The sequence below is a fragment of the uncultured Fibrobacter sp. genome (genome assembly GCF_947305105.1).
Lineage (GTDB): Bacteria > Fibrobacterota > Fibrobacteria > Fibrobacterales > Fibrobacteraceae > Fibrobacter.
In genome coordinates this window covers 1-109,672 of the sequence record NZ_CAMZCS010000008.1, presented here as the reverse complement: position 1 = coordinate 109,672, position 109,672 = coordinate 1, and the positions used below count along the sequence as shown (strand labels likewise).

The window sequence follows — 109,672 nt, the reverse complement described above, 5'->3', positions numbered from 1 at the left end:
GTACCAGCGACGGCATCTACTTCGATAGCCTCAAGTTCCCGCGCTATGCCGACTTCGCCCGCCTCGACGTGGAAAACCTCCGCAAGGGTAGTCGCATCGACATGGGCGAAAAGAAGAACGCTACGGACTTTGCCCTGTGGAAGTTCAGCCCGAAGGACAAGAAGCGCGCCATGGAATGGGACAGCCCGTGGGGCGTCGGTTTCCCCGGCTGGCACATTGAATGCTCCGCCATGGCCATGAAGTACAATGGTCCCACACTCGACATTCACTGCGGCGGTACCGACCACATCCGCGTACACCACACGAACGAAATCGCCCAGAGCGAATGCGCCAACGGCGTGCAGTTCGCACGCTTCTGGATGCACGGCGAATTCCTGCGCACCGCAAGCGAAGAAAAACTGGAAGACGGCACGACTGAGCAGAAGTTCGGCAAGATGAGCAAGTCCAGCGGCGAATTCCTGACGGTTTCGCTCCTCATGGACCGCGGCTTCAACCCGCTCGATTACCGTTTCTTCGCGATTGGCAGCCACTACCGCAACTACCTGAACTTCACGTGGGAAGCTCTGGAAGGCGCGAAGGAAGGCCTGAAGAGCTTGCACAAGAAGACGGACCCGCTGATTGGCAAGGCTACCGCTATTACGAGCGATGCCGCCAAGGCTTTCCAGAACGAGTTCAAGGACGCCATCGGCGACGACCTGAACATGCCGCGTGCACTGGGCATCATGAACACGATGCTCAAGAGCGAAATCGATGACGGCGAAAAGGCAGCACTCGTTGCCGACTTCGACCAGATTTTCGGTTTGAAGCTCGACGAACCTCGTGAAGAATATGCCAAGAAGGGCGCGAACGACGGCGTTGACATTGCCAAGATCGAAGCGCTGATTGCCGCCCGCAAGGAAGCCCGTGCCAACAAGAACTGGGCCGAAAGTGACCGCATCCGCGACGAACTCGCTGCGATGAACGTGGTCATCAAGGACTCCAAGGAAGGCACGACTTGGGAGATAAAGGGCTAGAGGCTAGGATCTAGAGATTAGGATCTAGAGTCAGTCTTTCTTAATTTGAACCTATAAAAAAAGATGGGGCCTTGAATCGGGCCTCATCTTTTTTTGCTTTTAGAAAGATTTGAAAGACTTAATGAAGGGAAAGGGACGGATTATTCGTCCTCTTCTTCCTCTTCTTCTTCCTCTTCCTCCTCTTCTTCTTCCTCTTCTTCTTCCTCTTCTTCCTGCGGTTCCTCATCCTTGATTTCAGGGATGGTCCAAGTGACGGTCTTTGCCTTGCTTACGCTCGGTTCGCCAGCGCCGTTATACGGGAGGACGATGAACGAGACCTTGGTCACCGTGGAATCGTTGAGGAATGTCAGCGCACTGGTTGAACGAGTGAGGACGGTATCTACGGTTTGTGCGTAGAAGATGAAGTCGTCCATGGCATCCGTCATATAATAGATGTTGTAGCCGGCGACATCCTTGGTGTTCGGCTTCCAGGTCAACTTCAGGTAGGCGTTGTTCTTGAAGTTGTACAGATTGCCGTAGTTGTCGTCGTATGCGGAATCGTCCAGCTTCACCTTGAGTTCGGAGACGTGTTTCGGGATGGCGACGGAACCGACCGAGAAGTTCTTGGATACGGTGATACGGACGCCGTCCTTGCTGTACACTACACCTTCGACGGAGTAGGAATCGCTGTGGGTCCAACGTTCAGAAAGCGGAGCGATCGTGATGACCTTCTTGTCCTTGCTCAGCGTTGCAGTGGTCAGAACCTTGACCGTGCCCTTTCTCACTTCCCAGAATCCGTCAATGGAGTCCTTGTCCAGTTCGGTGGAGAAACCGAATTGGAGTTCCGTGGTGTCGTCGATTGCATCAAGGTTGGAGTTGAGGAGCTTCGGGATTTCGCCGTCGGCAACCATGGTGATTTCGTCCATGTTCTTGATAGAACCGGCGCGAGAACCGCTTGCGCTTACGTAGCCTGCAGAGCGGTAATACTTCGAGTCGATCTTGGACTGCAGAACGTCGACTTGGAAGTTGACCATTTCTGCAACATTGGTGAATTCATATTCACCCTTGTCGTTTGTGGTCGCAAAGACTTCGGACGGGTAAATGATAAATGTCGGTTCCTGAGCGGCATTGCTTTCGCTCTTCTTCAAGGCGCTCGAGTTTTCCATGGTGGAGGAAGACTTTGAGGAGCCTGCATAGGAGAGAACGACTTTGACCTTTTCTGCCGGGATGAGGTTGCCCGTCGTGCGGTCACGGTAGTAGACTTTACCCTTGACGGTCACGTCGGCTTTGTACAGGGGGACGGTCAGGACGACGTCCGGTACGCGGGAAACGTCGTTGGCACCCATTTCTACGACAGAAACGGTGGCGCGGGTTGTCGAGAATCCCTGCTTGGAAATATCAAAGACATATGTACCGATGTCGTTTTTGGTATAAACGGCGAAACCTTCTTCGTCAGTATAGCGAGCTTCTTTGTCGAACTGAGCCTTGACCTTTGCCGAGTCAAGGGCTTCGTTAGAGCTGCCGTCGAGTACGGAAACGGTGATTTTTGCCTTTGCCTTGGCTTCGTCAAAAGAGTTGACGACGGTGTTGTCGGTACAACCGACTGCCAGCGCGAGGGCGGATGCGGACAGGAGGAGTTGTTTTTTCATGTTTACCTTGCCTTTTTTTGGGTCAAACAGGTGTTACAAATATCTGTCAAAAAAATAGTTTTTTTTTCGGAAAAAGGACTGAGTCCTTGGCCATGCCCCCTTTTTTGCCCATTTTTCCGTTGTAATTTTCCCTTTTTTCTACATTCTTGCTATGCAGGTCAAGCAATTCGTTTTTAATCCTTTTGGTGTCAATGCCTACGTATTGAGTAATGATACGGGGGATTCCATATTGATAGACCCCAGTGCGAGCAATGAACGGGAACGTTCTGCCCTGGCAACTTATATACAGGGGGCTGGCCTCAAGGTATGCCGTGTCTTGAACACTCACTTGCATCTGGACCATGTCCTCGGCAATGCGTTCGTGGAACGGACCTATGGGGTCAAGGCGGAGGCTCACGAAGCCGATGCTTTTTTGCTGGACTTGCAGCGGGAGCAGGGCGCCATGTTCGGTTTGCCTTTCGACGACCTGGCTCCGGGGCTGGGCGGATTCCTTTCTGACGGCGATATCGTCGAGGTTCCCGGAATCAAGCTGCGCGTACTCCATGTGGCGGGACATTCTCCCGGAGGGCTTGCTTTTTACTGTGAAAATACGAGCAGCGAAGTCAATGATGAGGAAAATGCTCCGGCATTGTTTTCGGGCGACATCCTCTTTGCTGGCAGCATCGGGCGCTCGGACCTTTTCGGTGGCGACGGCAATGCTCTGGTGAACGGAATCAGGTCCAAGATTCTGACACTTCCCGGAAATACCGTCGTTCTCCCGGGGCACGGGCCGCTAACGACCGTTGCGGATGAAAAACTATGGTTCTAACCCGTAGAATAGAATGGATTGACGAATTCAAGGGATTCGTGCTGTTGCTCGTGTGCCTTTATCACGTGGAGCAGTCCTTCCCGTGTGCATCGATGGGGATGCTCCACTTGAGTGCGCTCCGTATGTCCGCGTTCTTCTTCATTTCGGGAGTGTTGTTCAGTACACGCCGGTTCAACAATTTCAAGAGTTATTTTATCCATAAGACCAAAGTGCTCTTTTTGCCTTATGTCGCGTTGTCTTTGTTGTTCTTGCTGCTGGACCCAGTCATTTATAACTTTGACTTGTTCCCGAAGGCTCCCCGCATGACCATCATGAACGTCCACCCGGTAATTACGGGGGTCAAGGACTATGTCGGCTGGAATTTTGCCAAGATTTTCGTGGCCGGAAAATCCTCGATTGGATCGGGACCGCTCTGGTTCGTGTTTACGCTTTATTCCGTGAGTCTGTTGTTTTATGTTGTCCAGTGGGTCTCAAGCAAGGCGGGGAAGGTGTCTTCGTTTGCCGTGGCCGTATTTGCTTTGACGAGCCTTGTTTCTGGGTGGCTGATGTTCAAGAACCACATTCGCCTCCCGCTGGGGATTGAACGCGATTTGACCGTGATGTTTTTCTTTGCCTGTGGCTGGCTGTGCAAACCCGCAATAAAAAAGGCCGGGAAATTGCATGGTGCTGTTGTTGCTGCGGTTGCTGTCGTTAGCCTTGCGCTTTATGCCTTTGTCGAAGTCCCCGACCCAAATTTCAGCATCATGAACAATGTGCTAGGGAAAAGTTTTGTCGGTTTTCTGGCCAGTTCCGTTTTCGGGATTGTTGGGCTTGTGGCGGTATTCTTGCTGGCAAGTCGGCTCCCTAAAGTGGCTCCCGTTCGCATTTTCAAGGGTATTCTTCGCAACATCTCGCGGAACGCGCTTGTCATTCTTGCGGTCCATTGGTGGGTGCTGCTCGTGATGCGCCTTTTGTTCCGTCCGGAAATCAATAAGCCGGGTATTGCTTACCTTTCCATCGGGTTTGTTGCATTGGTTGTCATCGCATCTATCCCGCTGTTCCGCTGCAAACTGTATAAGTTGCTGGGCAAGGAACGAGTCAGTGTCAAGGAAAGCTTGAGCCTTAAATAAGGCTTGGTGCTCCTGCTAAATTACAAGTAGACTTTGACAGGCCGAGTGATTTCGGCTTGTTCTTTTTTCTTGGGAACGTAGATCTTTATGGCGTACACGTTCTGTTCCGTTTCAGCGACAATATCGCCTTCTTGCAAGTCTTCGTAGATGTCGATTTCAATTTCTACGCCGTCGCGGGCGATGCAGCGGATAGAATGTGCCGAAAGTTCCTCGCGCAGGAGCGGGACGTCGACGACTTTCTTGTAAGTTCCGTGATGCGTTGTTCCAAGGATTCTATTGCAAAACATGGAGAAAATATAAAAAATGCTAGACGGGGTTAGGGGGTGCTGGAGTTGGGGTAAACACGGATGTAATCAACGAGCATTTCGTTCGGAAACTGAGTGTCGTCTATTTCGAATCCGGGCCAGTTTCCACCTACAGCGACGTTCAGCAAGAAAAATTGTGGCTTATGGAATGCTTCGGTTCCACCGGCGTTGTCTTCGATGGACATTTCGTGGTACTTGAAGTCATCGACATACATGGCGATGAGTTTTTCGTCCCAAGTGAGTTTGTACGTGTGGAACTGCGTGATGTCCAGTTCCTTTTTCGCTCCATGAAAATCGCTTGTGTTGTTGCCGTAGCTGGCGTGCTGCCCATCGTATTGCCAGTGGTGGGTGCCGTAGACAATGCTCTCGTCGTTGATGGCTTCGATGATATCGATTTCCCCGCAGGCGGGCCAACTCACTTTATCGATATTTTCTCCGAGCATCCAGAAGGCGGGCCAGATTCCCTTGCCTACGGGGAGCGCAATGCGGGCCTCGACTGTACCGTAGGTGAACGTAAACTTGCTTTTGGTAATCATGCGTGCCGATGTGTAGCCGGAGCCTTCGTAATCTTCCTTGTTGGCGCGGATGTGGAGGATGCCGTTCTGCACGTAGGCGTTTTCTTTGCGCCCGGTGTAGTATTCCTTCTCGTTGTTGCCCCAGCCGCTACTGCCCGTACCGATTTCGAATGTCCACTTGGAAGTGTCGATGGCGCTGCCGTCGAATTCATCATTCCAGAGGTAAGGCGATTCGCTTGAACTGCTCTCGGGCAAGGTCACTGAGCATGACGACAAGGTCACTGAGCTCGCCGAAGTGACCGAACTGGACGACGCTTGGGTCGGTTCGGCAGGCTCACCGACCTTTCCACTGCTTGACGACAAGGTCGCTGAGCTCGCCGAAGTGACCGAACTAGACGATGTCTGGGTCGGTTCGGCAGGCTCACCGACCTTTCCACTGCTTGACGACAAGGTCACTGAGCTCGCCGAAGTGACCGAATCAGTCGAAGTGACCGAACCATCCAAAGTGGCAGAGGAATCCGGTTGCGATTCCGGTCCGCTGGAGGAGTCGTCGGAACACGCTGCAAGAATGCCTGCGACGGCAAATGCCGTGGCCAGTTTCGCCATGAAAAATGCGGATGTGTGCAGGGTGTTCTTGTTGCGCATGGGAGCCTCTTAATCGACGGGGGCTTCGGGCGGGACTCTCGCGATGACGCCGACGGTCGCGCGGGTCGCCTTCACCAGGTCGGCGGGCGCTACCTTCAGCTGCAAGCCGCGTTCGCCGGCACTCACGTAGATGAACGGGAACTGCATCGCTGTCTCGTGAATGAAAATGGGGAAGTTCTTCTTGAGGCCGAGCGGGCTGCAACCGCCGCGGATGTAGCCGGTAAGCGGGGTCAAGTCCTTGAGTGGGACGGTGTCGATTTTTTTGTTGCCGCTGACCTTGGCGGCGCCTTTCAGGTCAACTTCAAGGTTGCCGGGAACCACGCACACGAGGTAACCGATTTTGTCGCCGTGAACGAGGATGGTTTTGAAAACTTGATTGATGTCTTCGCCCAGGCTGTCGGCCACATGCTGTGCACCGAGGTCGTTCTCGTCGACCTTGTAGGGGATGAGCTCGTAGCTAATTTTCTGGCGGTCGAGAATTCGTGCCGCATTTGTCTTCTTGATGTCCATAAATAGTCCTTTGGGGTAAATATACTTTAAATGGCGTATGCGGAATAGCGATGGTGCGTGCTTCTTCCATTTTCTATATTGTCACCGCAACGCAATGAAATCGTACAACGCCATATTGATTGGAAACGGAACCATGGGAGCCCGCCACAGGGCCCGTTTTGAGGCGTGCGGAGTCCGCTTCGTGCAAGTCGTCGATGTCGGGGATTCCGTAAAAAATTGCGAAGTTGATTTTGCGGTTATTGCGTCGCCTGCATCGACCCATTACGCCTATGCCAAGTTTTTTCTAGAGCGCAAAATTCCCGTGTTCGTGGAAAAACCGCTCGCGACATCGGCCGAAGATGCCCAGGAACTGGTGGATTTGTCGGAGCGAAACGGAGTTATGCTGTTTGTGGCTCAGTCGGAGTGCTATAATCCTATTTTCCTCAACTTCCGCAAGCATTTCCTTGCCGAATTGCGTTCGCTTAGCGGGGCTCATTTGGAATTCCGTCGCGAACACCGTCCGTCGAACCGCTGCCTGGATGTCGGTGTTTCGTTGGATTTGATGGTACATGATTTTAGTTTGTTCTTAACCATGTTCCCGTATCGCGATATCCGCGTCGAAAGCATTGAAGAATCCCCAAATGGTAATCGCGCCCGAGCACAGCTCAAGGTGGTGAGCGGGCCTTTTTCCGGTGTTTTTGCTGATTTTGTCGTGGACCGCGAAAGCGCTGCGGACCTTCGGAATATCACCGTGAATTTTCCTAGGAATGGTGAATTGCCGTCTTCGAGCTATACGGTGAGTCTCGCCCGTTACACGCCGGAAGGCGAAATTGCCCATATTCCCGATTCTCTCGACAACGAACACAAGTTTTTCCTGAAACTCCTTGCCGGAGCGTGCCGGCAATGGGGTAGGCGCGCCGCACAAAACGCCGCCGATTGTGTGAAGTTAGCAGTGAGCAATGAGCCTTTGAGAGACTAGAGAATAGAGACTAGCGGCTAGTGAAAAGAATCACGCACTTTGTGCGTCAATATAAGACGGCGAAGCCGTGACATTTTTCCCTAGTCTCTAGATCCTAGATTCTTATCCCTAACCCATACCTAGAGATTGCTTCCGCCACGCTTCGCTCGCGGCAGGCTCTGGCAATCGCCCCTCGCAATGACAAGTCACTTCCTACGGTCTACTTCCTACTCACCTCACACCTCATCGCTCAAAGCGACCGAAGGTCGCGCCCTCATTCCCCATCCGTTCGCACATTTTTTTATTTTACGAAAAGTTATGCTGAATTTTCGTATTAATAAATTGTTCCTTGTGCTTGGTCTTTTATTTTCGTTGAATGCTTTTGCACAAAAGAATGATTCATTGGATGTTCAGGATGTAGATCCGGTTGTTCTTCTGGATAGCATTGAATATTATCAAAAACTAATTGATAAAACTGAAGCTAAAATGGAGAATAGATCGTGGGGTTATTTGGGAATTGGCCTTGGCTCAGTCAGCCTTGTTTCTGGTCTGTATTTGTTGCATAGTATTGCGGGAGGTGGCGCTGGCTATGCCATTGGTGCGGGTGTGTTTCCTGCAGCGCTTATCGCTGGGGGCTTGGGCTTGACCATTGCCGGAGGGGTCGCTTTGTCTACTACAAGTAAACTGCCAGAAAAAGTTGCAGAGTATAAAGAGCGGAAGGCGTTTCTTACGGAGCGCTATGATGAAATCAAAGTCAATTATGTTCAAGATTCTAGTTCTGTGAAAATGGCTTACATTGAACTTTTAAATGACGATACTTTTAAATCCCTTAAGAAAAAAGCTCAGTGCCGCGAAAAAGCAAACATCTCGGATTTTTACCAGTGTGTAAGTGACCTTTATAGCGAGGCTTCCATATGGGGCTTTTCTTTGGGTGGTATATTTACAACTCTTGGAACAGCCTATGTCGTTAGCGAAAAAAAGTTTACAGCATCAACGGCAATCATTATTCCTCTGATTGGGTATGGTGTCTACTTTATCGTTTGTGGCGGGATATTCAATAGTAAGGCTAATGAATACAGGGCCATGACAGACCACTGACTTGCAATTGAGCAGTGAGCAATGAGCGATGAGCTATGAGCAGTGCGCAATGAGTTTTCAGATGATTAGTAAGCAGTAAGGGGTTAAATTCGGAGTTCTCCCCCTAACCACCAACCACTGTTTACTAACCACTTCCTACTTCCTCATGCCTCAAAGGCGCGAAGCGCCGACCTCGCACCTCGAAGCTCTTACAGCTTGATGCTGCACGGCTTGGCGTTCCAGATTTCTTCGGCGTACTGCTTGATAGTACGGTCGGAACTGAACTTGCCCATGCGGGCCACGTTGAGGATGGCCTTCTCTGCCCAGGTCTTCTTGTTCTGGTATTCCTTCGCGACCTTCACCTGCATGTCCACGTAGCTGCGGAAGTCAGCGCAGAGCATGTACGGGTCGTGAGTGAGAAGTTTGTCTGCAATGTGCTTGAACAGGTCCGGACGGTCGGGGCTGAAGAAGCCGGAACCGATGAGGTCGATGACGCGACGCAGATCGTCGTCCTTCTCGTAGAAGTCACGCGGACGATAGCCCTTGGCGAGCAGGTCTGTGACTTCTTCGATGGTGAGGCCGAAGATAAAGATGTTCTCGTCGCCGACTTCTTCCTTCATTTCCACGTTGGCGCCGTCAAGCGTACCGATGGTGAGTGCGCCGTTCAAGGCGAACTTCATGTTGCCGGTACCCGAGGCTTCGGTGCCCGCGGTAGAAATCTGTTCGGAGAGGTCTGCCGCCGGGATAATTTTCTCGGCGAAGGACACGCGGTAGTTCTCGAGGAACACCATCTTGAGCTTGCCCTTGCAAACCGGGTCGGCGTCGATAATGGCAGCCACGGCGTTTGCGAGGCGGATAATCTGCTTGGCCATCCAGTAACCCGGAGCGGCCTTACCACCGATCATGATGGTGCGCGGCAGGATTTCCTTGCCGTCCTTGAGTTGGATGTACAGGTGGATGGCATGCAAGATGTTCAAGAGCTGGCGCTTGTATTCGTGGATGCGCTTGACCTGCACGTCGAAGAACGTGTTGGTGTCGACTTCCACGCCCTGCGTTTCCTTGAGGTACTTGGCGAGGCGTTCCTTGTTCTGCTTCTTGACGGCCATGAATGCCTTTTGGAATTCGGCATCCTTTGCGAACGGTTCGAGTTTCCTGAGATCGTCCAGATCCTTGACCCAGCTGTCGCCAATCTTCGAAGAGATGAGCTCGGACATGGCGGGGTTCGCCTTGCGGACCCAACGGCGCGGAGTCACGCCGTTCGTCTTGTTGTTGAACTTTTCGGGCCACAGCTCGTAGAAGTCCTTGAAGAGCGTCGTCTTCAGGAGGTCGGAGTGGAGGGCTGCCACGCCGTTCACGGCGAACGAACCCACGATGGAGAGGTAGGCCATGCGGATCATCTTGCAGTTGCCTTCTTCGATGAGGCTCATGCGGGCGAGGCGGGCGTTGTCGCCAGGCCACTTCATGGAGACCATCCGCAAGAAGCGGGCGTTGATTTCATAGATAATCTGCAGGTGACGCGGCAGGAGCTTTTCGAAGAGGCTGACGGGCCACTTTTCAAGAGCTTCGGGCATCAAGGTGTGGTTCGTGTAGGCGAACGTCTTGGTCACGATTTCCCAGGCTTCGTCCCATTCCAGGTTCTCGATGTCGAGGAGGATGCGCATCATTTCGGCGATGGAGATGGCCGGGTGCGTATCGTTGAGCTGGATGGCGACCTTTTCGGGGAATACCTTCCAATCGTTGTTGTGCAGCTTCTTGAAGCGGCGGATGATATCCTGCAGCGAAGCGGAGCACAGGAAGTATTGCTGTTTGAGGCGCAGTTCCTTACCGTTCATGGAGGAATCGTTCGGGTACAGCACCTTCGAAATCGTTTCGGAAAGTTCCATGTCCTGCACGGCGGCGATGTAGTCACCGTTGTTGAAGTAGCTGAGGCCGAAGTCGTCGGTGGACTTCGCGCTCCAGAGGCGCAGGTTGTTCACGGTATTGTTCTTGTAACCCGGAATCGGGGTGTCGTAGGGCAATGCAAGCACAAAATCCTTGGTTTCCCAGCGGTTGTGGAGCTTGCCGTTGTCGTCGATCCAGCTGACCACGTAGCCGCCGAACGGGACCTTGATGGCGTTTGCCGGGCGGGCGATTTCCCAGGGGTTCGGGAGGCGCAGCCAGTTATCCGGCTGTTCTTCTTGTTCCCCGTTCACAATCTTTTGGCTGAACATGCCGTATTCGTAGCGGATGCCCATACCGGTGGCCGGGAGCTCGAGCGTTGCCATGGAATCCAAGAAGCAGGCGGCCAAGCGGCCCAAGCCGCCGTTGCCGAGGCCCGCGTCCACTTCCTGTTCGCGGAGTTCTTCGAGCGTCATGCCGATTTCGTCGAGGGCTTCGACGACGGCCTTTTCGACGTCAAGGTTCAGCACGGAGTTGCCGAGCGTACGGCCGATGAGGAATTCGAGGGAGAGGTAGTAGACGCGCTTCACGTCTTTTTCGTAGTACGTGTTCTGCGTCTTGATCCAGCGGTCGACGAGTCGGTCGCGTACAGCGTAGGCGACGGCGAGGAACTTTTCGTGGTCGGTCACCGTGAAATTGCTGCGTGCAAGGGTGTGGTGGATGTGGTCGGTAAAAGCCTGGCGGAATGCGTCGGCATCTGTACCGAGAACCGGAATGTCTTTTGCTTTATTCGCTTTGGCCATGATACACCTATTGGTTAAATGTTTATCCCGCCTTCAAGTTTAGAAATATTTACGCACGAATGGGGAAAAAATTGGCCTGTTTCACCTATTTATGTGATTAAACATACTTTTACGCTTGTTTTTCGGGGCAAAAAACTAAATTGTTCGTATGCGTACCTTAAAAAGTCTTAAAGTTTTTTCTCCGTGTTGCGCCTTTGGCCTCGCCTTGGCGCTTACTTTCGTCGGTTGTGGCGATGACTCGTCCAGTACTTCTGCTCCGACTTCTTCTTCTGTCCCGGAAAGTTCTGCCATTCAGCAAGACCCTACGAGTTCTTCGGGGTCGCTCGTTCCGGATGGTGGCTCGACTCCGACGAGTTCTTCCATTGCTCAGCCAGCCAGCGGCTCCGTTACTTTTGCGACGACTCCCGGCGCACTCGCGGTTGCGCCTGACGAGGATGGTTTTTACGATATGGGCGATGTCTATAAGGCGCTTCCCCAAACGAGCAAGGTTGCTTTCGTGATTCGCCATTCCAAACGCGAAAAGAAAAATACGGGTACGGAATCCCAGTTGACCCCGATTGGAATCCAGATGGCTCAGACGCTTGGCACAAAACTTGTGAGTGAAGAGTCTTTCTACTATGCTTCCACAAACTTTATTCGCACTCGTGAAACCTGCAAGAATATTGCGATTGGTCGTGGTGAAGGCGATGTGGATGTCGTGACGTGGGATGGCATTGACGGTGGCTATTTCTTGACGGTGCCGAGCGATACTCTCGATGCACTTGTATCTTCCAGAGGTGGCAATCCAAGATACATCGCTCAGTACTCTTATGGTGTTCCTTATACGAACGCGGAAGTTGCTGCGGTCATTCCGAGCTATTTCTATGATTTCTTCGAACGTGGAAACCAGTTTGTGAACGAAGTCGTTGTCGCAAACATGCCCTCCTGGAAGCGCGTGAGCATTCTCGTGAGCCACGACATGTTGGTGGAACCGCTTATCGTTTTGGCCTCGAACAGAACAATCAATTTGAGAATTTATGAATCACCGTTCCGTTGGGTGAACTACTTGTCGGGAATTGCCGTGATTCTTGATGAGGCCGGCTCCGTGACGGTTCTTCCGGTCCGTGGTGCCGACGTGGGTTGGATGGTCATCCGGGACGAAATAGACGAGTCCGTTTAATGAAAGTTCTTCTTTTCGGTTCGACAGGTTTGGTGGGCCGAAATGTGCTCAAGTTGTTGGTGCGTTTGCCCCAAGTGGAGCGCGTGTACTGCCCCGTGCGCAGAGAACCCGCACTTTCGGAATTCGGAATCTTGGAAGGCGCTTCAAAGGTGGACTTCGACGAAGTTGATTTTGAACAGATTATAAGTAAATCGCCTGATGCCGACAATGCCGAATTGCGCAAGCTGCGCGAGAACTTTCCGGGGGCCGATGCGGCCTTTTGTTGCCTAGGAACGACAAGGAAACAGGCGGGAAGCCGCTGCGCTCAAGAAAGAGTGGATGTGCGCCTGCCCCTTACTTTGGCCGCCATCGCCAAAAAACAGGGGGTTCCGCATTTTTTGTGTGTGAGTGCGCAGGGGGCGAATTCGCATTCACCATTCTTTTATAACCGTCTCAAGGGAATGCTCGAAGAAGGCTTGACCATGATGAACTTTGATGCGCTTACTTTGGTGCGTCCGTCGCTATTGCTTGGCAAGCATAAAGATAAGCGCTTTGGCGAAGAACTATTGCAAAAGGTTTTCGGAGCGCACCCTGAATGGATTCCCGAGCGGCTCCGCCCCGTGCATGCCGAAACAGTTGCGGCACATCTGGTCGCTTCCCTGCTCAAGCCACCGACGGAGCATGTATGCGCTAGTGACGGCGTGAAAGGGAAAAGGATAATATATAATCGGGTGCTCGCGCAAACGAAAGTGGAAGAATTGTTTTGAGGGATTAGGGGCTAGAGACTAGGATCTAGGGAAAAATGTCACGGCTTCGCCGTCTGTTATTAACGCGCGAAGTGCGTGATTCTTTTCACTAGCCTTTAGTCCCTATTCTCTAGGCTCTACTTAAACTTCACGAACTTATACAGATACTTCGCGCTTTGTACGGGCGTCTTGAGGAAGGCGCTCTTTTTGTATCCGCCCAAGGCGAATCCTTGCAACACCTTGTAAAGCCCTATCTGGTCATCTCGATTCAGTGCGAGCAGGAACCTGCGGAACTTGAGCTCGAAGTCGTGCATTTTGCCGAAATGGTTATAGCAGCGTTTTTCGTACTGTTTCAAGAATTCCTTGGAAAGAACACCGCGACCCAGTCCGTCATTGACGTATTGGGCGCAGAAACGGCCCGCCCGCATCGCGGCAGCGATGCCACCACCCGTGAGCGGGTTGGTGTGGTGGGCGGCGTCGCCCACCAGGGCGAACCGATCTAATGTATAGTCTTTGAGTACGCTCGAGACGGGGATTAACCCGCCGACGGTATAATTGATTTTGGCTCCGGGGAAGAGCTTTTCGAGCCATTCCATCGTAATTTCAAGAATGGTCCCGTCGTGCTTTCCGTTTGCAAGGAATCCCGCGCCGAAGTTGGTGACATTGGATTTTTGCTTCGGGAAACTCCAGATATAGCCGTCGTTGATGAAGTCGTGACCCTGCCAGAAGGTGAGATAATCGGGCTTGGTCAAAATTCCTTGTACCTGGATGTCGACTCCGGTGCATGTCTTGCCTGGGTATTGCATGCAGTCGAGCCCGACCATGCGACCGATGCGGCTTTCCACGCCGTCTGCCGCAATGACCATCTTTGCAAAAATTTCTTGTGTTCCCGTTTCGGTAACGGTTCCGTCTCCGTTCCCTTTACCGAGAGCGACCCTGACCATGCGTTCGCTGCCTTGGACATCTCCCACGAACGTGGCACGTGCACACGTCACGAGTTGTGCGCCTTCGTCTTCGGCCAGTTTGGCAAGCCACGGGTCAAAAATTTCACGGTTCAGCATGATGCCCGTACCCGGTTTCGGGACTTCGATGTTCTCGCCGTTTGGGCCATAAATATATAGCCCGTTGATAATGCTTTCGATGCAACTGTCGTCGATGGGGCCGTAAGTCTGCAGGTCGGCAAGCGTGGTACTTGCTTCGCCACAGCGGACCGGGTAGCCGATGCGTTCGCGTTTTTCCAGAAGGAGGACTTTGTGGCCTTCGCGGGCGAGGTCCCTTGCCGCCACAGAGCCTGCAGGCCCCGCACCAATGACCACGACGTCGTAGCAAGAATCAAGCATCGTTCACCTCCGTAATTTTCAGGGCACCGGCAGGGCAGGCTTTTGTGCAGATGCCGCAACGTACGCATTTATCGTGGTCGATTTGGAGTTCCAAACCGTATATGTCGAGTGCCATTTTGGGGCAAATCCCGACACAACCTGCACAAGCGAGGCATTTTTCTTTGTCGTGAACGAGTTTTTTCATCATATCTAATATAGCAAATAGTGGTTAAGGGTGTACAAAAAAAATTATGTCAACACATTTTCTCAAAATGATGTATTTTAGAAGAAAATGATAGGAGAATCTCATATGAACTTGAAAAAAGCAGTTGCATTGACATTCATTACTTCTGCCCTTGCCTTTGCGCAGCAGGAAGCCCCCGTTGAAGCGCCGGCAGAGACGACAACAGACCAAGCTGCTGTTGTTTCGGCTCCGGTAGAGTCTACCCCGGAGGAAACGGCACCTGTTGTTGAACAGCCATCGGGAGAACAGTCTGAAGTCACCACTGCTGCAGAACCGGAAACGGTACCGGAAGCGGTACAGCCCCCTGCGCAGGACTCTGTTGCCGCTGTTGTCCCGGCCCCCGAACCTGTCGTGATTGATTCTGCAAAACCTGTTGTGGCCGATTCTGCAAAGCAGGTGGCCGTGAATGTTTCTGAACCGCCAAAAGCGGAACCTGCTAAACCTGCTGAAAAACCTGCTGAAAAACCTGCGGCTAAATCGGCCAATATGGGTATGCCTCCTAAAACTCCGTTTACAGTTATACATGGAAATTCGTACAACATTGTTGAAAACGAGGCGGCGGCGGATAATGTCGACCTCTTGCTGAAAAATCGGCTTGTCAAATTTGCCGGACAAAAATTTGTTTATGTGGAACCTGCCGGGAAAAAAGGCGTGGTTTCGTTAGGTAATTTCTTTGGCGCAATGGACTTGTCTGCGAACCTTGGACGCGCAACTATTGGTTATGCAAATTATGGCTTTGCGGCTGATTTGCGCTTGAGCCTAGGCCAGCTCAACATTGACGATGGAGATGGGAAAAAGAGAGGGACCTCTGCGGGAGACGACTGGGGCCTTACATTGTCCAAGGTTCTTGGCGGATATGTGGTGACGGCTTCGGCTGACTGGATCACGTTTGCTGATGAAATTGATTTTGATCCAAAAGAGGGCCCGAAACAAGAACAGCGCTATCGCGATTTGACGGGCTCTCTTATTGTGTCTGACGGCCCTGTAGCAAGGAAGCACTTCTGGTCTGCGGGTGTTGCGTTCGTTCGCCATGTAAACGAAATGGAAAGAGGGGACCATGTTGTGAACGAGGATGTCGATTCCCGTACGACGATTGTGCCCGTGTTCAACTATGGCACTCCGGCTTTGCGCTCGGATAGGGCGAACCTCTACCTCGGTTTGAATACCTCGTTCCCCATAATCGTTAATGATGCGATTGAAATCGAATATCAGGGTAGGGTTGTGCAAACGTCGGAGTACAATCTGGGGATGACTCTCGTACCGAATATCGTGAGCGAGGTGCTCTTGAACAAGTATGTGATGTTCTTTGGGGAAACGAATTACGAATGGAATGTGCTCCGCTACATCTGGGGTAAGAATTCGATGGGTGAAAATTATGCCATTCAGCAGAGCGTTTCGGACAAGGTCAATGCGTCTATTGGCGTACGGTTCCAGTACGATAATCTCGTTGCCTGCGAATTTGCTTTCGGTGATTCGTTCTTCACCGATACCAAGGCCATCTTCAACGGTGAGGGTGTCTTTATCAAATTTGGCGGGTTCATCTACTTCTAGCCGCAACGAAGTGTTCAAAAGAAAAACCGTCTTTACGACGGCTTTTCTTGTATCTGAATTGTTTGTAGAGGTTGCTTGATTAGATGAACCACAAACTCAGGCCGAGCTTGATGGCACGGAGTTTTGTGCCTTCCATGACTTTGCAGTCTTCGGTTTTGATTTTGTCGCCCTCTTTTTGTTTCATGATGTCGCCTTCATACAGCATGACGCTCGTTGCATCGGGGTAGAGGTCCGTGAGACCGACATAGATGCGGGCGTTGATGCTTAAACGGTCGGGGATGATGTAGAAACCCAAACCCATGGCGACACCGAATGCGAAAGTTGACTGTTCGATATTGTCGTCAAAGTCTGTGGGGCGATTCACGACAATGTCGGTACCTGGAATATGGAGGTCGGCTTTATCCGCATCGTATTTTACGTCGTAGCTAAGGTTGAGGCTTAACTGAGGGCCGACTTCAAAGTAGGCGCGCGGGTGCAGAACGGCTCTGAACAATAACGGAAGGACTAGGTTGCTCTGCTTCAATTGAATGTTGATTTCGTCGTAATCCTGAGATAATTTGAAATATTCAAAGTGCAGTTCCGGAGTGAACCAGAGTACGTCAATGATTTCGAATCGTGCGATGACGCCCACATTGAAGCCCCAGCCGCTCGCTTCTCCGTCGGCTCCGTTCAAGTTGTCGGTTCCCCAATAGTCTGCAAAGTTATAGTCGCCACGGATGCCAAGGCCAGCGGTGGCGTTGCGGACTTTTCTTGCCGGTTGTTCGGCTGTGGTCTTGTCAATTTCAGAAACCGTATCCTGCGGGGTGGCGGCAGTCTGTTTGGCTGTCGTTTGCTGGACGGTTGTTTGCTGGACCGTGGTCTGTTGGACTGTTGTTTGTTGAACGGTCGTTTGTTGAACAGTAGTCTGCTGGATCGTTGTCTGCTGAACAGGGGTGTTCTCTTGCTGGGCAAAAACGCATGTTGCCGCAAAGAGGATTGCAGATGCGGCTATAGTGGCTTTTTTCATAGTTTCTCCATAAAAACTAGAAACACGTATGGTTATAATACTTATTTAAAGATAGCATGTTTTTGCCTGAGGGCTTTATCAAAAATGGTGAAAAAGGCTCGTTTTCTAAAAAAAATACTTTTTTTGATAGAATCTATTGACAAATTGGCTTGAAGTTTTTATATATGAATACATGAATAGTTGTTCATGTATTAAAAATAAAAATGGCGATATTTCGATGGATGTCCTGTTCGAACTGTCGGAGTTCTTCAAGTTCTTCGGCGATACGACGCGCATCCGCATCATCCACCTCATGCTTTCGGGCGAAATTTCGGTGAACGAGATTGCCGAGAAGCTGAATTTGGAACAGTCGGTGGTGAGCCATCAGCTCCGAATCCTCAGAACGGCGAACCTTGTGAAGCCGCGTCGCGACGGACGCAAGATTTTCTATTCGCTCGATGATGAGCACATCGGCCTTATCTTCAATACGGGCCTCACGCATATTTTGCACAAGAAGGGTAAATAATATGTCCGCTGTTGTCGACATCCTTGAAAAATTTATCTTGCAGTTTGTTACTCTGTTTTCCGAAATGGCTCCGTTTTTGCTGCTCGGCTTTTTGCTGGCGGGCATTTTGCATGTGTGGGTGCCAAACCACCTGTATGTCCCGAAGATCGCGAAGCCGAACTTCAAGTCAGTGCTGTGGGCGGCGCTGTTCGGCGTGCCACTCCCGATTTGCAGTTGTGGAGTAATCCCGACCTCCATTGCGCTACGTAGGGAAGGGGCGAGCAAGGGCGCGAGCGTAAGCTTCCTCATCTCTACACCCGCGACGGGCGTGGACTCGATTCTTGCGACGTATTCATTGTTGGGCGGGCCCTTTGCGATTCTAAGGCCGGTGGCCGCGTTCGTGACGGCGATGCTTGGCGGTGTGTTTACGAATTTCGCAACCCGCAACGAAAAAGACGGTTCGGTCGCTGAGGCTGCCGGGACGCACGAACATCATCATGAGCATCACCATGAACATCATCACGAACACGAACATTGCGACGATGACCACTGCGGTTGTTCCGACGAACATTGCGAATGCTGCGGCTGTGAGGGAGAAGATGATCATGGGAAACGTTCGTTTGCCCAGAAGATTGGCGAGACTTTCCGTTACGGGCTTGTCAATATGGTGGGTGACGTGAGCAAGTGGCTCACTATCGGGCTTTTGCTCGGTGCGTTGATTGCAGCCTTCGTGCCGGACGATTTCTTCTTGTTCCTGCACGAATACTCGCTGCTGTGCATGCTGGTGGTGTTGCTGCTTGCCATGCCGATGTACACCTGTGCGACTGGCTCCATCCCGCTGGCGCTTGCGCTTGTGGAAAAGGGTATTACGCCGGGGGCTGCGCTAGTGCTGTTGATGGCGGGCCCCGCGACAAGTATTGCTAGCATGCTCGTGGTGGGCAAGGCATTTGGCAAGCGGACGCTCGTGGCGTATCTGGTGTCGATTGCGCTTGGGGCGATGGCTTTCGGCTTTGTCGTCGATACGTTCCTGATGGATACGTTCCTCGCGTCGATGCTCCCGCATGTTTCGGATGAATGCCATGGGCACGGGGCGCTGGGCATATTCGATTACGCCTGCGCTGTGCTGCTGGCCGCCTTGATGATTTATGCGAAGTTTGCGCATAAGGGTTGCGGCGGTCACTGCGGTTGCGGTGAACATGGTTGCTGTTGTTGCGAAGACCATGACGACGATGAATGCGGTTGCCATGAGCATGAACACGGCGAATCTTGCCATTGCCATGAGCATGAACACGGGCATTGTGTCCATGACGAGCCTGTGTCGGTGACTTACCGCGTGAACGGCATGAACTGTAGCCACTGCAAAGCCTGCGTGGAAAAGGCTGTCCGTATGTTAGACGGGGTGGTGTTTGCCGAAGCCGATGTCGCGAGCAAGGAATTGCGCGTGCAATGGCACGACGAAGACGATGTAAATGAAGATGCGCTCAAGACGGCTGTGGATGAAGCCGGCTTCGAGTTCTGCGGAAAAATTTAATCGAGCTTAATAGGGATTGTCATTGCGAGGCCCTGTAAGGGCCGCGGCAATCTTCTGCAATAGTTGTTGCTATTTTGCCCTGTTCGCGAAAACCTCGAAGTCTTCGGGAGTCGTGAGCTTGTCGTTTGCGGTATTGCCCTTCACGATATAGACGCTCTCGCCGAAGTATTCCAGAATGCTCGCCTCGTCGGTGGGCGTAAAGTTCAGAGGCTCTGCGGCAATGCGCCCGTAGAGCTTTTTTAGTAACGCGATGGAGGCTGCTTGCGGTGTTTGCGCCATCCAGACGGTGTTGCGGTCGATGGTTGTTTCGACGCGGCCATCTTTTGCAATCTTGATTGTATCGACGGCAGGTTTTGCCACGAGGCAACTGCCCTTGTTGATGAGCGTTTCACAGACGTCTAGGATGATTTCCTTGCTCACGAACGGGCGTGCCACATCGTGGACCAGCACGTATTCGGCATCGCTCGTAAGCGCGTTCACGCCGTTCTCTACGGATTGCCAACGTTCTTCGCCACCCACGACGATTTTGAGCTTGTCTTTAACAATGTCGCTGAGCTGGTTTGCCGAATCGCCGAAAATTTCATTTTCGAAGAAATGCTTCCAGTCGGCGGGCACGGCCATCACGACTTCGGCGATTTCTTCCATCTCGAGGAATGTCTCAAGGCTGTAGCGGTACACGGGCTTGCCGCCTAGGAGCATCAATTGCTTGGGAATGTTTCCGCCCATGCGTTTGCCGAGTCCCCCGGCGGGGAGCACAGCCGCGAATCTGCCTTTCAAGTTCTGCATGGTGGTAAAGATATAAAAAGGAGACCCCCGCCTACGCGGGGGTGACAACGAAAGTGGGGAAGACGGCGGTGTACCAAGTGATGGGCTTCGCTCCTCGCGCCTCAGGCCTCTACACTTCGCCAATGCGCTGTAGCTTCAACAGCGGGACTCCTGCTTCGCGGCATTCGTCCAGGTTCAATTCGAAATCAATGCTCCAGTCGTTGAAATCTTCTTCGTCTTGGAGCATTTGCTGTACGTGCATCGTGTTGCCATCGTAGGTAACGATAGTGTGGGCGAGGGCGCGGCCTTCCACGTCCATGCGGAACTTGTGGTGTTCGGCGGTGTAGGCGGCCATGATTTCGAGTAGGCGCTTTTCGGTCCACGGCGTACCATTTTCGTCGGCGAGCATTTCGCCTTCGGCCAAATCTTCGGCGAGGCTGTCGAGTACGTCCGCAAAATCTTGCTTGGCGAGGCTTCCCATAATCTGGAAAATGCGCTGGCGGACCATGTTGAGGAAGCGCTTCTTGTCGTAGGTAATGTCGGCGGCGGCCTTGTCGGCACCGAACGCCTTTTCCGCTTCGTCTTCGGCGGTACCTGCTTCCAGGCGTTTCTGGTAGTCTTCGGGGTGGGCCATCTTTTCCCATTCCTCGAGCAGGCTCGAGTCGACGCGGCGGATCATGTCGCCCAAGTAGTCCTGCATCTCGAGGAGTTCCTCGTTCTTGTAGCCGTCGGGCACTGTCTGGCTCAAAACTTTATACACGTAGTTCAGATGGCGCAGCAGAATCGCTTCCATGCGTTGCAGGTTGTACTGCTTCACGTAACCGCTGAAGGTGCTGAAGTTTTCGAACATCTCGCGCACGATGCTCTTGGGTTCCACGTTCACATCGACCCACGGGTGGACTTCGGCAAAGGCGTTGTACGTGTCGTAAATGAAGTCTCGCAGCGGCTTGGGGTACTCGACCTTCTCGAGTTCTTCCATGCGCTGGTTGTATTCCATGCCCTGCGCCTTGAGTTCGTTCAGGCGGGCATCGCGGGCCTTGTTCTGCTGGATACGCAAAATGGCGTCGGGATTCTCGACGATGCTTTCGCACAAGGTAATCACGTCGAGCGCATATTCCGGCGAATCCTTGTCTAGTTTCGGGAGCGTGTCGAGCAGGTACAGCGAAAGCGGCTGGTTCATCGCGAAGTCGTCCTGCAAATCCATGTTCACGCGCAGGTGGCTGTATCCGGGGGCAACGGGCTTCACGAATTCGATAATCTTCTTTTCCACGAGGCTGCGGAACAACATGAAGGCGCGGTGCTGCAACTGCTTCTTGCTGGCGGCGCTTTCGTGGCAGTCTTTCAAAAGGTTTCGCATGGCGCGGCAGCCGTCGGTCTCGCGGCTCAATATATTCAGGAGCATCCCATGGTCCACGTGGAAACTCGAAGTGAGCGGTTCGGGCTGGGCATCAATTAGGCGCTTGAATGTGCTCTCGTCGAAGGGGACGTAGCCGTGTTCGGGCGGCTTGCGCTTTTGGAACTTCTTGCCGGTCTGGCGGCTTTTCGCCTCGAGTTTCAAGTTCTCAATGACATGTTCGGGAGCCTGTGCCACCACGTAGCCTACGTCGTCAAAGCCCTTGCGGCCGGCACGGCCTGCAATCTGGTGGAAGTCTCGTGCGGTTAAAATCGCTGTCTTGTCGCCGCTGTACTTGCAGAGCTGCGTAAAGAGCACCGTACGGATAGGGACATTCACGCCCACACCGAGCGTGTCGGTGCCGCAGATAACTTTCAGCAAGCCTTTCTGGGCGAGCTTTTCGCAGAGGATGCGGTACTTGGGCAAGAGCCCTGCATGGTGCAGGCCGATTCCCTGTTTGAGCCAGCGCTTGACATCGGGGCCATAAGGGCTGGAGAATCGTACTTCCTTGATGGCCTCGTTTATCTTGACTTTTTCCTCTTTGGTGCAGAGGTCCAGGCTCATGAAGTTCTGCGCGTTGCTTGCGGCGGCGGCCTGCGTAAAGTGGACCACATAGACGGGCGCCTTGCCTTCGGTCACCAGTTTCTGTACTTCGGTCGAAATTTCGGAGGTGCTGTAGCTGAAGTCGAGCGGCACGGGTCTCTGCGTGGAACGCACGGTCACGGTCTCGCGCCCGGTATGCTTCGTGAGGTCACGTTCAAAAAATTCGGTCGCACCGACGGTTGCGCTCATCAACAGGAATCTCGATTGCGGGAGCGTCAGGAGCGGCACCTGCCAGGCGACACCGCGTTCACGGTCGGAGTAGTAATGGAACTCGTCCATCACCACGTCCATGATGTCGAGTTTTTCGCCTTCGTTGAGCGCCATGTTGGCAAGAATTTCCGCTGTGCAGCAGAGAATGGGAGCGTCGTGGTTCACGGTCGCATCGCCGGTCGAAAGGCCCACATTCTCGGCACCAAATTCCTTGCAGAGCGCCATCCACTTCTCGTTCACCAGGGCCTTGATGGGGCAGGTGTACACACTCTTGCGCCCATGCACGATGCTGTCGAAGTGGAGCGCCAGCGCCACCATGGATTTCCCACTCCCTGTGGGCGTATTCAGTATAACGTTTTTACCGTCCAAAAGTTCGAGAATGGCTTCTTCTTGTGCGGGATAGAGCGTTGTTCCGCGTGACTCCGCCCACTCCATGAATGCTTCCAAAATGTCTTCGGAGTTGATTCTAGAAACGTCGCCGCCAGTTTTCCCGGCGAGATTGGTGATAAAATCCTTGAGAATGAGCCTGTTTTGCTCTGCCATAGGGCGTAAAGATAATTATTTTTATTTTTATGAAAGGAATTGTACTTGCCGGTGGATCCGGCACACGCCTGTACCCGCTGACGATGGTCACGAGTAAGCAACTGCTGCCTGTTTACGACAAGCCGATGATTTATTATCCGCTTTCGACGCTCATGCTGGCGGGCATCCGTGATATCCTCATTATCTCGACACCGACGGACTTGCCGAATTTCGAACGCCTGCTTGGTGACGGTTCCGCGATGGGGCTCAATTTGAGCTACAAGGTGCAGCCCAGCCCCGATGGTCTGGCCCAAGCGTTTATCCTGGGCGAAGAATTCATCGGCAACGATTGTTGCGCGATGGTCTTGGGCGACAATATCTTTTATGGCAATGGGTTTAGCCCGCTCCTCAAGGCGGCGGTGAAGAATGCCGAAGAAAAAGGCCGAGCAAGCGTGTTCGGTTACTACGTGGAAGATCCGGAACGTTTCGGCGTGGTGGAATTCAACGATGCAGGCAAGGTCATCTCGGTGGAAGAAAAACCGAAGGAACCCAAGAGCAATTACGCCATCACTGGTCTTTATTTCTATGACAACCGCGTTGCAAAATTTGCGAAGGCGCAGAAACCCAGCGCTCGTGGTGAACTCGAAATTACCGACCTCAACAAGACGTATCTCGATATGGGCGAACTCGACGTAAAACTGCTCGGTCGTGGATTCGCATGGCTCGATACCGGTACGATGGATAGCCTCATTGAAGCGGGCGAGTTCGTGAAAATGGTGGAATGCCGCCAGGGAATCCAGATTAGCGCCGTAGAAGAAATCGCCTACAGGAACGGTTGGATCAGCAAGGAAAAACTGCTTGAGTCTGCCGCCAAGTATGGCAAGTCTCCGTATGGCCAGCATTTGAGGAAAGTTGCAGAAGGAAAGATTAAATATTAGTAAGCAGTAAACAGTGGTTAGTAAACAGGAATAGTTTGCCGGCGTAGCCGCGATTATTTAAACCTAACCACTAATCACTAACCACTAACCACTTTTTATTATGAAGCGTTCCATTGTTATCACCGGCGGTGCAGGGTTTATCGGAAGCCACGTTGTGCGCCTTTTCGTGAACAAGTACCCGGAATACAAGATTATCAACCTTGACAAACTGACCTACGCGGGCAACCTTGCGAACCTCAAGGACATCGAAGGCAAGCCGAACTACAAGTTCGTGAAGATGGACATCTGTGACTTCGATGCGTTCTACAAGCTCATGCAGGACGAACAGATTGACGGCATCATCCACCTCGCTGCCGAAAGCCACGTGGACCGCTCCATCAAGGACCCGTTCACCTTCGCGAAGACGAACGTGATGGGGACGCTCTCTCTGCTCCAGGCTGCGAAACTCTATTGGGAAAGCCTCCCCGAAAAATACGAAGGCAAACGTTTCTACCATATCTCTACAGACGAAGTCTATGGCGCGTTGACGATGAATCACCCCGAAGGCATTACGCCTCCGTTCACGACTACGGCGTCCAGTTCGGAACACCATTTGGCTTACGGTGACGATTTCTTCTATGAGACGACCAAGTACACGCCGCACAGCCCGTATTCCGCTAGTAAGGCCGGCTCCGACCACTTTGTACGTGCATTCCACGACACCTACGGCATGCCGACGATTGTGACGAACTGCTCCAACAACTACGGTCCGTACCAGTTCCCCGAAAAATTGATTCCGCTCTTCATCAACAATATCCGCCACAAGAAACCGCTCCCGGTTTACGGCAAGGGCGAGAACGTTCGCGATTGGCTCTTTGTAGAAGACCATGCGCGTGCCATCGACGTGATTTTCCATAACGGCAAAATTGCCGAGACGTACAACATCGGCGGTTTCAACGAATGGAAGAACATTGATATCATCAAGGTTGTCATCAAGACTGTAGATAAACTGCTCGGCCGTGCCGAAGGCGAGGACATGAACCTCATTACCTACGTCACAGACCGCCTGGGCCACGACGCCCGCTACGCTATCGATTCCACCAAACTCCAAAAGGAACTCGGTTGGGAACCTTCGCTTCAATTTGAAGAAGGCATTGAAAAGACGGTGCGCTGGTACCTCGACAACCAGGAATGGCTGGACAACATCACGAGCGGCGACTACGAGAAGTATTACGAAAAAATGTATAAGGAGAGGCTAGAGGCTAGGGGCTAGAGGCTAGGGAGAAGAGTCATGCGCGTAGCGCATCATAATAAACCCTAGATCCTAATCCCTAGATCCTAATCCCTAAACTACTATGTCTAAATTCAACTTCATCAAGACTTCTATAGACGGCGTTGTCGTAGTTGAGCCAACAGTCTTTGGCGATGCTCGCGGCTACTTCATGGAAACTTACAACAAGGCGGAATTTGATGCTGCCGGCCTTGACGTGACCTTCGTGCAAGATAATGAATCTCGCAGCAAGAAGGGCGTACTCCGCGGACTTCACTTCCAGAAGAAAAATCCGCAGGGCAAGCTCGTGCGTGTAATTGAAGGTGAAGTTTTCGATGTGGCGGTGGACCTGCGCAAGGGTAGCCCGACGTTCGGCAAGTGGGAAGGGGTGACGCTTTCTGCCGAAAATAAAAAACAGCTTTACATTCCCGAGGGGTTTGCTCACGGATTCGTGGTGCTCAGTGAAATGGCCTCTTTTGTTTACAAGTGTACACGCCTCTATGATCCGAAGGACGAGGGGGGACTTATGTGGAACGATCCCGCCATCGGTATCGAGTGGCCTATCGGAAACGGCTTTGAACCGCTCCTTTCCGAAAAAGACACGAAAAATCCGCTACTCAAGGATCTCGGCTTTGCATTTGAATTGTAGGGATTAGGATCTAGAGGCTAGGGGCTATAGAGTAAATAATCGCGGCAAAGCCGCCCTCAAAGATGCGCTTCGCGCATGATTCTTCTCCCTAGTCTCTAGCCTCTAGTCTCTAGCCCCTAGATTCCCAAGCAACTTTGCTACAATTTTAACACTAGATTCTAGATCCTGAACCCTGGCCCCTGACCATTTTTCTATTTTATTGACGTATGAAGAATATACTCGTTGTTTGTACTGGGAACGTGTGCCGCAGCCCTACGGGTGAGTATCTCCTTAAAAAGGAACTTGGCCCGGATTTTGAAGTGAAAAGTGCTGGCCTTGGTGCATTGGTTGACCACCCTGCTGATGAAACTGCCTTGAAAATTGCGCTTGAGCATGGTGTGGATATGAGTGCGCACCGGGGTAGACAAATCAACATGGACATTTTGAAGTGGGCGGACTTGATTCTGGTCATGGAAGCTGGGCAGAAAAATGAACTCCTCCATAGGTATCCGTGGCTGGAAGGGAAGGTCTTCCGTTATGGGAAATCTATGCGAGTCGATGTCCCCGACCCCTACCGTCGGCCTGAAAGTGCGTTTGTGCTTGCATGGAACTATTTGTCTAAACTGACCCCGTACTGGGTGGATCTTATCAAAAAAGGAAAAATGCCGGAGTAAATCGGCAAGGAATGTTTATGAGACTTAAACTTCTTCTTGGTTGTGCTATGGCGGTCTTCTTTTGCAGCTGTGCTGCGGGACCCCATATGCGAATGGAAGCCCCGGAGGATTCCGCGGAATATAACGGGATGAAAGTCTTTTTGCACGATGTGAATTCGGGCGACTTTGGTGAAAAAGCGGTAGCCGCCCCTGTTGTTGCCGATTCTGTGCAACTGGGCGATATTAAAGACTTGGTTGTCGATTCCATGCCGAATCTTGAATATCGTATTGGACCGTTGGATATGGTCCAGGTTGTTGTCTGGGAACACCCGGAACTGACATCTCCCATGGGGCAGTACCAGCCTGCAGGCCAAAAGGTGACGACCGAAGGAAAGCTGTTCTACCCGTATGCTGGGGAACTTCAGGCTGCGGGATTGACCGCTCAGGAATTGCGCACGGAAATCACGAAGCGTCTGTCGGACAAGATTTTGAATGATCCTCAAGTGGATGTTCGCGTTACCGGCTACAACAGTCTCAAGATTTTCATTTCTGGAGAAGTCCGCAAGCCCGGCTATATCTCGTTCGACGAAAAGCCGATGACTCTCCCTATCGCCTTGGCCGAGGCGGGTGGATTTACGGATGATGCCGACTTGTCTTTGGTTCAGATCCGTCGTGATGGAAAGGTTTATAACTTGGACTATACGGGAATTTTCGCTTCGGACCTCCCGGTGGACAAAATCCTGTTGAAACCCAATGACAAATTGTACGTTTCGTCAAAAAGTGAAACGCAAAAAGACGATCGCATATTTGTGTTGGGCGAAGTTCATAAATCCGGTATCGTCAACATGCTGGATGGCAAGCTGTCTCTCATCGATGCCTTGGCCGCTTCTGGTGGCTTGGAGGCCATTAATGCTTCGGCTAGGTCTGTCTATGTCATCCGCAATACGAACCAGGAACGCATAGATGTTTTCCATCTGGATGCAAAAAATGCAATGGCACTTGCAATGGCTGACCGTTTTGATTTGAACGCTCATGACATTGTTTATGTCGACGCTTCTGACCTTGCTACATGGAACCGCATTGTCAATCTGATTTTGCCGACTTCACTTTTGGTTGACCGGTCTGTTGACGTGACGAAGAATATTCAGGACATCTCTAGGACCAGATGGGGCCGTTCTAAGTGATAAATTAGGTTAGATGGGAAGAACTATGATCAACTTGATTCTTTGTGGTGGTAATGGAACGCGCTTGTGGCCTATAAGCCGTTCGCTTATGCCCAAGCAGTTTGCCCGCTTGTTTGATGGAACGTCCTTGTTCCAGCGCACGGTGACGACGAATGCCCGCGTTTGCGATGAACAGTACGTTATCAGCAATGCGGAACAGTACTTCCTGGCCAAAGACCAGCTAGAAGAAGTCCGCTCCAAGAAATCCCGCTTTATGCTTGAACCGGTGGGTCGTAATACAGCACCTGCGATTGCGCTTGCCTGCCTCAGCCTCCAGCCGGATACCATTGTGCTTGTGTCTCCTTCGGACCACGTGATTCGCAAGACTGATGCCTACGAAGAATGCCTCCACAAGGCGGAAGCGCTTGCCAAGAAGGGCTTCTTGGTGACTTTTGGCATCACGCCGACCGGCCCGGAAACCGGTTACGGTTATATCGAAGCCGATGGCGAAGATGTGAAGCGCTTTGTCGAAAAGCCCGATTTGGAAACGGCGAAGAAGTATGTGGAATCCGGACGTTTCTTCTGGAACAGCGGTATTTTCTGTTTCAAGGCGTCGGTGTTCCTCAACGAACTCAACCGTTACTCTCCCGAAATTTATACTGCGGCAAAGCGCGCTTTCGCTTCTGCCAAGAAGGAAAACCGCGATTCGCTGATTCGTGTGGACATGGACGACATGCTGGCCATCCCGTCCAACTCCATCGACTATGCCGTGATGGAAAAGTCCGACAAGGTGAAGGTTGTCCCGAGCGACATCGGCTGGTCCGACCTCGGTGCATTTGATTCCCTCGCCGGTGAATTTGAACACGACGAGAATGGCAACAACAAGAATGCGAAGCATCTCGGCATTGGTACCAAGAATTCTTTGATCATGGGTAACCAGCGCCAGATTGCGACCATCGACCTCGACCACATGCTGATTGTGGATACACCCGATGCTTTGTTGGTGGCTCCGCTTTCGAGCAGCCAGAAGGTGAAGGCCGTGGTGGACGAACTCAAACTTCGCGGGTCGGATCTCCCGCGTGTCCCGCAGACCGTGAGCCGCCCGTGGGGAACGTACTCCGTTCTTGAATCGTCGGACAACTACAAGATGAAACGCATTGTGGTGAAGCCGGGCGAACGCCTCAGCCTGCAAAAGCACCTGCACCGTTCCGAACACTGGGTCGTTGTGAGCGGCACCGCCACGTGTACCGTCGGCGACAAGGTGTTCTACGTGCGCCCGAACGAATCGACGTACATTCCGGTGGGCGAGGTTCACCGCTTGCAGAACGAGGGCCGTCTCCCGCTAGTCATCGTTGAAGTCCAGGTGGGCGAGTACACCGGCGAAGACGACATCATCCGCGTCGAAGACGATTACCACCGTTGCAAGTAAAGTAGTAAGCAGTGGTTAGGGAATAACCCCGCACATTTTTGAGAAAAACGGACCGCAAGGTCCGTTTTCTTTTGCGCCGTCGGCGCCATTATTTACTCTAGCCCCTAGATCCTAGCCTCTAGTCTCTTAGAACTGGGAGAGGAATCTCTGGTCGTTGCTCGTCAGCAAACCGATTTCCGGGATAGCATGGCGCAGCATGGCGATACGGTCGAGACCGAAGCCGAAGGCAAAGCCCGTGTACTTCTCGGAATCGATGCCGCAGTTCTTGAACACGTTCGGGTCCACAGAACCGCAACCGCCGATTTCCATCCAGCCGGTTCCCTTGCAGCGACGGCAACCCTTGCCACCGCAGAACACGCAGCTCACGTCCATTTCGGCAGACGGCTCCGTGAACGGGAAGAAGCTCGGGCGGAAACGCGTCTTGACGCCTTCGCCGAACAGCTTGTTCATGAACACCTGGAGCACGCCCTTGAGGTCTGCAAAGCTGATGTTCTCGTCGACCACCAGGCCTTCGCACTGCTGGAACATCGGGGCGTGGGTCGCATCGTTATCGACGCGGAACACGTGGCCCGGAGCAATCATGCGGAACGGCGGCTTGTGCGTTTCCATGTAGTGGATCTGCGTGCCGGAGGTGTGCGTACGCAACATCACCTTGTCGTCCACGTAGAACGTGTCCTGCATGTCGCGGCTCGGGTGGTCAGGCGGCGTATTCAAGGCTTCGAAGTTGTACCAGTCCGTCTCGATGTCGCGACCGAAGTCCACTTCGAAACCCATCTGGCTGAAGAAGTCGATAATCTCTTCGCGCACGTCGTAAAGCGGATGCGTGCTGCCCGCCGGGATGCCTGCGCCCGGGAGCGTCGTATCTACAAAGCCGCTTTCCAGCTTCTTCTGGAGGGCAGCCTGGTTCGCGGTCTCGATAGCCTTGTCGATGGCCTCGGAGACGGCGACCTTAAGTTCGTTCACGAGTTTGCCGTAAGCCGGACGTTCCTCGGCGCTGAGCGTGCCCATCTGCTTCATGAGGTCGGTCACGGCACCCTTCTTGCCCAGGTACTTCACGCGGAGGTTGTTAACGGCTTCTTGGTTCGTAAGGTCGGTTTGCGCAAGTTCTGCGTCAAACGCCTGCTTCACATTGTTAATAGCTTCACTCATAGTGGCCACAAATTTAGCAAAAGGCGAGCGCCGCGACAAAGCGATTTTTCGCTTTGGCATGGCCGAGCCGAGCAAAATGCGCTCCAAAGGAGCGCCAAGATAGAAAAAGTAGGAAGTAGGAAGTAGACAGTAATTAGTGGTTAGTAAACAGTGTTTGTTGTTGAAAGGGGGAAGTTTCCCCCTCGCTTTAGCCACGGCTCCGCCGTGTCTGCCGCTACCCCCTCTACGGGCGCTCAGGCGCCGCGCCCGTAACGCCCCGGCTTAATCAGTGTCTTTTACGCAACGGACAGAAAAACCATAATCCTTGGAGTCATTACCTAGGTACGCACCCTCGTTATTATAATTCAATTCCATAAGGTAACTGAATGTGTGAAATGTGTCGTCGGTTTTCTCGGTAGCACTCCAGAAGACAGCATCTTGACCCGCTTTTTTGAACAAGGCAAAATCACGCTCGCCGACAGGTAGTGCAGAGAAGGAATAGTCATCCGAGCCATTACCCTCTTCCCAACCAGTCGCGGACTTGAGCATTTTCCCTGCCGTAGATTGGCCACCCACTGCCGTGAAGAGCTTGTGCCATTCGGTCGTATCAGGCAAATGCCAACCCTCGGGGCAAATCCCCTGCACCTTTCCTTCCAGACTGCAAGCCTTGTCGTAACCACAGTCCAGCGGATTTTCTGCAGCCGACGCCAGCTTCACCGAATCGATAGCCGCAGCCCAGGTGTAAAGACGCCCACCGGTGGTGCACTTTGCTGTATCATTGTCAAAGCACCAGCTTTTCCCCTTCAAACTCGGCGTTTCACTGCTGTCTGCGTAATTGAGGTTTTCCGCCATCCAAATTTGATCACCGATAGTCGTTGTCTTGTAAACCTGACCATCGCGATTGTCTGTCAGGGTCTTTTTATCGGCATCGTACACGCTACCTGCCAGAGAAGAACTTGATTCCGCTTCGGAACTGGAACTAGTCGTTTCTTCGCTAGAAGACGACTTTGTTTCGTCACCACTAGACTTTTCACTCGAAGAAGATTTTTCGCTATCTGTTTTTTTCTCGCTGCTGCTGGATTCTACTTTCTTTACACTGCTAGAGGAGACCTTGTCATTGGATTTTGAATCGCTAGATTCTTTGCTATCGTCCGAAACGATACTGCTTGAAGAAGCGATTTCAGAATTCGGATTGCCTGCCGAAACCGAAGATGAATCATCACCACACGCAGCAAGGAAGAGAGCAAAAGAAATGGCGGTAAGGGAAAAATGCTTCATAGGATTCTCCTTAAAATTTATTCGTAATATAACTTCTTTTACCCCTCCCCCCTTGTAAAAGTTTAGAAATTTGCCGTTTTTCGCAAAATGCGATACACAAAATGCGAAAAATTACTATTCAGCCTTCGCTTTCCCGGTATAGTTCGTGCTCGTTATCTTGAATACGGTCACGGCGGCGGCCTGCGCGGGCGTGAATTCGAACTTGTGCGATGCGGCGGATTGTGTGGAATGCGCGGAATCAGAAGGTTGCAGAGCATGAGCGGATTGCGGTTCGCCTGCGGCCTGTCGTTCCATCAGGAGCGAGAGTCCGCGGCATTTCTTGGCGCTATCCTCAACGATTTCGGCCTTACCCTGCCCAACGACACTTGCATAAAAGCGTCCGCTCTTGCAATAATTGTCTTCGTGAATTTCGATGCGTTTCTCGACGCACATGCTGAACGCGACATTCGGATTCTTGCGGATGCAATCGAGTTTCTTGCCGACACGTGCACAGTGGAAGTACAGTTCCAGAACGCCTCCATTTAGGCTATACCCGAACGACAGCGGAATCACGTAGGGCATGCCCGTGTCGGCATTGTCCATCATCGCAACATGGCAAGTCGTACACTGTTTGATAATCTTCGCGATATTTTCATCGCCCAAAACTTCTCTATCTTTGCGTCGCATACATATCGTTCCATCAACTAAATATTTTATTAGAGATTGCTTCGCCGCTAAGCGCCTCGCAATGACAATAACCAGCTTATCAATAATCCTTTATGCAGCGAATGGAGTAGGCATTATCCTTATCGCCAGAATGAAAGAGTGTGTACGTATTATAAAATATGTGTAAGAAATAGGCATAAAGCTTGGTTTCCTCGCTAGCAAACCAAAAGAAAGCGACCCTTTCATCAGGACCATAAAATTCTCCGCTATTGTCTCGCTCTGTATCGCCAAACATTCTCGTTTTGTGGAACGCCCCTGCAGGTATAGCAGAAAAACCAAAGCGATCAAAATTAGGATTCACTTCATCGCCATCCCACAGTTGAGACTTAAGACACGTTCCAGCATAAGAGTCCCCTCCAATTTCAGAAAGCATAGCGAGCCAATCTTCCAACGAAGGCAAGCGCCACCCCTGCGGACAAATTCCCTGAACTTTTTCGGGAAGTTCGCAAACCTTGTGCAATCCGCAATCCAAGCCTTCTGCGGACAACGTGACGGAATCAATCGCTGCAGCCCAGGTATAGAGGCGCCCCGCAACTTCACATTTTTTCGGGTCATTGCCATTGCACCAGCTTTTACCTAGAAGACTCGGAGTTTTGACACTGTCGGAATAGTTGAGATTTTCAGCCATCCAGACCTGTTCGCCAATTTTTACTGTCTTGTAGACTTTTCCATCTCGTTCGTCTGTTATGGAATCGTATTCTATTTCTGGATTCAAATAAGCTTCTTTAGGAATACTCCAATCAATGCACCCCTCGCAGGAGGACTCCTCAACACTGCTGCTAGACACAACGGGGTTGTTCCAGGGGCCGAGAAGTTCCTCGGGCGATTGCTTTGCAGACGAAGAAGAATTTTTCCGGCTACTACTTGAAATTGCGTTGTTGTTACGCTCTTCGCTGCTTGAAGACGACATTTCCTTCTGCGTTTCACTGCCATTCGCACCGGTCGACGAAGAATCGCCGCCACACGCGGCAAGGAACAAGGTCATACAAAATGCGATAAGAATCTTTTTCATATGTTCTCCAAATATTTCCCAAGGGAATTTTTTTTCAAATTTAATTTATCAAAACAGGAATTACTTCGCTTTCTCGGTGAATAATCTTCGCAATATTCTCGTCGCCTAAAACTTATCTATCCTTGCGCCTCATAGAATAATTCTCACTAATGTTCGCTTCTCGAACCTATTTTCCCTAACCACCAACCACTGTTTACTAACCACTTCCTACTGTCTACTTCCTACTTCCTACTTCCTACTTCCTACTATATCTCTCGTCTCTCGTCTGTAGCCGCGTAGCGGCGTCCTCTCGTCTATTCCCCCTACTCATCCCACAATCTGTGCATAATCACCGGCCGGTTCTTGCCTGCTTCGGTCCTGTGCATGTACATGTGCCCGGTGCTGTCGTAGCTGAACTGCTCGCCCACGCGTTCCCCGTTCACGTATGTAAGGCTGTCCATCAGGACTCCGTTCGTATACCAGTTGCGCCATACCCCTTCGCGCTTGCCGTCTTTCCAGAACCCTTCGCTCGCAAGGCCTCCGCCTACGCTGTCGGGGTAGAATATGCGGGATTCCTGGATGACTCCCTCGAGCCAGATTTCTTCGTAGCGCAGGCGCTTGTCGCGCTTCATGTACCAGACTTTGCCGGAAAGTTCACCTGCGACAAAGGTGGATTCCGCACAGACGAATTCCCCGTCGCCCCGGTGGCACGTGCCGTAAGACGTTCCGGTCCCGTTTTCAAACAAACTTTCTTGTAGGATGCTGCCGTCCTTGTTGAGCCAGCGCCAAAGGGAATCTCGCTTGCCGCCCTTCCAGCGTTCCTGCTTCTGGATGGTTCCGTCGGCCCGGAACAGGGTCCATGTTCCTTCTTGGATTCCTTGGTCGTAATTTCCCTCAATCATGAGTTTTCCGCTCGGGTAGTATTCCCGCGATTTCCCGTGGTGCTTGCCGTAGGCGCAGTCGTATTCGCTGGAGCGGATGCTGTCGGAGGAGTAGTAGGTGACGTGCCCGGAAGGGCTTCCCGGGTGGCAAGAATTTTCTTCGGCGAGAACACCGTTGGGGTACCATTTTTTCCAGACGTCTATGGAGTCCCCTTGCTTGCTGTAATGTTCCTCGAAGGCCTTGTTCCTGTTGTAGTGCCAGCCTTCCCAGTCGCCTACGGGGTGGTCGTCTTCGTAATGCCTTTCGGCTTGGACCTTCTTGTCAAAAAAGAAGGATGTCCAGTCGCCGTCCTTTTTCCCTTTTTTATAGTAGCCGGTGCCAATGAGGTCGCCGAGGTCGCTCCACTGCTTGAACTTGCCGTGCGGGACATTGTCCTTGAACGGGATTTCCAGCTTCTTGATGCCGTTCGTGTACCATTCGACCTGCTTGAGAATCTCGCCGTCCGGATAGACCCAGACGGAGGTTTTCTTGATGTCGTTCACGTGGTAGTCTAGCACTTTTTCTTCGGCCCTTTCCACGGTACATCCGCAAAGGAACGAAATAATGCTAAAAAAGGCGATTGTTTTGATGGCATCCATATTCGGTAAAGTAGAAAAAAGGTAATTTCTAGTTGTGGAAGACTTGAAGAAAAAAACGGTTGCCGAGACGCTGAAGTCGAGGTTGCAAGCTCCGTGGGTGTGGCTCATCCTCGTTTTGACGCTTGGACTGACGGCGCTGTTCTACGTGTCGCAGAAACCGGAAATTGTCCTCTATAGCAAGTATATCAAGAATATTTCGGAATACCAGCTGCTCGAAACCCGACTGATGCGCTCGATGGAGCGCGTGCGCATGGGCCGCATGACGGACTCTGCGGCGGTCCAGTCCCAGATCATGGTGCTGAGGGAGATTGCTTCCACCTTCTCTCACGACATGGACGGCCTGAAGGACATAAAGATAAAGGCTCCTCCGGCATCTTCGGTCAGCCGCTTCGAACGCGAAGTCTCGAGGAAAATGTCCGGCATCGCCTGGTATTTTATCAATCGCAACGCATGGTTCCTGTCTCGCGATTCTCTGATTGCCCAGACGGATGGCCTCCCTTCGAGTACGCTTTTTGCTCTATACGCCCTGTTGGATTCTGCATCTGCCGGGATGAACGTGTCGCGCCCGCTCCAGATGGATTTGCCTGAAAACTTGGCCAAGGGCTTGGACGGCCTGCTCGCTTCCAATGCCGATCTATCGGTGGCGTGGAACCGCCTGAACAGCGATGTGACTATGGCTTGCAGCGAGGAACTGGTCCAATTTTTCCAGATGGAGAACTTGGACGAGATTTCTTTCAAGTCGAGAATCCCCATGGTGTTTTACTTCCTTTCCATTGTGCTTCTTTTGACAACGTTTTTCTTCATTTTCCGCGCTAAGCAGTAGACGATATGCTATCTATTTTCAGAACCCGCCATTCCGCATATTTCAATTTCGCGTTCCTTTTCGCCGTATTGGGCTCCTGGTTGTTTTTCTATTTGCAACCGGTTCTCCGGGGCTTTCTGAGTGACGAGTATCTTTTTTATGGCAAGGTGAGTTACGCCGCTATCCCGAGCATTTTCGGCAACAGCGACATCCCGCTGCTCGACAAAACCTTGTTCCGCCTCAACGGGGACAACGATGCGACGTTCACCCTCTATGCCTCCAAGGAAATCCTGGAAGAGATGTCCGAATGGTTCCAGTTCGGGGCCCGCAATGCTGGGGATATCTCGCTGGAGGTGTCTGCCGCCCGTGTCGGGGAAAACCGCTTCGTCGTGAGCTCGATGGCGACGTCGAACGGGGCTCTGGAGTGGGACACGTTGATGGAGTACCAGTTCCAGTGGGCCATGATTTACTTGGCCGTGGAGTGCGTGTTCCTTTGCTTCTTCTTGTTCTTCATTATTCTTGGGTTTAAGGCTCGCCGCCGTTACAAACGTCTGCAACGGGCCGTCGAAGAAAGTTCGGTGAGGGGGTGATGGGTAATTCCCTTTTTCGGGTTTGTCGCTCCGTCCTTTTGGTCGCCTGCATTTGTTCTTGGGCGTGGGGCGCGAAAGATACCCTGTCGATAAATGTTTCCGGTGTTAAAAGCGCAGTCGGCGTCTGGTGGCCGAAGTCCTCTGCCGATGCGCCAGTCTTTGTCTGGTTCCATGGCGGGATGACTAGCGGGAATTGCGAGAAGGGCCTTGTCGCGGGTGACGACCTTTCCAAACTGTACCCCTCGGCTATCGTGGTGAGCGCTTCCGCTTGTCGCGAAAATCACTGGGCCACGGCGCCCATGGTGGCTGTTGTGGATCGTGCGCTCGATTCCGTGGCGGCTATAAGGAAGTCTCCGGTGAAAAGCGTGTCCCTCGTCGGGATTTCGGATGGAGCTATCGGCGTGTTTGTCTATTCGCAGGCCGGGTCGCACAGCGTCAAGGACCGCCTGTTGATGAGTTCGAACGGGAGCCTTTTGGGGGATGCCCGCTCGGTCGCCCAAGTGAAGAAATTCAAGGAGGGCCGCTGGAGGTTCTTGCAGGGCGGGTCGGACCGGCTGTATCCGTCCGAGGTGACCGTTCCGTGGATTGACTCGTTTTGCAAGACGCTCCAGGGCGACTGCGACTTGAAGTATGACCCGGCAGGAGAACACGACTGGAGTTATTGGCGGGGCCGACGCCTTGAATGGATAAAGGAGGCCTTGCAAGTCAAGAAATAATGGTTCCACCCCTTGACAAAAGGCGTTTTTTTTTCAAAATTTGGTGCACCACGCGGATGTGGTGGAACTGGTAGACACGCTAGATTCAGGTTCTAGTGCCTGCGAGGGCATGAAGGTTCAAGTCCTTTCATCCGCACTGAAAAGCCCGGTAGTACGCTACCGGGTTTTTTATATTGTACGCGCCGACGGGGGAATAATGATGTCCGATGAAATCTACCTTGATGAACTTCCCGTAAGGGAACTGGCGGGAGACCGCGTCGTTCTGCGTCCCCTGGAAGAAGGCGATTTCGCTCCGCTATACGCGGTCATCGATGCGAGCCGGGACCACCTCTCGCAGTTCCTGCCTTGGCCGGGCGAATGCCTCTCTGTAGAAGATGTCGCTTCGCGAGCCGAGTCCTGGGAAATGCAGGCGCAGATGGGGAACGGTGCCTGTTGGGGCATATTCGAAAAGACGGATGCGGGCCTGGCCGTCGCCGGGTGCATCGTTGTCGGTTGGGTCCGCTGGGCCCACCGTTCGGCGGAACTCAATTACTGGTTGGGCAAGGATTTTACGGGTAGAGGGCTCGCTACCGAGGCGCTCCGGCTGGTTTCCTGTGAACTGTTTTCGCTGGGGCTCAACCGGCTCGAAATTTCTGCCTCTGTAAACAACGAAAAAAGCTGTGCCCTGGCCCGTCGGTGTGGGTTTGTCGAAGAGGGTGTAAGTCGCGATTTTGAGCGAATAAACGGGATTTTTGTCGACCATCGGCGCTTTGCTCGGTTGGCCCGCGATCCCGAAAGCGGCTTGTAGCCGTGCTGCCTTGGTTACGCATGTAAACGCAATTTATACATTTGGTATGGTATTTCCGCTTGTAGACAAGTATCTTTATATACATGAGTATCGAGGAGAAGAAAATACAGGAACCCGACGTCTTGCAGTACACGAACTATCGTGTATATCTGCGGGATTATTACGAATATAAGAAGAAGACCTCCAAGGCCTTCAGTCTTCGGTATTTCGCGGAAAAATCAGGAATTTCAAGCCATGCTCACTTGAAGTTGACCATGGACGGCTCCCGTAACATAACGAATGTTACGATAAACAAGTTGATTCGGGGGATTGGCCTCGAAAATCGCCGTGCGGCCTATTTCGAGAACCTGGTGTTTTTCAACCAGGCCACTTCCGATATAGACAAGAAACTTTACTATGCGCAGCTGCTCAAGGTGAGCTCGCGTTCTAGGCTTCATAAGATGGACAAGGCGCAATTCCGCCTGTTCCGCGAATGGCACCATTCCGTCATTTTGGAAATGGTTGCCTTGAAAGATTTCAGCACGAATCCCAACTGGGTGTCTAAGCGCTTGCGCGGCCTCGTTTCGCCTGCGCAGGTGGAAGATTCCTTCAAGTTGCTCCTGGAGCTTGGCCTTCTGGTGAAGACGGCGAACGGCTATGCCCAGAGGGACCCCCTGATTACGACGGACGACGAAGTTCAGGACATGATGGTCAAGCAGTACCATTGCCAGATGTTGCGCCTCGGTAGCGAGATGCTCACGTCTCTGCCTGCTCCCGAAAGGGATTTCTCCGGCATCACGTTCGGAATCAAGCGGGAAAAATTCGCTGACCTGAAAAAGCATATCCAGCTCATGCGTAAAGAGCTCTTGGATTTCTCGGCAAAACCGGGCGAGTCGGAAGATGTCGTGCAAGTCAATATCCAGTTGTTCCCGTTGACGCGAGGTTTGTGATGCGTATCTTCGGGTACATGACGGGCCTCGTGTTGGGCGTCCTGCTTATGGCGGGATGCTCCAATACCGTTGATACTGCCGGTATCGAAATCGGCAATCCCGAATTGGCAAATAATGACCCCGCACGCGATTCTGTGCAATCCCTTGCGTTCAAGGCTGGATTCACCATTGATTATTCCGACGTGATTCCTACGGAAAGCAAGAGGATGTTCGCTTTGGCCCGGTCCAATCCATTGGCCAGGTCTGCATCAAAGAACGAACCGCTGCTGATCGACTCCCTGAACCTGACGCTGACAGAAGTCCGCTCTTATTGCAGCTTCTATGTTGGCATTTCGATTGTCCAGTCGATGGGCTTGGTTGTCTGGCCTTATGAGAATTCTCCCTACGATGTTTTGCCTGTGTCTTTTGTGGACGACGAATTGGTAGACGAGACGTTCAGCAGCATCGATCTCCAGTCCGAAGGCCGCCTCAAGGAAATCGGAGTGTCGTTCGAGATAAGCCGCAGGATTCATCCTACTGTCCAGGGCCGCGTGATGATCGGGGATGTCTACGTGCCGTTTATTTACGAACTGTCCCGTTTCCAGCAGTTCTCGCTGCGTTACCATTTCTCGCAGATCAAGGTGGAAGACTGGACTGCTAATTTGTCTGTAGCGTTCCATGTCCGCCATTTCACGGACGGTGTAGACCTGAGTTCTCTGGAGGTCGGTAGGGATGGCGTCGTTCGTATAGACAGTACGAATAATGCTGAAATCTGGGAAAAATTCAACGAACGGTTCGTCCCGAGTTTCGGAGCCCTGCGTTATGAATATCTCGACGAAAAGGGGCATACATTCAACGATTACGTGGATGACATCCTGTTGGATGTTGCTGGTGATGTGGGAGAAAACGTGGTCACGGACGGAATGTTGGGAAGCTATTCTCCAGACTGGATTTTCCTGACCCAGCTCCGTGGGGAGGCCGATTCCGCATACGTGAACGTCAAGGAGAAAACTCGCGCTATCGAGGTCGATGTGACTGCTGCTGGTCAGTATAGCTATAGTGTCCAGCTCTTGCACGAAAATATTCCCATGCTCGCCGGTCACAAGTACAAGTGCTCGTTCCTGATAAGGGCTAGCGAGGAGGGCCTGATTACTGCGCGTATCGGCTCGTACCTGACTTACGAAACCGTCGGATTCGAAGAACATGTGCAGGTGACCACTTCTGAGAAAAAGTTCGAGGTGGAGTTTGAACCTATGCTGAATGACCCGTTTGCTCGATTCGAATTTAACATCGGCGGTGCGGTCCGCAAGATATGGGTTCGCGACTTGAAAATCACAAGGCTAGATTAGAATTCAATCAACCTTTAAAACCTTTTAAGGCTGTTCATGAAAACTTAAGCATGAACAGCTTTTTCGTATTATCCTGGTCTAAGCGAGATGTTCATTCTGTTCTAGAGATGGGTATGCGTGGCCCCCTCCCGCATATATTCAAATGTGAAATGTGAAAAAGCATGTTTAAGGAAATCATCTTTTTTCTAATTTATGGCCATTATGGCAATTATTCCTACTCGCAAAGACAATCTCGTTATTGAAAACATCCGCCCAAGCATTGAGGGCGGCCGCTTTATGCTCAAGCGTGAACCGGGCGATACCGTCACGCTCACCGCGGATATCTTCCGCCACAGCCACGAAAAGTACGACGCCGCGATTTTCTACCGCCACGACTCCAAGAAGAAATGGGAAATGGCTCCCATGCATTTCGTGGACAACGACCAGTGGGAAGGTTCCTTTACCGTCAACAACATCGGCTATTACGAATACAAGATTTGCGCCTGGACCGTCGAGCCCAAGGACATCCCGACCGAATCCCCGGTGATGAAACTCCGTGTGGATCCGCCTTACTCCCGCATCGGTACATGGTACGAGATGTGGCCCAAGAGCCAGGGCACGGACCCCAAGAAGAGCGCCACGTGGAAGGATTGCGAGAACCAGCTCGACTACATTGCCGGCCTCGGTTTCGATACAGTTTATCTTGTCCCGATTCACCCGATCGGTGTCACCAACCGCAAGGGAGCGAACAACGCCCTGCATGCGAAGGTCGACAAGAAGGGTAACCCGCTCGAGCCGGGATGCCCGTATGCCGTGGGCAACAAGAACGGCGGGCACTACGACGTGGACCCCGAACTCGGGACCATGAAGGATTTCGAACATTTCGCGAAGACCGCCCGTAGCAAGGGGCTCCGCTTGGCGCTTGACATTGCGCTCAACTGCAGCCCCGACCACCCGTACGTGAAGTCGCATCCGGAATGGTTCTATCACGAACCGGATGGCAGCATCAAGTTCGCCGAAAACCCGCCCAAGAAGTACGAGGACATTTACCCGTTCGACTACTACAACGAGAACTACAAGGAACTTTGGCAGGAAATCGAGAACATTATCTTGTTCTGGGCCGACAAGGGCATCGAAATTTTCCGTATCGACAACCCGCATACAAAACCGTTCCCGTTCTGGGAATGGCTCATCGCCGATATCAAGGAAAAGCGCCCGGAACTCGTGTTCCTCGCCGAAGCGTTCACCCGCCCGAAGATGATGCACCGCCTCGCAAAGTCGGGTTTCGACATGAGCTACACGTATTTCGCCTGGCGCTCTGCCAAGTGGGAATTCGAACAGTACCTCAAGGAACTCACGCAGAGTGATGCAAAGGAATACATGCGCGGCATTTTCTTCCCGACCACGCCGGACATTTTCCCGAAGTACCTTGCATACAAGGGCCCGAACGCCTTCAAGCAGCGCTATTTCCTTGCCGCGACGCTTTCGAGCCTCACGGGTATGTACAACGGATTTGAATTGTGCGAAAACATCCCGAGCCCCGTGAAGGAAGAACTCGCCGACAGCGAAAAGTACCAGTACAAGGTCCACAACTGGAAGGGCCCGGGCATCCAGGACTTCGTGCGCCGTGTGAACACTGCCCGCCAGGAACATGTGGCCCTGCAGGAATACGACAACCTCGACTTCCACTACTGTGCCAACGACCAGTTGATGGTCTACTCCAAGAAGTCTGGCAACGACGTTATCTTGTGCGTATGCAACATGGACATGGACAACGCGCAAGAAGGCATGGTGGAACTTGACATGGCTAAGCTCGGGCTGGAGCCGGATTCGTTCTTCTTCTTGAAGGACGTGATTACTGACGAAAGCTACGTGTGGCGCGGCAACAAGAACTTTGTTCGCCTTGACCCCGCGAAAGCCCCCGGACATCTGCTGGTGCTGAAGAAGATATAAGAGGGGTGAGGTCGGTCGCTAGCGCTCCCTTCGAGGTTCGAGGTCGGTCGCTGGCGCTCCCTTCGAGGTTCGAGGTCGGCACTTCGTGCCTTTGAGGTAAGTAAACAGTGGTTGGTGGTTAGTGGTTAGGGTTTGTCATTGCGAAGGGCGAAGCCCTGAAGCAATCTCTGCCAGAGAATCTAGAGATTAGGATCTCGTCGCCTCGTACCTAATACCTAATCACATTCCTTTTCTTGTCATTCACGCAGCGGCCGCCGGCATCGCGATTGTGAATTTTGGGCTTTTCAACCTTCAAAATGCGGGAACGCGGCGTTGATAGGATATCTTCTGTCGGGTTGACGAAGTATTCGCCGACAACGGTTGCTAGAGGATGATAATCACATGAGTTTTTTTCCCATATGTTACGAAATAACACTGAATAATTTTTTATAAAAATAGAATCTCCGTTTTTTAATTCAATTTTTTTTGGATAATATATCCAGGATGAATCCAGCACTTTCGTCATGGGGGATTCGTTTTCGTTGTAGACTTTGAAATTGCGAAGAAAAACTCGCCTTACTGGTTCCAGCCATCTGCTAGTTGAGTCTGCATATCCGATAAGAGTGTAGTCGCAGAATATATTTCCCTCACGTTCGAATTCAACGCAGGAGTTGATATCGTATTTTTGTAATGCTGTGTCTATCACAATGGGAATGACCGAATCAACGATTCCTGAAATATTTACGGTGTGCTCTAAACTTGGAAATGCAGACATGTCGGTTTCATTTGTAGGCAAATCTAGCTGAAGTTGCATCCCTTTTGGGTTGCTGTATTCTTTAAAAAGTGGGAGACATTGATCGTGTTTGGAGGGATCCCTGCCATCAGGGATTGGTTCCTGGGCGAAAATCAACGCATTCAATGCAAGTATAATCATTACTTTAATTTGCATATAACTAATATATGATAACTTGGAATGAAATGTGAGGAAAAATTGTAAAAAAAACAAACAATTATGCTTTCTGAGAGAAATAAATATAAATGAAAAATATTATGAATAAACTTCTTATAATTCTTTTATCTGTTTCCATCGCAATGGCTGGTGGAGTGAGAGTGGCTAGCCTTGGTGCTGATGGGGAGCCTGAAGAGGAAATCATAGACATCTCCATCTGTCTAGAGCGGACTCCTACGTCTGCTCAAGAAGCTAATTATGAAGATGTCATCGGATATTATGCCGATGCTATATATGAAATGTCAAATGGAGCTAACTTTCTTGGAAACGTATCCATATATACGGGTGAACGTTATTGCTCAAGTGTAGACATTGTATGGAACATAACACATGAGTGGCCTCGGGCCCATGTAGGCGGATTTGTAACAAATGGCATAATTTTTATGTCCGATGATTGGGGCGCTGGACGGGACAACTTTAGCGATGAGGAAAAACGTTTGAATTTTGGTATGACATTGGCTCATGAAAGTGGACATTATATTTATGGTGTAACAGATGACTATACACAGACTGCTCTCCCTCTTGGATGGATTGAGGTGACAGCAGATCCTGTGTTGAATCAAATAATTGTAACGGACACAAGAGTACGTGATAGTGCCTCTTTGATAAATACGGAATTTGAGGATAGACTATCTCCGTTCACTTCAGGGACTCCCATAATTTTTTATCCGGTTGAAAATCTCCCGCAAGGTCTTGAAACATTTTTGGACTATCCTGTAAATTATACCTATCCTGGTGGAGTTGGCTTGTTTGTGGACGATTATGCAACTATAGATCAAGTTTGGGATAGTACTACTAGCGTTGGAAAATACTCGTTTACTTTGAAGGACAAAAATAAAAACGATGTTGACATCCGGAGTGCGGGTTCTGGATCATGGACCTTTGATTTGCCGGGATGGAATAGAAGCCGAGTTGCTCATTCTATAATGGACAACCAATATGACGTAGCGACATCCTATGGATGCTCTCCTAATGGAGTCAATGGAATTCAGTGGCAATGGGCAAATTTCAGTACTGAGTTCAATATTAACCCATATTGCAAGCAGGGAATTGAGTTTCGTAGGAATGGGAATCCTTCTTCTGCGTGGGATGTCATTTCAAGAAATCCGGTAAATGACGAAGTTTTTGGGGCGGCTAGTCCATATCTCAGATATTGGTTCAAGTCTCTTGCCAAGAGGAAACCTACTGCATCGGATGTGTTTACGGCAAAATCCTACCTGATGAATTATGATCCTGCTACGGGTAAGGTTCAGGAGGGGCATGCGGTTTGGCTACATGACCAGACTTGTGGCCATGAAAAAACATATAATCTCCCATATATGAAGGTCGAACTTGCCGGTCAGCATCCGTCCGCATACAGAAGGCAGACTCACAAGTACCTGAAAATCTTTTGGGACCGTCCTGAAACGGAGAAAATCGTGCTCGTGGACATATCCAGCAGCATGGGTGTTGAAAACAAACTGGAAAAAGCCAAGTTGTCTGCGAAAAATTACATAAAGTCATCTCTGAACGAAGATCCGGCATATACGACGTTCAATAACTCAAACGTATCTGTCGGTGTCTATGCGTTCAATGACAGTGTTGTCAAGGTCCGTTCCCTTAATACAATTCAGTCTCTATTGGGGCTTGATAGTGCAATAGATTCGCTCACGGCAGGGGGCAATACGGCGTTCTTTGACGCCCTGTATTCAGCCATTGACAATTTTTCGGATACGGCCAATCAAAAAACTCTGTATGTAATCTCTGATGGAATCGACTATAGAAGTACGCATACCGAAAAGGAGGTCGTTGATCTCTATAGGTCCAAAAATATTTCTATCAATACGTTTGCTTATGGAACAAAGGCATGCCGAGGGTTGCTATCTTCGATGGCTGCGGAGACGGGTGGGGAATATTTCGAGGAAGGGTCTGGGTTGGCTCATGAGGTAATCGCGTCAACTGCGAATGTTCTTGCTGCAATGCCAGGGAACACCCAACTAAAGGCAGCCGTAGTCGCTCCAGCTCAGACTTCGGGTGATGTTTATCTTCCTCGGCGCCTCCAGCGTGCCCGCGTCTATGCGTCCTACGATATTCCGTCTTCCAGTTCCACGGGTTCGTCTTCCGGTTCTGCGGGTAGCCCGATTGAATTGCTTACTCAAGGCGGGGCGGCCATCCCGTTTTTCCCGACATCCAATACAATTGGCAATACGGTCTACTTCACCGCCGAAGTTGATTCGGCTACGCTGGTGTCGTTGCCCAATTCTGCGTTCAAGGTCAAGAATAACCTTTCCGGCGCTAATGTAGATTTCAGGGTTATCGCTACGGGCGAGTATCAGGAACATTCCATGAATGTGAAAATTTTCCCGGAAGGGCTGTTTGAGTGGCCCGTGCAGAAGTATTTCACTGCGTCGGTCCGGGGCCTGGGGGGAGTCCTTGCCGAGGTCGATGCTGCGGGAAAACTGGTCACACCTGACGGGAACGTGGTGAACTTCGCTTTGCACGACGACGGCATTGGTGGAGATTTGCGTGCAGGCGATGGCCTTTATTATGCGGATATGCCTCCCATAAGCAAGAATGGAACTTACCGGTGGGAAATTACGATGTCCAGTCCCGGTGGTGTCGCGCACACGACCCGCGTGGGAACCTCCCTGCCGGATTCCATCCCGTTTACAGAGGCAGTGGACCCGAATGCGTTTGAACTTGTCCGTAATGGTCAGTTTATGGTTACCGGATGTTGTACCGACGAATCGAATAGCAACCTTGTGAAACTCAAACCCGAAAAGCGGGTGAACGCTTACTTGCAAACCGGCTCGGATATTGATCGTTTTGAAATCGAGGCAACTCTTGCTGGCAGAAGTTATTCTTTGCGTCTTTCCTCGAAGGATTTAGGCTCTTTCGACAGGATTGAAGTTTATCAACCCTCCGAGCCTTCGGTTCCGATTTATTCTGTGAATGTGGTAAACAACGGTTTTGGATATGTCTCAGTCCCGCTTTCGGCTGAGTTTGCGAAACCTGGCAATATCGTGGCAATAATCGGGACGAATTCCAATGGTGCGAATTATAGTCTGGATTTGCTGGAAAAACCGTTCGCAGAATTCTCTGTGGGCCGCTTTGAGGTCGCTACGGACTGGCATTCGCAACATACAACACTTGCTTTGGACGGAAACCGCAAGAGCGAGGGCAACACGAGCCTCGTCACCCCTGCTGGGTGGAAAGTCATTGAAAGTCGCAATATATCGACATCGGATTTTGATGTTATCGGTGAGAGAATGAGCGTGGATGTTTTCGTTCCTGCGAGTACACAGAACCCGTATTGGATCGGTACGCTGGAACTTTGGCTCTACGTGCCGTCTTCGAACAAGCGAATACAACTTGGCGAGCAGATTCAGTTGAAACCCTATTTTGGAAACTGGAAGTCTTACGAGTTCAGAGTGCCGTCCCGCGTGAAGAAAGTTCTTTCGGAACAGCATCATGATGCTCGTTTCCAGATTGTGCTGAATACGGCGGATTCTCTTTGGATAGACAATTTGCGCTTTGCCGGAAAGTTGACGGACAACCCCGTCAATCAAGTGGAACCGGAATGCCCGCAGGACAACGGATGCAGTTCGTCTACGCCGATAACGTTGCATGTTAACGAGTCCAAGCGTGTCGTTCCCGAAGGTGACCTCTGGATTGAAATTACCGGGTTCCCGAACGATTGGACTCCGGCTGTAGTTACTCTCGGAATCGCTCCGGAGGACGGCATCGAAATGACTGGCTCCATGACATACGACAACGGAACATATCCATTGTCCGGTTGGTACATGGAAAAATCGTTCGGGTTTGTCAGGGGTAAGCGTTACCTTGTCAAGTTGCATAACCTTGGGCACCGCCCGTACAGAGTCAATGCATGGGTGTCTGGTCAGGCGATGGGTGTCGCTTCTCTCGGGTTGCCATACAATGTGGAACTAGGCGTGAATTGGTAAGATGGGGCTAGAATCTAGGATCTGGAGACTAGGGAGGATAAGGTCGCTCTAGCCTCTAATCTCTAGCCTCTAATCTCTAATATCCTAAAACGCCTGATATATCTTGAATATCGCGAGTATCTTCCCGATAATGGCCGGGATTCCCGGACAAAGGAAGCACAGGATAACGCGGGTCACGCGGTTTTTCCACCAGCGCTTCACTTGCCAGACGTCGTCGGACAGCGTTTCCATTTCTTGCACGCGGGGCGGGCGCATGTACACCTGCGTAAGTGCCGTGAAAAATCCGACGCCTACAAGCGGGGTAAGCCCGGTAAAGGGGGCCATGACCAGTGCAACGAGAATGGTGAGGGGGTGCCCGCCGGCGATAATCGTGCCGAGCATGGCGCCGCCGCCCGTGAGCATGGCCCACTGGAGGCTGAGTTCCCCAGCTTTCTTGAAGCCAGCTTCGTAACCGACGAACAGGATGCTTGCGACAATGGCGATGGGGATGGCCCAGCCGATAATTTTCCAGATGGGAGAGCCCTTGGGGATAACGCAAATGGATTCTTCGCTCGGGATTTCCTTGTCGGTCTCGATGATGTTCGCGATGCCCCTCATGTGGCCTGCGCCGACGACGGCGACAATCTTCTTGCCGGGGGCGCTCTTGATTTTGCTTGCGAGGAACTGGTCACGTTCGTCGATGAGCACCTGCTTCACTTCGGGGAACGACTTGCCGAACTCTTGCATCATGCTGCTAAGGGCGTCCTGTTCCTTGATCTTGTCCAGTTCTTCTTCGCTGATTTCGGTCTTGTCGAAAATGCTTGCGAAAAGCCCGCCCAAGAGGCTGAGCTTGCGGTACCAGGGGGTGCATGCCCAGGTTCGTTTGAGCGTAATCTTGATATCCCGGTCCGCCAGTACTAGTTGGGCGCCTTTGCTTTCGGCGGTTTCGGCGGCTTCCTTGAGTTCGGCTCCTGGCTTCACTCCGGTCTGGGCGCCCATGCGCTTCTGGTACGACCCGAGGACGAGGTTTGCGATGAGCGTCGCCAACTGCTTTTTCTTGATGACTTGTTTGAGGTCGGTGTTTTTCCAGCGGTCGGGTTCCTTGAGCGACTTGAAACGGCCTTCGTCGAGCTCAACGCAGACGGTGTCCGGAGATTCATTCTCGATGGTCTCGCGGACCAGTTCCTTGGAACTTTGGGAAATGTGGGCGGTGCCGATGAGGATGATTTCTCTCCCGTCGGCAGTGTTGATGCGGTAAATGTCTGCGTTTTCGCTCATAATGCGCGCTAATGTAGAAAAAGTAGGGCCGACTGGTCTATGGACTAATTCTCAAGGATAAATTTTGTTTAAACTTCACGAAATTGTGATAAAAATGTGTATATTTGATGCGGGATAATTTTTCGGAGGTCTTCCTATGAAAAAAATTTTATTGGGTCTCTCTTTTGTTGCAATGATTCTTTCTGCTTGTGCGGGCTCCTCGAAGGACCCGGAACAGCTGGATAACGCTCTCGCCGGTTTCGCTGCCTGTGTGCAGAGTTCCCGTTGGCAAGAGGCCCTGGAATATGTCACTCAGGACGAAGCTTATGCGATTAGCCCGGATGGCTATGAGTTCAAGGAAGAATACAAGGTGGCTGCCCGCCGTCTTCCGCTTTCGACTCTCCGCAAGGCCGGTCTTGAACTCGACCGCCACGGTCGCTTGGTCGGTATCAAGAAGGCCATGGACGAGGCTAACGAACGCTATGTGATGTCCGAAGACCAGGCCAAGGTCGGCACGAACCTCAAGGAAATGGAAGATGCCCGCATCAAGCGCCGCATCGAAGAAGGCCAGAAGATCTTGAAGGGCGAAGAAGAAGAAGCCAAGGCCGAACCGGAAGTCGAAGTCTTCACTAACAAGCTTACCGACGAAGAAAAGCGCAAGTACGGCAGCACTCGCGACTTGCAGGCTCCCGAAGCCTATAACGAACCGGACGAAGACGAAGAACGCGCCAAGGAAGAAATTCACGGCGACTACGAATCGGACTTCTAGTCTGGAACGTTAAAAATTAGTTTGTTTGTCAAGCGGGATCCCCGATTCGTTCGGGGATTTTGCATTGGAGGTAAATATGAAACGTTGCTTGGTTTTCGTTGCTGTTCTTGCCGCGCTGTTGCTTACGGCTTGTGGCGATTCCGACAACTATGTCACGTCCGGTGGCTCCCGCGTCTACAAGGCCACATTTACCTATTTCTACGCTCAAGAATGCGATTACGATGATTTTGGCGAATACTATTGCTACGATGCGAGTTCGCTTCGCAGGTCTTTTTCCATCTCGTTGCGTCTCGAAGGCGATGGTTATGCTGTTTTGGTGTTCGACAGAGACAGGTACATCTATTACGGCGACGAGTACGATGTAGGCTCCGATGACAGAGGGGTTTATTACCAGTTCCCAGTGGATGGGGGACTCCTGACCGTGTTCGACGATGGTTCCGAGGCCATCTACTCCCAGTATGATCCCCTGGTCGAGTACCACTACTATTACGACCTGTACTAAAACGGGCCATTTTAGCTCGGCTCGGCCATGCCAAAGCGAAAAATCGCTTTGACGCGGCGCTCGCCTTTTGCTAAATTTGTCCCCACTCATGAGCAATTCAGAACGTTTTGTCATTGCCCTGGATGGGGGCTCCGGTACCGGGAAGAGCACGACCGCGAAGATTGTGGCCAAGACCCTCGGTATCACTTACCTCGACACGGGCGCCATGTACCGCGCCGTGACGCTCGCCGCCCTCGACAAGGGACTGCCGGCCGAAGAAGGCCCGGCGATGGACGAACTGCTCTCTAACCTCACGCTCGGGTTCGACTCCGAAAACCACATCCTGATTAATGGAGTCTCCCGCGAATCCGAAATCCGCGGGATGAAGGTCTCGAGCAACGTGAGCGTCTACTGCGCCCTCCCGTCGGTCCGCGCCGCGATGACAAAGCAGCAGCGCGAAATCGGCAAGAAGCAGAGCTGCATCCTGGACGGCCGCGATATCGGTACGGTTGTTTTCCCCGATGCGAAGTACAAGTTTTTCATGGTGACGGACGTGAAGGTCCGCGCCGAACGCCGCTACAAGGAACTCCTTGAAAAGGGCGAAAAAGTGACGCTCGAAGAAGTCCTCAACAACCTGGTTGAACGCGACCGCCTGGATTCTTCCCGCGCGAACGCCCCCCTCAAGAAAGCGGACGACGCTATTGAAATTGACACTACACACATCTCAATCCAACAACAGGTGCAAAAGATTCTCGACTACGTAGGTGTAGTGGCGTAGCCCTGAGTCTTTTAACCACAACAATCAACAGGAGTTCATAATTAAAACTAGCCAATAGCCCCTAGCCTCTAGATTCTAGATCCTAGATCCTAAACACTAGACTCTAATTACGAATTCCAAGAAAAAAATCATATGTCTCAAAATCTCAAATTCGGAACTCAAGAAGATCTCGCTGAAATCCTCGCCGCTCAGGGCGAATGCAGCCCGGACTTCCGCAAGCAGAACGCCGACGTGTATGCCGGTATGGATTGCCTCGAACAGGGCAAGCTCGTCATGGGCAAGATCAGCCAGGTGAACGAGCAGGAAGTCCTGATCGACGTCAACTACAAGTCCGAAGGTGTTATCGACCGTGCCGAATTCAAGGACACGGACTCCCTCGAAATCGGTTCCGAAATCGAAGTGTTTGTCGAAAAGCTCGAAGATGAAGACGGCCGTCTCATCCTTTCGAAGCAGAAGGCCGACTTCGTGCGCGTGTGGGACCGCATCCACGCCGCTTTCGAAAACAACGAAGTCGTGCGCGGTACGCTCACCAAGCGTATCAAGGGCGGTGTGGTTGTCGACCTGTTCGGCATCGACGCCTTCCTCCCGGGTTCCCAGATCGACCTCCGTCAGATCCCGGATATCAACGCCCTCATTGGTCAGGAATACGACCTCAAGGTTATCAAGGTCAACAAGGCCCGCCGCAACATCGTCGTTTCTCGCCGTGTTGTTCTCGAAGAAGAACGCAACAAGCAGCGTGGCGACGTTCTCGAAACTCTCGAGAAGGGTCAGGTCCGCAAGGGTATCGTCAAGAACATCACCGACTTCGGTGCGTTCATCGACCTTGGCGGCGTAGACGGCCTCCTCCACATCACCGACATGAGCTACAAGCGCATCAACCACCCGACCGAAATGGTCCAGCTCGGCCAGGAAGTCGAAGTCATGGTGCTCGACTTCAACGACAAGAAGGAACGTATCTCTCTCGGCATGAAGCAGCTTAAGCCGCATCCGTGGAAGGACATCGCCGAACGTTATCCGGAAGGCGCCATCGTTAAGGGTAAGGTTGTTTCCATTACCGATTACGGTGCATTCGTCGAACTGGATTCTGGCGTCGAAGGCCTCATCCACGTTTCCGAAATGTCCTGGACGCAGCATGTCAAGCACCCGTCCAAGATCCTCACCGTTGGTCAGGAAGTCGAAGCTGTCGTTCTCAAGGTCGAAGAAGATGCCGAACGCATCTCTCTCGGCATGAAGCAGCTCGAAAGCGATCCGTGGGATTCCATCGAAACTGAACTTCCCCCGGGTGCCCGCGTGGTCGGCGAAATCCGCAATATCGCTTCCTTCGGCGCCTTCGTCGAAATCAAGGAAGGTGTGGACGGCCTCATCCACGTGTCCGACATGTCCTGGACCAAGAAGATCACTCACCCGAACGAAATGGTCAAGAAGGGTGACAAGGTTGAATGCGTCGTGCTCGCCGTCGATAAGGAAAAGCGCCGCATTTCTCTGTCCATGAAGCACCTCACCGAAGACCCGTGGGATTCCATCGAGACCACTTACCCGGTTGACTCCGAAGTCAAGGGCAAGATTGTCCGCATGCTCGACCGCGGCGTCGTGGTTGAACTCGCCGACGGTATCGAAGGCTTCATCCCGGTCTCCAAGCTCACCACCGAATACATCAAGGTTCCGGCCGATGCGTTCAAGGTTGGCGACGAAGTTCCGGCTGTCGTGACCGAAATCGATCAGAACAACCGCAAGATCTTCCTCTCCGTGGTGGACTACTTCAAGAACCGCGAATCCGCCGAGCTCGCTGCTTGGATGGACTCCCACAAGCCGGGCGAAAACGGCACCACGATCGGTGACGCTGTCGCTCCGAAGAAGAAGGCCTCCAAGAAGAAGGCTGAAAAGCCGGCCGAAGAAGCCGCTGAAAAGCCGGCCGAAGAGGCTTAATTTATAGTAAGCAGTGGTTAGTAAACAGTGGTTAGGGCGACTTCGTCACGATTATAAATCCTAATCACTAACCACCAACCACTAATTACTTTAAGGAATCCCGTGGGTAAAACCGCGGGGTTTCTTTTTTTTGTCATTTGCCTTTCACTTTTCGCTTTCCATAAAAATTTTTCATTAATCTTTCTATCTTACTTTTTATGAGTTGTTTGTTAAGGCGTTGTCTGATAGCCCTGTTTTTTGTTCTCTTCACGGCTTCTTTTGGTGCCGACGTTAAGGTTTTGCCTTTGAACGCCCCGAACTTGCCCAACGAGAAGTTGTACACGACAATAACGGTTCAGGTGTTGAATGCAGTTCAAGAGACAGGATACAGATCGGTTGAAAAAGCCGACTATGCTTTGCTTGTTTCGGTGCTGAATCCCAAAGGCTCCCTGATGGTGGGGGCCGAGGTAAGGGGCTTGAACTCTTTTTACAAAAAAGAGGTTGTTAACGTAAGCAATGCATCCATGTTGAACGATGCCATCCGGCAGGTTGTTGGTGTGGTATTAAAAAGTATCCCGGTTGCATCTGGTGTCGCCGATGTGAGCGAAGTTCCTAGTGAGGAACCTTTGGTAAAGGTAGATTCTGTAACAAAGAGGGATACCGTCACAAGAGTCGATACTGTTGCGAGAGTAGATACTATTGCGAAAGTCGACACTATCGTAAGGATTGATACTGTTGCGAAGGTCGATACGATTGTTAAGATAAATACGGTTATGATCGTGGATACCGTTGTGCGGGCGGACGCTAATCTGCCGAAAAAATCCTTCCATTATATTATGGTTGGTTTTTCATTTGCAGATCTCTTCTTTTTGCGTAGGCATGCGGAATACTATATGACGGCTTCGCCTAGAGACGACTACTATTATGGTTCAGACTATTATTACGGTACAAGCTATTACGATAGAAAATATGATATTTACCGTACGGGGAAAGAATATACTACCGAGGAGCAGAGTAGCAGCAACCAATTCTATTTGGGCTATGCGTACGAATCGCCTATAATCACACGATTGTCTCAAGTGTATTCTGTCAGTTTTGGAATTAACGATTCAGATTGGTTCCTTGCTTTGGCGGGTAACCTAAAATTTAATTTGATGGAAACGCAGCCCACAAGAAAATGGAACCTGTTTGTTCAAGGTGGGCTTGGGCCCATCTTTGCTGATGTAGAGACCTTTGGTGAAGAAGGCTGGGGAAGTAATCAAACATGGAATGCGATTACTAGTTTAGGCCATCGAATAGGTGAATCCTATCATTTGGGGCTCGTCTTTGACGTCGCTCTAGGCTTTGATTACAACGTTATAGGAAAATCGAACCTGGAATTCGGCGTGAAATTTGAGCAGGTGTGGCTGGATTTTTTGGATGAGTTGTGTGGCAATAGAATGTTTGCAATAACCCCTTACGTAGCCTATGGGTTCTAGAAAATGAAGTTGCTGCTTGGATTGTTGCTTGTCTTGTGCCTGTATAGTTGTGGCGATATAGAATCGCCTCACTCCACAACTGTGTATGTTGATACTGTTGATGAATATGGTGTATCGCTGACAAAAAAATCTTCTTCCAGTTCATTCTGGGTAAAAAGTTCATCTAGCAGCGTTTTGAGTTCTAGCTCCTTTTTAAGTTCATCTTCTTCGCGTTATTCGTCTTCACGTTACTCGTCTTCACGTTACTCGTCTTCCTATTATCGCTCTTCATCCTCTTATAGCTCTTCGTCTTCTGCCTGGTTTGAGTATCTTTCCAAAGGAATGCTGATGAAACTGACTCTTACCTACTACCATCAGCTGAAATCTTATGAAGGAACGTCAAGCAAAACAGACGGTGACCCCATCATTTATTTTAGGATAATGGCGACAGACAGCGTCGGCGATACTCTGATGTCTGTAAAGACATCAAGGTTTTTCGACAGCGTATCGGACAAGACGAATCTTTCTGTGTGGAGGGGAGATTCCAGCGAGGTCTGGAGTTTGCCTCGCAATACCTACGCCATTTCAGTATGTCCGATTGTTTATGACTATGACCCAATTTCGGATGACAAAATGTCGACAGGTTCTTGCTATATTGTCCAAAGTGTCGGTTTGCTTGATCCAAGAGAAAAGGTTTATCAGCAAGATAGCAAAGCCTCCAATTATGAACTGGAGTGGAACTGGTATTTATATTGAGAGGTAATATGAAAAAATTACTTTTAATATTTGTCCTGGCAATTCTGTCTGCATGCACGACCCAGATGGAATCGTTTTACACGCACAACGAATTCCAAACGAACGTCGTTCTGTCCGAAGCGAACTTTGTCGTTATAAAAAATGTCGAAGCCTCGACATCCCGTTGTTTCAATAGCGGGATTGCCCGAAATGCGGCCATTGAAGAATTGTTCAAGAAGGCAAATCTGAAAGGCTCCCAGGCTATCGCAAATATTACCGTATCTCAATCAGAAGGAACCTTCTGCGATAAGGCCAAGGCATTTGGAACGGTGATTGAATTCGTCGATTCCGATAAAGGGAAAAAGCCGAATTCCACTGCAAAAGCAAATAATGTGAACTCCGCTTGCGACAGGGCTGTATGGGGCGATGCCTGCGGCGACTAATTTTCTATCTTGCATCCTATGAATCTTGCTGGAAAGAAAATCCTCCTCGGAGTCTCGGGCGGAATCGCCGTGTACAAGAGCTGCGAGCTGTTGCGCCTTTTGCAGAAGAAGGGTGCTACGGTGCGCGTGTGCATGACCGATGCTGCCACCGAATTCGTCGCCCCGCTTACATTCGCGAGCCTCTCCAAGTGTCCCGTCTACCTCAAGAACGGCGCCGTCGAGGCGCGCCCTTTCCAGCATATCGATTTCCCGCGCTGGGCAGACCTCTACCTGGTGGTGCCCGCGACCGCGAATGTCATCGGCAAGTTCGCCTGTGGCATCGCCGACGACCCAGTGAGCCTCTGCTTCATGAGCTGCACGTGCCCGCGTGTAATTGCCCCCGCGATGAACGTCGCGATGTACAACAGCCCCGCCGTAAAGCGCAACCTCGAAATTTTGCGCGGCTTCGAAGAGACGACCGTGCTCGAATCTCCGGCCGGTGAACTCGCCTGTGGCGAAGTCGGGCAAGGCCGCCTGATGGAACCGGCGGAGATAGTGGCGTATTTAGACGATAGACGAGCTTTGACAACCAACAAGTTCACTGAGCCTGCCGAAGTGAACGTTGCTGAGAAAGGGGAAGGCTTTCCCCTCGCTTCAGCCGCTGGCGCGTCTTCCGCTACCCCTTCTCCTGTGCTGAGCAACGCCGAAGCAAGCGGGGGACACCCCCGCAACGCCCCCGAACCGCCGGCTTTTCCCGTCGCTCAGGATATTGACCCCACGCAGGATCCGTCGCTCCCCGGTCACGGCAAGAAGGTGCTCCTCACTGCCGGCCGTACCGAAGAGGCGATTGATCCGGTACGTTACATTTCCAACCGCAGCAGCGGCAAGACGGCCGTCGCGCTTGCCTCGGTATTTTACGCCAACGGCTTCGAGGTCGAAGTCGTCGCGGGCCCGATGGAGGCCGCGTTCCCGGGCGGTGTCGCGGTTTCCCGCGTCCAAAGCGCCCGGGAGATGCACGACGCCGTGATGTCTCGGCTCGAGAGTGTGGACGCCGTCGTGCATTGCGCGGCGGTAGCGGACTACCGCCCCGCCCACGCGGCCGATTCGAAAATCAAGGATAGCCGGAGCCAGCTCACGATTGAGCTTGTTCCCAACCCGAACATCTTGCGTGACTGCACTGCGGCGCGCGCATCCCGTGCCACAGACGCTGCGGGTGATGCCCGCCGCCAGGTGATTGTCGGCTTCGCGCTCGAAACCGACAATTTTAAGCAGCATGCTGCCGAAAAACTCGAAAAGAGCGGCGCCGACGCGCTGCTCCTCAACGCCCCAGTCGCAAGCGACTCGGGCTTTGGCCACGACTGCGTGCGCTATGCGCTGGTGCGCCCCCATGCCGGGATTCCCGAGATGCACATGGGCTCCAAGGTGGACCTGGCCCAGGAAATTGTACATTTTGTTTTGAACGAACTCGGCTAGATAGGTTTTGCGATGTCAGAAGAATTTGATTTTGGTGAACTCCGGAATTATTTGCGCGGTCAGATAGACCTGGGCGATGCCGAGCTTTTTTTGGATGAACCGTGGGCGCTGACCCGTGGCAAAACGCGCCCGGCTCCGGCTCCCGCCCGTCCGGCACCTGTGCGCCCTGCTGTCGCACCGGCCGCGCCCGCCGCACCCATGGCGAACGAGATTTCGGAGATATTCGACAATTCCGGGCTGTTCGGAGCCCCAGCTCCCGCAGCGGCTCCGTCCCGCGAACCGGTCGCTGCTGCGGCCCCGCTCGCGCCGCCCGCCCCGCGCGCAGTCAAGAAGACTGTCGCCGAGTACGAATCGGCCGATTCCCTCGATTCCTTTTATACGTTGCTCAAGAAAGACGTCCTCTATGCGCACGGGGCCGAACTCCCGCGCTACGCGGGCCCGCAAAACCCCCACCTCCTGTTCGTGCTTCCTGCACAGCAGCCGGGGGAGGATTGCGCCAAGTTCCTCCAGGGGGCGCCGGGCGAAATGCTTGTCCGCCTGTTCGCGAACTTGAATGTCGATGCCTCTGCCATCGGCGTCACGTATTTTTTCAAGGGCGCCCCGCGCCCCCTTTCTCCGTTGCTCAAAACGTCCCTGCGTAAGATGCTCGCGAAAGAAATTGCGCTTATCCAGCCGCAACTCGTGGTGACCTTCGGTGAACCTCTGTTCTACCAAGTGTTCGGCAAGGCAAAGCCCTTCGCCGACATGGCCGGCTCCGATCTGGAATTTGGCGGAGTGCCCGCGATGGCGCTTGCCGACCCTTATACGATGGTCAACGACAAGCAGCTCAAGTGGCTAACGTGGAAGGTTCACATTCCGCGTTCGTCGCGTTTCCCGAAAACGTAATCGTAACTATATTTTATTTTGATTTATGGCAGAAAACGGAACTGCACAGAATTTTGAAGGCCGCCAGATGCCCATGGATACCGATGCCGAGCGCTACCTGCTGGGCGGTATTCTTCGCGACCCTTCCGTGATGGAGACGGCGACCGCCGAAATCTCCGGTGACGACTTCTTTTACATGGAACGCCACCAGCTTATTTGGAATGCCCTCACCAATTTGTACAAGGCGGGCACCCCGATAGACCTTGTTACGCTTTCTGCTGAACTGGACCATGCGGGCAAGCTTACGCTGGCCGGCGGCAGGGAATACCTTTTCGACTTGATGGAATCGGTCGCCTCCTCGGCGAACGTCTCGTGGCAACTCGACCACCTCCGCGACAAGGCCGTGCTCCGCAGGCTCATCCGCAGTTCGTCCGATACCATCAAGAAGGCCATGGATTCGACCGTCAATACCGACGAAGTCCTCCAGTCGGCCGAACGCTCCATCTTTTCCATTGCCGAACAGAAGGTGAAGGATTCGCTCCGGCCTATCGACAAGTTCGTGGCCCCGCTCCTCGAACGCCTGAACAACCGCAAAGACGGCATCACGGGCGTGCCCACGGGCATTAGCGAACTCGACGAACTGACGAACGGCCTGCAACCTTCGGACTTGATTATTTTGGCTGCCCGTCCGGGTGTCGGTAAAACCTCTTTCGCCCTTACGATTGCGGCGAATGCGGCGATTGACTACAACAAGCATGTCGCCTTTTTCAGCTTGGAAATGGACGGCATGCAGCTCGCGCAGCGCCTTTTGTGCTCCCGTGCGCAGGTAGACCAGAGCCGGTTGCGTAATGGCAAGCTGAGCCGCGACGAGATGAACAAGCTCATCGCCTTTGTCACGCCGATTAACCAGGCTCCGCTCTTTGTCGACGACAATGCCGACCTCGGCATCATGGAACTCATGAGCAAGACCCGCAAGCTCAAGCGTCAGGGCAAGCTCGACCTGGTCGTCATCGACTACTTGCAGCTGATGAAGACTGGAGGCGAAGAAAACCGCGCGGTCGCCATCGGTGCCATTTCCCGTGGCCTCAAGATTTTGGCGAAGGAACTGAGCGTGCCGGTCATCGCGCTCGCCCAGCTGAGCCGTAAGGTCGAAGAAAAGGGCCGCGAACGCCCGCAGCTTTCCGACCTCCGTGAATCGGGCTCTATCGAACAGGACGCCGACATGGTGTGGTTCGTGGACCGCCCTTACGTGCGTAACCACCACGAAGACGAAATCCACAATGCCGAACTGATGGTCGCCAAGCACCGTAACGGCTCCGTTAAAGACATCAAGCTTTGCTTCATGCCCGAATATACGACTTTCTACGACTGGACCGACGATATGGAGGCCAGTTACCAGAGTGACCGCGACGAAGGTGACGGTAGTGATTTCGGACCGATGGACTGGGGTGGCTAATGTTCTTGATCGTGCGTCCAGTAGCCTGGGTGGGCAAGGTTATTGTCGGTGCTGTTTCCAGCATCGGTGAATGCCTCTGCATCTTGTTCAGCACGCTGCTCCGCTTCCGGTTCCTCCACAAGAACCCGTCTCTGCTGGTGAAGGAGATGATTTCCATCGGTGTCTCGTCGCTCCCGCTCCTGTTCGTGACGTCCGTTTTTACGGGCATGGTGGCGACCGTCATGGCCGAATTCGAATTCCACAACCTGGTTTCTGACAAATTTGTCGGTACTGCCGCCTGCAAGATGGTGCTCATCGAACTAGGACCCCTACTCACGGCAATTGTGCTTGCCGGGCGAGTCGGTAGCGCTGTCGCCGCCGAAATCGGTTCGATGAAGGAAAAAGAAGAACTGTCGGCTTATACCGTGCTCGGCTTGGATACCTACCGCTACCTCGCGATGCCCCGCTATTTCGCGTTCCTCACGATGATTCCCTGCCTCACCGCCATATCCAATGCCCTTGCACTTATCGGGGGCTGGATCGTGTGCGTGCTTGCTCTCGACATCACGACGTACACCTACTACACGGGGATGCAGTATCTGTTCGATAACATGGACCTGTGGTCGGGCATGATCAAGTCGATTGTGTTCGGCACGATTATTTTTGTGCTTGCGTATTACAACGGGATCAATTCCAAGGCGGGCGCTCATGGTGTCGGCCTTGCCACGATGAACGTGGTTGTTTCCAGTTGTCTCATGATTCTTGTTGCTGACTTTGTTCTCGATGCCATCATGTTCTTCTAGAGGAATCAGGTAAGATTATGCCGAATGTGAACATCAACCCGAACGACATCGCTATCCGACTCAAGGGGCTCAAGAAGTCCTTTGGCCCGCAGACAGTTCTCGAAGACGTGAACCTGGATATCCGGCGTGGCGAAACCATGGTCATTATCGGCAAGTCCGGCGGCGGCAAGTCCGTCATCCTCAAGCACATGATCGGGCTCCTCCAGCCGGATGGCGGCGAGGTGTCGGTCGATGGCGTGACCATCAGTACGCCGAAGTTCTTCGATACACGTACTATCCGCCGTAAAATGGGCATGCTGTTCCAGATGGGCGCGCTTTTTGATTCCATGAACACAGGCGAGAACATCGCGTTCGCCCTCCGCGAACACCATCCGGAACTTTCCGAACGTCAAATCCAAAACGTGGTCACCGAAAAGTTGCAAATGATCAACCTGGTCCCCGAGTTCAGGACCAAGATGCCTTCCGAACTTTCGGGCGGTATGCGCAAGCGTGTTGCCCTGGCCCGTGCTATCGCCCTCAATCCAGAAATTCTCCTGTACGACGAACCGACGACCGGCCTTGACCCGATTACGAGTGACGTCATCAACGACCTCATTCTCGACATGCAGAGCAAACTCGGGGTTACTTCCGTGGTCGTGACTCACGACATGGTGAGCGCGTTCAAGGTGGCCGACCGCATCGCGATGCTTTACAATGGGCGCATTATCGAGGTGGGGACTGTCGACGAAATCAAGAGGACGTCGAATCCTTACGTCCACCAGTTCATTACGGGCCAGCGCAAGATGGAAGAACCCGGAAAATCGGCGGATTAGATATTCCAGTTTGGAATAAATTGCGCACTTTTTTTATGAAATGGGTCACTTGTTTTTGCCGAGGGGCTTAATTTGGGCAAAAAAAGAGAAATGCACAACCCGTTTGTAAATAATAATTTAAATTTAGGGGTATAGGGGAACTTTATGAAAATTAGGCTTTTTTACATTCTTGGCGTATTTTCTTTGGTAACCGCATTTTGGGCATGCGGTAATGGGGATGTTTTTCTCCCAGAAACAGAGGATATGGTTGCCGTCGAGAAATTTGGCGATTTGAATCAATCCGATCTGGATGCCATGATGGATTCTTGTCTTGCTGATTCAAAATGTAAGGCCATGTGGGATTCTACGCTGGGGCGCCCTGAATGGAAAAAGACGGGTAAAAGTAGTTCGTCGCATAAAGATACCGCGTCTACAAGTTCGTCCGTAGAGAACAGCAGTGCATCTGAGGAAAGTTCCTCTTCAGTGGAGCCGACTTCTTCCGAGCCTATCGCGGAAAGTTCCTCCTCGAGCGATGTCGTGGTGGAAAGTTCGTCGGATGCCCCGGTCGACTGTAGCTCCTCCATTGAGCCTGAGTCTAGCAGTTCTGCCATCTCTAGCTCCTCGTCCGTAGTAGAAGAATCCAGTTCCAGCGAGGAAAATTCCAGCTCTAGCGAGACGGAATCCTCTAGTAGCGTGGTACCGCCGGAGAGTTCTTCTTCGGAACTTGCTCCGCCATCGGGGTCTTGTCGCCCGGATAAGTACAATGCCGCCATTGAAGAACCGGTCACATGGACGTATTACCCCGACGAGGGAACGTTTAATAACGGCCGCTATGCTTGGTCTCCTGAGGATGCTTCTGGCATGGCCTACGATAGCAATGTCGATGATGGCAAGGGCGAAGGCCCCGTCAAGCCTTTCCGCATGAAGTACACAAGTTCGGGCAATAAGGAAGGGCCGAGTGTCTCCATCTTCTATGGGGGCCAAAAACTCAAGGTCACCTGCTCCACCCAGAATGCCATCTATATTAATCAGGACCATTATGTATCTGGCCCGGAGGAAAGTTCGTCCTCTGAAGAAGATACCCCCTATGTTCCGCCGAGCAATTCTTCGTCATCAACCTCGAATGGTGACCCTCCGCCCATAATTTATTGACCCTAATCGTTTTGTTGAGCCCTAATTGTTGTTTTATGGACAAATTTTCCAAATAAAATCTGTGAAATTTGTCCACAGTTGTTCCATATTTTTGTATTTTATTGACAGGGGTGTACTATGAATAAGATACTTGTATATGGTTTTGTTACATTGGCGCTTGCAGCGTTGTTTTGGGCCTGTGGCGCTGGCGATGTGGCCGCTTTCAATCAAGACGACCTGATGATGGAATATGCCGTCGAAGAAGACGATGACGGTTCTGCCCTGAGGGGCTTGGTTAACCAGGCTGTTTCGGCCTATTGTAGCAATGACTTGAATCCCGATGCCTGTAAGGCGGCGGCCAGTCCGAATGACGACCGTCCCATTGAAACGTCGTCGTCCGCGATTTTGTCCAGCAGCTCTGCTGTCCGTTTGAGCAGTTCGTCTTCCTCGTATCCGGGGTATAATCCGTTCTATACGTCGTCGAGTTCCAGCCGCCCGGCCATTACTCCGATTCGTAGTAGCAGTTCCAACGGCCGCGCGACCATTACTCCGATTCCGGCCTCGTCGTCGTCTTTAAAGACGGCTCGCTCGTCTTCGAACATTTTGTCGAAGTCTTCCTCGTCCATTGCTGTGAAACCGGGTTCTTCAAGCCTCCCGGAGAACGTTCCTTGGGGAACATGCAAGGCGAATTCGGGGAAGCCTGGGTCTAGGGGTGTTCCTCTGAAGTGGCAGTTCTCCATGAGCAACACTTTGTTCGGCGGTAATGTCCGCGCCATGATGAATTCCTCCTTTGCATGGGAATTCGACGATGCGGAACCGTCCACCTATGCGGGAACGGGATCGACCGGCCTGACCTCCACTGCGGTTACCTATGCGGCATCGGGCAAGTATGGTGCTCGTGCGACCATGACTTACAACGGCCAGTCCCAAAAGGTGGAATGCGATTCCGTCGAGGTCCTGGGGTACCCGATTAGCGGTTGCGAATGCGTCCCGGACAAGGCAGAAGTCGACGTCGCCAAGGAATCCGTTGCTTCTGGCGCGACTCTCGTGAAGTGGACCGTGAGCAAGTGTACTTCCGAAGACAAGACGTTCTCTTACGAATGGGAAGAGGGCATGACCGCCGATGGGGCTTCGGCTACGAAGACCTTGGACGAAAAGATTGTTTATGCACCGGAGGTCACAGTTCGGAATTCGGATAACGGGGTCCTCAAGGTCTCCTGCGATCCGGTCAAGACTATCGACTCCGACCATCCTGAGTTCGAGTTCAAGGCGCAGAATACAAAGATTGCGATGCCGGCTGGCGAATCTACGGTTTACTTCAATATGCAGCCTGGTTGGCATAACAATGATGGCGGTAATTGTACCTTCAGTTGCCAGGTTCCGACCGGTGGGCTGCTGACGGTCACCATCAATAACCAGACCAAGACGGACTACTATGTGCCGATGGGCATCCCCATATCGAGTACGACCGGGATGACGCCGATGAAGGTTACCCTTTCTGTAGCGGCTGAGTGCATGCTCGGTTGGTAATTTTTTCTCTTTTTTGTGATTTTGAGTCACTTTTGTGTGATTCCTATCGCAAAAAAAGGGTTACATATACCTACTTTCCCTAAGAATTAGTTATCTTTCAGCCATGAGGTTTATTATGAATAGAAAACTGATTTTTGGGCTAGCTTCGGTTGGCTTTGCAGGCCTCTTTTGGGCATGTGGAAGTGGTGAAATAATGGAAATCGTGCGTGACGATTCCTATGTGCAATATACTTTGGACGAAGATTCTACATTTTTGGATGGTCTTGTTCAGAAGGCCGTTGCGGCCTATTGCGCTGACGAAGCCGGGCCGAATTATGAACAGTGTGTGAAAGATGTCCAGCCGGGTCACATAAACGAGAACGGCGGCGCTTCCAGTTCGTCTGCGGGTCCGACCAGTCCGTATGCTACCAGTTCCAGTGGAACGGGCCCCGGCAACCAGCAGCAGAATCCGAACAGCTCGGGCAATATTAACATTGTCTCGTCTCCGTCTCAGACTCAGAATCCGACTTCGTCCCCTGTCCTTACGCCGACGTCTCATTCGACAGTCGCTTCTTCCAGTTCTGCACCTGCCGCCGACCCGAATGCTTGGGGCACTTGCGGTCCTAACGTAGCGAATGGTGCTATCGAGAAGGGCAAGTCCGTGCAGTGGAAGGTCAGCTTGGATCAGGATAAGGTTCCTGGTGGAATATCCATCCTCACGAAGGGCAACTATAGCTGGACCTTCGATGGCGGTGGAGATCCGGCAACGAAAAGTGGTCAGGGTACCTCCTTCCAGTCTGTACTTGTTTCCTATGCGACTTCTGGTGTCAAGAATGCCACGGTTACTGTCAGCAACAATGGTCAATCCAATACGATCAAGTGCTCTGAGCTCAACGTGACGGGTGCTGCGATTACGGGCTGTGTCTGTGCGCCGAGCGTGACCCAGGTAGACATTGCTACGCCTACGCCTGTGACTTGGACTGTTTCTGGTTGTAAGTCGACCGACGGCACTTACTCTTATATCTGGAGTGACAACCTCTCTGGTGGAGCCTCTGCCGGTGGAACCTTGAACTCCAAGGGCACCTTTGCTCCGACAGTCACCGTCAAGAACAGCGATAACGGCATGCAGGTTGTAACTTGTGGCGCTGTTACCGCCATCGATTCCAACCATCCGGACTACATCGTTAAGGTGGCCGGACAGCAGGGCGAAATTGATCTGCCTGCAGGTAAGGTGACCGTGTTCCTCGAAGTGGATGCTTATAATGGCAAGGTCATTTGCAATGCGAACGGCCCGATTACCGGTACGGTGAATACGACGACTCAGCTGAATGGCTCCTACTATGTCTCTGTGCCGATGTCTGGCCTCAAGAAGGGCGCACAGCTTGTGTTCGAGCTCAGCTCTCCTGCAAAGTGCGGCGTCGAATAATCGGTACTGTTTTGTGAATTTGAAAAGCTCCCTTCGAGGGAGCTTTTTTTATATCCTGACGTTGGTGGCGGGTCTTATTTCCCGTAAAGGACTCGCATGACCTTTTTGCGCCCCATGATGACGCGCTGCCCTTTGATTGTGTACAAATGTTGCGACTTGCGCGGCTGGTCTGCGTAATGTTCCCTATTTATCCGCGTGATGCTCGTGTCGCTGGGGGAGGTTGTTGAATCGTTCGGGACGGTGACAGAATCGACTGGAGTGGTGGAGTCGCCCGGAACGGTGACAGAGTCGCCAGGTGTAGGCGGGATGCTGTCGGTAGTTGCGCTGTCGGTAACGCTAGTGTCGGTCGCTGCGACTGTGACGATTTCGTTTGACTTGGCCCCGAGGCCGCCCATGGAGTTGGCCGCACGCACATAGATTTTGGAGCCTTCGGCAATGTTGTCGAGCTTGACGCTGTTGCTTGTCGTGTTGGAATGGTACTTGCCGTTCACGAACACCGCCCAGCAGAGGGCGTCTTCGTTGTCGCTCCATTTGACGGCCTTGCCGCTTTGCGAAATTTCAGGTGCGTCGACTTGTTTGGTCAGTTTTTCCGGTGCCCAGGAGTCCGTGCCGCCCAAGACGTTTGCGCGCGTGTATTTGGCCGCTTCCGATTCGCTCAGCACCGGGTTCAGGTTTGCCGAGCCCCCATTCTTGTCGGTGTAGGCGCGGCGGCGGTTACTGAGGTCCATCGGTTTCCCGTCTTTGCCTAGGCTGTTGTATTCTGCGGCGACCAGCGGAACTTCGTTGATCGGGTTCTGCCAACCCGAAGCATCTGGCGTGGAATTCATGTGCGTGTTCAAGAAGACTGTTTTCGCATGGTTCCAGGAACGGCCTAAAAAGTAGTCGTTGAACGAACCCTCGATGACTGCGTTGTCGAACACGTAGCCCCATTCGGTGGTGGTCTTTGCGGCGGTGATGACTGCCTTGCTGCGTGTGGGCACGAGCTTGGTGCCCTCGAAGAACACGTCCCCGTCCCCGCAGATGAAGTCTACCGTGCCGCGGATTTCTCCCTCGTCCCAGTAGGTGCGGCCACCCTTGTTGGTGTAATAGGTGTCTTGCCCGCTAATGAGCCGCACTCGTTTGTACACATACTTGTCGCCGACCTGCTGTATGGTCACGTGGCGGCAGGCGTTCTCGCTACATGTGGTGCTCTTGTTTTGCACCGTCAGGTCTTGCATGTAGATGTCGTCGGCCGTGTTGAACTGGAGCGTGGCTGTCTTGCTGATGCTCTCTTCGATGGAGCTATTGAAGAGGATGACTCCCTCGGTGCTTTCGCCGATGAACGAAACGTGCGAGGTGTTGAATTTCGTGAGTTGGTTGGCATCGCCAGTGAGCGTGCCGAGGTTGTATTCGCCGTTGGGGAAAAAGATGATGAAGTGCGAACCTTCGCTTGTTTTTGTTGCGGCCGCTGCGGCCTTGGCCGCCTTGAAATCCCCGTCGACTCCGACAACGAAATCAAAACCGTGCTTGGGAATGGCGAACGCCATGCCGGCAAGGGTTAAAAGAACCACGCTAGGAATAGGGGATTTCATGGACACTCCTTATAGTAGGCGACAGGTGCCGCTTACTATAATATATATTCCTAAAGCGGATTTTTTCCCGGCAGGGGCTTATTTCTTCTTTTTGCCCGGGGGGCCAGGCATGAAGGGGCTAGATGCACCAGATTTTTCGGATTTTGCAGTGCCGAGCGTTTCTTGGCTTGTTACGACAGAATCGCCGACGGACAAACCCTTGAGAATCTGCACGTTCACGCCATCGCTGATGCCGATTTTGACCGGGCGCGGGGCGGCCTTGCCGTCGATATTGATCCACACGAGGTTGCCGCTTGGTTTCTTGCCATCGGCGCGCTTCTTGAAAGATTTGGGCGGGCCGAACTTTCCTGGGGGAGGACCCTTCATGTCGCCTTCGGGGTGCGGCGGGCGCATGCCCTTGGGAGGTTCTGCCATCGGAGTGCCGTCGGCGGGCGTGAACTTAAGCGCCTTTACCGGGATTGCCACGGCATCCTTGATTTCTTGAGTCACGATAGTGCAGGTTGCCGTCATGCCGGGGAGCAGTTTCTGCTCGGGATTTTCTGCCGAGATTACGACGGTGTAGGTCACCACGTTGCTTGTTGTTGTCGGGCTCAGGCGGACTTCTTGCACGGTGCCGTTGAACTTGTCGCCTTGGAATGCGTCCACCGTGAATTCTACGCGCTGGCCAGCCTTGACTTGCCCAATATCGGCCTCGTCAACATCGGCCATGACCTTCATCAGGCTCAGGTCCTTCGCAATTACGAATAACGTTGGCGTACTCATTGAAGCGGCCACCGTCTGGCCCACTTCTACAGCGCGCTTCAGCACCACACCGCTGATAGGGCTCTTGATTGTTGCATAGCTCAAGTTGAGCTTTGCCTGGTTCACCTCGTTCTCGCTCCTTTCGAGAGCGAGCTTGGCTGAGGTCATGTTGTATTCGGCTGTCTCGAGTTCTACGGCGCTTGCGGAATTGCTTTCGGAAAGTTTTTTCACGCGGTTGTAGGTGGATTCCTTGAACTTGAAATCCGCCTGGGCAGACTTGTAGGCGATTTCGGCCTGCGTAAGCGTTGCCTTGAGTTTGGACTTGTCGAGTTCCGCAATGACTTGCCCCTTCTCGACCTTGGAATTGAAGTCCACATAAATTTTGCTGATGTCGCCGGATACCTGCGTGCCGACTTCCACCTGGTCTACCGGCTCGAGCGTGCCCGTCGCCGAAATCGTAGTGGCGATGGTTTCAAGAGTGACCTTGGTGCTTACGAGCGGGCCTGCCACAGTTTCGGCTTTGGAGTCAAAGAAGAATGTTTTCACTCCGAAGGCTATGGCCGCAAGAACAGCGAGAGCGATGACGAATTTCAGTAACTTTTTCATAAGGCAAAATCAAAGATAAAAAGAAATATCGTGGTTTTTGCAGATTTGGATGCACAATCCCCCTAACAGGTTGCATAATGACAACGGACCGGTTTTGCCCGGCCCGTTTGCTGTTTTGTGAAAATTTTTTTGAGGATAAAATCGTCATTTAGAACGTCTTATAGTACAGGCGGAAGCAAGTTCCGTTTGCGCAGCGGGCGCGTTCCCGCAAATAGGACTCCACAATGACAAAAAAAGAGTATGCGGCAATGCTTGTTGACATCAATGAGACTCACAAGGCCGGTGGCGATGTCTCCGCCTGTATTGCAAGGTATCGAGAGAAGTATAAGTTCGTCTACATCTACAACGACTCCATCTTCAAATTGATTTTCGGCAACCCTGAGAACGAGAGGATGACCGTAGACTTCCTGAATGCGGTACTCAACCTCTGCGGTAGCGATTGTATAGAGCGTCTCGCCTTCGTGAATCCTGCCGTACCCGGCGTGTTCAGTAAGGAGATTATCTCGGACATCGTGGCGATGGATCAGGGCATGGACCGCATCGTCCTTGAGGTGCAACATGTAGACGATGGAACTTATAGTGACCGCCTTGTGTTCTATACCGCGAAGCATACGGTGGCGAGTCGTATCAAAGGTGACGATTACAAACTCCGTAACTTGAATCTCGTGAGCCTCCAGATGTTCAGCGGGTTTCCCGAATCGAGCAACTATCGGCATCATGTGCGTCTGAAAAATCAAGAAAACGAGGAATTTTACAAGAAGCAGACCATCACGCTTGTCGAGATTCCCAAGTTTTTGAATGGAAAATATCATTCCGACAACAGCATGCTGGCGCAATGGCTTCGTGTAATTGACGGGCTGAACAAAGAACAACCACTCCCCGTGCCGGAAGGCTCGATGTTTGCCCACTTGCACAAATGTGCGAAATTGAGTATTTTTACAGAGGACTTCCTTATAAGCGAGGCAAAGAACATGAGCGACCGAAACTACGAATTATACGTCGAGAAGAAACGTTCCCGTGCCGAAGGACGTGCCGAAGCCGAAAAGAGAGCCGATGACCGGGCTGCCAAGCGGATGGACTTCCTCCGTTCAATGGGTGTTTCCGAAGAAATTATCGCTGGGGTGGCGGCAATTAAATAGTGGTATCTATAGCGACAACGGACCGGTTCATTTGACCCGGCCCGTTTGCTGTTTTGTGAAAATTTTTTTGAGGATAAAATCGTCATTTAGAACGTCTTATAGTACAGGCGGAAGCAAATTCCGACTGCGCAGCGGGCGCATTCCCGTGCCGGAAGGCTCGATGTTTGCCCACTTGCACGAATGTGCGAAATTGAGTATTTTTACAGAGGACTTCCTTATAAGCGAGGCGAAGAACATGAGCGACCGAAACTATGAAATGTACGTCGAGAAGAAACGTTCTCGTGCCGAAGGACTCGCCGAAGGCGAAGCCAATGTCCTAGGCGTCATGAAAGACATGAACTTCCCCGCGGAGCAGATTGCCGAGGTTCAGGCGCGGCTTGCCGCAATGGCTGCAAAGCAACCTTGATTTCTATAGTTAATTTGGGAATGTTCAAAAAAAATGCGGACCGGTTCATTTGACCCGGCCCGTTTGCTGTTTTGTGAAAATTTTTTTGAGGATAAAATCGTCATTTAGAACGTCTTATAGTACAGGCGGAAGCAAATTCCGTTTGCGCAGCGGGCGCGTTCCCGTGAAAGAGGAATAAAAATATGGATGAAAAGGTGAACGATATTGTCCACGAATTCAACACCATCGTAGATTCCGTCAAGGATTCTGAAAGCGATTTTATTCACGACCGTTACTTTCGTTTTGAATGGTGAAATGGGCTGGAATCCACTTGCAAAGGGACGCTTCATGGAATATCCCGAATATTATCGCGATATCGGCTATCCGTTTAAGGTGGAGTTCTTGGACGTGGGCCATGCTGTCGACGACTCCGAACTGAAGGACTTTTCGCCAATGACCCTTGTCGCGCTTACCGCGATGAAGTATATTTTTGATATCGAGAAGTTCTCGGTTTCCTTTCGCGAGGCGTCGGCGCACCTGCTCAAGATGCAGAATACCGACGAAGGGAGGGATTTCATCAAACAGTCGCTTTCGTATTTTTTCTGGAAGTGGCCCTATAAGAGTGAGGTAATCAAGATGGACAGTCCCGAGGCTATTGCGAACAAGGGTTACGAAACCTTCGGCGAGCACTTCATGAAGAAAGGCAAAACTGAGGGGCATTCCGATGCTATCAGCGTCATGAAAGACATGAACTTCCCTGCGGAGCAGATTGCCGAGGTGCAGGCGCGGCTTGCCGCAATGGCTGCAAAGCAACCTTGATTTCTATAGTTAATTTGGGAATGTTCAAAAAAAAATGCGGACCGGTTCATTTGACCCGGCCCGTTTGTTTTTGCAATGTCTCTGTTGTGAACTGCCTACGGAGTGGCGGTGATTTTGTTGTAGGTGTCGAGAGCTTCAAATCTGCTGGTGAGTGCAGCGCAATCGCCGCTTTGGCCATTAGCAATGTCAATTTTGTACAAAATATTGTATGCTTGTGATGGCGATTTAGTAACGTCAATTTGCCAAGAACTGTTTGCGGCGCAATTGTTTAGTTGGGCTATGTTTTGTGCTTTCCATGCGGCGGTTTCTCCATCTTCCACGGAGAATGCTTTAACAGAAGATAGTCCCCCTTCTTGGGGCCCCTCAAAATATCTGAAATTCGTACTTTGGGGATGTATGTAGCCGATGGCCTTCCACGATCCGATGCTATCTTGGCTGTGGGTGTTGTATGTGTCCTGCAAATGGATGTAAGTGCCTGCTGCAGAATAGAGTTCGCTTGCTCTCGCTTTTGCCACTAGTCCGAAAAGCTTGGGAATGGCCACTGCAGAGAGAATGCCCATTATAAGAATGACGACCATGAGCTCAATGAGCGTGAAGCCGCCTTGTGTAGCGTTAGATTTCATAACCAATCCCGGAAAATGAGACTCTGTAAAAAAAAACTAGCAATAAAGGGCCGATATTCCAAGATGGAATAAAAAAAAGTCGAAAAAAATGAGCCAAAAACAGATTTTTTTAAAAAAATTTTACTATATATAGAACATCGAACAGGCCATGAGGAGCTGTTTTTGTTCACGAAAGTGCCATTTTTGCCATTTTGAGTGTGTTCTGTGACACAACTATGACAAAAATTTGACAGAAGTGTTGCTTTTGTGAAAAAAGATGGTATATTTATGGATGTAGACGAGCAATTCCGCTCAAAAAAGTGTGTCACAAACAACAAGGAGTACACTATGAAGAAACAAGGTTTTACCCTTATCGAATTGATGGTCGTGATCGTTATCATGGGCATCTTGGCCGCCGTCGCTGTGCCGAAACTGTTCGGCATGATCGCCAAGTCCAAGGCTTCGGAAGTTCCGACTGCCGCCGGTACCTGGATCAATCTTATGGAAGCCTATGGCTCTGAAAACTACAAGGTTGGTGACTGGGGCCAGATTGGTTACACCGCCCCGGGTTCGAAGTCCAATAGTGGCAAGTACACCTCCAATGAATTTGAATATACTGGTGGCGTTTCCGGCACTACTGGAACTTGGCAGGCAAAGGCTCTCCACAAATTGGATGATTGCCCGGCTACCACTGGCCTTTGGGCACTGACTGCTACTGTAGAAGGCGAAACCTCTACTAAAGCTGGTGAAGTCCATACGCAGGCTGGTACTTCTATGACTGCTGCTTGTCGTGCATTGACTCCTGCTTTTGATAAGCTCATAAAGTAAGTCCATGTGATGTTCTTTTCAAAAGAGGTGAGTTTTTTCTCGCCTCTTTTTTTATTATGTTCTTTTTTATGATTATGACCATTTTTTGATGTGTAGATAATTATTGTTAGGATGATGATTAATGGTGAATTTTATGATATGTTCATTTTATATGTTGTTTCTTGTTGTGATAATCTTTTGCATAAAGATTATTCCTGTTTTGACAGCGACATTCCCGCTAGAAAATACAGATGCGGTGATGTTTACATTGACTCAAAATGTTGATGGATCTAGAGACTTTGCTATATCCTTGGTGTTGGATGCTTTAAAGGACTCTTTGGTATTGAGTCTTTTTATTGTGCTACTAGCCATCGTTTTGTCATTTTTTTTTGCATACTGCCGCAAGAAGAACTTTCTTAAAATTTGTTCTCAACTATCTTTTAGAAAAGTGCTGGTCGTTTTGAATGTTGTGTCCGTTATCGTACTTGCAAAGGTCGTTTGCTCGGATATTCCTGTTATAGATTATTATGTCAAATGGAAAGACTCTCTTGTTCCGCCAGGACATTCTGATTTTTATATAAAGGAATATGTGAATCCTGATTCTGTGCATATAGCTTTTAAAGAGAAAAAAAATCTAATTTTGGTTTTTCTTGAGTCAATGGAATATAATTTCCAAGACTCCGCTAATGGGGGCAATCTTTCTGAAAATTTTATTCCAGAAATTACTGAGTATATAAAAAAAGAACAAAGTTTTATTCCGGGAGGAACTCAAGTTGCAGGGATGGGGTGGACGATGGCTGATGCGGTTGCAAAAACATGTGGTATTCCGTTGATGTTCCCTCCATCTTTTATAAGTAGCGGTAAACCGTTAGAAGAGTTTCTTCCGGGAACAGCGTGTTTGACGGACATTCTTATTAGTAATGGTTATAATGTTGTTGTATCTAAGGGTGCTAACATAAAATTTTCGGGGATGGATGTATTTTTGAAATCTCATTCCTCTCCTCAGGCATTCGGTTTTATGGAGTATTTGAAGGATAAATCAAGGATAAAAGAGAGCGCTATATCTAAGTGGGGCGTCAAAGATTCGGTGCATTATGAGTTGGTCAAGGAACATATCAATAGAATGACAAAGCAAGAAAAACCTTGGGCAATTTGGTTTTTTACTGTCAATACGCATACACCATTTGGCATTGTTGATTCAACATGTGGAATACCCGAGAATCTTCCAGAATCAGAACAGTTGCCGGCTATAACGAGATGTTCTTCACACCAATTGGATAACTTTATTAAGTGGGCAAAATTACAGGATTGGTTTGACAACACCGTGATTGCTGTTATGGGAGATCATGCGACAATGGCTGCGCCAGAACTTGTTGGCTTTAGAAATGAAAATATTACGCATTATTGGCTTGATTTTTTTATCAATTCGGTAAGAATGGCTGAAAATTACCAAAGACGTTTCACTTCGCTTGATATGTTCCCAACGGTTTTGGATGCCATGGGGGCGGAAATACCTAATGGAGCGCTTGGGCTTGGACGCTCGCTGTATTCTTCTGCGCCAACTCTTTTGGAAAAGTATGGTAAAGATTCTATAGACAAAGCTTTGGATACACGTAGTGTGGAATACGATTATTTTCTTTTTTTTCATCGCTGAAAAAGTAGACAAAATCAATCTTGTATCTTAAGATGTTTTTTGTCACCGGGTGCTTGGATGAGACTATTTTACTGTTTTTGACGGATGAAGAACGTCGCGAATATGATTTATGCTCGCTGGATAAGAAATGTTGTTGTATTCTATTGAATTTTTAAAATCTATAAGTTCTTTGTTTAGTGAGTCTATGCCTATTTTTTCAACAAGTGTACTTTCACTGGAAAATAAACTTGTGCCAAAACCCATTTTGTGATTGTCTATCGTAAAACCGAGACTTTCTAAAATTGTTGGGGCAATGTCAAAAGAAGTAAATTCTCGCTTTGTTGTTTCTGGCTTGATGATGGGATTGATGAAAAGGTTGTACCATCTTCGATCCTTTGTGTTTTTATTGACGAGATAATCACCCATAAAAAGATGATCTCCTAAAATAATAATCTCGGTATTTAAATAAAAAGGTTGTTGCTTTACCCAGTTAATGAAATTACGCATGTCTTTTGATGCACATTTAATTGTTGCTTCCAATGAGGCTTGTTCTGTAATGTTCTGAGGTTTATCTTCGCAGGCTTTGTTATAGAAGCCATAGGGATAGTGAGTCTCTATTGTAGCAATTGTTAGTGTGAAATGCTTTTTTTTAGAGAGCGTGTCTAGAATGTGTTTTGAAATGTCTAGTATAGTTCTGTCTGTAATTCCGGCATCAAATGATCGAAATTTTCGGAATCTGTTGTCCATATCTTGCATTTTTTCTAATGAATGCATGTCATATAGAGTGTTTATCCCATGTGAAAGAAGAAAATTTTTTGTTCCAGAAAAAACAGCATCCGTTCCTTGTATAAATATATTTTGATAACCGTATTTTTGAAGAATGTCGTAATCACTGGTAACTTTCTCTAATAGGGTGTCGCTGAGGTTCTTTCGCAACAGTAGCGGACACCCAGTTGTTTTTGCTATGGTTGCAGAAATTGTTGCATTTGCTCCTTCAGAATTGAATCCCCCTCCGATTAATTCGCTGTTGGAAAAGTGGTATTCGTTGGAGTCTGAGGGCATAAGCTCTGGTATAAGATTTGTTTGCTGGATTCCTCCTGAAGCAGAATCAACGAAGGAATTTTCAATAGATTCCATTAAGATTAGGATTAAGTTTTTTGTAGTCCCAAAATCCTTTGAAATGGTGACTGTGTCAATATTTGTATATTTTTCTTGAAAAAATTTTGATTCCTGCAAAATAATGTCGTCTTTGCGAAGATGTTCTTTATATAGATGAACAGGAATGTTGATGCATATAGTTAAGACATTGATTACTGTGAAAATAAAAAAGAGTGCGCCGAAAAATATTACTTTCTTTTTTTTAGTGTTTATCCAAGGCTCAATAAGTATGGAAATGAAAAATGATGTTATAAAACAGGAAAGTAGAACCTTCAGTATGAAACTTTTTGCAAATATCAATGTAAAACCATCTAAGGGCATTCGGAGGATTAATATGACTAGTTGGGAGTCGTCTAGCGGAAAGGTTTTTATTCCCCATATGACACTTTGATGGAAAATGGACAGAAGCCAGAGCGCCAAAAAGGTTTTTATATGGAATTTTGCCTGAAAGGATGTTTTTCCCCCGCTTAGTAAAACGAGTCCTCCAGCTATTGCGATGTTCCAAACATGTAATGACCAAGAACCATTTGCGAAATCGGAGAGGAAAAGGGCTATAGAGAGAGTCTCTGCTAAAGCGAGTATGCTTTGATGGAATAACCTTCGATTCGGCCAAATCATAAGCTAAATATATAAAAGAATATTGAAAATATGTTGATTTACAAGATGGCAGGCGTTTTCAAATGTATATTTATATGGAATTGTTGAAAAAAAGAGGTGACGCCAATGTCCTTAAATCAAATGAAAGCTGAGGAGAGCGTGCAAACCTTTAAAAAGAGATGATTCCTTTGATGTTCTGAAGGGATTGGGCATTGTTCTTATGATTTGGGTTCATTGTAAAACGGCCGAAATAAGTCACTTCGCATATACCTTTCATATGCCATTGTTCCTTTTTGTTTCTGGGTATTTCTACAAATTCAGAAAAATCAAGCAGGAACTGTCTATGGATTTTCAAAGACTAATTGTGCCATATTTGTTTACCTGTTTAGTGATGGTGATGTTGGCTTTTGTTTTTTTTGATGGACTTGCTTATGATTCAATGACAAGGACCGCTCTGTTTTCGTCCTTGTGGGGAGGTGCGACTTATGGACAGTTGTTTGATATTCCAGAAAGATTGTTTATAGGCCCTCTTTGGTTCCTGCTAGGCCTTTTTTGGACTCGTCTGCTGGCGTGCGTTTTATTCCGTTTTATCAAGAATGATTTCGTTTGCGGAGCGATAATATTTGTGTTAGCAATTGTTGCAAAGTGTTTTTTTGAAGTATATGGCCATGTACCGTTGTCTTTTGTGCAGGCTTTTGGTTGCTTGGGTTTCTTTTATATGGGTTGTTTATCGAAAAAGTACAACCTGTTGGATGCTGATAAAATGAAAGTTTTATTTCCCTTTTGCTGTTTATGTTGGCTATATTGTATGACGTTCTCTAGTTTAGCATTACATAAGTGTCGCTATGAAGGCTTTTATATATTGGACATTTTAGGGGCTTGGGGAGTCTTTTGTATTCTTTTCATTCTCGTAAAAAATATTTATAGCGAAGACAATTGGTTTTGGAAAATAATCTTATTTATTGGCCGCAATAGTATTGTTGTGCTTTGTGTCCATGCGGTGGATCATTGTATGTTGAACAGGTGGTCTTCTTTCTATTCTGATTTGATTCCTGTTGTGGGAAACGTTTTAGTGACTTTTTTGAGATTGGTTATTCCTGTTTTGGTCGCATATTTGTTGACAAAAAACAGCTTTGTTTATGAAAAGGTTTTTTGTATGAAAAAGAGGTGAGCCGATCATTTGTAATAGGAATGCTGTCAATGACTGCTGCTAAAATTCTACATAGTCATTTTGCTCAAGTTGTTGTTTTGAACCTGGCCTTCCTTCTGGTTTGCCTTGCGGTTTGCGGGCTCCATAGGGGCTCCCTGGACGATTACTTCATGTCGGCGATGATTACGGGGGCTTACGGGGGCGAATTTGACCCGCATACGCTGTTCGTGAACGGGGCCTATGCCTATTTCTTGAAGCCTTTCTACGCGGTTTTCCCGAAGATAGGCTGGTACTTTATTTTTGAGCTGCTTGCCGCGTTTGCTGCGTTTACGGTGTTTGGCTACTTCATGCTGCGGCAGGTGGGCGGCAAGCTGGGCATTGCCCTTTCCGTGTTCCTGCTCGCTTGCCTTGCGCCGGATTTCTACCTGCAGGTGGCCTTTACCCAGTGTGCGACCGCATCGACTGCTGCGGCGATTCTTCTGTTCTATTTTGGCAACGGCGGACGGCGGAAGCTGTGGATTGTCCTTGGCGGGGTGTTCTTTGTCGTGGGCATCGTTTTCCGCAAGGAGGGGTTCCTCCTGGGAATGCCGTTCTTGGCGGTTACGCTTGCGCTGAGCGTCCTTGAAACTCGTAAGATTTTGAAGACGACTGTGGTTGTGCTACTCCTGTGCGTGGCGGCTTACCAGGGGCTTCAGGTGTTCAACAATAGATTGTTCGAGAACAACGAATATACCTACTACCGAGATTATCAATGGAGCCGGTCGACTTTTGGCGATGGCGCAAATTACGATGTGGAGGCAGTTGTCGACGAACTTGATGAACGGCAGATGCAGAGTCGCGACTTCAGGTACTTGCGGAGCTGGATTTTCTACGATACGGAAGTGCTCTCGCTTGATAGCCTTAGGCCGTTCGTAAACGTGGTAAATCGCAACCGTTATGAGGTGAATCGCGCCAGGATGCCGGCTGCGTTGTTCCTTGTGTTGGCAAACTCATTCTTCAAGACGAATGCGTGGTGCTGGATAGTATTGTGCTTTGTTTTCTTTTTCTTTGCCCCTAAGCGGGCGAACTGGTATGCATGGGGCTCGCTTGCGCTTATATGCCTGTGCCTGGGTTATCTTCTGTATGTCAATCGCGTTGTCTCGCATGTGGAATCGGGGATATGGCTGTATGCGATTGTTTCGGCCATACCCATGATGAAGCCTAGGGATTTTGCCGTTGGCGAACGATTGAATAAGTTGCCCTACCTGATTGGCGTGCTTGCTTTGGGGGCTCTTGTTATGGCTTTTTCGTCTGAACGGAATGTCAATAACAATCGGTTGCTTTTCGGAACTCCCCAAATGTCAAATGATTGGAGTAAACTTGTTGGCCATATTGAGTCGCACTCAAACGACGTGTTTATGCTGTATTTTAATGACTATAAATATTTGGCTACGTGCAGAACCCCCGCATACAGGGCGGTCGCCCCGAGAAGTTGGGGAAACATCATTCCGGTTGGTTATTGGAATATCAATTTACCTGGAATGAAAAAGGAAATGGCTGAACGCGGCGTAAGCAATCCTATCCGTGACTTGATCAAGGACAACGTGTACATCGTGGAATCGGATACGTTGCGGAAATTTGACCGGTATTATCAGGTCCACTATCATCAGAAGGTGTTGCGCGATACGGTTGCCAGTTTCGGCGACCTGCAGTTGATCAAGTACCGCCTCGACGGAGGTGAACAATGAGCCGCTTGCAGAAAATGGGGGTGGTTGCATTCTCTGTGTTCGTCGCGTTTGCCGTGATGTTCTCGTACTTGACAAAGTCGCAGTTCATAAGGTTGCCCGAAAAACCCTGGCATATGCAGCCCGCTATAGATGCGGATTCATTGACGGAGGAATATGTCTCCAAGTATGAACTGCTCGACAGTAGAAAATTGATTGGTCGGTTTGCGGATTCTACTCGGGTAACCGTGTCTATCCTCGTGGATGCCTGGGGCGTTCCCTTTGACGAACATCTACTTGCAGAAGATTTCTCCATTTTCAAGGATTTGCCGCACAAGGAATTTTTGCACCACAGGCTGGCGAACCGTACCCGCCATGCGGAATTTGCCGAGTTGCGTATTCCCGGCGACAGCACTCGCCCGCACGATGGTGTGTACTTGTTCGGGGGCGATTCCCTGGAATACGGGCGTAACCTGTACATGGATTCGCTGGGTTATGGCGTGCGGCTTTTCTGCCAGAAGTGCCCCGACAGCGTGATGGCGGCAACGCTAGATTCCGTGCTCGCGGCCGTGGCGGGCGATACTACGAACCCTGTGAAAAACATCGCCTGGACTACCCAGAATTCCCGCGACGGCGACCGCGCCAAACTGCACGCCACGTTGCGCCTCATTGCCGCCGTGGCCCGCAGGCACCCCGAAGCCCGCTTCATAGTGCAGGGGACGCACCGACCCATCCTCGGCGACCCAAAAATCCGCCGCGAAAGCTTCGCGCACTGGGTCCCTGCTGTCATATTTTAGTATAATTTCTCAAAAATAAGCTCATTTTTTAGTAAAAACCAACTAAAACTCGCTCATTTTTTAGAAAAGAATGTATATTTAAAGCATGTACCTGAAACGCAAACTAGATGATTTCTTGCTAGAATGGAAAAAATCCGCCGATAGGAAACCCCTGATTGTCAAAGGGGCCCGTCAGATAGGGAAGACGGAATCCATCAAGCATTTTGCTGCAAATTATGAGAATTTTGTCAACATAAACTTTGTGTTGGAGAAAAAGTACAAGACCATCTGCGAAGATGGCTACACCGTACAGGATGTCATCAGAAATATCTCTCGCATTGATTCCGAAAAGAAGTTCATACCTGGAGAAACCCTTATTCTTTTCGACGAGATTCAGGACTATCCTGAAATCGCGACATCGCTCAAGTCGTTCTGCATAGACGGTCGCTTCGATGTGATTTGCAGCGGATCCATGCTGGGAACCAACTACAAGCGCATAGAGAGCAACAGTGTTGGCTACAAGTCGGAATTTCAGATGCAGTCGATGGATTTCGAGGAATTCCTGTGGGCCATGGGATATGGCTCGGATGTTGTCGGTGATCTTTTGTCGCACATGCGGTCGGTAACGCCATTTAACCAAACGGACATGAATGTTTTTGGCGGTCTGTTCATGGACTATTGCCTTCTCGGGGGAATGCCCGAAGTGGTGCGTTCTTTTGTCGAGAAAGGAACATTCGAGGGAACGCTGGCGCTCCAGCGCGCCCTCATCGCGGATTACAAAGAAGACATAAAGAAGTATGTCGAAGGGATAGACAAGACCAGAGTGCTCAACGTGTTCAACAGCATTCCTGTACAGTTGGCGAAAGAAAACAAGAAGTTCCAGGTTTCTAAGGTTGCGAGTGGGGCGAAGTTCAAGGACTATTGGGGTTGCGTCGAATGGCTTAATGATGCCGGCATGGTGAATCTCTGCCATTGCCTGCATACACCGGAACTCCCGCTGAAAGGGAACTTTGAAGAAACAAAGTACAAGATTTATTTCAAGGATACGGGGCTCCTTGTCGCGAATCTCGATGATGAATCTCAGGAAGACCTGCGCGCCAATCGGAATATGAATGTGTATAAGGGAGCCCTTTACGAAAATATTGTTGCCGAGATTCTGAGCAAGCAGGGTTACGAGCTTTTCTACTATAAGAAAGAGAACTCCACGCTGGAGCAGGACTTTTTTGTGCGAACGAAAAAAACGCTCGTACCGGTCGAAGTCAAGGCGAAGGCTGGGACGGCAAAATCGCTGTCAACCCTTGTCAAGAGTGATGCGTACCCGGATATTACGACAGGGATCAAGTTTTCTGCGGGTAATGTCGGATTTCAGAACAACATCTACACGTTCCCTTACTTCTGTGCTTTTTTGTTGAAACGTTATCTTTCGGGAGTAGATTTCTAGTATTATGCCGATTCCCAAGATAATCCATTACTGCTGGCTGAGCGGCGGGCCCAAAATCCGCCACGAAATGTTGTTTAATTTAACGCCAGTTTCATATTGACAAATAGTATATAAAATTATATATTTTCTGCAAACATGAAAAATGCTGTGGAAAATACTCAAAAACTGGCAGATTTCGCCCCGAAGGTGGGCGGAGTATTTTCTCTGTTGGAACTTGGCGCCCTCTTCGACATATCGAACCAGCAGTCGCTCTGGATTGCGGCCAGACGGTTCGAAGCCGCGGGTCTCCTGAAGCGCTACTGCCGAGGAATTTACGTCGCTCGGGATTTTGATCCACAGGTCCTTTCTGCCAAGGTCCGTACGGATTCATACATATCGTTCGGGTCGGCGCTCGCTTATCACAGGCTCATCGGCACCGAAAGTCCGTTCTTGGTGAGCTGTGTCGTACCGTCGCGGGCGAGCGAGTTCGCTGGCGAAGTAAACCTCTCCTATGCAAGGATATCCAAGGAGCTGTATTTTGGCATGGTTCCGCTAGAAAACGGGGCGAAGATGGCCGATGCCGAGAAGGCGGTGCTGGACACGCTTTACTTTTACCAGCACAAGAAGGTATTCTATTTTAACGTGTTTCAGGATATCGATTTTGCGGCCCTTTCGAAGGAAAGGGTGGACATGTACCTGGAGCGATACGTGAATCCAAGATTCAGGGCTTTTGCAAGGAACACCATTTATGGAAAAGCTTGAAAATACAGAAGCGCTACTCGCTTGGATTGTCGATTTCTTTGCGACGAATTTCGGGAATTCTGCGATATTGAAAGGTGGGATGGCCCTGCGATTAATGCATAGTCCGCGTTACACGAATGGCGTTGACTATATATTCATTCCGTTTGACTCGAAAAAGGATGCGAAGGAGATTATTGAGCGGGCGTTGTTGAAGGTAGATGGATTGCAGTTTCGGTCATCAATGAATTCGAAGGCTTTGAGAATCCTGCTGACGTATGGCGGCCAGAGTGCGCAGATAGAGGTGAACGTTGAGAAGGAATGTCTGTCAATCCCTATGTCTTCGGCTTTGCTCAGCACGGCGTATGGGCGGCCGGCACGCATCCTGCGGATTATGGAACCGGGCGTATCTTTTGCCCACAAGATTGCTGCATGGAACGAATGCGAATTGATGCGCGACCTGTATGACATTTATCAGTACGAAAGTCTGTTCAAGGTCAAGCCCAGAATGGACATTTTGCAGATGCGGCTGAAAAAAGCGCGGTCATATAAGGGCGTTGTCGCCGCCCGAGATATGAATGAACTTGTAAACAAGTTGACACAAAGGGCTGAAATGCTAAATGATGGTAACTTGGCTGAATTGCAGCCGCTCTTGAGTGAAGAAGAACTCGCTGGGCTTGCTTTTCGAATGAGACCCGCCATATTGAATCTATGCGAGAAATTGTATTTTTAGCTTATGTCCATACCCAAGATTGTACATTACGCCTTCGTTGTTCTTCATTACGGTGACGCTACCGTCACCATGGAGGCTATCGAATCGATTCGCTCCCTAGATAGGGGCGGGCGTAACGTGTCCGTGATTGTTGTGGACAATGCCTCGCCAAATGGAACGGGAGAACAGGTCAAGAAACAGATTGAATCTTTACCGGATTTCTACTACATCCACAATGAAGAAAATCTCGGATTCGCAAGGGGCAACAATGTCGGCTTTAAATATGCAAAGAATGAACTGAAGGCAGACTTTATTGTCTTGATGAACAACGATGCCGTAATTGAATCTGCAGATTTCTTTGCGCTAGTAGAACAGGATTATTCAAGCGAAAAGTTTGCAGTGCTAGGGCCCAGTATCCGTACGCCAGTGGGGAAAGAGCAGAATCCTCTTAGGCTAAAGATGCTCTGTGGCTTTAGGCTTAAGTTGACAGTGGCGTATTTATGGGTAGATTTGCTGGCTACGTTCCTGCTCATTTCTCCGATGATTTCTTGCTTGCTGAAAAAGTTCCCTCGAAAACAGACGAGGCAAGAACTTTCCGCCATGAACAATGTGGAGCTTCATGGTAGCTTTTTGATTTTCTCTCCAAAATATATTGGAAAATTTGATGGCCTTGATGACAGGACGTTCATGTATTGCGAAGAAGAATTCTTGTTTGCAAGATGTATGTTCAATAACTTGAAAACCAGGTTTAATCCTGCAATTCGAATTTTTCACAACGAAGTGGAAAACCGCAGGGCGAGTATTCTGCGACAACGAAAGAAAAGGCTTTTCAGGGTAAAGAACTGCCTAAAAAGCTTAAAGATATATTCTAGGGATGTTGTCGGGAAGAAGTCCTGAAAAATAGCCCTTCTTTGAATCCTTTGACTATCGCCTTTATTTTTCTGAGCCGTTCCCTTTCGAACAATATGGCTTTAGTGTCGCAGAAAATAGTGAAAAGAAACAGCCAAAGAGAAAATGCTGATATCGGATGCTTGCGGAGGAATATGACACGGTCTCGCGTCTGTTTTTCAAGCCTGAACGGAGAATAATTGTAAAGGAAGAAAGGCCCGATTCGGCTGATGTTGCCGAGGCTGATGTGAAGTTTTGCTGAATTAATGCGCAGCGTTTTCAGGCGGAACTTGTTTGCTTGTATGAAAAAATCAAAGTCAACGCAGTCGATAAATAGGTCTTCGTCAAAGCGGATGTCGTTTGGTAATTTGTGCAGGTATATGAGCGTTCCGGAATTAATAGAGCGCTTTACATAATCGCATGTATTTTTTGTTTTTGTTGGGTATTTTTCTTCGTAATCGTTATTGTTATGGACAAGGAAAGGAACTAAACAGAAAAAGTCCTCGTCAAGATGCTTTCTGTATTCGTCTAGAAAATGCTTGTCGAAAGTGGAATCTTGATCGAGAATGAGTAAATTGTCAAAGCCGTTTTCTAGCCCATATTGAATTGCTGCATTGTAGTGTGTCGGAAGGCCTTTGTTTATGGGGCTGGAATGGATGATTACATTTTGCGAAAATTGAATGCTGGCAATATCTTTGAAATTTAGGGAATTGTTGTCGTAAATTAAAACCAAATCAATTTGTTTTGACAACTCCTCTAAAAATGACTTTAGGTGCCCTATTTCGGGATTGTATGTAACAATGACGGCTAGAATCTTAGCTTGTTTGTTCATTTTACACCCTTATTCCTGGAATCCAGGAAATCATTTTATAAAGATGGCTTAATATGTAGGCGATTTGTGGGGGAAGGGCGAAAATTGCTTTCAGAGTAAGGCATGTTAAAGCGTTATTCTTGTTCTTATGGAAAAACTGATAAAAGTCTAAAAAGGAACTATATGAAATGATATTTTGCCTGTTGATAGTAGACAAGAAGCGCAGAAACATCATTCGCTTGTTTATTATGGCGTTCTTTAACGGTTCGTAAGAGTAATCTTCAATAATAGATTGTAATTCTTGGACAATCTCTTGAAAAATGGATGGGTCTTTTTTCTTTTTTGTCAAACCGCTGTTATGGATGCGGTAATTGTATAATTTGTTTTCGATAATTTGGATTGATGAAATGTGCTTGCAATATTTTAACGTGAAAATCTCGTCTTCGTTATATGGGATTTTTTCTGGAAAACGAATTTTATTTTTTTCAAGAATGCTTCTTTTGAAAAATTTATTGCATGTATATCCTAGATAATCAAATTGATTGTTGAAATTAAATAGCATCAACAATTTCTCTTGAATTTCTTCAAAAGAGCCTGTGAAATAGTTGTTTTGAGGAAATGGAAGGTGATAAGGAGTATTTCTTTCGTTGAAATAGTTAAACTGGAAGAAAACGATGTCTGGGGAGTTGCTGAAAGAAGAAATTGTTGATGTGTATGAGTCTTCTATCCAATCGTCGCTGTCAACAAATGTTATGTATTCGCCCTGCGCTTGGTCAATGCCGAAATTTCTTGTGGCGGAAACTCCAGCGTGATCTCGTTTGAAGAATTTGAATCGACAATCTTTTTTTGCATACTCATCACAAATGAAACACTCTGCATCTGGTGCACCATCGGAAATGACTATGAATTCGCATTGTTGTAAATTTTGAGAAACGAGCGAGTTGAAGCAGACTCGCAAATAGTCTAATGGGATTCGATAAACCGGGATGATGATGGATAAGATAACCATTATGGATAGATCTCTTTTTTTGCATCGGCCAGGGCTTTTATATAGCCTTTCCCAAATTTCAAATCGGGTTCCATATAGTTCCCTTCGCCCCATTCATTCCATGATTTCAAAAAAATAATTTTATTTCTTTTGACTTTTACCCCGTTTAGTGTGCGTAGGCATAGTTTTTTGAATAGTTGTGGCGTACACCCCGTTAAAATAGAGTACATGTTTCCACTTCGGGGGGAATGATCCCAATTAGGCAATAAAGACGGAATGATGAATTCGTTTAAATCAACTTTATCGTTCCATAAATATTTTAAACTATCCCGGTATGAAATAAGAAGAGGCTTGTGAAGAACTAATCTAAAAAAGTAATGAAATGCTCTGAAAAAGATGTTGTTTTTTTTATAGGGATTTTCCATTCTACTAGCCAAATTGAGAACGGCTGCATCAAAGCCATTTTCAATCATCTTTGTGTAATTAGAATCTTTTGCCCCTGCGATAAAATAAAATTTTTCTGCAATTTTCTCCTTGTTGACGAGGTAGTTCCATCTCTCCATAAATTGTTGAATGTTCGGATGGTTTAATGGCTGATAAATATGGAATATTGGACGGTTATCGATTCTTATGTAGCGAGGATCCTTAAATGCTTTTACCAAAGAATAAAAGTGATTGTCGATGTCATCTAATCCCGGGTAGGTTTGTTCAATAAGAATTTTTCTTGTTTTTACGCCATTTTTATTCCATACTTTTGCTTCCCAGCTTTCATTTGCCCAACCTAAGCAAAATGGAAAGTTTGGTTTTCCTGACTCAACAACTTCTTTGAAAGGCCTTTCTAAAAGTTGTTTCCCATTGCCAAACCAATAGTGCCAGTAACAGAAACCGTCAACTCCTGCCTCTCGGGCTAATTCCGCTTGCTGCTCGCGAACCTCTGGAACTCGTAGATCATAAAAACCAAGGTCTGCGGGGATTTTTGGTTGATAGTGGCCCTTAAACAAGGGCTTTGCTTTTGCCACATTAGTCCATTCGGTAAAACCCTTGCCCCACCATTCGTCATTTTCGGGAATGGGATGGTATTGAGGCAGATAGTAGGCTATAATGAGTGGTCTATCCATTAGAGTTTGCCTTCTTGATGATTTTTGCTGGATTTCCTGCGGCAACGCAGTACGCAGGGACGTCCTTTGTGACGACTGCGTTTGCTGCAATTACGGCCCCGTCTCCAATAGTCACATTTGGCAAAATTGTAGCCTTATCTCCAATCCATACATTATTGCCTATTATTACAGGACCTTTAGAAAAGATTTTTCTATTGATTGGTTTTAGTTTCAAATCATCAATATCTGTGTTGCCATGAGAATTATCTGTTATAGTCACCCATCTTCCAGTAAGTAATCCGTTTCCAATTATTATCTTGTTCGTTGCTGTAATATGATTGTATTCGCCGAATTCACAATCGTCACCTATTTGAATCTCTGGGGTAAATTGTTGATTGTTGTGATTTTCCCATGCGGATAAAACACCATTTCTTCCGAAAAAGCAGTTGTCTCCAATAGATATATGTTTACTTCCGACAATTTTTTGTGGATAATGGCAAAAAAAACGTTTCTGTTTTTTGAACGTCTTGGCGAGACTTTTGCTGTAAATGATGTTGATGATGTTGTATATCGTTTTTATCATAATCTATTTGTGACTAATGATTGTGTTATAGCAATATAGTAACTGATCTAATATTGTTTTCTCGTCATGTCTTTGAATTGCTTTTTTTCGTGCATTTTCAGATACCTTGCAAAGAAGCTCTTTGTTGTGGGCTGTAGAGATGATTTTTTCGGCCATTATCAAGGGGGCGTTAATAGGCACTAAAAAGCCTGTCTGTTCGTTCTCAATGAGGCTTGGAATGCCTCCAACGTCTGTTGAAATGACTGGTGCTCCGATGATTTGCGCTTCGCAGATTGAATTTGGACTGTTTTCAATGTATGCGTTGTGGATGTATAGTGATGAATAGAGTAATTCTTGTTGAATCTGTTCTGCCGTTTGCCAACCAAGAAAAATGATTTTGTTGGCTTCAAAGGTTGTGTGTTCTTTTCTTTCAACAGTGTTTTTTAGGTGGGCTGGCATAAATCCTGCAATATGCCATTCAAAATCAAATCCTTTTTCTTTTAAAAGTTTCGCAGTTTTTAATAAAAGATTTGGGGCTTTCCAAAAAGTTGAACAACCTGTGGAAAATAAAATGGTTTTAGTTGAGGCCTTGTATTGCCAATGGTGAGGACCTTTTGTAAAGGGTTCTCTTAGCGCTTCGTCTACGTGAAAATATATTCGATTGGGGTGCATCTTGCTTGATAATTGGAAATCCCAATTTGTACGCCCCATATAAAAATTGTTAATGCGCCATATTTCCTTTTCCATTTGGTATCGGGAATGGTTTAAGAATGGCTGGAATAGGTTTTCTACTAAAGTGCGGAAATTTAATCGATTTTCGAAAACTAGATCAAGAAAATTATAGTTTGGAGGGTATAGAAATTTATTGTATTCAACAATGGAACCTTGGATATGGATTACGACGGGTATATTGGTGTATTTTTTTATTAATCCAAAAGGCCATTCTGTACCAAATACATGTATGATGTCGGGTTTTGTTTCTTCTATGATTTTCTTTACTGCTGAGGTAATGATCTTTGCGTCTGCGTCCCACGAAACTAATTTCTTTATTTTGTCAATGAACGTATATTTTGTAAAAATAGGAATGTATTGTACGCGATTGATTTTTTTTGGTTGTTTTAATGATGGAGATGTGAAGGCTATGGATAGATTTATTTCGTTGCAACGCGATACTATGGACTCTAACGAGTCTTGCCAACCGCCGATGAAACCGTCGTTTTTGTTGTAATTAAAGGGTTCTGTTACATTGAGCCAAAGAACATTCATAAATGGATTCCCTTATTAAGAAGATATTGGGTATTGGCGATTTTGCAAGTTAATCGTTAATCTTCAGACTGTCCTTCTGCTTGTGTATTTTTTCCCTGATATTTGTGTTCGGTAGATGTAGAATTCTCCATATTTTAGCTCCCAAAGAAATACTTTCGTAACAGATGTTTGCATCGCGTGCTAGTATCTGAATAATCTTTGTTAAAAAGCCTTTGTTTGGGGAAACCCACATGTTTTTACATTCAAAATAGGATTTATTTGTTAATAAATCTTGCTTGTGTATTTCGACGAGATCTAAATTGTAAGTAAATATTCGCAATTTAATAAATGGGGTTACATATCCTTGATTGTATAAATATTCATATATGTAAAAATTTTCAAAGAATGTCTTTCCAGATGTTGTACTTTTAGTTGTTGTGGTGAATGAGTGCCGTCTAAAGTGATTTAAATGTTTGCGAATATATCTGATATTACCTTTTTCTAAAAGGTATATCCAAAAAAGATAATCTCCGCAACATGTGAAATCTTGGTAATTTTTCGGAATAGAATGGAGAATTTTTTTTCGAAATAAAACGCTACTTGCGTTGACAATTCGATTCCTGAAACTTTGATATTTTTTTATAAAGCGACTCCCATTGATGGTGCGCTCGCTAAAGCAGAATCTTTGTCGTTCTGTTTTTGTTCCAAATTCCCAGTAATTTTCACAAAAAGCTAGTGCTAGAGAATTGTCTTGGTTTAAAGTTGAAACTAATTCGTCTAAAAAATTCAATTCCGCCCAATCGTCGCTTTCGGCAATCCAGATGTATTTGCCTTGTGCTAAATCGAATCCCTTAGCCCACTGTTTGAATGGAGAGCCACTGTTTGTCTCGTTATATACCACGTGGCTTACTTGGGGACGATTACGATATTCCTCAATGATTTCTTTGCTGTTGTCCGAGCTACAATCGTCCAAGATAATGACTTCAAAGTCCTGAAAAGTTTGATTGAATATGGAATCAAGACGCTGCCGAAGATAAGGTGCGTGATTGTAGTTGGGGACTATGACAGAAACTTGATTGGGCATATGTCTTTTATTGATTACAGGTGTGAAATAGTATCATTGCTTGTTCTATCACGTCATCCATATCATAGTACTTATATTCGGCAAGGCGTCCACCAAATATGACATTAGTTTTTTGGCCGGCCAATGCTTTGTATTTTTCATAAAGAGCATTGTTTTCTTGGTCGTTAATTGGGTAGTAACGTTCTTTATTCAATTCCCATTTTTGAGGATATTCGCGAGTGATAATGGTTTTGGGCTGATTTCCGAATTCAAAGTGCTTGTGCTCAATAATTCTTGTGTATGGAATATTTGCGTCAATGTAATTTATAACGGCATTTCCTTGGAAATTATCAGTGTCAAGAATTTCCGTTTCAAAACGTAAGGATCGGTAATCTAAGGCTCCATGGCAGAAATTGAAAAATTCATCAATCGGTCCGGTGTAGATGATTTTTTCGGCAATGTTTTCTAATTCGGAACGATGGTCAAAAAAATTTGTATTTAAGCGAATTTCGATGCCTTCTAGCATTTTGGTTACTAATTCAGTATAGCCGTTGCTGGGTATTCCTTGGTATAAATCGTTAAAGTAATTGTTGTCAAATGTATAACGGACAGGAATTCGCTTGATGATGGAGGCTGGGAGGTCGTTGCAATTGCGGCCCCACTGTTTTTCTGTGTATTCCTTGATTAGTATTTCAAAAATGTCACGACCGACTATGCTTAATGCTTGTTCCTCTAGATTTGCTGGCTCGCGCCCATTGAGTAATTTGAGAATATCCGCTTTTTGTTCTTCCATTTTCGCCTTTGCCTCTTCCGGTGTTGCTGTCTTCCATATTTGGTAAAATGTATTCATATTGAAAGGCAGGTTATAGTAATTACCTTTTGATTTGGCTATAGGTGAATTTGTATAGCGATTAAACGGAGTAAAAGAGTTGACAAAATCCCAAACGATTTTGTTTGATGTGTGGAAAATGTGAGCTCCGTATTTATGAACGTTGATACCTTCGATATTCTCTGTATAACAATTGCCTGCGATGTGATTACGTCTTTCTATGACAAGGACCTTCTTGCCTGCTTTATGGGCTAGATTTGCAAACGTTGCTCCGAAAAGGCCTGCGCCGATGATAATATAGGAGTACATGGTGTCTTTAAAGATTCATTGTTTTTTTTAATATAATTTAAGAAATAAAAGAAAAGTAGAACTTGAACTATTTTGTTAAATAACTGAGCCAAAAACTCATTTTTCGCATTGCGGACGCTCCTTCGATAAGATTGCTCTGCAATTTTTCTTGATTTGGTCTAGGATACAGTAAAATTTTTGCAATTTGCAAAAAACTTGTGAAAAACAGCTTGATATTGCTTTGAAAAATTATGTAAGAGCTCTCGTCTTGTTTTAAATAAATCTTCTTTACGAAGCGAACTTTCAAAGGATTTAGGGTTTCTGGTTTGTCTACTATTATATTTTTTCTTGTTTTTGGAAAGAAAGTATTGAGAGAACTAAATGCAAAAGTAATCTTTTTTGTTATAGACCATTCGCCATTGTCTTTTTGACCAACAATGTATTTAGATGCGCTTGGTGGTATTTCGTCGGTCTTGCACTGTAAATTAGATTTCTTTATCATTTTTTGACAAAGAAGAAGGTTTTTCTTGTCTCTTAAATTATTTGAGCCATGCCATAAATCAATTTCGGCTTGGGATAACGCTATCCAATCAAGGTATCGGTATGTGCCGACTAAATTGATGAACATTAAGCAGAGTTCTTTTTTTGATTGAAGAATGGTTTGCGTTTCTCCGTATAGTAATTTTACGATGCGACTGTTTTTGCTTTGGCAATACCTTTTGCACATGTTGTCTTTGTTGAGAAAAGTATGCCAAACAGAGACCCCGTTTAATAGGATTATGGAAGATGGTTCTCTTAAAGCAAATTCAGTGTCGTCATATTGAAAGAAGAATGGTAATGGAAGATTGTTGTTTCTGATATGCTGCATCGGAAAACAGCAATAGAACCAGGGGGCAAAATTAGCCCCATCTTCATTAAGATTTTTCAAAACATCTGACGTTTGAGAAAGATCATAGTTTGATTTGCAGAATCGAACCCCTTTGTCAATATCCCAGATACATCCATTTACGGCTTGTTCGGACATTGATTCTGATTTTAGCATTGCTCCGCCAAGTACTTTCGTCCGATTTTCGTTTTTGAGACACCTTAAAAAGGAATATGTCCTTGCTAAAACATCAGGCTCCAAAATAATGTCGTCATCCATTAGGATGAGATTGGTGAAATGGAAATCGGAACTTCGGGAGATTGCCTCAAGCATGCACCTGGCGAAGCCTCCGGAACCACCAGCATTGATGTTAGGAACTATTTTAACTTTTGGATGGGAATAGTCGTAATTCTGTAATGTTTGACCGTTGTCTGAAACTATTATTTCCAGTTTATCGAATAATTCAGATTGAGGATTGTCTAGTATTGCATTCTGGATTGCTTTTAGATTTTTTAGAACGAAGGATTCTCTTTTGTAAGTGCAAATACCAATGCCGATTTTTATAGTGCTGATTAAATTTGAATCAATTTCAGTGCTATAATAACCGTCGGTTATGAAGCATGGCTTCTCTTGTGATGATATTGTGAAGTAACATGCTCCGCGTAAGTCTGCTATATCTGGAAAAAGAAGCGTTATGGAATCATCTTGAGCATTTTTTTCTTTTGATAGAAGAATACGCTTTTGAACATTGCCATTGACAAGAGTTGCTTCGAATAATTCTATTGTACATTTTCCTTGAATTCTTAGGAAAAGACTCAGATTATCAATGGAAGTGTATTGTTTCCATTGTGCAATAGGGAAACTGTTGAAGTAGGTGTCAAAAGAAATCGTTTGATTTGGCGGCAGAAGAAATTTATTGCCAAATTGCTTGGATGGATGCCTGTAATACAGCTCTGCTTCTTTGCAGATGTCTTTTTGAGGAAATAATATGCTTTGTATTCTCATGGGCATCTTTTTCTTGTGGCTTTTCTAGAAGCGGAAAAAGTTATCGATATTGCGTATATGGTTTTTCCGGATCAAAGAAAATACCACCATGTAATGACGGATCTTTTTGCGGTACTTTCCAATTGCCAAATACATTGGTTAATATTCTATCGTAGCCTATAGGAACGGGAAGCGAAAGCATTTCGAATGGAAATTCTATGGCACTAGAATAATCTTCTCTTAATCTAGATCTGTGTTCTTTGTATGGGAGTAGACTTAAATTCGTTATGTACTTTGTTGTGTTGTCGGAAACGTACTTGGATGCACTTTTTTCATATTCATAAAGAAATTTGTTGTATCCATGGGGGAAGAAAATTTTTGAGTGATAATATTTGTATTTTATAAAATTGATTGCTCTTGCTATGAAGTTCCATCTAGGTAACAATAGAAAGTGTTCTGTGTAAGACCGACAAGCGCTTGCTTTTTCTCTGAATGCCGTACACTCTGCTATTTGTTCATTGAAAACTTGTTTGTCGTCGGGAGTGTTGTCTAAAACAAAAATATCAATGAATATGCCTTGGTTGAATCGATAGTGTAAATCTCTTTCGCTTTCAAGAATTCCTGTTGTTAGACTGTTCCTTATTTGTCCATGCCCTCTTGCAGATCCGGGGTCCGTTTCTTCTGTTTGGAAGAAATATGGGTGCTTAAATTCTTGAGGGGCTATTTGACACAGCTTGTTGTAGTCTTCTCGAAACATTGCTAGATCAATGTCGTCGTCCCAAGGAATGAACCCGTTATGTCTAACGGCACCGATGGTAGTTCCGGAGTCTGTAAAATATTTGAGATTGTATTTTTTGCAAACTCTTTGAAATTCATGGAGTAAATCCAGCTCCACTGCCCATATTTTTTTCATTTTGGGGGAAACAGTAAAACCGCATCTTTCTTCTTCGTCAAGAAAGTGATCGGGTAGTTTTATTTTTATTGGTAGCATAATTATAGCTCCAGAATTTTTACAGAAACATCTCTCATACAGCTGTTCCCGTAATTGGGAATCCAGTTGCCAAAGGGCTTTGTATGCGCTTCATCTACATAATTGATTTCAAAAGAAAAAACTTTGGCAATTTGGTCATATTCGGAACCATAATTAATGTAGTTGAAGTTGGATAGTTTGAGGTCAATTGTGTACTTGCCCTTTGCTAAATTATGGTGAGGAACAAGAACCTCTATATCAAAAACTTCTTGATTTTCTGGGGCTCTTACAGGGTCTGTATAACAGCATGCAACGCGTTGTCCGTTTCCATTGGCTATGAAAATTCCGACTTGGAAGGTTTTTTGCGAAAAATCAATGTGCTTAATTCGAAACCTCATTCGAATAGGTTCTTCTGTTGCCATGTTTTCGGGATCATTGAGAAACCAGGCTTCCAAATAGTCAAATCGGTGTTTGTTGATCTCTTCGTCAATTCGTAAATCGTCTGTGATGATAACGTGTTTCGTTGGAGTGATTTGGATTTCTGAGGAATAATGTTCGATGGCGTCATTGATGTTGCCGTCATAGTTTAAAAGGCCGCTCTTTAATACAATTCCTCTTTTGCACAGGCTTCTTACTGCTGCCATGTTGTGGCTCACGAACAGCACGGTTCTGCCTTCGCCGCGGCTTACATCCTGCATCTTGCCGATGGCCTTTTTCTGGAATTCGGCATCGCCCACGGCTAGCACTTCGTCCACCACGAGGATTTCGGGTTCCAGGTGCGCCGCGATGGCGAATCCGAGGCGTACGGTCATGCCGCTGCTGTAACGCTTCACGGGAGTGTCCAGGTAGCGTTCGCAGCCGCTGAAGTCCACAATCTCGTCAAGCTTGCGGGTAATCTCGGCGCGGTTCATGCCCATGATGGCGCCGTTCATGTAGATGTTCTCGCGGCCGGTCATCTCCGGGTGGAATCCGGTGCCCACTTCGAGGAGGCTCGCGATGCGGCCCCGTGCGCGGATGGTCCCGGTGGTGGGGGCGGTCACGCGGCTCAGCAGCTTGAGGAGAGTGCTCTTGCCGGCACCGTTCCTGCCGATGATGCCCACGACGTCGCCCTGTTCCACTTTAAAATTGATATCCTTCAGGGCCCACACGTAATCACTGTTGCCCTTGTGCGCGCGGTCGTTGACTTCGCCCACCTTGAGGTAGGGGTCCTCGCGGCGCAGCACCTTGGTCTGCCAGAACCTGTTCAGGTCGTGGCTGAGCGTCCCGGTGCTCACTAGCCCCAGGCGGTACTGCTTGCTGATATTTTCAAACTCGATCGCGGTTGTCATTCTATTGAGTAATATAGATTATAAGGGACAGCCGAGAAGCCGATTCAAAAAAAATGCGCGAAATTGCGGCATCCGAGGCCCGGTGAAAAAAATCGGAAACCTATTGACAATAATGATTCCCGAAACTATATTTGATAGTGAACAAATGTTCTAGTGTTCAAATTTTCAAACTACTGCGGTTTTACGCCTGTCCGCAGCAAAAGTGTGCGAGGCGAATGAAGCAAAATCAAGTTACTTGATTTTATTTCTGAGCCGATGCCACGGACGCCATAAGCGTCAAAGGAGTGAAAGATGAAGAAATGTAAGGATATTTATGCTTCCTCTATTTTATTTTCGGAAAAGACGACGTCGAACTTGACCGAGAGTGAACTTTTATGTATATTTTAAATAACAGAGTCTACATAAATGTTCGAACATCTATGAACGATTGCGCAAAAATCATAGAAATGGCCGGTGAGAACAACGGCATGGTCACGGCATCGTCCGTCTCCAAGGCGGGGCTTCAGCGTCGCGCATTGGCAGAATGTGTGACGGCTGGAAGACTGAGCAAAGGTGCTCGGGGTGTCTATTTTTTGTCCGGCCAACTCGAAGACGAATTTGCCATTTGGCAACACACCTACTCGCAGGGAATTTTTTCTGGAAGCACTGCCCTATATCTTCTGAAAAAAACGGACCGTATTCCGTATTCGCTTTATATGACTTTTCCCAAAGGTTACAACGTAAGCGCGGCCAAGCAAAACGGAATAAAATGCAAGATTGTTGTTGCCGAACGCTATGACCTAGGCGTACAAGACGTTCTTTCTCCTTATGGCAATGTGGTCCGTTGCTATAATATCGAGCGGACTCTATGTGACATTGTCCGTGGAGATGACGTCCAATCAATGAACCATGCCTTCAAGGAATACGCTCGAAGTGACGCGAAAGATATTGCGTTACTCATGCACTATGCAAGGATTCTTCATGTAGAAAAGCGTGTTCGTAATTATATGGAGATTCTGCTGTGAGTTTTTCTAATGCCGCTAAACTAAAAGCCGCCATAAAGAAAATTGCTTGTGAATCTGGCGTAACGGCTCAGGGTGTTTTGCAAAAATATGTCTTGGAACGATTCCTGTGCCGACTAGCAAAGTCCGACTATCGCACAAACTTCATCCTGAAAGGTGGCTTCTTGACATCCTCGCTTGTTGGCGTTGCAAAAAGAACGACGATGGATATTGATGCGACGGCTACTGGGTTCAGCGTCGATCCGTCAACGCTAAAAGAGGCTTTGCTGTCTATTTGTTCGGAAGACTTGCAGGATGGTTTTACATTTTTACTTGACCGAATAGAAGATATTCGTGAAAAGGATTCCTATCCCGGATTGCGAGCGTATATGATGGCTTCGTTTGCTCCGATGACGGTCCCCTTTTATGTTGATGTGACTGTCGGTGATGCGATTACGCCTAAGCCGGTCCTTCAGCTATTTTGGTCAATGTTTGATATATGTCTTTGCAGCAGGAAGAACTTTTTCTGAGGTGTGCAGAAGTGCTTTGGAGATTCTGAAAGAAGCCGTTGGAGCGATTTAACTCTACTTTAGAAAGCGGACCGGTTTGTTGTTTTTAACGACAAAATTTCACAAATAGAGACTTTGAAAAATTGAGTCTAACAACGGATTGTTTAAACAATTCTTGGGGGACTTCTTGAGGGACATCTTGAGGGACAGGTCGCCAAATAATCTGCCCTTCGGGATGCTGTCCACTACCAATATTCCGGGTTCCGGTAGAATTTGAAAAAAGTTGTAAAGTGGGCTTGACAGAGCTATAAAAGGGCTCTGTCGGGCCAGACCGTACTTTTGGGTCAAAACTACGGTTCTGTAGTGAATAAACAGCCTGGAAGGGGCTTACGAAACCTCAAAAGTTTGCTAGCCGAGGTCGGGCGTACAGATTGGCCTAGCAGAGCCGTTGCATGCAAAAACAGACTTAGGATCACTAATCTCAAAATCGATTTCGGGAGGGTGCGAAAAATGGATGAAATGTACTTGACGAAAATTTATAAGTTATGTATATTATAAATATACATAATCAACCGAAGCTACCAATGGAGGTCCCAAAATGGCAAAGTCGAAATTCATAGATGAGTCAATTGAGGAGTCCGCTTCGGCGAAAAACATCACCATCCGCATGCAGCTTGACGACCTGAACGGCATCAAGAAAATGGCGAAGGCCGCGGGCATGCCTTACCAGACGCTCATCAATTCCATCATCCACCGTTACGTGACGGGCGGCATCGTGTTCAAGGTCGCGGTGTAAAAAGAAAATCACCTATTGGACTCCCGAGCCGGAGGTGGTTGACGATTGCATGACTGGCTTGCAAGAAATTTGTCTGCAAAAAAGGTGTAGGCGGAGCGCTTACAGTTTTGGAACCCTGACTTTGTCGCCGGCACTCAGGTGCTCGAGCGATACTCCGGCGTTTACGGACTGCAGTGCAGACAAAACGTAAAAGCGTGGGAGGTTCTGCGAACCGGCACCATAGGTACGGCGCAATAGTTTGAACAGGTCGTCGCCATCCTTGGCTTCTACTGTTTTGTAGAGCTTGGCGTTGGAGGGGTCGGACTGGAGGGCGGAGAGCGCCCTGCTGAACTTGTCCATGAACACTTCGGCGCTGTTGTCGACCTTTTCCTTTGCAACGGATTCGCGCCTCTTTTCGCCATTTTTATGCGCTGTTTGCTTTTGCCCTGCCTTGGGCGGCAGCGCGAGGGACGGGGCCTTGAAGGCGTTCAGGGTGAGCTGAGTCTTGCCGGAATCCTTGTTGGGTATCACTTTTTCTGCAGCGATGACGGAATCCACGGTGGCGATGTAGTGCTCATCTGGCCATGCCAAGAGGGGCATTTTTTTGTCTATTTCGACGATTTTTATAACGGGGGCGTCGTTTCCGCACGCAACCAGGAGCAAAGCCGCTATTCCGAAGATTCTTTTCATGTCTCCAAAAATACTATTTTCGCTTGCCAAAATTCCGAAATTCTTTTAAATTTGGGACTTTCAAACTCACTTCAATAGGAAGTTAATACAATGAAAGAAGGTATCCACCCTAACTATCAACCGGTCGTGTTCGTCGATGCGAATACGGGTAAAGAATACATCACCCGCTCCACGAAGTCTTCCGCCGAAAAGAAGACTATCGATGGTGTTGAACATAGCGTGATTTCCCTGGAAATCACGGCTGATACCCATCCGTTCTGGACGGGTAAGCAGCATCGCGTGGATACGGCTGGCCGTATCGACCGCTTCAACAAGCGTTTCGCTGGCAACATCACTGGTGCAAAGCGCAAGACCCGCAAGGCTGCGCCCAAGGCCGAAGACGCCGAATAATTTTGCGGAAGGCCCTCCCGCAAGGGAGGGCTTTTCTACATTCTATACGAACGTTTTTACAATGAGGATAACAATGAAAAAACAGCTTACATTGGTTGCCGCCGCCCTCGTTGCATTTGCAATGACGGGTTGCGATAAGAAGGGAACTGTCGAAGGTGTTGTTCTTGACCCGTTCACCGGAAAGAACATCGAAATACCCACTGTCTGGATGGACTCCACCATTTATGGTACGCAGTCTCCTAAGTACAAACACAAGGACTTGCTCAAAGAAGGCAAGTTCAAGTTCGAAAATGTGCCGGTGGGCTCCTATCGTATTTTGACTCGCCGTTCCAAGTATATCCTCGGCCGTGGCACGGTTACGACTACCGAAGAAAATCCGGATGCAACTGTTACGCTCTACAGCTACAGCGACCAGGTCGATCCGGGTCTGTACAAGGGCAGCGAACAGGGCCCGGTCAAGATTTCCAACGAATGGGTTATCTGGTCCGTGAACTGTGGCGAAACTTCGGGTGCTGGTTACCGCCTCGAAATGCCGCAGGTTACCGAAGCCGCCAAGCTCCCGCCTGCTGAAGCCGAAAAGAATGCCAAGAAGGGCAAGAAAGGCAAGAAGGCCAAGAAGGCTGCTAAGGTCGTGAAGCCGGACATCAAGATGCTCCCGCTCCCGGCTCCGCGTGTCGTGGACGGCAAGCTCGACGTGTTCTACCGCAATGCGAACTCTGTCTCCACTCCGCTTATCGCTACGACTTATCCGGCTGTCGAAGCTCCGATTGCTTCCCACAAGGATTGCACCGGCTTTGGCGAAGGCGAAACCAAGGGCCTCTTTGCTGACAAGTCCAAGGGTACTGCTCTCACTGTGACGTACAAGGCCGAAGGCCTCTACGAAATCACGGGCAACCTCCCGAAGGGCAAGCAGATTATCCAGTTCACTCAGGATAAGAAGGCTCTCCAGACCTACTACTTCGAAGTCAAGTAGTTCTAGACAAACTAATTTAAAGAATCCCGTGCATGGCGAATGCATGGGATTTTTTTATGGTGAATTTAAAGGCGGGGCTATAATTGTTTGTAAATAAAAAATAAAGATGGAAATTATTGGCGATTTTAGTGTTTTTTGAGGGGTTGAATCTTACGAACTGCTTCCAATTACGAAATTGAGGTTGCAAAAATCTATTTTTTACAGATACCTCCGTCATGTATTATAGGAAGTACCGTAAATGAAAAAGATCAGGAGCTATTCTTCCTTCTACATTCTTGCGTTTACGCAAGTGGCCGTATCGACGGCAATTCTCGCTTTCATGGAATTTACGCTCAACCGTCTGGGGTTCACGGCGACGGGCTCGTGGGAGTTCTATGCTTTCCACTTGCTGTTCCTGTTGCCCTGCGTGTTGTTGCTAACTCCTGCGGGTTTCTTCTCTGACAAGTATCCCAAAGAAAAGGTCCTTTTCTGGACGACTTTCCTGTCCCTCCCTGCGGTGGGGCTTTTTTGTGTCGGGGCCTACCTCTCGAACTTGATCATGATGCTCTCGGCAGTTGGCTTGTTCTTTGTGTTGCAGGCGTTCCAGAGCCCTGCCAAGAACGGCTACATGAAGGAACTGGTGGGCGTGCGTTCCCTGGTGAAGGGGAGTGGCATCCTCATGATTGTCACGTTCTCCGCAGTGATATTTGCGGGTGTGGCGCTTGCCTTTGCCGTGAAGGCGGGTGTTGTATTGCAGGCGCTTTATGCTCTTGGCGGATTGCAGTTGGTCGGGTTCTTTGCCGCGCTGTGCCTGCCGCATATCGGGGCTTACGACAGTGACCTCAAGTTCCCGTGGGGCCGCTACTGGAATTTGCTGTTCATGCGCCGTAAGATGGCGAAAGTCTGGAGGAACCATGCGCTCCGCCAGTCTATCATCGGCCTTTCGATGTTCTGGATGATGATTTTCCTCATGGTCTTTGTCATCCAGGACCAGTTCAGTTCGGGCTCGCTGTTCAATCAGGATGTGCTGGCGAACTATGCGATTTTCGGGACGGTCATTGGTTTGGTTGTCGGGTTCGTGTTCGCGATGAAGATGTCCCGCGATTTTATCGAGACGGGCCTTATCCCTATGGGGACGGCCGGGGCTTCGGTTCTCATGTTCCTGATCCCGTTCATTGGGCGGCCTTACAATGCGATTGCTTTTGCTCTGCTCGGTTTTTGCGGTGGCATCTACATGCTCCCCATGTTCGCAATGCTCCTCTACAATACCAAGCCGCGTTCGGCGGGCCATGTGCTTTCGCTCAGTAATGTGGCGCAGAACCTTTGCATCCTCGTTTTCGAGATTATGGCCGTTGCCGCCATCCGCTATTTTGCAGTAGACCGGATGACATTGTTTATGGCGCTCGGTATTTTCTGCCTTGCCGGTACGGTGTGGGCTCTTTGGGCGATGCCGCAGACGTTGCTCCGCCAGTTGTTGCGTTCGGCGCTTTCGATGCATTACAAGTTCCTTGTCACGGGCGTGCAGAACATTCCCTGGGAAGGGCCGGTGCTCATGGTGGGTAACCACATTTCGTACATCGATTGGGCAATGATCCAAATGGCGAGCCCGAGACCGTTGCGCTTTGTGATTACGCGTAGGCCGTTTGAAAAATGGTACGTGAGGCTCCTGCTTTCGCAGATGAAGACAATCGACCTCGACATTGCAAACCCCGGCCCCGCAATGGAAGAGGCTCGCAAGGCGCTCCTGCGCGGCGAAGCTGTGGTGATGTTCCCCGAAAATGCGATGACCGCTACGGGCAACATGAGCCGCTTCCGCCTGGATTACTCGGCTGCAATAAAAGATGTATCGCGAGTCAAGCTGTTGCCGTTCTACGTGCAGGGGCTTTGGGGCAGCAGTTACTCCATGGCCGATGCGGGCTTCAAGGATTTGGTTCACAGTGGTGGCCGCATAATCTCGGTTGCTTTTGGCAAAGAACTGCCGCTCGATTCGACTCCTATGATGGTGAAACGCTCCGTGCAGGAACTTTCCATTACGGCGTGGACGACTTATATCCGCAAGTTGCGCCCGGTGGCCTCGGCGTGGATCCGTACGGTGAAACATGTCGGGAGCGGGCCCTCGGTGTATAGCCCCGACGGAAACCACCTTTCGGCGAATACGCTTGCGACCGCTGCACTCTCTTTTGCAGGAATAATAGACAAACTCACGAAGGGCGAAAAGCAGGTGGGCGTACTCATTCCGCCGTCTGGCCCAGGCATCATTGTGAACATGGCCTGCCTTATTCGCGGCAAGACCGTCTACAACTTGAACTACACCAACACGCCCGAAACGATGGCATACTGCTGCGACGTGGCCGACGTGAAGACGATTATTACCGCACGCGTGTTTATTGAAAAGCTCAAGCAGAAGGGCCTCCCGATGGAGGTGTTGCTTGACAAGTACAAAGTCTATTACATGGAAGACCTGAAAACGCAACTCCATAAGTCGACGCTTGTGAAGAATTTCTTGCGCGTGCTGATTTTGCCGGCTTGGTATTTGGAACTGCGCTTCTTTAAAAAGGTCAGCCTCGACGATGTGGCAACGATTATTTTCAGTTCTGGTTCCGAAGGCCGCCCGAAGGGTGTGGAACTCACGCACTTGAACTTGATGGGCAATATCAAGCAGTGCGAAAGCGTGTTGTTGCCGAGTGCGGAGGACGTGTTCCTCGGTTCGCTCCCGCTGTTCCATGCGTTTGGATTTTCGATTACGACGATGTTGTGCCTTGTAGAAGGTGTGCCGGTGGCGACTTGCCCCGACCCGACAGATGCGCGTCTTGTTTCGCGCATGTGCGCTCAGTTCAAGGTGAGTATCATGGTGGCGACGGGTACGTTCTTGCGCATGTGGGGCCTGAACCGCGCTGTACACCCGCTGATGTTCTCGCATGTGCGTGCTATCTACGCCGGAGCCGAGAAAATTCGTGAAGACGTGCGCCAGCTGTATCGCACTAAATTCAAATTGGAAATTTTTGAAGGCTTCGGTTGTACAGAAACGACTCCGGTGGCGGCCGTGAACACGAAGGATGTGCTCATGGACGACTACAAGACCGTTATCGAGGGCAACAAGCCGGGAACTGTCGGCGCTCCGCTCCCCGGAACGCAGTTCCGCATCGTGGACCCCGACACCATGGAAGAACTTGGCGTTGGCGAAGACGGTCTTATCCTTATCGGTGGCGCTCAAATCATGAAGGGTTATTTGAAAGACCCGGATAGGACGACGCAGGCGATTGCTGTTATCAACGGCAAACGCTGGTACAAGACAGGTGACAAGGGCCATGTGGACGAAGACGGCTACCTCACGATTGTGGACCGCTACAGCCGTTTCGCAAAACTCGGTGGCGAGATGGTGAGCCTTGGTTCTGTGGATTTCAAGATTTCGGAATGCTCGCTGTTCGACGAAATTGACCACTTTGCGGTGGCCGTTCCCGATGGAAGCAAGGGCGAGAAAATCGTGCTTGTGTTCGCAGGCGACAAGTCCGAAGACGAGGTGAAGGCGATGCTCAAGGAGGTGGGGCTCCCGCCGCTCATGCTCCCGGGTGCTGTCGTGAAGGTGGATGAGCTCCCCAAATTGGGTAGCGGCAAGGCCGATGTACAGACCGGCAAGAAAATCGCCATGGAACGCCTCGGCATCTCCAATACGTAAATCCCCAAATTCAAAAAATAATCTAGCATACCTTATGTTTAAAGCGAGAAATTTTTTAAACATTTAGAGTATGAATAAACGTATTGAGAATAGAAGCGTCGGCCAAGGAAGGGGTGGGTGCAGGGAGGGGACCGTGCGGCCTTCGCTAAAGTGAGCAAGTGAGTGTCGCAGCGGCAAGCTTGCTTGCCGATATGACCGAACGTAGCCACGGACGCCTTGGCGTCCACTCTGAGCTGGGTCCCCTCCCGCATAAATAAAAAACATTAATCCCTTTTCTACGTATAAAAACAGGCATGACCTTTGGGCAGTACGCTCATAAAAAACTAGATTTGCACTACTATGAAAAATTTCATTAAGTCCCTTGGCCTGGGCCGTGGGGCGGCTATTGCTGCCGGCACGACTTTGGGCATCCTTATTCTTGCATTCCTGATTTTTAACAATCTTACGGTCCCGTACGCACGCCATTGGGATATCGAGTGGGGGTACATCAGTATCCTCTTCACGTTTATCCTGTTGGTTGTCGGTGCCGTTGTCAATATTCCCTATATTGCCAAGAACGGCAAGTCCTTCTTGCCTTCGGGCAAGTCGTTCTGCTGGCTTGCCATTATTTTGGCTGCGTTCTCCATCTTCATGTTCAGCAACATCAGCAACACGCACCGTGTGCTGAGCGACGAGACAAGTTGGGAATCCATGGGCCTCCAGATGTACTTCCAACATTCTGGCGGCGTCTGTAACGAAGGCATCTGGAAAGATGGTGTGCTCGACTGCAAGGTCGAGGTGAACAACTTCAAGGGCAAGGCTCTTGCGTTTGTCTATTCGCTCGTCTTCAATATCATGCCTCCGAATCGTGATACGGCCCTGCTGGTGAACTATCCGTTCTTCATCTTGAGCCTCATCGCGTTTTTCCTCGCGCTGTCGAAATGGTTCAAGAACGAGAAGGTGGCGCTTGCCGCGGTCGCGTTCCTAGGCGGCATGCCGATTTATCTGTTGCAGGCGCGTTCAGCATCTACCGAAGTCCTGTACATTTGCTTGCTTGCCGTGCTCATGGCGTGGTACGCATTTGTACCGACGAACAAGGTCACGTGGAAGCACTTCTTGCTGACCGTGCCTCTCCTGGGCTTCTTTGCGCAGACCCGTCAGGAGACTGTTTTTGCCTTTATCCCGTTTGCGCTGTTCTACTATCGCTATTTCCTCGAGAGGCCCTACCGTCTCCCCGCGTTCGTGCTTTCCGTGATTTTCGTGAGCTGGCCGTCCGTGAACACGATGGCCGCCTATCGCGGTTACGACTTCCAGGGTGGTGAACATGCGGCACATTCCTTCAGCAACTTCTGGTTCAACCTCAAGACCAATCTTGAAGTGATGCTGAACTTCAAGGACGATCCCAATTTGGCCGGGGTCATGGAAAACCCGTTCTACACGTCGTTCACTATCTTGCTGCTTGCGGCGACGGCTTGGTTGCTGTTCCGCTTGATTGTTTATCGCCGTTACTGGCGCGGTGCTTTGCTCGGCATTTTCTTCTGCCTCCAGATTTTCGTCATCATGTTCAACGTGTCGGGGACGTTCACTATCGATATCAACCAACGTTACGTGCTGGTGGCGCTCCCGATGTTTGCGCTGATTATGGCGCTCGGCCTTTACGATGCGCTCAAGTTCTGCACTAAGATGAATGATAACGGTGCCGCAGGCATTACTGTCGCTATTGCCGCTATCATGACTTTTGGTTTGATGTTCTTCCATGTGAATAGCTATCGCGCCAATATGCTTTACTACAAGAACAAGCTCCTGGCCGAAGAAGATTATTTGAACAAGTACATTGCGACGCTCCCTCCGAACTCGATTTACATCTACGCTCGCCCGTGGCAGATGCTTGCGCAGGGCCACAGCGCCTTTAGCGAAAGGACCTTCATGGGCTGGGATACGGAAACGTTCGCTAATTGGATGCAAGTTTCCGATGGTAACATCTACTTGGTCCGTGGCCAGGACGGCTATGGCGAACTCAACCGCAAGAGCCGCGTGGTCGGTTTCAAGACGACTGACCAGATTGATGAAATTCTTGATGACTATAAGAACGAGCGCGTGTTGCTTGAACCCAAGCTGTTCGGTTACCCGCTCGCCGTTTACAAGATGAACGCGAAGAAGGGCGTATCCGACTACACGATGAAATTCCTCGTCTCGGAACCGGATAGCGGAAACTTTGTCATCAGCAAAAAATTCCCGGAGACGATTCCTTGCAAGTACTCCCTGAACGGCGAACTGGTCGAGGAACTCGTTGTTTCTCAGTCCGAAGATGTTGTTTCTTTGGATTCCACGAAGATTCATAAGGGCTTGAACAGGGCGATGTTCGATTGCATCATGCCGGATGACGATACCGTCCACCTGGTCAAGGACTTCTTTGTGCCCGGCGAGAATGTGGAACTGCTTTCGAACCTGACATGGGATGGTTATTCGCAGGAATGGGGCAACCCCGAAAAGAACGAATCCGTGGAACACCATCGCCTGACGATTGACAAGGAAGTATTCCGCTACGGCATCGGTAGCCATGCGAATTCCAAGATCAGTTATTCCCTGAATCGCCCGTATTCCGTGTTCCACGCCGTTGTCGGCCTGGATGACGAAAGCGCCTGCGGTGACGGCGTGCATTTCATTGTCTTGGCGGACGGCCGTGAAGTGTACCATTCCGAAAGGCTTTACTCCACGCAGAAAAAGAGCATCGACGTGGATATCAGTGGGGCTTCGCGCCTTGAACTGCGCATCGACATGGGCGACGAGAAGAACTGCGACCATGGTGACTGGGCGAATGCCTGGCTGGAGGCCAAATAAGTGAAAGTTCTCGTCGCGCCGCTGGACTGGGGTCTTGGACACGCGACGCGATGTGCGCCGGTTGTCCGTGAGTTCCTGGAAAAGGGCTGCGACGTGGAACTGGCAGTGACCAGGGGAAATGCCGCCATTTTGCGCGAGATGTTTCCCGATGTGCGCCAGCGCTTGGCACCGTCTTACAACATAGTCTATCCCAAACACGGCTACAACATGGCGTTCTGGCTGTTGAAAAACAGCGCCCATTTGCGGGCCGTCATGCGCGCGGAACACCATTACGCCGAAGAAATGGTTGAGCGTCACGGCTACGACATTTTGGTGTCGGACAATCGCTTCGCGTTCCGTTCCCGCAAGGCGAAGAGCGTCTACATGACGCACCAATGCCGGATAGCTTTCCCGAAAATGTTGCGAATGTTCGAAGCGTTCGGTGCCGCCTGGCACGCTTCGGTCATGTCGCGTTTTGACGAAGTCTGGGTGCCCGACGTTCCCGAGTTCCCCGGCTATGCGGGAAGCTTGTCCCATGTCGAGCGTTGCCCGCGCCCGCTCAAGTTCGTGGGCCCGCTTTCGCGTTTTGCGATGCTTCCGTTGACTCAGTCCACCGAAAAAGACTTGAACATTGTCGCAGTCGTGTCCGGTGTGGAACCGGCGCGCTCCAGATTTGCGTCCAGACTCAGTTCCGTGCTTCCGCAAATTCCCGGTAAACATGTGGTCATTTTGGGCAAGCCCGCTTCTTCGCTGAAAACTTGGACTGCAGGGAATGTGACGTTTTATAATCACCTGCCGACACAGGAATTTGCGGATGTGATTTCCAGGGCCGGCTGGGTTATTTCGCGTGGCGGTTACAGTACGGTCATGGATATGGCAGTGCTCGGTGCAAAGTGCATCTTTGTACCTACGCCGGGCCAGTACGAGCAAGTTGTCTTGGCTGCGGATTTGTCGGCAGCGGGTTTCGCTGTGTCTATAGAAGAAGGTTCGTTGTCTGTAGATTCGTTGAGTAAAGCTCTGCAACGGGCCGATGTTGTTGAATTGCCCCGACAATCCAAAAATACGCTTTTGTCGGATGCCGTTACCCAAATTTTAAGGAGAACTTGACATGCCGCAGTTTGTGCTTGCCTTCCCGCTGAACGTCGCCTGTGATGAACCGTTCAAGGTTACGGACCACGTCTCTATCGACAAGGATACCGCAAACGTCATCATACCGGGTTGCGGCGTGCAATTTAACGTGGTGCGCCAGGCCGCCGCTGCGGGGCTCTCGGGCCTGTTTTCCGAGAACGATTCCGTCTCTCCCGAAGAGTCTGCGGCCATCGATGCGCACAAGTCGCTCCTGTTCCTCTTGGGCGAAGTCAAGTCCATCGACGACGTGAGCCAGGTGGACTCCGCCATATTGAAGATTCTCGCTGCGGGCGCTCTCGGCGTGTACATGCAGCAGTCCGGAACCGCCTGGACGGCGGAGCGTTTCCGCGAAGTGCTCGGCGACGTGGAATTCCCCATGGACACGTGGATCAACTTCGTGGAAGGGGACAACGTTGTCTATACTCTGGGAATGGCGGCGTTCTCGTTGCCCGACCTTTGCCTCGCGAAGTCGGTCGAGAATGCGGAAAGCGCATTGCTCCTGGCTGCAGACGCCATCTATGGCGACTGCATTCCCGCCAAGTCCGGCTCCGAGGTGGACATTGGCGAAGGCGAAGTCTACGTGCTCCGCGCCGAGGCGAAAAATCCGTTTCCGAAAGACAGCCCCGAATACAACAAGCAAGGAATACTTCGCTTGACGAAAAAGTAGCGGAGAGCGGTGAGCGAGGGCTAAAGCCCCTTTGAGGTATGAGGAATTAGGGGTTAGAATCTAGGATCTAGGGGCTAGGGAGAAATATCACGGCTTCGCCGTCTTATATTGACGCACGAAGTGCGTGATTCTTATTCACTTGCCACCCACCTAAAGGTGGCCATGCCCACATAAGTGCTAAAGCACTAAGTGGTCAAAGGTAGTCTCTATTTTCTAGACCCAAGCGTTCTACAGTTCCGGCTGCTTGCCGGTGAGGCGCACGAAGATTTCTTCGTACTTGGCGAGCGTGTTCTTCACGACGTCAGGCGGAATTTCCGGACCCGGGTAGGTCTTGCCCCAGTCGAGAGTTTCGAGCCAGTCGCGGACGTACTGCTTGTCGAAGCTTTCCTGGTTCTTGCCGACCTGGTACTTGTCTGCCGGCCAGTAACGGCTGGAGTCCGGCGTGAGCACTTCGTCGATGAGGATGGTTTCGCCGTCGATTTCACCGAATTCGAACTTGGTGTCGGCGAGGATGATGCCCTTGGAGGCAGCGTAGTCGCGGGCCTTCGTGTAGATGTCGAGGGACATGTCACGGAGCGTTGTTGCGACCTTTTCGCCCACGATATCGAAAGTCTGTTCGAAGCTGATGTTCTCGTCGTGGCCAACGTCGGGCTTGGTGCTCGGCGTGTAGAGCGGCTTTTCGAGCTTCTGGCAGAGCTGCAGGCCTTCGGGGAGGACATGACCGCAGATCTTGCCGGTCTTCTGGTAGTCCTTCCAACCGGAACCCACGATGTAGCCGCGCACGATGCATTCCACGGAATGGCGGTGGGCCTTCTTCACGATCATGGAACGGCCGCGGAGGTAGTCGGCGTGCTTCTTGAGCACGTCCGGGTATTCGTTCACGTCGGCGGTGATGAGGTGGTTCTTCATGCCGAGGTGCTGGAACCAGAACAGCGAAAGCTGGTTGAGGATTTTGCCCTTACCAGGGATCGGGGTGGGGAGCACCACGTCAAAAGCGGAAAGACGGTCGCTGGCGACCATCAGGAAGCTGTCGCCCAGGTCGTACATGTCGCGTACTTTGCCCTGGTGGAACAGCGGAACTTCGGTAATGGGGGTTTCAAATTTTAGACTCATAGTGCCCCTAAATTTAGAAAAAGACGAGAGGATGAATCACGTCTTATTTAGATATCTAGCTTTCAAGAAAGAAACAATTGATGGCTTGGGCGGATTAAATCCGCCTCGAAATCTATGTGCAGGAAGCGTTGGAATCCGCTATTCGGCAGCGAGGTTGATGCCTTGCGCCGGAATCTCGATATCTTCTTCCTTGGCCTCTGGTTCGACGGTTGCACCATCGAAGATGGTCTCGAGCGAGTTGATTTTGTCCTTGATGTCGTTGCTGAACTTGAACGTGGGGACGAGGCGCTCCTCGATGAGGACTGTTTCGCCCGTGCGCGGGTTACGTGCGGGGCGGGCCTTGCGAGGTTTGCAGGAGAAGGTGCCGAAGCCGCGGATTTCGATGGTGTTCCCGTCTACCAGCTTTTCGCCGACAAGTTCGAGGAACTGTTCCACTACGGTCTTGATGTCGCCCCGTACAAATCCGGTGGACTTGGCTATTTCTTGTATCAGACTTTGTTTCGTTATGTTTGGCACGACATAAAATATAGGTTAGCTTTTAAAAAAATTGGTGAGGACAATAAGAATTAAATATTTTTTTGGGGCTCTTATTGCGGAAAATTTGTGAATAGATGTGGTTAAAATGTTGAAGACTCCCAAAATCCCGAAAAAGACTTCCTTCAAGCTCCGTTCCATGGAAGTTTTCCCGAATACGATCCTCTCTCCGATGGACGGGGTGACGGATGCACCCTTCCGTCGGTTGTGTCGGGTGCTTTCGGGCGACCGCATGGGGCTCCTCGTGTCGGAGTTCGTGCCCACAGACGGCGATGCGGTGTTCAATTTGGATGGTCACAAGCAATTGAAGTTTTTCCCGGAAGAGCGCCCGTTCGGTGTGCAGATTTTTGGTCGCTTCCCGGACCGCATGGCCGCTGCGGCTAGGAAAATAGCGGAATCCCTGCATCCTGATTATATAGAAGTGAACGCGGGATGCCCGGCGCCGAAGGTGGCGGGCAAGGGCAGTGGCTCCGGCCTGCTAAGGGATTTGCCGCGTTTGCAGGAGATTCTGCACGATGTACGGGCCGCGCTGGACGGGTGCGGTGTGGATGTGCCGCTCACGCTCAAGTGCCGCATCGGCTGGGACTCCGAAAGCGTTAATATAATGGAGACGCTTGCGATTGCCGAAGGCGAGGGTGTCGAGATGCTCACGGTGCATGGCCGTACCCGCTTGCAGGGGTACAACGGCCTTGCCGATTGGGACTGGATCGGCAAGGCCGCGGCCGCGGCCAAGATTCCCGTTATCGGCAACGGCGACGTGAACAGCGTCGCCCGCGCGTTCGACTGCATAGAGAACTACGGCGTTGCCGGTGTCGCGATTGGCCGCGGCGCCATGCACAACCCGTGGATCTTCGGGCAGATTGCAGACGCCTGGGAAGGCAAGCCCGCACGCGTGATTACGGCTGCCGAGGCGCTCGAAATTTTCAAGCTGTACTACGGGTTCAAGATCGAGGACGGCTCTACCGAGATGGGTGCGCTGGGCAGGCTCAAGCAGCTCGGCGCAAGGCTGTGCAAGGGATTTTGTTTAGACGAAGCCTCTGCCGACAATGATGTCGCGATGCAGGTGCGCCAGTCGCTCCTTTCGAGCAGTTGCTCTGCTGAACTGCTGGACCGTGCGCAGTCCCTCAAGGAAGGCCTCGCGAAAGACCTCGTGTTCGACCCGGACCGCCTGGTGAACTTGAACGGCGCGAAAGAGACCGAACTCAAGTTTGGTGACCAGTTCAAGGGTCGATAATCCATAATCTTTAAATGTACTCAAAAAAAATCTCAAAAATTTCGCAAAAGGTATTGACTTTGAGTCAAATTTTGAGTACATTTAGGGTATGGACAAAATTATTGACATATTTCAATTCACGAACTTTCGCAAGTACTTGGACGAGTACCAGGCCGCTCGCGTGCAGACAGACCCTGATTTTACTAGGGCTGGAGCGTGTGCGCTGTTGGGGCTCCCCAAGACTCGCAGTTACTATAACGACATTATCAAGGGGAAAAAGCTTTCTAGCCGGATGATTCCCAAGTTTGTTGAAGTGCTTGGCCTGAATAAAAAAGAAGCCAAGTATTTCGAGGCCATGGTGAACATGGACCAGGCGAAGACCGCGACGGAACGGAACGCTTTTTTCGAGGAACTGCTGAAGCAGCACCCGGATTCCCACCGCATCTTGAACGAAGACGCCTACGAATATTATAGTCACTGGTATAACAGCGTGCTGTTTACGGCGTTGGAAGTTGTGGATGTTTCGGACGACCTTGAACCTATCCAGAAATTGATTTCCCCGAAGGTTTCCGTGGGTACTCTGAAACGTTCCTTGGAATTGTTGGAACGCCTCGGTTTTGTGCGGAAGAACGAGAATGGCTTCTGGAAAAGTTGCCGCGACTCGGTGAGCAGCGGCGCCTATAACAATAGCGATTTGGTGCGCCAGTATCAGCTGCAGTGCTTTGAACTTTCAAAGCAGGCTCTACTTGCAAGTGACGAAAGATCGTCGGATATGGCTACTTTCACTTTCAGCGTTTCCGATGATGCTTTCAAGGCGATTGCCAAAGAAATCCAGGGCCTGAAGGCCAAGGTGCGTAAGATTATTATGCTCGACAAGAAGAAGGCGACTGGCGTTCACCAGTTGAATGTTCATTTATTCACAAATTTGAAAAAATAAGTCTAGGAGGACTCAAAATGTTTATTAATAAGTTGACAAAAACGGGCCTTGCCTTTGCTTTGCTTGGTCTTGGGATGTTCGTTGGTTGTAGTGATGATAATGCCAGTTCGGCATCAACACTCAGCGAGACGAATACGGGTAATCCGTCGGTTGCAAGTCTGGATACGGCCGATTTTGAAAAGAAATTCAGCGATGGAAAAAATTCGTGCGTAATAGAAACCCTTGCGAAAAAAACTTCCAAAGATACTGTTGATGACGAGGAGGAAATCGAATATAAGGTGGATACGCTCACGACATTGGAAGGCTCGCAGGTTATAGAATGGGGTCGAATAACATGTGGCGCTCATAAGGACATCTATCTGTATGCGGATGTGAAGGGGCGTGTGGTTGATCCGAGTGGGAAACCGTTGGCCAACGCCAAGGTTTATACCGAAGAATCTTGTCCATCTTATAGTGATGATTGCCGGTGGTTTACGACGGATGGTGACGGATACTTTTATATGGAAAGTGTGAATTTCTTGACGTATGAAGAGGGCATCCCGGTTTATGCGGATTCTAGTAAAGCGGCGCGTGCGGAAGATGGCGCGGCGAGAATGGAACATATTCCCGTATTTAATAACTTGCCGACTCGCGTTATTTCGGAGAACAAAAAGTTTGGCACCAATGAAAGCCTTCGCTTTGATGAAGCTTCTATGATTAAAGTTGATGGTCGTAATATTCTTGACGTAGGTAATGTGTCTTTGGAACCGGCCTATTCAGTCAATGTGCCTTTGGATTCCATTCATTTTAGAGACATAGAAGAGCATGATGGCGATTGGGATGTTGTCGATGCTCCTGTGGAAAAGGCTCTGGAGAAAGGCGTGTATTTGAGCATTCACAGCATGGATTGCTATAACGTTAATAAGTGCTATACTTGGACTCCTGACATTAAAATTTCGCTTGAGGATGTGGAACGCGGGTATATTACAGTCGATGCGCTTCCGGAAAATACTTATGATCTGATGTTGTATTGTAACGACTGCGTTGCCGAAATATATCCCGGTACTCTTGTTGTAGAACGCTAGAGTCTTCAATCAACCTGGATTGCAAGGATTCTTATAAGGGCTGCCATGCAAAATGGCAGTCTTTATTGTATAAAGAAAACTACCGGCTACGCCGGTAGTTCCGTAAAAGCCTTCTGG

At 49.5% G+C, this 109,672-nt stretch carries 97 protein-coding genes and 1 tRNA gene; 64 read left to right on the top strand and 34 right to left on the bottom strand.

The features are described from left to right. A partial coding sequence (locus Q0Y46_RS06165) for a cysteine--tRNA ligase (protein ID WP_297945845.1) occupies positions 1-1,013 on the top strand: 1,013 nt, incomplete at its 5' end. 140 nt (positions 1,014-1,153) lie between these two features. Here Q0Y46_RS06165 and Q0Y46_RS06160 read toward each other — a convergent pair. Next, entirely contained in the window at positions 1,154-2,641 is a 1,488-nt protein-coding gene (locus Q0Y46_RS06160) for a hypothetical protein (protein WP_295683406.1), read from the bottom strand. Between the two features lie 151 nt (positions 2,642-2,792). Between Q0Y46_RS06160 and Q0Y46_RS06155 the strand changes: the two genes are divergently transcribed. Both Q0Y46_RS06155 and Q0Y46_RS06150 read left to right on the top strand, forming a co-directional pair. After that, complete coding sequence (locus Q0Y46_RS06155; protein ID WP_297945843.1) at positions 2,793-3,449, top strand: MBL fold metallo-hydrolase; 657 nt, start codon at positions 2,793-2,795, stop codon at positions 3,447-3,449. After that, positions 3,440-4,558 (top strand): acyltransferase, encoded by a 1,119-nt coding sequence (locus tag Q0Y46_RS06150; RefSeq protein WP_297945841.1) that lies wholly within the window; start codon positions 3,440-3,442, stop codon positions 4,556-4,558. Before Q0Y46_RS06155 ends, Q0Y46_RS06150 begins: the two co-directional genes overlap by 10 nt. 20 nt (positions 4,559-4,578) lie before the next feature. Here the strand turns inward: Q0Y46_RS06150 and Q0Y46_RS06145 are convergent, their stop codons facing one another. From Q0Y46_RS06145 to ybaK, 3 genes are read right to left on the bottom strand one after another with little or no spacing between them, the layout of a single operon-like run. Then, entirely contained in the window at positions 4,579-4,845 is a 267-nt protein-coding gene (locus Q0Y46_RS06145; RefSeq protein ID WP_295683414.1) for a hypothetical protein, read from the bottom strand. A gap of 29 nt (positions 4,846-4,874) precedes the next feature. Further along, the gene (locus tag Q0Y46_RS06140; protein WP_297945839.1) at positions 4,875-6,023 is read right to left on the bottom strand and encodes a glycoside hydrolase family 16 protein; all 1,149 of its coding nucleotides are present in this window, start codon (positions 6,021-6,023) and stop codon (positions 4,875-4,877) included. Between the two features lie 9 nt (positions 6,024-6,032). After that, the gene (gene ybaK / locus Q0Y46_RS06135; protein WP_290958966.1) at positions 6,033-6,533 is read right to left on the bottom strand and encodes a Cys-tRNA(Pro) deacylase; all 501 of its coding nucleotides are present in this window, start codon (positions 6,531-6,533) and stop codon (positions 6,033-6,035) included. A 94-nt stretch (positions 6,534-6,627) separates the two neighbouring features. Here ybaK and Q0Y46_RS06130 point away from each other — a divergent pair, with 94 nt between their 5' ends. Together Q0Y46_RS06130 and Q0Y46_RS06125 are read left to right on the top strand one after the other, a co-directional pair. Continuing rightward, a complete protein-coding gene (locus tag Q0Y46_RS06130) occupies positions 6,628-7,491 on the top strand; it encodes a Gfo/Idh/MocA family oxidoreductase (RefSeq protein ID WP_297945837.1) in 864 nt (287 codons plus the stop codon). Between the two features lie 297 nt (positions 7,492-7,788). Then, a complete protein-coding gene (locus Q0Y46_RS06125) occupies positions 7,789-8,568 on the top strand; it encodes a hypothetical protein (protein WP_297945835.1) in 780 nt (259 codons plus the stop codon). Positions 8,569-8,756: 188 nt separating this feature from the next. Here Q0Y46_RS06125 and Q0Y46_RS06120 read toward each other — a convergent pair whose 3' ends face one another. Continuing rightward, the gene (locus Q0Y46_RS06120) at positions 8,757-11,228 is read right to left on the bottom strand and encodes a glycogen/starch/alpha-glucan phosphorylase (protein ID WP_297945833.1); all 2,472 of its coding nucleotides are present in this window, start codon (positions 11,226-11,228) and stop codon (positions 8,757-8,759) included. A gap of 148 nt (positions 11,229-11,376) precedes the next feature. On the opposite strand from Q0Y46_RS06120, the gene Q0Y46_RS06115 reads away from it, so the two are divergent. Both Q0Y46_RS06115 and Q0Y46_RS06110 read left to right on the top strand, forming a co-directional pair. Further along, on the top strand, positions 11,377-12,387 hold the full coding sequence (locus Q0Y46_RS06115; protein WP_297945831.1) for a histidine phosphatase family protein: 1,011 nt from the start codon (positions 11,377-11,379) through the stop codon (positions 12,385-12,387). Then, positions 12,387-13,133: an NAD-binding protein gene (locus tag Q0Y46_RS06110; RefSeq protein ID WP_295683431.1), complete on the top strand. Its 747-nt coding sequence runs from the start codon at positions 12,387-12,389 to the stop codon at positions 13,131-13,133. The genes Q0Y46_RS06115 and Q0Y46_RS06110 overlap by 1 nt, the downstream gene beginning before the upstream one ends. A gap of 116 nt (positions 13,134-13,249) precedes the next feature. Here Q0Y46_RS06110 and Q0Y46_RS06105 read toward each other — a convergent pair whose 3' ends face one another. Both Q0Y46_RS06105 and Q0Y46_RS06100 read right to left on the bottom strand, forming a co-directional pair. Beyond that, the gene (locus tag Q0Y46_RS06105) at positions 13,250-14,452 is read right to left on the bottom strand and encodes an NAD(P)/FAD-dependent oxidoreductase (protein WP_297945829.1); all 1,203 of its coding nucleotides are present in this window, start codon (positions 14,450-14,452) and stop codon (positions 13,250-13,252) included. Further along, positions 14,445-14,636 (bottom strand): 4Fe-4S binding protein, encoded by a 192-nt coding sequence (locus Q0Y46_RS06100; RefSeq protein ID WP_295683434.1) that lies wholly within the window; start codon positions 14,634-14,636, stop codon positions 14,445-14,447. Before Q0Y46_RS06100 ends, Q0Y46_RS06105 begins: the two co-directional genes overlap by 8 nt. Before the next feature lie 105 nt (positions 14,637-14,741). Between Q0Y46_RS06100 and Q0Y46_RS06095 the strand changes: the two genes are divergently transcribed. Further along, a complete protein-coding gene (locus Q0Y46_RS06095; RefSeq protein ID WP_297945827.1) occupies positions 14,742-16,226 on the top strand; it encodes a hypothetical protein in 1,485 nt (494 codons plus the stop codon). A gap of 79 nt (positions 16,227-16,305) precedes the next feature. On the opposite strand, the gene Q0Y46_RS06090 is transcribed toward Q0Y46_RS06095, so the two are convergent. Further along, on the bottom strand, positions 16,306-17,232 hold the full coding sequence (locus Q0Y46_RS06090; RefSeq protein WP_297945825.1) for a porin family protein: 927 nt from the start codon (positions 17,230-17,232) through the stop codon (positions 16,306-16,308). A 172-nt stretch (positions 17,233-17,404) separates the two neighbouring features. Between Q0Y46_RS06090 and Q0Y46_RS06085 the strand changes: the two genes are divergently transcribed. Then, entirely contained in the window at positions 17,405-17,737 is a 333-nt protein-coding gene (locus tag Q0Y46_RS06085) for a metalloregulator ArsR/SmtB family transcription factor (protein ID WP_295683441.1), read from the top strand. A 1-nt stretch (position 17,738) separates the two neighbouring features. After that, positions 17,739-19,247: an SO_0444 family Cu/Zn efflux transporter gene (locus tag Q0Y46_RS06080; protein ID WP_297945823.1), complete on the top strand. Its 1,509-nt coding sequence runs from the start codon at positions 17,739-17,741 to the stop codon at positions 19,245-19,247. Between the two features lie 69 nt (positions 19,248-19,316). On the opposite strand, the gene ispD is transcribed toward Q0Y46_RS06080, so the two are convergent. Next, entirely contained in the window at positions 19,317-20,033 is a 717-nt protein-coding gene (ispD, locus tag Q0Y46_RS06075) for a 2-C-methyl-D-erythritol 4-phosphate cytidylyltransferase (protein WP_295683444.1), read from the bottom strand. Positions 20,034-20,142: 109 nt separating this feature from the next. Continuing rightward, positions 20,143-22,761: a DEAD/DEAH box helicase gene (locus Q0Y46_RS06070; protein ID WP_297945821.1), complete on the bottom strand. Its 2,619-nt coding sequence runs from the start codon at positions 22,759-22,761 to the stop codon at positions 20,143-20,145. A 29-nt stretch (positions 22,762-22,790) separates the two neighbouring features. Between Q0Y46_RS06070 and rfbA the strand changes: the two genes are divergently transcribed. The 6 genes from rfbA to Q0Y46_RS06040 all read left to right on the top strand — a co-directional run bounded on the left by rfbA (position 22,791) and on the right by Q0Y46_RS06040 (position 28,800). After that, positions 22,791-23,678 carry a glucose-1-phosphate thymidylyltransferase RfbA gene (gene rfbA / locus Q0Y46_RS06065; protein ID WP_295683449.1) on the top strand — a complete coding sequence of 296 codons (888 nt, stop codon included), beginning with the start codon at positions 22,791-22,793 and terminating at the stop codon, positions 23,676-23,678. Positions 23,679-23,778: 100 nt separating this feature from the next. Further along, a complete protein-coding gene (locus Q0Y46_RS06060) occupies positions 23,779-24,930 on the top strand; it encodes a dTDP-glucose 4,6-dehydratase (protein ID WP_297945819.1) in 1,152 nt (383 codons plus the stop codon). An 82-nt stretch (positions 24,931-25,012) separates the two neighbouring features. Then, on the top strand, positions 25,013-25,576 hold the full coding sequence (gene rfbC, locus Q0Y46_RS06055; protein ID WP_297945817.1) for a dTDP-4-dehydrorhamnose 3,5-epimerase: 564 nt from the start codon (positions 25,013-25,015) through the stop codon (positions 25,574-25,576). Between the two features lie 206 nt (positions 25,577-25,782). Further along, on the top strand, positions 25,783-26,229 hold the full coding sequence (locus Q0Y46_RS06050; RefSeq protein ID WP_295683457.1) for a low molecular weight protein-tyrosine-phosphatase: 447 nt from the start codon (positions 25,783-25,785) through the stop codon (positions 26,227-26,229). 86 nt (positions 26,230-26,315) lie between these two features. Beyond that, complete coding sequence (locus Q0Y46_RS06045; RefSeq protein WP_297945814.1) at positions 26,316-27,392, top strand: polysaccharide biosynthesis/export family protein; 1,077 nt, start codon at positions 26,316-26,318, stop codon at positions 27,390-27,392. Positions 27,393-27,417: 25 nt separating this feature from the next. After that, positions 27,418-28,800 (top strand): mannose-1-phosphate guanylyltransferase/mannose-6-phosphate isomerase, encoded by a 1,383-nt coding sequence (locus Q0Y46_RS06040; protein ID WP_366522485.1) that lies wholly within the window; start codon positions 27,418-27,420, stop codon positions 28,798-28,800. A gap of 126 nt (positions 28,801-28,926) precedes the next feature. Here Q0Y46_RS06040 and pheS read toward each other — a convergent pair whose 3' ends face one another. From pheS to Q0Y46_RS06015, 5 genes are all read right to left on the bottom strand, one after another. Further along, complete coding sequence (gene pheS / locus Q0Y46_RS06035) at positions 28,927-29,949, bottom strand: phenylalanine--tRNA ligase subunit alpha (RefSeq protein WP_088628650.1); 1,023 nt, start codon at positions 29,947-29,949, stop codon at positions 28,927-28,929. Positions 29,950-30,210: 261 nt separating this feature from the next. Next, positions 30,211-31,206 (bottom strand): fibrobacter succinogenes major paralogous domain-containing protein, encoded by a 996-nt coding sequence (locus Q0Y46_RS06030; RefSeq protein ID WP_297945812.1) that lies wholly within the window; start codon positions 31,204-31,206, stop codon positions 30,211-30,213. Between the two features lie 114 nt (positions 31,207-31,320). Continuing rightward, on the bottom strand, positions 31,321-31,872 hold the full coding sequence (locus Q0Y46_RS06025) for a pyridoxamine 5'-phosphate oxidase family protein (protein ID WP_297945810.1): 552 nt from the start codon (positions 31,870-31,872) through the stop codon (positions 31,321-31,323). Between the two features lie 79 nt (positions 31,873-31,951). Next, a complete protein-coding gene (locus tag Q0Y46_RS06020) occupies positions 31,952-32,923 on the bottom strand; it encodes a fibrobacter succinogenes major paralogous domain-containing protein (RefSeq protein WP_297945808.1) in 972 nt (323 codons plus the stop codon). 302 nt (positions 32,924-33,225) lie between these two features. Beyond that, positions 33,226-34,422 (bottom strand): hypothetical protein, encoded by a 1,197-nt coding sequence (locus Q0Y46_RS06015; RefSeq protein WP_297945806.1) that lies wholly within the window; start codon positions 34,420-34,422, stop codon positions 33,226-33,228. Positions 34,423-34,456: 34 nt separating this feature from the next. Between Q0Y46_RS06015 and Q0Y46_RS06010 the strand changes: the two genes are divergently transcribed. The 8 genes from Q0Y46_RS06010 to Q0Y46_RS05975 all read left to right on the top strand — a co-directional run bounded on the left by Q0Y46_RS06010 (position 34,457) and on the right by Q0Y46_RS05975 (position 41,506). Further along, a complete protein-coding gene (locus tag Q0Y46_RS06010) occupies positions 34,457-35,245 on the top strand; it encodes a hypothetical protein (RefSeq protein ID WP_173842737.1) in 789 nt (262 codons plus the stop codon). Positions 35,246-35,391: 146 nt separating this feature from the next. Further along, entirely contained in the window at positions 35,392-35,814 is a 423-nt protein-coding gene (locus tag Q0Y46_RS06005) for a hypothetical protein (protein WP_173842738.1), read from the top strand. Further along, positions 35,814-36,530, top strand: a complete 717-nt coding sequence (locus Q0Y46_RS06000; protein WP_297945804.1) for a hypothetical protein — start codon at positions 35,814-35,816, stop codon at positions 36,528-36,530. Before Q0Y46_RS06005 ends, Q0Y46_RS06000 begins: the two co-directional genes overlap by 1 nt. 52 nt (positions 36,531-36,582) lie before the next feature. Next, a tRNA-Leu gene (locus Q0Y46_RS05995) sits at positions 36,583-36,666 on the top strand. Between the two features lie 63 nt (positions 36,667-36,729). Next, entirely contained in the window at positions 36,730-37,317 is a 588-nt protein-coding gene (locus Q0Y46_RS05990; RefSeq protein ID WP_297945802.1) for a GNAT family protein, read from the top strand. Between the two features lie 83 nt (positions 37,318-37,400). Then, positions 37,401-38,246: a TIGR02147 family protein gene (locus Q0Y46_RS05985; RefSeq protein WP_173842741.1), complete on the top strand. Its 846-nt coding sequence runs from the start codon at positions 37,401-37,403 to the stop codon at positions 38,244-38,246. Next, positions 38,246-39,574, top strand: a complete 1,329-nt coding sequence (locus tag Q0Y46_RS05980; RefSeq protein ID WP_297945800.1) for a carbohydrate binding domain-containing protein — start codon at positions 38,246-38,248, stop codon at positions 39,572-39,574. The genes Q0Y46_RS05985 and Q0Y46_RS05980 overlap by 1 nt, the downstream gene beginning before the upstream one ends. 192 nt (positions 39,575-39,766) lie before the next feature. After that, positions 39,767-41,506: an alpha-1,4-glucan--maltose-1-phosphate maltosyltransferase gene (locus Q0Y46_RS05975; RefSeq protein ID WP_297945798.1), complete on the top strand. Its 1,740-nt coding sequence runs from the start codon at positions 39,767-39,769 to the stop codon at positions 41,504-41,506. Positions 41,507-41,714: 208 nt separating this feature from the next. On the opposite strand, the gene Q0Y46_RS05970 is transcribed toward Q0Y46_RS05975, so the two are convergent. Then, positions 41,715-42,434 carry a hypothetical protein gene (locus Q0Y46_RS05970; RefSeq protein ID WP_297945797.1) on the bottom strand — a complete coding sequence of 240 codons (720 nt, stop codon included), beginning with the start codon at positions 42,432-42,434 and terminating at the stop codon, positions 41,715-41,717. A gap of 986 nt (positions 42,435-43,420) precedes the next feature. Here Q0Y46_RS05970 and Q0Y46_RS05965 point away from each other — a divergent pair. Further along, positions 43,421-46,438 carry a vWA domain-containing protein gene (locus tag Q0Y46_RS05965; RefSeq protein ID WP_297945796.1) on the top strand — a complete coding sequence of 1,006 codons (3,018 nt, stop codon included), beginning with the start codon at positions 43,421-43,423 and terminating at the stop codon, positions 46,436-46,438. 84 nt (positions 46,439-46,522) lie between these two features. On the opposite strand, the gene Q0Y46_RS05960 is transcribed toward Q0Y46_RS05965, so the two are convergent. Continuing rightward, positions 46,523-47,695, bottom strand: coding sequence for a TraB/GumN family protein (locus Q0Y46_RS05960; protein ID WP_295683495.1), 1,173 nt, complete (start codon positions 47,693-47,695; stop codon positions 46,523-46,525). Between the two features lie 136 nt (positions 47,696-47,831). Here Q0Y46_RS05960 and Q0Y46_RS05955 point away from each other — a divergent pair, with 136 nt between their 5' ends. The 15 genes from Q0Y46_RS05955 (at position 47,832) to Q0Y46_RS05885 (ending at position 63,653) form a co-directional block, all read left to right on the top strand. Next, positions 47,832-48,443, top strand: a complete 612-nt coding sequence (locus tag Q0Y46_RS05955; protein ID WP_295683497.1) for a hypothetical protein — start codon at positions 47,832-47,834, stop codon at positions 48,441-48,443. A 76-nt stretch (positions 48,444-48,519) separates the two neighbouring features. After that, positions 48,520-48,945 (top strand): hypothetical protein, encoded by a 426-nt coding sequence (locus Q0Y46_RS05950; protein WP_295683499.1) that lies wholly within the window; start codon positions 48,520-48,522, stop codon positions 48,943-48,945. Positions 48,946-49,033: 88 nt separating this feature from the next. Beyond that, complete coding sequence (gene cmk, locus Q0Y46_RS05945) at positions 49,034-49,702, top strand: (d)CMP kinase (protein WP_297945794.1); 669 nt, start codon at positions 49,034-49,036, stop codon at positions 49,700-49,702. A 132-nt stretch (positions 49,703-49,834) separates the two neighbouring features. Continuing rightward, a complete protein-coding gene (gene rpsA / locus Q0Y46_RS05940) occupies positions 49,835-51,628 on the top strand; it encodes a 30S ribosomal protein S1 (protein ID WP_297945792.1) in 1,794 nt (597 codons plus the stop codon). Between the two features lie 197 nt (positions 51,629-51,825). After that, entirely contained in the window at positions 51,826-53,085 is a 1,260-nt protein-coding gene (locus Q0Y46_RS05935; protein ID WP_297945790.1) for a hypothetical protein, read from the top strand. Positions 53,086-53,088: 3 nt separating this feature from the next. After that, positions 53,089-53,820 (top strand): hypothetical protein, encoded by a 732-nt coding sequence (locus tag Q0Y46_RS05930; protein WP_297945788.1) that lies wholly within the window; start codon positions 53,089-53,091, stop codon positions 53,818-53,820. An 8-nt stretch (positions 53,821-53,828) separates the two neighbouring features. Further along, the gene (locus tag Q0Y46_RS05925; RefSeq protein WP_295679111.1) at positions 53,829-54,242 is read left to right on the top strand and encodes a DUF6567 family protein; all 414 of its coding nucleotides are present in this window, start codon (positions 53,829-53,831) and stop codon (positions 54,240-54,242) included. A gap of 18 nt (positions 54,243-54,260) precedes the next feature. Further along, entirely contained in the window at positions 54,261-55,694 is a 1,434-nt protein-coding gene (locus Q0Y46_RS05920; RefSeq protein ID WP_297945786.1) for a bifunctional phosphopantothenoylcysteine decarboxylase/phosphopantothenate synthase, read from the top strand. A 12-nt stretch (positions 55,695-55,706) separates the two neighbouring features. Beyond that, positions 55,707-56,579: a hypothetical protein gene (locus Q0Y46_RS05915; protein ID WP_297945783.1), complete on the top strand. Its 873-nt coding sequence runs from the start codon at positions 55,707-55,709 to the stop codon at positions 56,577-56,579. A 25-nt stretch (positions 56,580-56,604) separates the two neighbouring features. Beyond that, positions 56,605-58,014, top strand: a complete 1,410-nt coding sequence (dnaB, locus tag Q0Y46_RS05910; RefSeq protein ID WP_295679104.1) for a replicative DNA helicase — start codon at positions 56,605-56,607, stop codon at positions 58,012-58,014. Further along, positions 58,014-58,796: an ABC transporter permease gene (locus Q0Y46_RS05905; RefSeq protein ID WP_295679102.1), complete on the top strand. Its 783-nt coding sequence runs from the start codon at positions 58,014-58,016 to the stop codon at positions 58,794-58,796. Before dnaB ends, Q0Y46_RS05905 begins: the two co-directional genes overlap by 1 nt. A 17-nt stretch (positions 58,797-58,813) precedes the next feature. After that, entirely contained in the window at positions 58,814-59,608 is a 795-nt protein-coding gene (locus tag Q0Y46_RS05900; protein ID WP_295679100.1) for an ABC transporter ATP-binding protein, read from the top strand. Between the two features lie 144 nt (positions 59,609-59,752). Beyond that, positions 59,753-60,739: a hypothetical protein gene (locus Q0Y46_RS05895; RefSeq protein WP_297945782.1), complete on the top strand. Its 987-nt coding sequence runs from the start codon at positions 59,753-59,755 to the stop codon at positions 60,737-60,739. A 117-nt stretch (positions 60,740-60,856) separates the two neighbouring features. After that, entirely contained in the window at positions 60,857-62,248 is a 1,392-nt protein-coding gene (locus Q0Y46_RS05890; RefSeq protein ID WP_297945780.1) for a hypothetical protein, read from the top strand. Positions 62,249-62,363: 115 nt separating this feature from the next. Continuing rightward, positions 62,364-63,653, top strand: coding sequence for a hypothetical protein (locus Q0Y46_RS05885; protein ID WP_297945778.1), 1,290 nt, complete (start codon positions 62,364-62,366; stop codon positions 63,651-63,653). A 74-nt stretch (positions 63,654-63,727) separates the two neighbouring features. On the opposite strand, the gene Q0Y46_RS05880 is transcribed toward Q0Y46_RS05885, so the two are convergent. Together Q0Y46_RS05880 and Q0Y46_RS05875 are read right to left on the bottom strand one after the other, a co-directional pair. Then, on the bottom strand, positions 63,728-65,224 hold the full coding sequence (locus Q0Y46_RS05880; protein ID WP_297945776.1) for a pectinesterase family protein: 1,497 nt from the start codon (positions 65,222-65,224) through the stop codon (positions 63,728-63,730). A gap of 78 nt (positions 65,225-65,302) precedes the next feature. Then, a complete protein-coding gene (locus tag Q0Y46_RS05875) occupies positions 65,303-66,571 on the bottom strand; it encodes an efflux RND transporter periplasmic adaptor subunit (RefSeq protein ID WP_295679085.1) in 1,269 nt (422 codons plus the stop codon). Positions 66,572-66,795: 224 nt separating this feature from the next. Here Q0Y46_RS05875 and Q0Y46_RS05870 point away from each other — a divergent pair, with 224 nt between their 5' ends. The 3 genes from Q0Y46_RS05870 (at position 66,796) to Q0Y46_RS05860 (ending at position 68,914) form a co-directional block, all read left to right on the top strand. After that, positions 66,796-67,710, top strand: coding sequence for an Rpn family recombination-promoting nuclease/putative transposase (locus Q0Y46_RS05870; RefSeq protein WP_297945774.1), 915 nt, complete (start codon positions 66,796-66,798; stop codon positions 67,708-67,710). 235 nt (positions 67,711-67,945) lie between these two features. After that, positions 67,946-68,116 carry a hypothetical protein gene (locus Q0Y46_RS05865; RefSeq protein WP_297945773.1) on the top strand — a complete coding sequence of 57 codons (171 nt, stop codon included), beginning with the start codon at positions 67,946-67,948 and terminating at the stop codon, positions 68,114-68,116. A gap of 294 nt (positions 68,117-68,410) precedes the next feature. After that, the gene (locus Q0Y46_RS05860) at positions 68,411-68,914 is read left to right on the top strand and encodes a hypothetical protein (RefSeq protein ID WP_297945771.1); all 504 of its coding nucleotides are present in this window, start codon (positions 68,411-68,413) and stop codon (positions 68,912-68,914) included. Between the two features lie 95 nt (positions 68,915-69,009). Here Q0Y46_RS05860 and Q0Y46_RS05855 read toward each other — a convergent pair whose 3' ends face one another. Next, positions 69,010-69,537 (bottom strand): prepilin-type N-terminal cleavage/methylation domain-containing protein, encoded by a 528-nt coding sequence (locus Q0Y46_RS05855; protein WP_297945769.1) that lies wholly within the window; start codon positions 69,535-69,537, stop codon positions 69,010-69,012. A 327-nt stretch (positions 69,538-69,864) separates the two neighbouring features. Between Q0Y46_RS05855 and Q0Y46_RS05850 the strand changes: the two genes are divergently transcribed. Both Q0Y46_RS05850 and Q0Y46_RS05845 read left to right on the top strand, forming a co-directional pair. Continuing rightward, positions 69,865-70,344, top strand: a complete 480-nt coding sequence (locus Q0Y46_RS05850) for a type II secretion system protein (RefSeq protein WP_297945767.1) — start codon at positions 69,865-69,867, stop codon at positions 70,342-70,344. A gap of 199 nt (positions 70,345-70,543) precedes the next feature. Further along, positions 70,544-71,977 carry a sulfatase-like hydrolase/transferase gene (locus Q0Y46_RS05845; RefSeq protein ID WP_297945765.1) on the top strand — a complete coding sequence of 478 codons (1,434 nt, stop codon included), beginning with the start codon at positions 70,544-70,546 and terminating at the stop codon, positions 71,975-71,977. Positions 71,978-72,040: 63 nt separating this feature from the next. Here Q0Y46_RS05845 and Q0Y46_RS05840 read toward each other — a convergent pair whose 3' ends face one another. Further along, positions 72,041-73,732: an LTA synthase family protein gene (locus tag Q0Y46_RS05840; protein WP_297945763.1), complete on the bottom strand. Its 1,692-nt coding sequence runs from the start codon at positions 73,730-73,732 to the stop codon at positions 72,041-72,043. Between the two features lie 127 nt (positions 73,733-73,859). Between Q0Y46_RS05840 and Q0Y46_RS05835 the strand changes: the two genes are divergently transcribed. From Q0Y46_RS05835 to Q0Y46_RS05805, 7 genes are all read left to right on the top strand, one after another. Next, positions 73,860-74,882, top strand: coding sequence for an acyltransferase family protein (locus tag Q0Y46_RS05835; protein WP_297945849.1), 1,023 nt, complete (start codon positions 73,860-73,862; stop codon positions 74,880-74,882). Between the two features lie 29 nt (positions 74,883-74,911). Beyond that, positions 74,912-76,588, top strand: coding sequence for a hypothetical protein (locus tag Q0Y46_RS05830; RefSeq protein WP_297945761.1), 1,677 nt, complete (start codon positions 74,912-74,914; stop codon positions 76,586-76,588). Then, positions 76,585-77,361: a hypothetical protein gene (locus Q0Y46_RS05825; RefSeq protein WP_297945759.1), complete on the top strand. Its 777-nt coding sequence runs from the start codon at positions 76,585-76,587 to the stop codon at positions 77,359-77,361. Before Q0Y46_RS05830 ends, Q0Y46_RS05825 begins: the two co-directional genes overlap by 4 nt. Before the next feature lie 85 nt (positions 77,362-77,446). After that, positions 77,447-78,781, top strand: coding sequence for an ATP-binding protein (locus tag Q0Y46_RS05820; protein ID WP_297945757.1), 1,335 nt, complete (start codon positions 77,447-77,449; stop codon positions 78,779-78,781). 135 nt (positions 78,782-78,916) lie between these two features. Then, positions 78,917-79,522, top strand: coding sequence for a hypothetical protein (locus Q0Y46_RS05815; protein WP_290920224.1), 606 nt, complete (start codon positions 78,917-78,919; stop codon positions 79,520-79,522). Beyond that, a complete protein-coding gene (locus Q0Y46_RS05810) occupies positions 79,509-80,231 on the top strand; it encodes a nucleotidyl transferase AbiEii/AbiGii toxin family protein (RefSeq protein ID WP_297945755.1) in 723 nt (240 codons plus the stop codon). The genes Q0Y46_RS05815 and Q0Y46_RS05810 overlap by 14 nt, the downstream gene beginning before the upstream one ends. A 3-nt stretch (positions 80,232-80,234) precedes the next feature. Then, positions 80,235-81,107, top strand: coding sequence for a glycosyltransferase (locus Q0Y46_RS05805; protein WP_297945753.1), 873 nt, complete (start codon positions 80,235-80,237; stop codon positions 81,105-81,107). On the opposite strand, the gene Q0Y46_RS05800 is transcribed toward Q0Y46_RS05805, so the two are convergent. The 10 genes from Q0Y46_RS05800 to Q0Y46_RS05755 form a co-directional block, all read right to left on the bottom strand. Then, positions 81,079-81,930 (bottom strand): glycosyltransferase, encoded by an 852-nt coding sequence (locus tag Q0Y46_RS05800; RefSeq protein WP_297945752.1) that lies wholly within the window; start codon positions 81,928-81,930, stop codon positions 81,079-81,081. The two genes, Q0Y46_RS05805 and Q0Y46_RS05800, sit on opposite strands and share 29 nt — an antisense overlap. 1 nt (position 81,931) lies before the next feature. Then, entirely contained in the window at positions 81,932-82,918 is a 987-nt protein-coding gene (locus Q0Y46_RS05795; RefSeq protein WP_297945750.1) for a glycosyltransferase, read from the bottom strand. Next, entirely contained in the window at positions 82,918-84,015 is a 1,098-nt protein-coding gene (locus tag Q0Y46_RS05790) for a glycoside hydrolase family 99-like domain-containing protein (protein ID WP_297945748.1), read from the bottom strand. The genes Q0Y46_RS05795 and Q0Y46_RS05790 overlap by 1 nt, the downstream gene beginning before the upstream one ends. After that, positions 84,008-84,577 (bottom strand): acyltransferase, encoded by a 570-nt coding sequence (locus Q0Y46_RS05785; RefSeq protein ID WP_297945746.1) that lies wholly within the window; start codon positions 84,575-84,577, stop codon positions 84,008-84,010. Before Q0Y46_RS05785 ends, Q0Y46_RS05790 begins: the two co-directional genes overlap by 8 nt. 3 nt (positions 84,578-84,580) lie before the next feature. Further along, a complete protein-coding gene (locus tag Q0Y46_RS05780) occupies positions 84,581-85,822 on the bottom strand; it encodes a glycosyltransferase family 4 protein (RefSeq protein WP_297945745.1) in 1,242 nt (413 codons plus the stop codon). Positions 85,823-85,871: 49 nt separating this feature from the next. Then, positions 85,872-86,885: a glycosyltransferase family 2 protein gene (locus Q0Y46_RS05775; protein ID WP_297945743.1), complete on the bottom strand. Its 1,014-nt coding sequence runs from the start codon at positions 86,883-86,885 to the stop codon at positions 85,872-85,874. 7 nt (positions 86,886-86,892) lie between these two features. Then, entirely contained in the window at positions 86,893-88,002 is a 1,110-nt protein-coding gene (gene glf / locus Q0Y46_RS05770; protein WP_297945741.1) for a UDP-galactopyranose mutase, read from the bottom strand. A gap of 67 nt (positions 88,003-88,069) precedes the next feature. Next, positions 88,070-89,851 (bottom strand): glycosyltransferase, encoded by a 1,782-nt coding sequence (locus tag Q0Y46_RS05765; protein WP_297945740.1) that lies wholly within the window; start codon positions 89,849-89,851, stop codon positions 88,070-88,072. 40 nt (positions 89,852-89,891) lie between these two features. Next, entirely contained in the window at positions 89,892-90,821 is a 930-nt protein-coding gene (locus tag Q0Y46_RS05760; RefSeq protein ID WP_297945738.1) for a LicD family protein, read from the bottom strand. A gap of 2 nt (positions 90,822-90,823) precedes the next feature. After that, a complete protein-coding gene (locus tag Q0Y46_RS05755) occupies positions 90,824-92,128 on the bottom strand; it encodes an ABC transporter ATP-binding protein (RefSeq protein WP_297945736.1) in 1,305 nt (434 codons plus the stop codon). 419 nt (positions 92,129-92,547) lie between these two features. Here Q0Y46_RS05755 and Q0Y46_RS05750 point away from each other — a divergent pair, with 419 nt between their 5' ends. The 3 genes from Q0Y46_RS05750 to Q0Y46_RS05740 all read left to right on the top strand — a co-directional run bounded on the left by Q0Y46_RS05750 (position 92,548) and on the right by Q0Y46_RS05740 (position 94,413). Beyond that, a complete protein-coding gene (locus Q0Y46_RS05750) occupies positions 92,548-93,132 on the top strand; it encodes a hypothetical protein (RefSeq protein ID WP_297945734.1) in 585 nt (194 codons plus the stop codon). After that, complete coding sequence (locus Q0Y46_RS05745) at positions 93,129-93,638, top strand: nucleotidyl transferase AbiEii/AbiGii toxin family protein (RefSeq protein ID WP_297945732.1); 510 nt, start codon at positions 93,129-93,131, stop codon at positions 93,636-93,638. Before Q0Y46_RS05750 ends, Q0Y46_RS05745 begins: the two co-directional genes overlap by 4 nt. A gap of 577 nt (positions 93,639-94,215) precedes the next feature. Further along, positions 94,216-94,413: a hypothetical protein gene (locus Q0Y46_RS05740; RefSeq protein WP_297945730.1), complete on the top strand. Its 198-nt coding sequence runs from the start codon at positions 94,216-94,218 to the stop codon at positions 94,411-94,413. Between the two features lie 99 nt (positions 94,414-94,512). On the opposite strand, the gene Q0Y46_RS05735 is transcribed toward Q0Y46_RS05740, so the two are convergent. Beyond that, the gene (locus Q0Y46_RS05735) at positions 94,513-95,082 is read right to left on the bottom strand and encodes a hypothetical protein (RefSeq protein ID WP_297945728.1); all 570 of its coding nucleotides are present in this window, start codon (positions 95,080-95,082) and stop codon (positions 94,513-94,515) included. A 90-nt stretch (positions 95,083-95,172) separates the two neighbouring features. Between Q0Y46_RS05735 and Q0Y46_RS05730 the strand changes: the two genes are divergently transcribed. The 6 genes from Q0Y46_RS05730 to Q0Y46_RS05705 all read left to right on the top strand — a co-directional run bounded on the left by Q0Y46_RS05730 (position 95,173) and on the right by Q0Y46_RS05705 (position 104,694). Continuing rightward, on the top strand, positions 95,173-95,472 hold the full coding sequence (locus Q0Y46_RS05730; protein WP_290958763.1) for a type B 50S ribosomal protein L31: 300 nt from the start codon (positions 95,173-95,175) through the stop codon (positions 95,470-95,472). 73 nt (positions 95,473-95,545) lie between these two features. Then, positions 95,546-96,445 (top strand): hypothetical protein, encoded by a 900-nt coding sequence (locus tag Q0Y46_RS05725; protein WP_297945726.1) that lies wholly within the window; start codon positions 95,546-95,548, stop codon positions 96,443-96,445. A 238-nt stretch (positions 96,446-96,683) separates the two neighbouring features. Then, the gene (locus Q0Y46_RS05720; protein WP_297945724.1) at positions 96,684-100,100 is read left to right on the top strand and encodes an MFS transporter; all 3,417 of its coding nucleotides are present in this window, start codon (positions 96,684-96,686) and stop codon (positions 100,098-100,100) included. A gap of 339 nt (positions 100,101-100,439) precedes the next feature. Then, a complete protein-coding gene (locus Q0Y46_RS05715) occupies positions 100,440-102,920 on the top strand; it encodes an NPCBM/NEW2 domain-containing protein (RefSeq protein ID WP_297945722.1) in 2,481 nt (826 codons plus the stop codon). Continuing rightward, positions 102,921-104,006, top strand: a complete 1,086-nt coding sequence (locus tag Q0Y46_RS05710) for a glycosyltransferase (RefSeq protein WP_297945720.1) — start codon at positions 102,921-102,923, stop codon at positions 104,004-104,006. A gap of 1 nt (position 104,007) precedes the next feature. Next, the gene (locus tag Q0Y46_RS05705) at positions 104,008-104,694 is read left to right on the top strand and encodes a hypothetical protein (protein WP_297945718.1); all 687 of its coding nucleotides are present in this window, start codon (positions 104,008-104,010) and stop codon (positions 104,692-104,694) included. A gap of 228 nt (positions 104,695-104,922) precedes the next feature. On the opposite strand, the gene Q0Y46_RS05700 is transcribed toward Q0Y46_RS05705, so the two are convergent. Next, complete coding sequence (locus Q0Y46_RS05700) at positions 104,923-105,807, bottom strand: phosphoribosylaminoimidazolesuccinocarboxamide synthase (protein ID WP_297945716.1); 885 nt, start codon at positions 105,805-105,807, stop codon at positions 104,923-104,925. A gap of 138 nt (positions 105,808-105,945) precedes the next feature. Continuing rightward, complete coding sequence (locus Q0Y46_RS05695; protein WP_295678965.1) at positions 105,946-106,323, bottom strand: HU family DNA-binding protein; 378 nt, start codon at positions 106,321-106,323, stop codon at positions 105,946-105,948. Between the two features lie 106 nt (positions 106,324-106,429). Here Q0Y46_RS05695 and Q0Y46_RS05690 point away from each other — a divergent pair, with 106 nt between their 5' ends. From Q0Y46_RS05690 to Q0Y46_RS05680, 3 genes are all read left to right on the top strand, one after another. Beyond that, positions 106,430-107,575: a tRNA-dihydrouridine synthase family protein gene (locus Q0Y46_RS05690; protein ID WP_297945847.1), complete on the top strand. Its 1,146-nt coding sequence runs from the start codon at positions 106,430-106,432 to the stop codon at positions 107,573-107,575. 88 nt (positions 107,576-107,663) lie between these two features. Further along, positions 107,664-108,491, top strand: coding sequence for a TIGR02147 family protein (locus Q0Y46_RS05685; RefSeq protein WP_297945714.1), 828 nt, complete (start codon positions 107,664-107,666; stop codon positions 108,489-108,491). A 17-nt stretch (positions 108,492-108,508) separates the two neighbouring features. Continuing rightward, positions 108,509-109,555 carry a carboxypeptidase-like regulatory domain-containing protein gene (locus Q0Y46_RS05680; RefSeq protein ID WP_297945712.1) on the top strand — a complete coding sequence of 349 codons (1,047 nt, stop codon included), beginning with the start codon at positions 108,509-108,511 and terminating at the stop codon, positions 109,553-109,555. Positions 109,556-109,672 lie beyond the last annotated feature (117 nt).

Excerpts from the sequence above, each read along its gene's own strand:
- Q0Y46_RS05920 (WP_297945786.1), top strand. The coding sequence starts at position 54,261 with ATGAATCTTGCTGGAAAGAAAATCCTCCTCGGAGTCTCGGGCGGAATC.
- Q0Y46_RS05925 (WP_295679111.1), top strand. The coding sequence starts at position 53,829 with ATGAAAAAATTACTTTTAATATTTGTCCTGGCAATTCTGTCTGCATGC.
- Q0Y46_RS05935 (WP_297945790.1), top strand. The coding sequence starts at position 51,826 with ATGAGTTGTTTGTTAAGGCGTTGTCTGATAGCCCTGTTTTTTGTTCTC.
- Q0Y46_RS05690 (WP_297945847.1), top strand. The coding sequence starts at position 106,430 with ATGTTGAAGACTCCCAAAATCCCGAAAAAGACTTCCTTCAAGCTCCGT.
- Q0Y46_RS05990 (WP_297945802.1), top strand. The coding sequence starts at position 36,730 with ATGTCCGATGAAATCTACCTTGATGAACTTCCCGTAAGGGAACTGGCG.
- Q0Y46_RS05700 (WP_297945716.1), bottom strand. The coding sequence starts at position 105,807 with ATGAGTCTAAAATTTGAAACCCCCATTACCGAAGTTCCGCTGTTCCAC.
- Q0Y46_RS05930 (WP_297945788.1), top strand. The coding sequence starts at position 53,089 with ATGAAGTTGCTGCTTGGATTGTTGCTTGTCTTGTGCCTGTATAGTTGT.
- Q0Y46_RS05880 (WP_297945776.1), bottom strand. The coding sequence starts at position 65,224 with ATGAAATCCCCTATTCCTAGCGTGGTTCTTTTAACCCTTGCCGGCATG.
- Q0Y46_RS05955 (WP_295683497.1), top strand. The coding sequence starts at position 47,832 with ATGAAAAAAATTTTATTGGGTCTCTCTTTTGTTGCAATGATTCTTTCT.
- Q0Y46_RS05975 (WP_297945798.1), top strand. The coding sequence starts at position 39,767 with ATGGCCATTATGGCAATTATTCCTACTCGCAAAGACAATCTCGTTATT.
- Q0Y46_RS06160 (WP_295683406.1), bottom strand. The coding sequence starts at position 2,641 with ATGAAAAAACAACTCCTCCTGTCCGCATCCGCCCTCGCGCTGGCAGTC.
- Q0Y46_RS05970 (WP_297945797.1), bottom strand. The coding sequence starts at position 42,434 with ATGCAAATTAAAGTAATGATTATACTTGCATTGAATGCGTTGATTTTC.
- Q0Y46_RS05725 (WP_297945726.1), top strand. The coding sequence starts at position 95,546 with ATGAAAAAACAGCTTACATTGGTTGCCGCCGCCCTCGTTGCATTTGCA.
- Q0Y46_RS06095 (WP_297945827.1), top strand. The coding sequence starts at position 14,742 with ATGAACTTGAAAAAAGCAGTTGCATTGACATTCATTACTTCTGCCCTT.
- Q0Y46_RS05800 (WP_297945752.1), bottom strand. The coding sequence starts at position 81,930 with ATGAACAAACAAGCTAAGATTCTAGCCGTCATTGTTACATACAATCCC.
- Q0Y46_RS06025 (WP_297945810.1), bottom strand. The coding sequence starts at position 31,872 with ATGCGACGCAAAGATAGAGAAGTTTTGGGCGATGAAAATATCGCGAAG.
- Q0Y46_RS06080 (WP_297945823.1), top strand. The coding sequence starts at position 17,739 with ATGTCCGCTGTTGTCGACATCCTTGAAAAATTTATCTTGCAGTTTGTT.
- Q0Y46_RS05950 (WP_295683499.1), top strand. The coding sequence starts at position 48,520 with ATGAAACGTTGCTTGGTTTTCGTTGCTGTTCTTGCCGCGCTGTTGCTT.
- Q0Y46_RS06115 (WP_297945831.1), top strand. The coding sequence starts at position 11,377 with ATGCGTACCTTAAAAAGTCTTAAAGTTTTTTCTCCGTGTTGCGCCTTT.
- Q0Y46_RS05905 (WP_295679102.1), top strand. The coding sequence starts at position 58,014 with ATGTTCTTGATCGTGCGTCCAGTAGCCTGGGTGGGCAAGGTTATTGTC.
- Q0Y46_RS06045 (WP_297945814.1), top strand. The coding sequence starts at position 26,316 with ATGCGAATGGAAGCCCCGGAGGATTCCGCGGAATATAACGGGATGAAA.
- Q0Y46_RS06060 (WP_297945819.1), top strand. The coding sequence starts at position 23,779 with ATGAAGCGTTCCATTGTTATCACCGGCGGTGCAGGGTTTATCGGAAGC.
- Q0Y46_RS05820 (WP_297945757.1), top strand. The coding sequence starts at position 77,447 with ATGTACCTGAAACGCAAACTAGATGATTTCTTGCTAGAATGGAAAAAA.
- Q0Y46_RS06085 (WP_295683441.1), top strand. The coding sequence starts at position 17,405 with ATGAATAGTTGTTCATGTATTAAAAATAAAAATGGCGATATTTCGATG.
- Q0Y46_RS05750 (WP_297945734.1), top strand. The coding sequence starts at position 92,548 with ATGAACGATTGCGCAAAAATCATAGAAATGGCCGGTGAGAACAACGGC.
- Q0Y46_RS05680 (WP_297945712.1), top strand. The coding sequence starts at position 108,509 with ATGTTTATTAATAAGTTGACAAAAACGGGCCTTGCCTTTGCTTTGCTT.
- Q0Y46_RS05785 (WP_297945746.1), bottom strand. The coding sequence starts at position 84,577 with ATGATAAAAACGATATACAACATCATCAACATCATTTACAGCAAAAGT.
- Q0Y46_RS05855 (WP_297945769.1), bottom strand. The coding sequence starts at position 69,537 with ATGAAATCTAACGCTACACAAGGCGGCTTCACGCTCATTGAGCTCATG.
- Q0Y46_RS06120 (WP_297945833.1), bottom strand. The coding sequence starts at position 11,228 with ATGGCCAAAGCGAATAAAGCAAAAGACATTCCGGTTCTCGGTACAGAT.
- Q0Y46_RS05755 (WP_297945736.1), bottom strand. The coding sequence starts at position 92,128 with ATGACAACCGCGATCGAGTTTGAAAATATCAGCAAGCAGTACCGCCTG.
- rfbA (WP_295683449.1), top strand. The coding sequence starts at position 22,791 with ATGAAAGGAATTGTACTTGCCGGTGGATCCGGCACACGCCTGTACCCG.
- Q0Y46_RS06140 (WP_297945839.1), bottom strand. The coding sequence starts at position 6,023 with ATGCGCAACAAGAACACCCTGCACACATCCGCATTTTTCATGGCGAAA.
- Q0Y46_RS05985 (WP_173842741.1), top strand. The coding sequence starts at position 37,401 with ATGAGTATCGAGGAGAAGAAAATACAGGAACCCGACGTCTTGCAGTAC.
- Q0Y46_RS05815 (WP_290920224.1), top strand. The coding sequence starts at position 78,917 with ATGAAAAATGCTGTGGAAAATACTCAAAAACTGGCAGATTTCGCCCCG.
- glf (WP_297945741.1), bottom strand. The coding sequence starts at position 88,002 with ATGTACTCCTATATTATCATCGGCGCAGGCCTTTTCGGAGCAACGTTT.
- Q0Y46_RS05960 (WP_295683495.1), bottom strand. The coding sequence starts at position 47,695 with ATGAGCGAAAACGCAGACATTTACCGCATCAACACTGCCGACGGGAGA.
- rpsA (WP_297945792.1), top strand. The coding sequence starts at position 49,835 with ATGTCTCAAAATCTCAAATTCGGAACTCAAGAAGATCTCGCTGAAATC.
- Q0Y46_RS05900 (WP_295679100.1), top strand. The coding sequence starts at position 58,814 with ATGCCGAATGTGAACATCAACCCGAACGACATCGCTATCCGACTCAAG.
- Q0Y46_RS06030 (WP_297945812.1), bottom strand. The coding sequence starts at position 31,206 with ATGAAGCATTTTTCCCTTACCGCCATTTCTTTTGCTCTCTTCCTTGCT.
- Q0Y46_RS05915 (WP_297945783.1), top strand. The coding sequence starts at position 55,707 with ATGTCAGAAGAATTTGATTTTGGTGAACTCCGGAATTATTTGCGCGGT.
- pheS (WP_088628650.1), bottom strand. The coding sequence starts at position 29,949 with ATGAGTGAAGCTATTAACAATGTGAAGCAGGCGTTTGACGCAGAACTT.
- Q0Y46_RS06090 (WP_297945825.1), bottom strand. The coding sequence starts at position 17,232 with ATGAAAAAAGCCACTATAGCCGCATCTGCAATCCTCTTTGCGGCAACA.
- Q0Y46_RS05875 (WP_295679085.1), bottom strand. The coding sequence starts at position 66,571 with ATGAAAAAGTTACTGAAATTCGTCATCGCTCTCGCTGTTCTTGCGGCC.
- ybaK (WP_290958966.1), bottom strand. The coding sequence starts at position 6,533 with ATGGACATCAAGAAGACAAATGCGGCACGAATTCTCGACCGCCAGAAA.
- Q0Y46_RS05740 (WP_297945730.1), top strand. The coding sequence starts at position 94,216 with ATGGCAAAGTCGAAATTCATAGATGAGTCAATTGAGGAGTCCGCTTCG.
- cmk (WP_297945794.1), top strand. The coding sequence starts at position 49,034 with ATGAGCAATTCAGAACGTTTTGTCATTGCCCTGGATGGGGGCTCCGGT.
- Q0Y46_RS05860 (WP_297945771.1), top strand. The coding sequence starts at position 68,411 with ATGGGCTGGAATCCACTTGCAAAGGGACGCTTCATGGAATATCCCGAA.
- Q0Y46_RS05735 (WP_297945728.1), bottom strand. The coding sequence starts at position 95,082 with ATGAAAAGAATCTTCGGAATAGCGGCTTTGCTCCTGGTTGCGTGCGGA.
- Q0Y46_RS05780 (WP_297945745.1), bottom strand. The coding sequence starts at position 85,822 with ATGAATGTTCTTTGGCTCAATGTAACAGAACCCTTTAATTACAACAAA.
- Q0Y46_RS06000 (WP_297945804.1), top strand. The coding sequence starts at position 35,814 with ATGGGTAATTCCCTTTTTCGGGTTTGTCGCTCCGTCCTTTTGGTCGCC.
- Q0Y46_RS06130 (WP_297945837.1), top strand. The coding sequence starts at position 6,628 with ATGAAATCGTACAACGCCATATTGATTGGAAACGGAACCATGGGAGCC.
- ispD (WP_295683444.1), bottom strand. The coding sequence starts at position 20,033 with ATGCAGAACTTGAAAGGCAGATTCGCGGCTGTGCTCCCCGCCGGGGGA.
- Q0Y46_RS05790 (WP_297945748.1), bottom strand. The coding sequence starts at position 84,015 with ATGGATAGACCACTCATTATAGCCTACTATCTGCCTCAATACCATCCC.
- Q0Y46_RS05830 (WP_297945761.1), top strand. The coding sequence starts at position 74,912 with ATGACTGCTGCTAAAATTCTACATAGTCATTTTGCTCAAGTTGTTGTT.
- dnaB (WP_295679104.1), top strand. The coding sequence starts at position 56,605 with ATGGCAGAAAACGGAACTGCACAGAATTTTGAAGGCCGCCAGATGCCC.
- Q0Y46_RS06110 (WP_295683431.1), top strand. The coding sequence starts at position 12,387 with ATGAAAGTTCTTCTTTTCGGTTCGACAGGTTTGGTGGGCCGAAATGTG.
- Q0Y46_RS05775 (WP_297945743.1), bottom strand. The coding sequence starts at position 86,885 with ATGCCCAATCAAGTTTCTGTCATAGTCCCCAACTACAATCACGCACCT.
- Q0Y46_RS05980 (WP_297945800.1), top strand. The coding sequence starts at position 38,246 with ATGCGTATCTTCGGGTACATGACGGGCCTCGTGTTGGGCGTCCTGCTT.
- Q0Y46_RS06100 (WP_295683434.1), bottom strand. The coding sequence starts at position 14,636 with ATGAAAAAACTCGTTCACGACAAAGAAAAATGCCTCGCTTGTGCAGGT.
- Q0Y46_RS06015 (WP_297945806.1), bottom strand. The coding sequence starts at position 34,422 with ATGGATGCCATCAAAACAATCGCCTTTTTTAGCATTATTTCGTTCCTT.
- Q0Y46_RS05865 (WP_297945773.1), top strand. The coding sequence starts at position 67,946 with ATGAGCGACCGAAACTATGAAATGTACGTCGAGAAGAAACGTTCTCGT.
- Q0Y46_RS05840 (WP_297945763.1), bottom strand. The coding sequence starts at position 73,732 with ATGATTTGGCCGAATCGAAGGTTATTCCATCAAAGCATACTCGCTTTA.
- Q0Y46_RS05805 (WP_297945753.1), top strand. The coding sequence starts at position 80,235 with ATGTCCATACCCAAGATTGTACATTACGCCTTCGTTGTTCTTCATTAC.
- Q0Y46_RS05810 (WP_297945755.1), top strand. The coding sequence starts at position 79,509 with ATGGAAAAGCTTGAAAATACAGAAGCGCTACTCGCTTGGATTGTCGAT.
- Q0Y46_RS05715 (WP_297945722.1), top strand. The coding sequence starts at position 100,440 with ATGAAAAATTTCATTAAGTCCCTTGGCCTGGGCCGTGGGGCGGCTATT.
- rfbC (WP_297945817.1), top strand. The coding sequence starts at position 25,013 with ATGTCTAAATTCAACTTCATCAAGACTTCTATAGACGGCGTTGTCGTA.
- Q0Y46_RS05885 (WP_297945778.1), top strand. The coding sequence starts at position 62,364 with ATGAATAGAAAACTGATTTTTGGGCTAGCTTCGGTTGGCTTTGCAGGC.
- Q0Y46_RS05685 (WP_297945714.1), top strand. The coding sequence starts at position 107,664 with ATGGACAAAATTATTGACATATTTCAATTCACGAACTTTCGCAAGTAC.
- Q0Y46_RS06155 (WP_297945843.1), top strand. The coding sequence starts at position 2,793 with ATGCAGGTCAAGCAATTCGTTTTTAATCCTTTTGGTGTCAATGCCTAC.
- Q0Y46_RS05825 (WP_297945759.1), top strand. The coding sequence starts at position 76,585 with ATGAGCCGCTTGCAGAAAATGGGGGTGGTTGCATTCTCTGTGTTCGTC.
- Q0Y46_RS05895 (WP_297945782.1), top strand. The coding sequence starts at position 59,753 with ATGAAAATTAGGCTTTTTTACATTCTTGGCGTATTTTCTTTGGTAACC.
- Q0Y46_RS06105 (WP_297945829.1), bottom strand. The coding sequence starts at position 14,452 with ATGCTTGATTCTTGCTACGACGTCGTGGTCATTGGTGCGGGGCCTGCA.
- Q0Y46_RS06150 (WP_297945841.1), top strand. The coding sequence starts at position 3,440 with ATGGTTCTAACCCGTAGAATAGAATGGATTGACGAATTCAAGGGATTC.
- Q0Y46_RS05765 (WP_297945740.1), bottom strand. The coding sequence starts at position 89,851 with ATGAGAATACAAAGCATATTATTTCCTCAAAAAGACATCTGCAAAGAA.
- Q0Y46_RS06125 (WP_297945835.1), top strand. The coding sequence starts at position 7,789 with ATGCTGAATTTTCGTATTAATAAATTGTTCCTTGTGCTTGGTCTTTTA.
- Q0Y46_RS05850 (WP_297945767.1), top strand. The coding sequence starts at position 69,865 with ATGAAGAAACAAGGTTTTACCCTTATCGAATTGATGGTCGTGATCGTT.
- Q0Y46_RS05870 (WP_297945774.1), top strand. The coding sequence starts at position 66,796 with ATGACAAAAAAAGAGTATGCGGCAATGCTTGTTGACATCAATGAGACT.
- Q0Y46_RS05965 (WP_297945796.1), top strand. The coding sequence starts at position 43,421 with ATGGACAACCAATATGACGTAGCGACATCCTATGGATGCTCTCCTAAT.
- Q0Y46_RS06040 (WP_366522485.1), top strand. The coding sequence starts at position 27,418 with ATGATCAACTTGATTCTTTGTGGTGGTAATGGAACGCGCTTGTGGCCT.
- Q0Y46_RS06050 (WP_295683457.1), top strand. The coding sequence starts at position 25,783 with ATGAAGAATATACTCGTTGTTTGTACTGGGAACGTGTGCCGCAGCCCT.
- Q0Y46_RS05720 (WP_297945724.1), top strand. The coding sequence starts at position 96,684 with ATGAAAAAGATCAGGAGCTATTCTTCCTTCTACATTCTTGCGTTTACG.
- Q0Y46_RS06145 (WP_295683414.1), bottom strand. The coding sequence starts at position 4,845 with ATGTTTTGCAATAGAATCCTTGGAACAACGCATCACGGAACTTACAAG.
- Q0Y46_RS06070 (WP_297945821.1), bottom strand. The coding sequence starts at position 22,761 with ATGGCAGAGCAAAACAGGCTCATTCTCAAGGATTTTATCACCAATCTC.
- Q0Y46_RS05795 (WP_297945750.1), bottom strand. The coding sequence starts at position 82,918 with ATGGTTATCTTATCCATCATCATCCCGGTTTATCGAATCCCATTAGAC.
- Q0Y46_RS05890 (WP_297945780.1), top strand. The coding sequence starts at position 60,857 with ATGAATAAGATACTTGTATATGGTTTTGTTACATTGGCGCTTGCAGCG.
- Q0Y46_RS05705 (WP_297945718.1), top strand. The coding sequence starts at position 104,008 with ATGCCGCAGTTTGTGCTTGCCTTCCCGCTGAACGTCGCCTGTGATGAA.
- Q0Y46_RS05760 (WP_297945738.1), bottom strand. The coding sequence starts at position 90,821 with ATGCTACCAATAAAAATAAAACTACCCGATCACTTTCTTGACGAAGAA.
- Q0Y46_RS05730 (WP_290958763.1), top strand. The coding sequence starts at position 95,173 with ATGAAAGAAGGTATCCACCCTAACTATCAACCGGTCGTGTTCGTCGAT.
- Q0Y46_RS06020 (WP_297945808.1), bottom strand. The coding sequence starts at position 32,923 with ATGAAAAAGATTCTTATCGCATTTTGTATGACCTTGTTCCTTGCCGCG.